We start from the raw sequence: 115,343 nt of genomic DNA on the forward strand, positions 1-115,343 counted from the left end.
GTGATTACAATAATATTGTTGATGCCCTGCTCGATTTTTTCCGCGCTTTATTATATCTTTCCCGGACTCTACAAAAAAATATTTGCATTCTGGATTCTGCCTTGTATATCGATTTTACTTCGAGGTCTAGCCATGTAACATCACAAAAATAATAATGGATATTATAGGAAATAAGTTATGCGGTCTATTCTAGGACACTACCAAAATTTTAGGAATTTCCAGCTCAGAACCAGCTGGAAAGCCCTTATCGGACTGTCAAATGAAAACAGCGGTAGTAACACTTGATGCCGGAAAAGAAGATGACGACATCAGGAATAAGTACGGGCTTGTTTCTCTCCGACAAGTGAGACTCTCCCGAATCGTACACGAAGCATTGGATCAAGGTATATCACTCACACAAGAAGACCTTGCATTCAAACTTCTGAATTGCAGCATCAGAACAGTCAGACGTGATATCAATGAACACATTCAATCATCAGTGAATCCATACCTGCCAATAAGCGGCACGAACACGACCCCGCCTTATTTCCTTATGAACTGTTCCGTCCACATCATTTTTCACAAATTTCTTTGAAATCATCAAGATCAAATGCCAGATATCCCTTTTTTTGAATTTCGCTTTTGCCTTTGATATTTTTTGCGATAATTGCAAAGTGTTCCACACGTCTGGAATTTTTCCAGCTAACACTCTTTGTTTTTCCATTAAGTTTATCAAGTATGTGAATTGATTCTTGCATCGACAGGTTCTTCCACTTAACTTCACAAAAGAGAATGTTGTTTCCTTCATCAAAGGCAATGAGGTCGATCTCTTCTTCCCTGTGCCGCCATTTATCGATATGTAAGAAGGAAAATGGAAGACGATTCTGTTGTTTGTTCAGCTCGATGAAAAACTCACGCGCAATGTCTTCAAATACAAATCCATAATATGTGTTCCTATCCCGCGCGATTAGAGATTATAAAGGATCCGGGTTTGAAATCAGAATAGACTGGTTTTTGTAGATAAAACGGAACCAGAAACGATAGAAATTGTCACTTATTATATATCGCGATTGTCTTGGCGATTTTTTCTTTGCTGTTACTGGATAATTGCGTTTGAGTATTCCATATGCGTGAACCAGTTCATACAAATATTTTCCAACCGTGTCTTTGTTTAGACCGGTGTGGGTTACAATCTCATGTTGAACTGTTTTTCCCTGTGCAACTGCCTCAAGGATAGAGAAATATCCTTTGTGTGCACTACCAAACTCCATTATAAGTATGTTTTTTCCTTCTTCCATAAGCGGCGCAGGCTCGACTATGAAGAGTTTGTCAATCAATGACATTGTTTTTTCGGAATATAGCAGGGTGTAGAGCAGATATTTTGGAACACCGCCAAAGATTGCGTATATTTCACATGTCTCTTCAACAGAGCGGTCTATGAAAAGGTGTGTTTCAAAGAAATTGAATGGCTTAAGGTTAAAGAGGAAATCCGCTCTTCCAAACAATGGCTCTTTTTTATCTGTAAATATCTTTTTCATTATCCCTACATAAGAACCGATTGTGATTAGGAATATCTGTGAAGTGAGATGATATTCATCCCAGTATTTCTGTAATTTTGAATAGAATTCAGGATCGATCCGGAGGAAATTTTGAAACTCATCGAATACAATTATACAATTTTTGATGTCAATGAAGATCAGACGTAGCAGGTCATCCCAGTTATCCAGTCTTGGCCTGATACCTAGCATATTGGTTAAAGAGTCCTCTAGCTCTGTAAGTAACTCTTTTTCAGATTTATTTTCTACAAATAGATAGAGGAACTTACGCCCATCAATAAATTTCTTTATAAGCGCTGTTTTGCCTACCCGCCGACGTCCATACAGAACCATCATTATTGATTTAATCGATCTTTTTTCGTAGGCTTCTTCAATAAAATTGAGTTCTTTTTCTCTATCATGGAATTTGATTACCATTCAGTAATTTACTAGTCAGTAATCAAATTTAAACCTTTCGAATATGCAGCATATTTCTGATGATGTTTATAATATGGTGAGACACAATATAACAATATAAACTGATATCGCATGGAAAACATCGGTGAAATTAAAAAAAATCAATAATTTATATCAGGTGGACCATATTACTCAATATGCTTACCAACAGTTACGTCCACCTGCCCGGGATAGGTGCCACAACAGAGAGAAAGATATGAGACAACGGTATCAAGTCCTGGGATGAATTCAGGGAAAATACCATTTTCCTGGATATCAAGACCGAGCTGGGACTTTCAATGTCTGACGAAACCACTGGTCAGTCAGGTTTCGATTCAGTGCGATTGTGGTACCAGTACAAGCGCGGCAGCCAGGCAGCGCTTGACATACTCGTAAGATATAATATAGAGGATATACAAAACATTGAGACGATCATAGAAATGCTATATCCTTCATTGATGGAAAATGGGAAACTTTTTAATATATTTTGTCTCTGCATAAGCAAAAGCAATGTAAGGAGTTAAATTGACATCTCAAACTCTTTTCTCATCATATCAATTAGCTTCTTCTTACCTTTATTCTCAGCAGCAAATGACCTGATACATCTTACCCAATCAGATTCTTTCCCTATTGATGAACATATCCCCCTCATTATTTTAAAAAGAAAAACAACCTTATCATAATGGATATGAGATCTGAGAATATCCTCATTTATCCGAATCCTGCACAGTGATGCTCCCTGTTTTGGTGATTTCTTTGAAACAGCACAGGCAACTTGCCCTACTACCTCTACTGGCATATGAGTTATAAAATTCATTACAAGAGCAGCAGACAATTCAGGATATCTATCCAACAGGTATGGTATTAGCATAAGCGCATTTCCATAGGATCCTTTTTTTATTATACTATTACACATATTCTCAAGAGTATGCATATCTAAAACACCTGTCATAACCTTGAGCAAAGTATCCATAGGTGGACCTGCATTCATCCATCCACGCTCTATTGCGATTTTTGTAAGTCGACTCGATTCAACTTCCATACCCTTGTCCACGGCTGTTTTAGAGACATCGATAATAATATTGGATGAGATTTTCGGCTCTGTCAATATTACATCAATAGCAGCTTGTAAATCCCCATCATGCAATAGTGCAGAAACGACAGCATTTCTATTTGGCATGTTTGTTAGCATTGTAGCTTTAAATTCTTCTAATTTCCCAATTCCTGAAAATACTTTTTTTATTTTTTCATAGTCATCTTTATAAAAATACCGGGACATTAAATCAAATGCGAAATCAATAGAGGTTGAGAAATCAACAAGATCAGGTTTTTGATCAATTAAAATACTGGCAATTGAGAAGTACAGTTTCTGTAAATCATTAAATGATCCTTCTGATAATGCCATCCCTTTTTTTATTATATCAAACGCATCTTCATATCTTTTTTCCCCGATCAGCACATTTGCCAGTCGAATATGGTCATCCCTGGTAATAAGTTCAAATTGAGCAAGACGCAATTTCTCCTGCGGCATTCCAATATGTGCATACAGATCCATTAGTACATGGATGATGTTATTCTTTTTATATTGATAATGGGATTCACTGGCATATTTTTTTTCAGCGTTCAATTTTTCCAGCAAGTATTCCTCTACATGCGAAATATTATCCTTATTGATAATACCAAATAGCATATCCCATGTATCCAGACCATAATCTTCATTATTGGCAATATCCAGTATCGTTTCTAAGAGCATGTCCTTGTAGGCTGGGTCATTGATCTGTTTCATGCATTGATTAAAATCACTCACACATTGAATTGCAAATTCACCCATACTGCCTCCCGAATCGTCTGCCCCCTGATCAAATGCGGTTATGCAGCCCTTTATCAATTCCAGATATATCTCGGCAGCGTTTTTATATAATTCTTTGTCCATAAGCCCGTCAGCAATATCCTGTATCTCTTCAAGTTTGCGTACTGCATCCCATATATGATAATAATCAAGATCTTCACATACTATCCAGTCAATTTTGTTGGAAATAGCATCAATATTAATCTGTGGTCTTTCATCTGCATTTATTGAATATTCACAGACTATAGCAGGGTTATGATTTATTATTTTTTTTACAATATTGATTATTTCATGTTTACTCATTGAATTCAGCGAAGTTATGAATTTATTAGAATCAATAAATGATGACGGCTCATGCACCCAGTTTAGAAGAAGGGCCACTGCATGTTTACATTTATATCCAACCGGACAGGTGCATTTTGTATCTATTTTATGGTTATTAATAAAAGCCTTTACTTCATATGGTGTTTCCATAGTTCCTATAACACGTGCATAGAGTGTGTTATCCAATATTACAGGTCCTATAACATAGCCGTTCTCATAGTAGTCAAGTCCTCTATAGAAGGTTCTTTCACTGAAACTGTCCTTGATCATATCCTGGGTAATATTCATCATGTTGAATCTCCTGGAATCTTTTTAAGACTTTTTACTAAACTCAAAATGACCGATAGGTCTCTACACTTGCAGTAATTTGCTTCATTCATTAATCTCCCCCCTCACCCTCAACAGTCAACTCTAAAGCACTAGGCTCGGACTGCCTTGGCGATGTGGGCTTGCAGGCTGAAGAAGTAAGGCATTGCATGGAGATAATAAAGGAGCAGGTGGCCGTCCCCTGCCGTGGCTCTGGTGTGCACCCTGGGAAAATGAGTGCTATTGCCAATATTGTTATGATCAATACTGCCGTTTTTAGAATGACTTATTCAAGCAGTATCTCAATCCTTGTCAGGAATCGGCTCACCTGATTATTCTCAACTTCCACATCAAAGCTCTTCACATTGATGTTTTTGATATTCCCTTTCGATTTGAAGATAGGCAGTTCAGATGCCTCATCTACTGCATTCTTAAGTGCAGCCTCCCAGCCATCTGGGGACGACCCAATTGTTTCAATTATTTTCACTACCATTCCAATTTCCTCCTGTATCTTGTTATTCAACTTTCCTCATAACCACAGAGCCGTCGCGCATATGCACCGTCATATACTGCTCCTTCTCAGCCCCGACTTCGTATTTATTGTAAAGCATGGCCTCCAGCTGACCTACACCAAGTACCCTGCGCAGCATTTTACTATTCTCACCGCTCTTTTTGACGGATGTAGCAGGCGGGCTAAGCGGCACTTTCTTCTTGGAATATATAGCACCGCCGGTCATATTCGCACCCACGTATCCTTTAGCCTCTTTGATGACCAAGCTGCCGGATTTCATGTATGCACCAGCGAACTCATCTACTTTGCCGCTGATCACCACCGTACCTCCGGCCAGCCTGGAACCAGTATTCATACCGGCATTCCCTTCCACATACACAATACCCTGGCGCATGAGCAATCCGGTGCCATTGTAAGCATCACCTTCCACTCTCACCGTGCCCCTGCAATCCATGCGAACGCCTATGGTACCCCGTAGAATGCCGTCATTGAGAATAAGTATATTATCATCCTTGTCAAGGTAATTGGACACCAGTGTATCCTCACCTGGTCTGCTGCACATAATATCTGTAATGGAAATAAATTTCCTGTATCCGTACACATCAGGGGCAACCTCAATAACATTGCCAAGCGGCTCCTGCACGGTCCCGCTTATATACAATGCACCGGACACCATGCCCATACCTGCCTCGCTACCTACGCTGCCATCAACAAAAACCCTGCCCGCTGGTTCCGGCCTGCCGGAACCGCCCATGTGTTTCAGGTCCGCACCCATGCTATATGCCAGGCGTTCACCCACGTCGCCCTTAATATGGACATCGGCGCCATCTTTCAGGGCATCCACAAGGTCCTGGTAGGTGTATGAACTGCCGGCCTGGCTGGGAATCAGGGAATCCGGGTCCAGTTTTTGATTTAAGTAATGGAAATTGAACGTGTAATCGCACAGGCTGTCCACCAGGGATGTGAGCCGGATATTGACGTTTTTCATGATATTTTATCCGTGTATCAGCATGGGCAGACAGTGCGTGCATACCCATTCACTCTTCATCTTGTGGCGCAGGGGCAACAAGTATACTTCATCTTCTCCCTTATTGCAATTGAAGCACCTGATGGAGATATCGGTCTTCCTGGGCTGGCTTTCGGCCTTTTTTTCATCGAACTCCTCGGTTTCCCGCTCTTCCACGGTCAGTGCGCCTTCAGGACACAGTCCGATACAGTACCCCATGCCGTCGCACAGTTCTTCCGATACAACCTTTGCCTTCCCGTCAATGATCTGTATGGCACCTTCAGCACACGGCGCCACACACTTTCCACATCCGTTGCATTTTTCTTCATCTATTTTAACTATGGTCCGTTTTACCATTTCTTTATCTCCTTTTAGTTTAGTGATGTGTACCTTCAACAATCCTGATACCTGCATCTTCAATAGTCTTTTTAATGGAATCGATATGTGGGCATTTGGGGTAATCCTCCATCTGCATGCAGGAACCAAGGTGGATAACATCCACGCCGAGTTTTTTAACAGACTTGACCAGTCGATACACGCGCCGTCCTGAACACCCGCCGCATGTGAAAAATGCTATTATTTCAGCATTCTCGTCATAGTCCTTGAAGTACATCTTACGCTGATTGAAGGCCATGAAGCACCCCACACCCGGGCATGTCTCTGACACTATATCACACCTGACAACTGCGATTTTAGTGGGTTTTTCTTCGGTGTTCTCTCTGGTAATAATCTTCACCTTGTTTGTATATTGATTTAATGTTATATATTATTTAGAAGCCGATAAACAGCATCTAATACAAAACTCTAGTTTACCCATATTTTACTATTATCCTGGCTCTCCCCCTGGAGGGAGGCTATTGGGTGTAGTGTCAGAGTGTTCAAAGGTCGCCTTCATACTTCAGGCCACCTTTTACAGAATGCACAAAATCTTCATTCCGGTCATTCGACTGCGCTTCGCTCAATCCCTGCATTCTGCTATTGTGCGGGAATAAACAGGTCGGGCAGGTAGTAATTCAATCAAACGTTGCGGGCTTATGGAGGGCACTTCGTGCCCTGTTTGTCCTCTGGGACAGGAAGTGGAACATTCTTTAGGTTAAGAACGGCTGGCTACCGGGGCGACCTGGGGAAAAAGAACATGGGCCGTGAGCCAGGACCTTGGAGGATGGTTTGGACTTATAAATAACCACAAAAAAGGATTCAAAGCAACAAACCGTTTTATTTAAATATACAAAGATCCGATACTGCAAGTACGGGGATAGTCATTTGCGGGATGGATGAACAGTGCACTAAATTTGATAATGAAATGTTTTCAAAATTCAAATATAAATTATAAGCATGACGCAAATGAACCAAAAGTCAAAGGATTTACTGGCTTGTTTTCACCCAAAGACCACAATTGAGAGAATAATTTTGCAATGCCTTGAAAGAGGGACTTTACAAAACCAGTTATTTGATACTCCCCAGAGCGCAACACATAAATTCATGCGCAGTTTTACCGGAGGCTTTTTAAAATGAGCGTCTTGGTAACTGGAGGAACAGGATTTGTCGGTGGTGCCATTGTCCGGGCACTTGTAAAACAAGGCGAGAGGGTTCACGTTCTTGCTCGTCGAACTAGCAAAACAGAAAACCTCACGGTTCAGGGCGTTGAGATCGCTTATGGTGATATCCTCGATAAAGAGAGCATTAAATCCGCACTAAAAGGTTGCACTACGCTCTACCACGCAGCCGCTCTCTATGATTTATGGGGCCTTGATGAGAAGACATTGATGGAAACGGAATGCGAATGGACAAGGAATGCTCTGGATGCGGCGCAGGCAGTCAATATTAAAAAAGTTATTTATACAAGCACGGCTGTCGGTATAGTCGAACAGAAGGGAAAAATCGGCACAGAAACAACTAAACATCGCGGGTATTTCCTTTCGAAATATGAGCGGGCAAAGTATGAAGCTGAAAAAATAGCTCTTTCATACCTGGACAAAGGACTCCCGATCATTATAGTTAATCCCGTAAGTGTTTACGGGCCTGGAGATTTAAAACCATCGGGTCGTGCTGTCGTTGACTTCATCAATGGGCGCATGCCTGGATTATTTGATGGTTCAAACAGTTTTGTCTATCTTGACGATGTAGGAATAGGACATACTCTCGCAGCGGACAAAGGTCGGGTAGGTGAACGCTACATTCTCTCTGGAAACATTGTAACACTAAATGAGTGGGGCGAGCTAATCTGTCAGTTGTCAGGCGTCAAGATGGTGCCTATTATCCCTGCCTTTCTTGTAGGTATTTTTGCCTTATTCGGTGAAACGTTTTCTCGTTTCACTAAGGAGCCTCCTGTTCTCTCCTGGGAGACTTTTCGTATTGCTTCCTATGGTTTACGGGTTGGTGGCTCGAAGGCGGAAAAGGAATTGGGTATTGTGTATACACCTTTGGAAAATGGTTTAAGGAAGACAATAATATGGTACTGGGAACAGGGACTGCTCAAACAGAAACCGGATTGTTCCTGGGGGGATTGAGAGTCGTAAATAAAGTTTGCGGGCAACAGTCGCTTGAAAATTGAAAAAGAAGCACTTATCGATTATCTAAACGGAGACCGATTACAAAATGCGTTTACAATCCTCATGCAACCTCAAGATGCCCCCGACATCCGACCAGTTCGTGACTACTCAACATTAAGGTAAAATATGACGGCTCATTGAGTATTACATTCCTGCGGATGTTGTTGATGCTCAACATAAGTTTGGTAATTATAAATCGGGATGTCAAATCCTTTTGAGGTATTGATCGTTGGGTTCACTCTATTACAGATCATTTTTAATTCATGCAATTTTAGTAATATGCGGCGCTTTCGCGCCGGATGGATACTGTGGGGATTTTAAACCGCCGAAAATGGGGAATTTTTGACCGCCGTTGACACTTGCCACTAGCAAAGTTATTTAAGCATGTAGGATGGATAGTATGAGAATGAAGCAGGAATGTAAGGGGTTGCCACAATTTAAGTATTAATATTACAACAACAGGTGTTACAAAAATGACAAAATGGGCATTAATTCTTATTATTATGATTTTATCTGTTGCCACTGCCAGTGGTGCCAGTTATCCGCAACTCACAGGTTTTGTCACAGATAATGCCAATATGATTGATTCCTCATACGAAGCACAAATAACAGCACTGGCCAAACAAATTGAGGAAAAGACCACTGTCGAAATAGCGGTTGTCACAGTGGAATCCTTTGAAGGGGAATCAAAGGAAATGTATGCTGTAAATCTATTCCAACAGGCAGGCATAGGTAAAACCGACAGGGATAACGGGTTGTTGATTCTGGTATCCAAACAGGAGCGTGAGTATCGCTTTGAGGTGGGCTATGGCCTGGAGGGAGTCATAACAGACAGCATGAAGGTGAATATCGGGGACAGGATAATAGTACCGAATTTTAAAAACGAGGATTATGGAAAGGGAATCTATGAGTCCATAGTGGTAATTGAGGGACTTATTGATGGGAATAAGGAAGTAATATCACGATATAGCATGAAGCCCACAGGACAATCCAATGATGGCGAATCTATCTGGCCTTTGTTGTTTTTTGCTCTTATATTTGCACTATTTATTCTTGTACCCCGCAAAGGGCGGGGTGGTAGAAGGAGTATGGGCGGTACTTATATTGGCGGATTTGGCGGTGGATTCGGTGGTGGAATATCTGGCGGTGGCGGATTTGGTGGATTCGGTGGTGGAATGTCTGGCGGTGGCGGATTTGGTGGAAGTTGGTGATGTGGGCTAAAATGGTGGAAAATGAAAAATGAAAAAGGAATGAGTGAAAGAATAAAAGCCATACATGAAGGGACACAGTGGTAGAAATATGGCCACAAAGTCAATGAAAATTAATGATTATAGGGGATTAATGATAATATTACATGGGTGATTGCATGACAGCGGATACACAGATAGAAAAACTAACAGATATTCTTGGCAGTAATCTGGTGGCACTGGTGCAGTACCACACAGGCGATGAGACACGACTTCTTGCGGTTTGTAACCACATTGATCTTACCACGCTACGATCAATAAAACCGCTTAAGGAAGTACCTCTTGTCATGACAAAGGAAGAACTCACAGACGGGGTTGATGTATTCCCAATTGAGTTTTTAAATATCAAGCAGCACTATGAGGTACTCCATGGCGAGGATTGTTTGGCTGATATCACAATATCAAAGAAACACCTGCGCCACCAGCTTGAGTTCGAGTTTCGCTCAAAGCTGATTCATCTCAGGGAGGAATACCTCCAGTTTAAAGGTAAGGATCTTGAACACCTTATTCTTGCGGCAGTTCCGACCCTCATGCCCATCCTTGGAGCCCTGATTCATCTGAAGGATTTGCGCAATGACTGGACTGATGCTGAAGAGTTATTCAGGATTGTGTCAGATGGGTATGGAATCGACACCCAGGTTCTGGAAGATATTTACGGCATAAGGCACAAGACTGCCAAAATGAGTAAAGATAAAGAACAATATATCGAACATATAATCAGGATATTATCTGATATCGGAGAAATTATTGATGAACTTGAGGTGAATGAATGAACACAAGGAATGTACTCTTTGGAGTTATCGGCGCCATCGTTCTGATTATATTATTGACTGGAGGGTGGTTTCTTTCTACATACAACGGCTTTGTGGCAGCAGAAGAAGGGGTTGACGCATCATGGGCACAGGTGGAAAGCCAGTACCAAAGAAGGGCAGACCTTATACCCAACCTTGTTTCCACAGTGAAAGGGTATGCTGCACATGAAGAAGAAGTCCTTACAGAGATTACGGCGGCCAGAAGTCAATGGGGTGCTGCAGCCACACAACAGAGTAAAATGGAAGCGGCAGGCAGCATGGATTCTGCAATATCCAGACTTCTTCTGGTTGTGGAAAACTACCCGGATCTTAAGGCAAATGAAAACTTCCTGGCACTCCAGGCGCAACTCGAAGGGACTGAAAACCGCATCGCAGTGGAAAGAATGCGTTACAATGAACAGGTCAGGGCATACAATACAAAGATTAAACGAATGCCTGCCGGGATTGTGGCAAATATGTTTGGATTTGATGAGAAGCTGTACTTTGAATCTGATGAAGGGGCAGAAAATGTACCAGAAGTGGAGTTTTAGTTTGTGAACTATCCCTTCCCTGCGCTATGCGGTGGGGGAGGAGATTCCTGCTTCATTATCCCAACCGACGTTAGAATTTCAATTTGCAGTAAGGACACTTGTGTGGGCGTACTGAAATATATGTTGAATTGGATCGGGACATCAATGCTGCAATCAATATAGTGCAGAAGGTAGGCCAAGCTATGTCCGAATTAACGCCTGTGGAGATGTTCGTTGGAACGTCAGCGAAACAGGATGCCTCCGTCTTGTAGACGGGAGAGTGTCACTGCGCACCCATCATCCTGAGTTTTTTTCGTCCGAATACTTCCGGCTGACAGGTTAATTTATCATCTATAGTATCCGGGCGCTCTTCGATGTACAGGGAAGTAATACTATTTGACTGCTTCAAGTGATGATAGCGGGATGTAATATTTGCAATAGCGATTACCCTGAAAATCCTTATAGTCTCCATCCGGATCATTAGCCATAACCGTAGCACGCTTGGTTATACGGGAGATAAATCCATGATGGATTTCTCCATTGTATTCAAATGACACTTTATCTCCCACCTGGAGGTTGAATTTTTTTCTGGCACGCTCTGTTTGGGTCACTAATTGATGAGTAACTTCCGTATGTCCGAAAATGTTATAGCTCAAATCTTGAAAACGGGGTTTGGAACAGTTCGTAGAACCAAATCGTACCCATTCCAGAAGGTGGATGATCTCGTGTTCTAATATGCGCATTGTCGCTTCCAATCTATTATGACAAACAATTCCGTTTACCGCCACCTCTCGTGTAACATCATGAAAGGTCTGGAAGATCAATGTAGTTGATAAGGAGATTGTATATGTCTCTGTCTGTTGTGTATAAGCGATCCTTCCACCTGATCTGGTCATTCTGTCGGATAAACGAAAAAATATCTTATGTCTGTGATGATCCTGGAAAAGTCTATCAAAGAAATACTGATCGTACAGTTCGAACAGATGGGAAACGTCACGTATTGCGATGCTATTAAAATTACCATTATCAATGTTTTCAGATTCTGCAAGTATCTTGCGAGAGATTTTTCGTGTTTTTTTCTTAATCTGCTTGGGAGTATATTTTAGATGGGCTATGTCTTTTTTCATGATGTAGATCCTATTACTAAAAGGTATTTGCAGGTTCTGGTCTTTGTTTTTGCACATGAAGTATAACTTTATGTACTCCAAGTAAATACGGCTGGGGGGAGCATTTTCTTGTGCTTCTTCCTTGTCATTATGGATCACAAAATTATCCCTGAATTACCTCACCGCCTCTCTTTGTTCTTCGATCTCACCACTTACGCCTTTCCTGTGAACTCAACCTGTTCGACCATTTCCTGCGCCTGCCAACTTTATGTATCCACGCACATTAAAAATCATCGCTTCAGATCCCTATCCGCTCGTGTTCCTGACTGCGCCCACACCACACTCGCGAGCAGTGGGTGCAGTCGTGTTGTGTTATTGGGTGTTGTAAAATCTCAGTGCCAGATTTGTTGCGGGCGCATTTGCTGGAACATCTTTGAATTTAATGGTGGTATTGCGCCTGAAAGAAATACTAATATCACGAGCATCAATTTTGATGCATCATATTTCCAAAACAGGATCGTTGACCCCTTAAAGCATAAAAGAGAAAAGACAAACAAACAGGACATTGCCCATTATTACGGCTGATTTGGTAACAGAACAATTATATTAAAATGCAATAAGGCGTATTATTTGCCCAATGGATATAATGGTAGCCGAGTATGCGGTGGGTGCAGGCGAGGGAGGTACCATACTGCTGGAAGGCAGGGCCATGCTGGATGTACTTGCCAAAAGTTTCATAGCCGCAGGCCATAAAGTGGTATACCCGACCAGCGGCCCGGTACTACCGGTAGGCACTGCGGTTAAGACAAAGGACTTTGATCGGTCTGTTGAGGAATTATCAGCACAGTGTGATGCAGCCCTGGTGGTGGCACCTGATGAACTGCTGGGTGACCTGACAGAAATGGTAGAGAAGAATACAATAAACCTGGGATGCCCGTCAGGTTCGGTCAGGTTGTGTGCAGATAAACTAAAGTGTACCAGGATACTGGAAAATAAAGGAATAAAAGTCCCTGCCACAACAATATCCGGTGAGCAGAATATATTTTCCCTTGGTGACAGGATAGTACTCAAACCCAGATGGGGATGTGCTTCAGAAGATACCACCCTTACCAGGTATTCCTGCGCCACCATGATACCCGAAGGTTTTGTGGCAACCAGGTATATAGAAGGGGGGCACCTGAGCGCCAGCCTGATTGTGGGAAATGATACCCAGCCCCGGGCTCAGTCCCCCCTTACCCTGCCGCTGACAGTTAACCGGCAGAATATCAGCATTGGCAGCGAGATACAGTACAACGGGGGCACGGTTGGAGTAGACACAGGCAGGAACCAGGAGTTATTCCGAGCAGCGCAGCGTAGTGCAGAAGCGCTGGGGTGCCGGGGATATGTTGGAGTGGATATTGTGCTGGCTGATAAGCCATGGGTGATAGATGTGAATCCCAGACCAACCACATCCATTATTGGGATAAGCAAGATTATGGAAGAAGAGCTGGGTGAACTGATACTTAAAGCACATTCCGGTGACCTGCCTTTTAGTGTAAATATTACCAATGAGTATAATTTTACCAAGGCTGACCTGACACAATAACATTCATTAGTTATGGAATAGAATTTATATTGGAATTGGATTGAATTCATATTGGAATAGAGGTGTTATTTACATGGAGATTGAAGAACTTGTTAAGAAAATCGATGCCAAGTCATTACGTGAAGAAGCAAAGAAAAGAGACATTCCAACCAGGTGCGTGACCAAATTAAATCTTGCAAAGGCACTACCACAGGATGTGGTCGAGGAACTGGCAAAGAAATCCGGAAAATAAGATTATGCACATCCCATGAAAAGATATCCTGATATTGTTAATTCACAATTATATTAATATACATCCGGACTAAACACACAGAGCGTTATTGTTTCTCTGTGCTCTCTGTGCACTCTGTGGTTATAAATCGTTCCAGGAAATAATAAAAAGTCTTTGGATCCTGGTAAGAACCCTGGAGTTGCAGTACTGGAAAACGGCCCGGTAAGCGAAGTGTATCATGTACCGGCCCGTGACGTGCCCGGATTGGTGCGACAGATACTGGAAAATTATCCTGGTAAGGACATTGCTATCAGGATCGGGAACGGGGCAAGACTTGTAAGGACCCGGTTGATCAATTCAATCCAGGATATGGGTGTCAATGTAGAAGTGGTGGGTGAGATTGGCACATCGCCATCCATGGGTCGCGGAATCCATGGTTCCGAAATGTCAGATATCATTGCAGCTATCAACATTGCCAGGCTTAAAGGAACCAGTGTCGGGAAGCAGGAAGTTGAGCCCTCGATGGGTGAGATCAAGCGAATCCAGGAATACAGCCGTGAATATTCCAAAGGAAAGACCACCATACCCAGGGACCTGGCCCGAAAAGTTGCAAAAGGCAAAATGACTGTGGAAGAGGCAATCGAAAAACACGACAATCCGACATAATGGATCAGATAGTAACCACATGATCAGATAATAGCCCCTTTGATTGCGTCCTTACAGCCGCAATTGCTGTGGGCAGGTAACGATATAATTGCATCCAGCAGGATGGTGCGAAGTGTTTCCTGTTTTATTTCCAGCATTTCCAGGACCTCATCGACAGTCAGTTTATTTCCGGCAAGTCCGCATGCCTGATTGGTAATGATACACAATGATGCATAGCACAATCCCAACTCCCGCGCCAACACAACCTCAGGTAGTCCAGTCATACCTACCACGTCCCCGAAGGTTCCAAGCATGCGTATCTCTGCAGCAGTCTCGAACCTTGGCCCTTCAGTACAGACATACACACCCCTGAAAGGTTCCATATGGTTGTTTTCCAGGGAACTAAGCAGGCAGGCACTGATCTCTGGACAGTAAGGTTCAGTCATATCAACATGGACTGTCCTGTCATCATAGAATGTATTCACCCTTGACCGTGTCAGGTCAATAAAATCATCGGCTACCAGGAAACTTCCCGCGGGATGGCTGCCCATGGTACCAACTGAATTAGTAGCTATTACCCTATTGGCACCAAGTGATCTTACAGCCCATACACTGGCCCTGTAATTGAGCTTGTGTGGGGGGAGGTGTTCTGCACCCGATGAGGTATCATCATTGGCATGCCTCTGTATCAGTGCAAGTTTCAGTATCCTGGTTCGGTGAGGTACATTCCCGGTTTTTACCTTTACGTTGCCGTAGGGAGTATTTACTTTGATTGTCACAAAATCGTAATCATCCGGGTTAAACCCTACGCCCCCGATTACAACGGCATCGATATTATGTTGTTTCTTGCTGGTTTCGGGCATTTGATGTCCTCGTTGATATCCATATACCTATTAGTGATATGATAATGGCACCGACAATTGACAATACAAGAAGATTGCGACCAGTATCGGATGTGATGTAAAATTCATCCACAGAACTACTTACCGAGAGTATGAAGGTACTGGAACCCCAGAACAACAATCCTGATGAGAACAGGAAGAACAGGTAAGACCAGTGCCGTTTGTAATTATTGCCTTCCCTTTGAAGATCGATCATCCTGCCAATAGTGGCTATCCAGCCTGCCGCTACATACCACCATATGGATATGTTCACAAATACCATGAGAAGTATTATTATGCCAACGAAAATATCTACCCGGGTATAATATTCCCAGAATCTGGCAACACCTATTATTGTCCCTATGACAGTCAATATCAAGGCAATGGAATAAGTGATAAAGGATATCTTACCTGTGACCAGTGATTGTTTCATATTGGATTTGAATTCTTCCAGTACGTCATCAAGTCCGAAACCCCTGAACAGCATATAAGCACCGATAGCACCCAGGATAGCGGCCCATGCGTATTTTGGATCGCCTGCAAAGAGGAAGATTGAATATATTACTGCAGCCAAGCCAAGCGGTACGAAGAAGGAATGGGATATTTTCGGGTCATTGAAAGCAGTCTTTAATATGTAATATGTACTTTCCAGGTTTACACTCTGTTTGACTATGACCCGGTGGACACCGTCCACTTTTATCCTGGATTGTATAATGGGCAAAACTGATTCGTCTTCTGCCCCATCGGAGACGAGGATGGCGTTCTTGACATCGTATTCTGCCACGATACTGTCAAGCTGGTCAGATATCTTCTGGTCAGAGATCAGACCCACATCACGGTCCCCTGCTATGGATACTATTTCTACATCCAGCCCGTTTTCCACCAGTTCATCATATAGTTTCACACCAGCGTATATGGTATTGATATCAGAATCCTCTGGGTCGGCTGTACCAAGTTTCATTGCAGCTTCAAGGTTTTTTTCCCGCCCGATAACCGGACTGGTCTCACCTGCCTTATATCCGATATCGTCGTCGCGGTCGATGCAGATAATAAGCTTATCCATGTGTTATAGGCCTCATATTGATATTATTAAAGGAGATATAAAAAGTGTTCTGTAAAATCATAATTAAGAGGTCATTTGTAGCGTAAATAAAAGGAACTGAACTTACCGGTAGGCTCTTCCCACATTTCTTCCACGTTCCTGACATCTGCAAAGGGTGGTCCCCTCGGAAATTCGGGCAATTACCACAAAACTATAATACTTTCGTAACAAAAAAGGATATCATAATGGTAGCCGCAGTAAAAAGCATCTATGCAACAGTAACTGATCATGTCCAAATGGTTGGATACAGGGAGATTGTAGAAACCAATGGAAAGATTAGAGGGCTGAATGGATTAGTTTTCAATGATTCTGATGGGTCAGTTAAAATTATGGTCAGCGGGCCTGAATCTGCAGTTTCAGAATTCATTCATGATTTGGAAATAGTCAGACCGGATACCAAAATTGAAACAAAAGAGCTTGCAGATGATCTTAATTTACCTTATCCGTTTGGAAGGGTAGTTACTGATGATATGCGAGAGATCAGCGACAGGTTAGATAAAGGCAACAGTTTACTAAGTAGCCAGGATATAAAATTAGGTAGCATCGATGTAAAACTCGATAAGCTAGATAAACTTAGTAAACTCGATAAGCTTGATAAACTTAGTAAACTCGATAAGCTTGATGGACTTAGTAAACTCGATAAGCTTGATGGACTTACTAAACTCGATAAGCTTGATGGACTTAGTAAACTCGATACTATCAATGATTCTATAAGTGGAATTAATGAGAGGCTTGACTCCCTTCCAGAACGAATCGCTGAAGCAATGAAAAGATAATTTTTTCTGCGTTCCTTCAATGCCGGGAAACCGTTTACATTTTCCCAGTCGTACGTGACACCTTCTTTTAGATGGAATAATCGGTTGCGTCTTTATGCGTAGTTTATATCCCATCTTCGTCAGTTTCCCATATAAATTCTACTTTTTCACCCCATAAATAACTTCTTACAATCACTACTCATCTCGTTTTTTAGTAAATAAATAACTTTTTTTATATTTTTTATGTGGAACAGATTTGATAACAAAAAGCTTTATATTGTTTACGATTTATAATAAATATTAAGTGAAGACCATTCAATTACTTGCACAGTCACGGAAAAAGAACGGCAAAACCTACACCTACTACTCCATTGCAGAATCCTATCGGGAAGGAAAAAAGAGCAAAAAGAAAGTTCTGTTCTATCTCGGGACACTCACCCCACTACAGGCACAGCAAATACGCAATGCACTAAAAATAACCCAAAGCCCTGAAACAGTCGTCACAACCTTTGATGACCTGATCTTCGAAGACCACTGGCATTACCTTGACATAGCATTTTTGAACCACTTATGGGATGAAGAGTGGTGTCTCTCAAAGCAATTCCCATTACCAGAAGAAACCAGCAAAACCCGGAACAAAGACATATCAACCAGTGATATCGCTAAGATCCTCACCTTCTACCGTTGTTTAGATCCGGGAAGTTACCTCTCTGCCGTTGACTGGTTCAACACAACTACCTGCAACCACATTCTAGGGATTGATGGAACACATTTCAACGAATCCCGGATATACCGTGAACTCACAGTGATCGAGCAGCAAAAAGAAAAAATCGAGCAATACCTTTACAAAACGCTGAAAAGTTCGGATGAAGAGAGCATGCGAATCATTTTCTATGATCTTTCTGACTCGTATTTCGAAGGTAAAAACTGTCAGCTTGCCGGTCCTGGTATGACCAAAGCGAACGGGTTCAAAAACAAAAAGATTGTTCTTTCACTTCTCATTAACTCAAAAGGTTACCCATTTTCCTGGGACATTCTTGAAGATTATACTGCCGATGTCAAAACGCTTACAGGAAATGCTGATCGATGGAAAAAAAAATTCAATTTACCAAAAGTTATCATGGTTTTCGATCGCGGAATGGTCTCAGATGACAACCTGAAGCATCTGGAAGACAGCAAGAACTACCTGTACATTACTGCCCTGGACAAAGACCAGTTGACCGGAGTTGAAGGTTTTAAGCCTGAGAGATTCAAGAACTTTACAGAAAAGACCACAGAAAATAAGATAATCTCGAAGGGTTTGACCAAATACGATGATAACACATATTACGAAGACCTGGGAGTGGATAGCAGTGGCAGACGGCACATACTGGTGTTTAACTCAGAGCTTTTAGTGAATCAGCGAAAGGCCAGGGAAAAGCTCATAGGGAAGGCGATAGAGGAACTGGAGGAAGAGAAAAACGCTCTCATGGAGGCGAAAAAGAGCCGTAATGAAAAGCCGACTGAAAAAAGGATTGATGGGGTGCTGGAGAAGTTTAAGGTGAATGGCTATTTGGAGTATATCCTTGAGAGCGTGGTCATAACTACGAAAGGGGGTTCTGAGGTTCGGACTTTCAATCTCAAATACAAAAGGAAAAAGGGGGCGATTGAAAAGGCAATGCTGACGGATGGTATGTGGATCTTGATCACGAATATCGCGGAAACAACAGAGCCTGAGGAGTTCAGGCTCGATCCGGAAAAACTTATCAGTGCCTATAGGGACAAGAATAGGGTGGAAGAGGGATTCAAGGAAGTGAAGTCTTTCCTTAAGTTCCGGCCGACATTTGTGTATAGCAATGAGCATGTCCGTGCACATTATACGATATGCATTTTGGCTTATCTGCTGGATGTGACTGTTACAAACAGGCTCAGAGAAGCTTCGGTTGAGGATGTGGGTAGTGTGAGGAAGGTCTATAGTACGCTTGGGAGATGTGAAGTTGCGAAATTGGGTGTGAGGGGCACTAAATGTGATGGTAAGAAGCTTATGCCCTTGACGGATGTGCAAAAAAGCATTGTGGGGCACTTCAATTGTAAGTATTTGAGGGAGAGTCGATACTTAAACTCAATCGGGATTAAATAGTTGTAGAACAGACTCGAAAAAGGGGGAGGTTTACTGATAGTGTTTTGATTTTAATCTGACGAAGATGGGTTATATACAGAGAATAGGCGCACACTAAGGTGGGACTGAAATAACATTCAATAGATAATTCCATTTCTTCGGAAAATCGCTATCATGACCACATAATTAACTAAAGCAAAGATTAGAAAGGGTTTTTATAAAGTCTGGCGTTTATTTAATATCACTTTATAAAAGGAGGAACGCAAAGATGGGTACAAAGACAGCATTAATAGCAGGTGCAAGTTCAGATATTGGTCAGGCTATAGCCATATCTCTTGCTTCTGAGGGGTTCAACATTGCAGCTCATTATCATAAGAATTCTGCTGCGGTTCAAATTATTAAAGAAGAGGTACAAAAAATGGGTGTTGAAGCTGGATTATTTTGTTTTAATCTGCTTCATCCAAAGCAAGCAAAAGAAATGGTAAACGCAGTAGTGAAACAATTCACAAGTATTGATGTTTTAGTAAATACTATTGGGCCTTTTTATTATCAAGATGTTCTCGAAGTTACACCCGAAGAATGGTCGGAATCTGTTAATATGAATCTTCAGGTTTCTTTTAATACTACATATTTTGCAAGGGAAAAAATTTGCGCATCCCAAGGACATATCATCAATTTTGCTTTTTCAGGCGTTGAAAATCTCAAGGCATGGAGTATGTCTACAGGATACTGCGCTGCAAAAGCAGGAATTGTAATTTTGACAAAGTCATTAGCTGCCAGCCTAGCTTCTTCAGGAGTCAGAGTAAATGCAATTTGTCCGGGTTTAATTGAAGAGGGAGCTACTACAGAATTGGAACGTCAAGAGATGGCGGAACAAATACCATTTGGTAGACCGGGAAGACCTGATGAAATTGCAGAAGTAGTCAAATGGCTTGTCACTGATAGTCCACACTATCTTACTGGTGCTCTTATTCCAGTGGCTGGTGCTTGGGAATACTAAATATATGGATGCATGATTTCAATTTTACAGATCTATATTATGCACCCTACACCTGAATAAATCTAGAAATGTGTAAACTAACAGAAATACAAAAACCAGAAGCATCATCCATGATGCCCCGTACAGAGCGAAGCGGCGTTTGGGGTCGTGACTATGAGCGAAAACTCCTAAAGGCTTCTGTTGCAAACACTTACGTAGAAACCGTTGGAAATCGTGTAGACTCACTCCATTTGGCAATAAAAAACGTACCAATATCAAACATCTACTGGGAATACCTGAAAACTGTAGAAATATTAGGAACACGATTTGGATTAAATGAGAAAGATGTCGTATTAGCCTTCGATTATACCGATGAAGATTTCTATGGCGACCCCCAGGGATTTTGGATTCATGGTTGGACGGGAGAAAAAGCAGTTACTGGTAAATGGAAATTCTTGACATGCGTAATAGTTAGTTCAGACATTCCTCTAAAAATTCCATTGATATCAGTACCTGTAAGAATGGGACATAATATGGCACATACCGTAGCCTGATATCTGAGTGTGTAGCACGATCAAAGAATATATGATTAGATGGCCATTTCCATGACTCAGCAACATGGAGGTGTAGGTTGATGGATCATCAGGGAGCCATTGATAGTATGTCCACATCTTTTCAAATATTTGTGTGTTGGGATGGAGGGGGCTATCTCATATGGACATATTGTTCGGAGATACTGTAAGCCCGGGTATGAGGATAAATTAATATTCAATTTAATACATCTTGTAATCAGTGAAAACTAAGTAAAATGGGAGGCAGCATATGAAATTAAAATACTTTATAATGATCAGTGTATCGGTTCTAATGGTCGTGCTTATGATCAATTCCGGTCTGTGCCAGATGGGCGGGCCGATGAGAGATGATATGGGACGTCGATTTGGTGAGAATTTTAGTGCCGGTGATATGATGGGGACGGGGCAAACGCTACGCCAGGATGCAGGTATGCAGGGCATGGGGTTCATGCACAGTGGCGCATGTTTGTACGGCCAGTATATCACTTTCGATGTGGATAATCTGACAGGTGAGATTACCAACTACGGCATTGCCGGTGTGGAAATATTCGATTCGATCGTTGTGGACGGGTTTGATTATGACAGCACCCAGGTCAGCGAGGCCATGACACTGACCACGATAGCAGATACAGACGGGACAACATTCATCCGGATACATGATAATCCGGCTGCTGTGATCAATGTTTTCAGTTCCAGTGAATATGCTATCAATTTCGATCTCGCAGATGGGACTACCGTATCGGAAGAAGAGAATATTGTAAAGATCGAGGTTGAAGATTCTGATATCGTGGTCTATATAATCTCTGCCTCCGTTGATACAATTGATATTTCAAGGGACAATGGCCCGATATCCATCACTTCACAAGCAGACAGTTCTGTTGTGGTGCGGGCGGTACCTGTGAATATGCAAGGGCAGGGCCTGGATAATGTACACGGGATGTTTGTCAGAGAGATGGCAGGGAACCGGGTAGGTGCAGAGGTCAGTCTGGGTAAAGGCGGTTCGATGAGTGTAGTGAATTATGCTGAAGAGATGCACGTAGAGTTGCAGTCAATGACACAGGATATGATACAATTACGGGTCAATTGCACTGATCCGGCAGGTAGGATAATGGCTTTCAACCTGGACAATACATCCCTTATGCTGCAGGAAATGGACAGGATTGGGATTCACTACGATGGTACTCGCATGGCATGTGTAAACGATCCCGAGCTGGTCTTCAATGCTACCACTGCCACATGCTGGATATCCCAGCAGACAAGGGAACAGGCACAGATCATGATGTATATACCTGAATTCTCTGAACATACCATTGACATCGTGGTCGAATCAGATGAAGCGGCTGAAGTACCGACAACAACGGAAACACCGGATACAAAGGTACCGGGGTTCGCGGCTTTGAGTGCAGTCCTGAGTCTGGTGCTTACCGGGTATGTGTTTAAAAAATTGAAGAAATAATATTGAGTTGGGATTTTTCCCAACTCTAAAACCTGCCATCAGTAAGGCTCAGGTGATCCTTTTCGATCTCTATAATAGCAGTGAATATCTCTTTTATCCTTTCTTCAGTTGCTTCGCCCAAAAACCGGGTATAATGGCGGATCGCATTGGTCTCCCGCTGGTTGGATTCTTCCAGGTTGTCCAGGTTCATGTTACTGCACATGTTTTTGTCCCTGATGATATCGGGGGATTGTTTCCTCAATTCCTTGACAATGGTGGAGGCATGTTCGGACTCGACCTTGCCCAAACGCTTGAACATGGTGGCATCGGCCACATTATCTGCCCTGTCCGCTGCACAGAAATAGAATTCTGCATTGCTGACCTCCAGATTTAGTGCTTCTTCCAGGTTCCTGCGGGATACATCGGTCAATGTGTATTCCTGGAGTTCAAAGTCCCTGGCCTCGATCATATACTGCTGGTGGGCACCACAGAACGGACAGTGGGTAGGCGGTGCATCCCCCAGATAACCTTCCTGGCATATCTTACATTTGAATACTTTCAAATAATCAACCCGTCTGCAATTGAAACTGCATAAATTTAAAGTTGTCGTGTTTTGCATGATAGTAGTATTCCTAAAAAGATTGAAATACTATAAATCCTATGTGATTGTCATCGAGCGTGGAATTTTCAAGAAAATGAAAATTTCAGACAGGATAAACACGATTGACAGGATACAATCCAATCCTGTATATCCTGTAAATCCTGTCAAAAGATATGATTGAAACTAAAATCAATTACCTATATCTATATCGAAATTAGTTAATAATTTCCTTACGTTGAAAAAAAACCGGTAAGATTTATGACGAATTTGGGAACATTTCTTCTTAACACCACACTGCTATTCAGTTTACTATCCATACTACTGCTGCTATACCGTGAATATTCAGGAGCAAAGGAAATAACAGTTTCGGCCAGATGGACCATCCGGATATCGGCCCTGTTATCAGTCCTGACCATGCTGCTGTTGATCTATTATTTCCTCAGTTCTGATTTCAGGTTTACCTATGTTTCCCAGAACTCATCTACGTTACTTAGCACATTCTATCAACTGGCAGCTACTATTGCGGTGCAGGATGGCGCGATGCTGTTCTGGACCGCACTTGTATTTTTGCAAATATTATGGATAAGCGAACGATATGACACGGAATCCAGGTTCTTCAGGCGCATGCTGATCATAATGCTGGCTGTGGGTGCCCTGTTCACCTACGTGATAGCTTACAAGTCAAGTATGTACCCCTTCCAGACATGGTTCGATCTCTGGGGCAGCCAGTATAATATCCCTGTGGACTATGCAATGTCTGAGGGTGCTGGATTGCGTCCCATATTAAAGGACCCCATAATGGCCATACACCCGCCGTCCCAGTTCGTGGCATACGCCACCACACTGATACCATTTGCTGCTGCCCTGTCCTACATGATAACAAGTGGCGTAGGCAAGCAATGGGAGAAAGTGCAGCGCCAGTGGATACGTTTCTCATGGTTCTCCATGTCCCTTACCCTGATACTCGGTGGTGCCTGGATATACAAGCTTGCCCAGTGGGGTACACTATCAGGCACTGGCAATATTTGGGCATGGGACCCTTATGAGACCACACCATTCATCGTGTGGATGATAACCACTATGTACATGCACATGGCATACAAGTACAGGACCGGCAGCGAGTATGAGGTGCTCACCCCCCTGTTCGGTACACTTACTTTTATCTCAACACTCTATGCAGGCTGGGTGGCCCGCAGCGGTGCTGTCTCATCCACCCATGATGTGGGTGCGCTGCCCAGTGCCAGTATCTTTTTCTGGTCAACTATCCTGTTGCTGGCTGTTGTACTATACCTGTCTTTTATGAAGATCAAGGATGCAAAGGATGAAGAAGGGGGAAGAGGAAAACTGTTCACCCTGTCCCACATGTTCGACCTGACAGCCATAGTATTTATTGTCCTCTCCTTTATTTGCTTCTTTGGCATTACGGCACCTATCTATTCCAAGCTGGTGATGGACCTGAACGCTAATCCCACAGATAGGGAATTTTTCAATACGCTGGCGTACCCGTTCACTATGCTGCTGATGTTTATTATCGGTGTGTGCCTGCCGTATAAGCCTATTGTAAAGAAGATCGGGGCACAGAAGTATCTTATTGCTGCGGCTGTCATATTATTGCTCAGTGTGATCCTTGCATTCATTGTCCCCGGACCTGAATATTACGTGATAAACCCTTCCAGCCCGTTCTTTAAGTCTGCTTCGGGTATCACACAGATGTTGGGCAGCCTGTCGCTGCTTAGCTATGCGCCTATCTTCCTGTTCTCGCTGGCAGCTATTGTGTACAGGTTCGTGCTGGATGTCAAGGGTACGAAGGACAGTAAACGATTGATCAAGCCCGCTGGTATAACCCTGATACACCTGGGTACGATCCTGCTGTTACTCGGGGTTATTGTTAGCCAGTCCTTTGACGTGACCTACAGGATGAATTATTCTGACTCTGAGCTGGGTGAGATACAGTACGTCAGCACCGGGGTGCTTGACGATTATGGTAATTATAAAGATTACAGTGACAATCCTCTTGGTCTTGAGCTGGTACTTAACAATGGGGATGCAATACATACTGTGAGCACTGGTGACAGGATGGTGGAAGGCCTGACAAAGAATGCTTTCCACATCAACCTCTACAGGGACGGCAAGAAGATATCGACAGGTGCGGCACTTTTCTGGATCGAGCTTAATGATGGGGACCTGGATGGCACTTTCGAGCGGGTGGAGTGGACAAATATCATGGATGATGAGCAGCTTTTCAAGACATACCATGTAAAGTATGGCGGCCGGATCGATGACGGATATAATTTCGTGATCAAGGAGATTCCGCTTATCAGTGCTGTGTGGATCGGTTCAGCACTGATGTGTATCGGTGTGCTGCTTACTTTTGCCGACCAGGAGTTGTTCGGGGTAAAGGAGAATATCAAGTTTAAGGCGAGACCAAGGACTGCGCCTGAGGCACCTGCGAAGAAGGCGGGGCGCAAGAGGATGAAACCGGTACCTACAAAAGCAAATGCTGCCGATAAGTACGAGAAGATGTTGATGGAAGAGCTTGAGGCTGCTAAGAAATAGGCGGGGTTGAGACTTCCTTTTTATTTTTATTTTACACGACTGATACCTTGCAGAAATAAGACCTGCGGCTACGTTACTGTGCGCTGGTTTTGGAGAGCAAGAAGACCGCTAGCGGTGCAGTGCAATTGTAGTTGCGATTTTGGGTAGCCACTTTCCACAAGTTTCATTGAAGCTGAAATTTTCCAAATGAGTTGAATATTTATTTAAGGAAATCAAAATATGAAACCATGAAATATATTAGAGATGGCCGAGCTCCAATACCAAAATTAGAAACTACATCAAAAGTAATGAGCGCCAATGTGCCCAAAGACACTAAACCGGAGTTAGTATTGAGAAAATCTTTGAGACAGATTGGTATCTCAGGTTATAGACTTCATTGGAAGAAAGCATCAGGTAGACCAGATATAGCATACCCTGGTCGTAAAATCGCCATCTTTGTCAATGGTTGTTTCTGGCATAGATGTCATCATTGTAATCTTCCTCTTCCGAAATCAAATACTGATTTCTGGTTAAAGAAGTTCGAGAAGAACAAAGAAAGAGACGCTAAGAAGATACATAATCTCGAAGAAGATGGTTGGAAGGTTATCGTATTGTGGGAATGCGAGATCAAAAAGGATGTTTTAGGTTGTGCAAAGCGTGTCAAGAAAGTAATTCAAGGTGATGATTGAGATGAACGATTATCTATAGATTGTTGGTTTTGCCAACATAATTCGTGCAATAAAGGTGATTTGTACGGCTTTTTGTATCGTGAACATCTATCACAATATAAATATATTTATATATAATGCACGCATATAACTAAAATTAATGCTTTCATATCTATCGATTTGCAAGAAAAATCTCGTTGACATCAGCGTTTATTTGTGGCGCATAATGTTAGAGATTATGCCCAACGAAAAATTACAAAAAGATATTGCAATAAGTAATCAGAAATTCACTACTACACAAGACGGTATCTATACAATTAAAACTATATTGTATGCACTATACATATAGTAAAAGTATTGAATATTAATTAGATATTTTAAATCATATCATGTATTTCTTACTAATTCAGGTAGGGTTATTATATGGATAACGGTATTGACCTCGAAAAAAAGGAAGGTCCTAAAAACAAATCTTATCATTATCACCTTAAGCATGCAGTTGATAATTACCAAGATGATGAAGATATTTTAAAATATTTACCTGATTTTTATCAATTGTTATGTAATATTGGTTGCAATAATAAATCCCAGTGGTATACAAAGATGCTTGTTAATGCAGCTCTTTCCTATCTTGTACTTGAAGAAGACATAATTCCTGACAAAGGAGGCAAGGACGGATACCTTGATGACTTATACATATGTGCCTACGTACTCAAAGAAATAAGAGATAAAGTATCAAAGAACATCATTTTGGACAACATAGGAGACCTTGATTTTGAGGATGATATTTTTCAATTGATCTATGATGTTGTTAACAGAGCCTCAGATATTCTCGAAGATAAAACTGAGAAAATCCTTGATCTAGTAGGTTTTAGTAAGTTTACTTTATTTGATTTTTTGTATGATCAGGACAAGACTAAAACGCTCATGAACCGTAAAGAAAAACGTCGATTGCTCTATGCTATGCTTGCTGTAAAAGCAGATTCAATATTGAAAATTGAATCTAGTACCCACCAAATGACGACCCTTCGATCTCTTATCAGAACGCACCACGAGTTTGGAGAGATTAAAAGGTATATGGAGTTTATGCATGATTGAAAGTGAATCAAAAGTTTATTCTGATATGCTTGATGAGATATTTTATAGGTATGAAGGAAAATACAAATCACTTTTAAAGAACATTCCGCGTTTATTCAATTTACTCCAAAAAATTTACACCTCAAAAGAACTGACATGGGAGGCAAAGTTCAAAATAAACTCTTGTTTTAGTTATTTTGCGATACCTGACGATTACATTCCTGATGACGACGGTCCAGAAGGATTCCTTGATGATCTTTTTATCTGTGTTTATGTATTAGATGAACTTAGTACAGAATACCCAATTTTAATCAATGAGAAGTGGGAATTCGCTGACAATATTATGGAACTGATTCCGATTGTTCTCGATGAGACAATAGATTTACTTGATGAGAAATGTTATGATATTCTAGGGTTTACAGGCTTGTTAAGGTTTGATGAGATTAGTAGTATTTCTCATTTATTCCGAACTCCTCAGGACATAAATGAAAAGATTGAAAGGATTGATTATGAAAATCAAGAATTAATAAATCTACTAAGAACGATTGAAGTGTACAGTGGTAACAAAAGTATGCTCAGGACCTTAAAAAGCTTAAAGAAGACTTTTGATGAGGATGAGTGGAGAAAAGTGGAGAATATCATTGAAAGGTTAGAATCTCATGAATCAAAATATGATAATTCTCATGAAATTGAACTTGATAAGATTAGAAGGAAAATCGTTCTTGGGATAAATGAGGATATATTGGATGATTGAAACAAAGAGATTATTTGATTTTACATGGTCTACAAGATATAGTAGTGCTACGCACGATCTAATCCAAGATTTTTTTGTCCCAGCTTTAAGTAGATCTAGATATTACTATCGAATTGCAGGCTTTTTTTCTTCAACAGCGATTGCGGCAGCTGCACGAGGAATAAGTGCCTTTGTTGAAAATGGAGAAAAGATGTATTTAATCATAGGTAGTCAACTTTCCCAAGAAGATGTTGATGCAATAAATAGTGGTACTAAGAAAATCGATGCCATATTGCATGAAAAATGGGATGCATGTAAGGAAGATTTTGAAAGCGATGTTATCAAAAAAAGATTTGAGCTTTTAGCATGGTTGATTGCAAATGATAAACTCGAGATAAAAATTGGTGTTAATAAAGATAAGAATGGCAATTATTTATCCTCAGGAGATTCTTTGTTCCATGAAAAAGTTTTAATCTTTGAAGATTACGATGGTAGTAGGATTCAAATCGATGGATCTATCAATGAAACATGGAAAGCTTGGAAAGAAAATAGAGAATCATTTTGTGTTCATAGAAGCTGGGAAAAAGGACACAAGGAGTTTATAAATTCGGCAATGGATGATTTTAACAAAATTTGGTCGAATTATGATAATACTAGTGAAGTGATGGATTTACCTAGTGCTTTAAAGAAAGACCTCATTTCTATTAGATCAAAGAATGTTCCAAATCCTCATGACGAAATCGATTTCATTGATGGAGAATCAAATATAAAATACGATGAAAATTCTGGATATTGTGGTTATATTTCTCATGAAGATCCAGATGCATGGAATCAAAATACAAAGAAGTCATTAAGAAATTATCAAGAAGAAGCAATCCAAGCATGGGTTGACAATGGACATGTTGGGATCTTGGAGATGGCAACAGGTACTGGTAAAACATTCACCGCTTTGAATGCAATAAAACAACTTGATTTGAGATCGAAGTTCTTACTTATTGGTGTACCACAAAGAGAACTAGCTGATCAGTGGGTAGAAGAGTGCAAATTTGTTTTTGCTGAGGTTCCAAAGAGAATGATACTATGTTATTCTAATACTGGATGGAAGATGAACATTGAAAGAGAAAATCGTCAAACTATAAGGGAGAATGTCCTTTTAATAATAATCGTTGTGTTTGGTACTATGAGGGGCAATGAGTTCTTAAGTAAGATTGGTAGTTTGTTAGAAAATATGTATCTGATCATTGATGAAGTTCATGAGATCGGTTCTTCTGAGAATAGAAAGATGTTGTCCAAATTGACTGGTATTAAATACCGATTGGGCCTTAGTGCGACCCCTGAAAGGGCATGGGATGAAGAAGGTAACAGTGCGATACAGGAATATTTTGGTGAGGAGCCAATATTCGTTTGGGATATGGAAAAAGCAATAAGACCCCCAATTGGATATGAACCTTGTCTATGTCAATACAAATATCATCTTCACGACTGTTCTTTAGAAGGGGAAGAATTAGATAGATATGAAGAACTATCTGAAAAGATCAAAAAGCAAATTGCAATAGAAACGAAGGGTGGTCATATAGATATTCGGAACATTGAAAATGGAACTTACTTACAAAGATTGTTGAACCAAAGAGCAGATATAATCAAAGAATGCGAAGATAAGTTCAGGGTCCTTAAAAAGATACTTGTAGAGGAGGGTGATTCTCTGAACAAATGTCTTGTATATTGCAATGACAAAGAACATATGAACGAAGTTACAAAAATAATCGAAAGAGCTGGATTTAAATGTCGTAAATTTTATGGAAACCTACATTCTGAAAATAAAGAGTATGTATTCGATTCGTTCAAGAATGGAGATTTACAATTCCTTGTTGCAATAAAATGTCTTGACCAGGGAATCGATATACCCGTTTGCGATTCTGCGATAATTCTTACAAGTTCGCGTAACCCTCGTGAATATATTCAAAGAAGGGGCAGGATTCTCAGATTGCATGATGATAAAAAATTTGCAATTGTCCATGATATGTTTGTATTTCCACGTCCTGTCAATGAACTGAGATCTGGTAAAAGGAAACTATCAGATTATGAGATTACACTTATAAAGAATCAGCTTCAAAGAATATCAATATTCATGGATAACGCTATTAATGAGGCTGAAAATATGATTAAAAAACTTGAATACGGGGATATTATTATAGATTCGATGGAGTGACTGTTCAATGGATGATGATATTAAAGATATTATTAATCGGGTATTCACGGTCCAAGATGCTGCTGTAGTAGAACAGATGTTAGATGTGATAAATATAAATATTTCAGATGCGTACAAGCTAAAAGTGGTCAATGAAATAGACCAAATAATTCAGGATGTGCAAAGATGATCGATTTCAGATTAATCAAGATAACCTTGTTCAACTTTGCCTGTTATTATGGTGAGAACACATTGGATTTTACCAATGTATCAGATAAGAACATTTTTTTGTTCAATGTCCAAAATGGTTTTGGGAAGACAACTTTATTTCATGCGATCAAGTGGGGTTTTTATGGTGAGGCTATAGAGTATTTTAAAGACTCCGACAAGATAGATATTAAAGATTTTCTTAATGACCGGCTGGACCCATCTAAAGATATGTGTTCTGTGGAGATTACATTCGAATATGGAAACGATATCTATACCCTTAAAAGGAAATATCAACCCGGTGTTAAACAATCATCTGAACTTTACTTATCCAAAGGCGCGGAGGATATCCTTGATGTCGACGAAGCTCAAGAGATGTTAGAGCACATAATCCCACAAAATTTTGCTGATTTCTTCATGTTCGATGGTGAGCAGCTCAGCCGATTTATGACCGCACAAAAGAACATCGAGCAGAACTATAGAGATAGCATTCTACAGTTATTAGGTCTGAAACAGATACAAATACTAAAAGACCATCTATCAAAACTTGAAAAGAGATACGATAAAGAGCTGACCCAGCAAACTTCAACTAACAAAGAAGTAGAGAAAAAGAAAAAAATAATAGAGGCCATCATCACAAGCATAAAAAATGAAGATACAAAAATAGAAAAACATGAAAAGTCCATCGAAAATAACAATAATTACATCGAGAAACTCGAAGAACAACGAACTCGGTATGCAAACTTACCTAAGGTTATGGAAGACTTAGATAAAATAAATGAAGCCATTAATAAAAAAGGCAAAAAGGAATCTGAGATAGAAAGTAAATTATCATCAAATTCTAGTAATTTTTTCATAAAATTCATCGTGAGGGATTTAAAGAGGTACATCGATGAGAACAATAGCAGGATTAGTGATCTTCAAGAAGTTTGTGGATTAAGTGACATGCAAGCAGATACCCAGTCTGCTAAAGAAGACATACTAAAGAAAAGTATTCCTATATGTGAAGTATGCGGTCACAAATTGAGCGATTCAGAAAAATCAGAGCTGAAAAAGGAACAAGAAAGAATAAGAGAATCTTTAAAATTATTTGAACAAAACAAAAAGGAACGTGATAATCTCAAAGATGAGAACCAACAGTTCGTGACTTCCTTAAGTTTATTGGACATATGCGATTTTGAGTTGGAGATGGATAACTTAGATGAGGTGAAAAACAAAATTGATGACTTGGAAAAAGATAAAAAGAAATTGAAAAAAGAAAGTCAAAGAGAAGAATTTGGCGATTTTGCTAAAATCAATAGACAAATAAGTTCATTAGAAGAAGAAAACACAACGAATAGGGATAAAATAAAGATAGCTAAAGGCAGAATCAAATCATTTAAAAAAAAGAAAGAAGATATTACACGAGATATAAAAAGACTTGGTCATGATGACAGTAATACCTATAGAATAACTAGGAATATAGATTACCTCTCTAAATTGAGTAGGCAGCTAGATGAGGCATTGGAAATAGGGACGGAATCAAAGAGACATCAAATCCTAAAGAAATCAAATGAACTTTTCAATAAGATTACCAATAAACCTGATGAATACAGTGGGATTGGTTTCGAAGATGAAGAGAGTTACGCTTTCATTATCAAAACAAAGGACAATAATTCTGTAAAAAATCCTTCTAAAGGTGAAAAACAAGTACTTGCAATGAGCTTCTTGCTTGGCTTGAACCAATTTACTGGAAGAAACAATGTGATATTGATGGACACTCCTGTTGCGAGTTTGGATGATGTACATAGTGCAGGTATCGGAAGAGCTCTAGCAAATCTTGATAATCAAGTAATATTTTTAGCTCAACCCCAAGAACTTGCTGGCGATATTTACAAAAATATGAAAGCATCAGTAGCAAAAGAGTTCACCGTTGAAAGGAAAGAGTATATATCTAGTTTCAAAGAGGTGTGAATATGAAGAACTTAGATTTTTTTGCAGATGCAGGAAACGTAAAATTTCGTTCAGCATATAGAGATTCTATGTACCATGTTATTCGTGAGAAGGACAATTATAGACTATTTACCAAAGACAATTCTGGAATAACTGGATTATTCAATACTGCGTTTAGTATAGGTTATCATTTCGATGAGCAAAAACAAATTGATAAGAATAATGCAATAAATCATGTGAATTTGGTAAGTATTGATAGAAGTGTAAAAGAACTAATGGTTTTGTTAGTTCTCAAACGAAAGCCAGAAATAAATAACCCCAAAGATTTATGGACAGAAGTTGAGATGTATGCAGAATATGGGATACAAGTAATGTTCAATTCCTTTAAAGGCAACGGCGATAAGTTGGTAATCAATTCGATCTTGGAAACAAATTAATCATAACTATTTTTGATTCTCTTTGTTAGTTCTACGATGTGTATCACAGAGTACAACGCTGCTACAATCCGAATTGGTATGTTCTCATAGGGAATGTCATAAGGATCGAACTTAATTATTCTTCCATCCTCTTCATTGTTCATATTAGACAATGATATGTCTTCATATTCGTCCCTCGGAAAGAACAAATCGACAAGCATTTTGACATTTTCAAGGGCATCCCTTGGCGTGAAGAGATTTTTGTTTGGTTCTACTAAACAATATTTTGATTGGAATACATCTGCACATGGTATTTTTTTATCAAAGACCTCTTCATTTGCCTTGATGAAAAAATTTATTTTTTCTCTATCTTTAAATTGATATAGCATAGTGAGCACATTCTCTTTTAATGGTTCTGCCGCCTTCATATTTTTTTTACCTGTTGCATGATGTATAGTTGCCGACCACCTTATAAGACCATCTGTGTATCTAGGTCTATTGTTATCCAACTCTACCCTAAAGTTCTTATACTTCATGTCGGGAACGATTTCAACGAAATTGGCTCTTTCATGTTTGTTCTGTTGTTTCTTACGGGAATCCCAACCAGTTAGGTCGAACTTTAATTTACTCTTGTCAGAATTGGGATTAAAGTCTTGTTTGACTTCGATCTTTACTTTTTTTAGTATCTCTTTCGCGAATACATATGCAAGCTTAGGACAGACTGCATTACCAATAAGTTTGTACTTTATGCCTTCGCTCTTCCCTTGGAACAAATATGTTATTGGGAATGACATGAGGCTTGCAATCTCTCTTATGGTTGGGGAGCGGTAACTGCCGTGAGCATTTTCCCCAAATATCAGTGCTTCTCTTGATGAGGTCGTTCTCATAGCCATAACCGTTCTGCTGGGCGAAGATGTATCTTCAGGGAAAGCCATCTTTCCATAATATCTGGCTTGTTGTTTTCGATCTCGAGCCTGCAACCAATTATACTTATGGATAGAGGTATCGTAAAAATGGTCGGTCAATTCTTCTCTATTGATAGAAAAAGCATAGTTGGGATCAGTGATAACTTCGCTCTTGAATGCATCGATTACTGTTTTTAATTTGACCCATTCGTCTTTTTTATGAGTGGGATTCGGTCGGGGATAATTACCAACAACGAGTCGTTTTCTTCTTTGTGGAATACCATAATCTGCAGCGTTATAGATGTTGTCGTCAGAAATATCCAATTTTAAGGCAAGATCGGTCTCCTTTTTCTGGATACCGAAGGATTCAAGGATTTCATTTGTCAGTTCTAATTCTCGGAACGTGTATTTCTCTTGAAGCTCTTTCTTAGAGTTGGGAACATTTTCTAGCAACCAATATTTTAGAATTGAATCCGGTTTATGCTTTTTAATTGCGATTATTTGAAGATATTTGTTAATAAGACGAATTCCATGCGTTTTATCTGCTTTTCCAGCGCAGTTCGAGGAAGAAAATGAAACACAGGGTGGGGAACCGATAATCACATCAACATCAGGGACGATTAAATCAACATCGGTTACTTTGATGTTGAGTATATCTCCATCGTTGTCTTCATAGCAATCAATGCCTATGTGTTTACAGTTAGGGTGGTTCAGTTTGTGTGTTTCTCTTGCAGGACCCCAATAATCTAAAGCAAAGACTATCTTAAATCCTGCTTGTCTAAATCCTTCTGAGAATCCCCCTGCACCACAGAATAAATCAGCTACTATTAGTCTCTTTTTTATGACGGATCCCCCTATATGGATTGTAATATACTCAATAGTCTTTTAAGTTATATTTATGCTTATATATCTTATGAACGTTTCAAGGTATGATACTTTTATCTTCCTCCCGCAATTGTTGTTCAGCGAAATCCAAGACAAATTCTTTTTTTGTCTGAAAGGTATCATTTCGAAGAATAAGAGTCTTTGTTCTGTGAAGCTTATCATCATAGCTCCAAAGTGATATAGTCATATTTTTCCACTTCTTTTATACTCGAAAACGCTCTTAATAAATGCAGTGTGAAAATAATTAAAATTGAGCAATAAAAGCAGGCACCTGGATTATGATTCGAACCCAACTGTACCTTACGATACAACAGGTCTCAAGCCCGAGGCGTTCGATCGAAGCGAAAAGGCCTGGGATAAGAAAATCGCACCAGCAATTTTCGACTGCTGCACATAGACTCCAGTGAATCTACGGCTCTGTTTGATCAGTTCGCTTAACTAAACCCAGCAGCTCTGCTGGGGTTGGTTATGCCGTCGCAACAATTGACGAGTAGTGGAAGGCTGCAAAGCCTCTTTACTCTACCTATCTTCTCCGAAAGCTTCACCCCGGTCACATATGCATTCGAAAGGAAAACCGCTTCATTTGAAATATTCGAGTTTTTCATACTTACTTCCATACTAATACATTTTGTGTATGATGATCTGTCTAAAATTTCTGCTAGTTTATCCCATTCGACAGTACCTGAAAATGGGAGTTTATGCTGGTCTGTTTTGCCATCGTTGTCATGAAGATGGATTGAAATTAAACGATCTTTTAGTTTCTCAAGCATTTTCAATCCATCTCCGATGTTCCCATGACCTGAATCGTAGCATAACCCCAGAAAACTTGAATCGTATTCAGAAAAAAGTCTTGTTATTTCTGTATAATCATCATTCCTATAATTTTCTAAAGCGATTTTTATATTATGCTTCCAGGCATACGGTTTTATCTCATTTAATGATTTACGTAATATATTCCAATATATGTATTTTTCAGATTCATTATTCGGCGCACGCTCAAAATGTAGAATTATCACGTCACATGATAATTTATTTGCCATATAAATTCTATTCTTAACGAGTTCAACGCCAGCTATTCTAAGAGATTCATCTTCAGAGATCCAATTATTGTTGACCCCCTCCGAAGCATGTAAATCTAACACTTTAAGGTTGTATTTTTTTAACCACATGATTATTTTATTTATATCGGATTCAGAATAAATAAAATCAGTCTTATATTCATGACACCAATGAATATGTGTGAATCCGGCTTTAGATATCTTTTTAAGAAATGGTTCAGGATTTCCAGTATCTTTAAAATAATCAGTTGTAATTGCTAATTCTAAAGACATATTCCACCAATTATAGTATTCTCACCTTTTGTGAACTACCCCCACCTTACGAGGGGTGCTTCCTGATTCATCGAGCAGACGGTTCATCTCCACATATGTGGGGGTACACTTATTCTATATAGAATTTCCTAGTATATATAGTATTTCACCATAATACACATAGTAAACATATTTTCTATATAGATTACCCAAATCTACATATATCATTTAATCCCCACGCATGTGGGGAACACGCAGTTCCATGCATTTTCTTTTTTCGCTCAAAAACAGGTGCACGGCATGGATGTGCAAAAAAGCATTATGGAGCTGTTAAATTGTAAGTATTTGGGAGACGTTGATAGCGAAATCTCTAAGACTTCATCGTTAAGAAATATCTTTGAAAGGGTATCTTAATCATATCTTTCAATATCAACGAGTGAAGAGTCCAGTTAACGGATTTATATTTCATTATACAGTTTACTTACAAAAAAATCAATTTATGTGCAAGGCTCATGAAAATATATAGTTTATAAACAATAAAAAAGTACAAGGCCCCAAAAATCGAAAAGCTTATACACCACGAAACTTAAACAGATTTTAGAGCTACGTTGTATGATTGCGTAGAGGTGAAGATACATGATGAAGATGAGGGGGAAATAATATGACAGCACCGATTGGAACTCAGGAAAGAATTACCTATCTAGATCAACTCAGGCTTGAGGAGGGTATTGACAAGTTGAAGAAGGTCTTCAAGGAATCAGCCGCTCATAACAAAGAAGCTGCGGTTAATTCACTTAATCATGAAGATTTGCAGTTTACTTCCCTATTTCTACTCCGGGATGAGATAAAGAAGTTAGCTATTCTTGAGCAATTGGGTGAACGGAATCGAATCTCTATGGAGATTGTGGAGGATATCCTTTCTAGTGAGAAGGAATCTCCTACCGCTTCTTGTCGTTTATCGATATGTGACCACATACAAATGGTTCAGTCCGTTTTGAGATGGATGCTGGAAACGGGAAGCAAGGATGACGGTTTGAGTGCCGAATTTACCCAGGTGCTGGACACCACGGCGTCACTTTTAACAACAGTATTCCGAGATGAAACGGTTTTACCTCTCATAGCCGATTTGATCTTTACTCGCTCCGAAAAAGAGTTGTTCAATCACTATCTAATTAGGGCTTTCTTTGAAGCACGCGAGCCATATACTTTGGATCTGATTGCAAATCGTCTGCGGTCTCCGCGAGTGAAAGAAGCTAACTTAGCGCGTCGTCTCCTTGGCTTTGTGCCTGGCATAGATGTCCATAAAGATACTGAAGGCGAGGTGCATTATCGGATTTTTCAGGCGTGGCTTGAAGAAAACAGTCCGTTTCTGCATTACCGTGGTGAAAGTTTCCAGGAGACCAGCAAACCGGTGCCCTATGATGTAGCCTTGAAGGGCAAATACCTGGGAAGGTCTGTGTCGGTTGATTCTGGAGAGATACTTACGCCTCTGACAAAGGAAGAATATCAAATTCTGGAAGAATTCGAAAATGAGGATGAGGCGGTAAAAGATAGTTTTGCAACACAATCAGAAGTGATGCGTTATCAAAGTTTCGATGATTGGAATACGTGGGTTCGCAGACCATTGAAGGAACGACAAAACGCACAAAAGTTGGGAGGTTCACGATGATCAAAATCGCTGGAACCACTGTTTCTCCCAGTAACATTGATGGACAGTGGCCGTCAGGCAGCATTGGAATAAAGATCATTGATAGTATGGCTTCAAGTTGGGCGGTATATGATTACGAATCGCTGGGCCAACTGCAGTTTGAACTGAAGTTGAGGATGAATATCATTGCTGCTTCCAGAGACCTTGATCAAAGTGGAGTGACCTTTGCCTCATTCTATTACTCAAAGTGCAACTCAGACTACTGGTATTTCACGCGCGATGGCGGATTCCTGTTAAAACAGGGCGTGAACCCCTCCACCGCTATTATGGATATCTTTACAAATGGTTCGAAATACTCATTTGAATGTGCCACAGCGATGGTTATTGTTTATTACAAAGCAGTTCTCGAATCACTTCCTGTGGAGACCTTTGACAGACTGTTTGCAGGACTTTATCTGCTTGGTTGGTGGTACAAAGACGAAGACCTTGGGTTTAGTAGTTATAAAAGAAGAGATTACTTCCCTGGGGACTATAGATATTTCAAGAACCCAGATGTAAATCCGAGGACGCCAGAATGGCAAGGAGAGAACGTCATTGACATGGGGGACGGCACTTATTATGGCCATCCCATTGGTATAAAGACTGCTGATCAGATGGTTGGTTTTTTAAATGAACATCGGAAACCATGGGCAAGATGGTCTGCCTTTCTGATGGATATGGCAGGTCATCCGGATTTCAAATACCTGAGCAGGTACGAGTGAGAGGTACTTCCATACGTGATCGGTTAAGGAATCTAATAGTCTCATTGCTTATGGTTTTTAGAAAAACCGAGTGGATCTATGACCGATTAAGAGCTATTTGCAAAGAATTAAATATATTTACATAAATATCCTCTCCGTTCGAAGGGGTCTGAATGTCGAAAAAGAGAAATCAATCAGAAAAACCAGAAGTAATAGAACAAGAGCTCAATACCATTTTTTCTGCAGAATTCCTTGAAAAAACTGCTAAAGAAACTGATTTCATCATACGAAATCGAATAATAAATCCTTTAGTGATGTTTTGGACACTAACCTTTGGGTTTGGAGTGCAACACGAGAGATTATTTGCAAGTTTGCAACGTCTTTATGAAGATAGGGTACAATCCTACAAAGGTACAAAACCGGCAATGAAAAAAGGTCATTGCTGTAGCCCTTGCTAACCCGCGTTGTTTGAGCCAATAGTATAAATTGCCTCTGCTATTATGAGACCATTACAATTCATATTGGTGAATAAAATTAACCTTGATTTGCGGTATTGTCATTGTCGGATTGAAATGGGTGTCCGGTGATCCTGAGGTGATTCCTTATCCGGAACTTCTTAAGCAAGGTTGGATACTGACATTCGGTACTGGTTACGGTCAGCTGGTAGCACCCTTCTTCGGAGTCACACTTGGCACTGTAGTTGGCATGATGATGATAAAAACCTTTGTGATGACCACACTGGATACTGCATCAAGGCTCGGCAGGTTCATAGGTACGGAACTGTTTGGAAGTAACGGTCTGGGCCAGACAGTTATGGATAACAGGTATGTATCTAATATAGTGCTATTAGTACTTGCAGGCGCACTGGCACTTACCAACAGCTGGATCAAAATCTGGCCTATATTCGGATCAACCAATCAACTGATTGCAGCCCTTTCGCTGTTTGTGGTGACCATATGGCTCGTGGGAATGAAAAAGCCCCTAAGATATACACTCTATCCTGGTATTTTTATGCTGCTGACAACAATTGCTGCACTTGTGATCCTTGCGTTAAAATTCGTACCAAAAGGAGATTATTTACTTGGAGGTACCAGTATCATTCTGCTTATCCTTGCAGTTCTTGTAGTAGTTGAGACCATATCCAGCTGGCGCAGGGCTCCAGAAAATAGTCAGCAGCTTTAATTGAGTTATATCGGCAGTCCAAGCCAGCTGAATACTCCGATCATCTTCAGGCTCATATATATCATCATAGTAATGAAAATATACCTCAACTGCTTTGCCGGCAGCTTATGAGCCACTATTACACCTACTTGTGCCATCGGTACACTCGTAGCTGCAAGCACAAGCCATGAAGTCAGGTTTACATATCCGATCGAGTGAGGTGGGATCCCCTCAACTCCAAGTCCATTAATGATATAACCGAACACCCCCCCAATACTGGTAAATATCATAATGGCAGCCGATGTCCCGACAGCCTGGTGCATTTTAAATTTTAGTACAAGTATCATTACAGGGATCATCAATATACCTCCACCGATCCCTATCATACCGCTAACAATGCCGATCGGAAAACCCCATGCAGCCCATAGAACGGGATTATCCTCAGGCTCTTGTCCTGTTTTTGGTGGTTTTATAGTAACCATCCGAAACGCACCTGCAAGAATTCCAAGAACAAAAATTATCTTTAACACTTCACCCGGGAGATGTGAAGCTATAGTAGCTCCGATCACTGCTCCGATTGCACCTGCGATACCAATAAAGATGGCTGCTCTCCACCAGACCGTACCCATCTTATTATGACCAAAGGCACTGCTCAGCACTGTTGACAGCACAACAAGCAGGTTCGTCCCGAAAGCTACCCTAATTGCAATATCAGATGAAAATCCCATAGATGTATAGACCCAGTACAGCACAGGGACCATGATAAAACACCCGCCAATCCCGAGCAGCCCGCTGGCAAGCCCGACCAACATCCCTGTGATGGAAAGTGCAATGACTGCAGTTATTAGATCCATAATCTCATCTTTTTATATGATGTCTGATCCGTATAAATCTTCATACGGCACTTATCTGCTGTAGACAACTTTCATGTAGTTATCGCATATAGAGGCTATCCCCCTCCAATTCAGGTAAATGTACAAATCAACACAATAATACAAAAAACTTAAAACTCATTGAAGACGATTTATTCCCATACATGTGGGGAACACGCAGCACGGATCTTTTCTTCTGTCAGGCGTGGGTATTCCTCGATGATCTGTTCAATGCTCTCGCTAGCAGCAAGTTTTTCCAGGATTAATTCCACTGTAATACGCGTACCTGCAATTACAGGCTTGCCCATCATGATTGCCGGGTCGGATTGGATAAGATGTCTTTGCATTATGTATACCTCTTTTTATAGATTGGAATGCAGTGATATATCTGTTCAGGGTATTTGGATGGCAGTGAAGGCAAAACGAATGAGGGCTGGATTTCTGCATAAATTGATTTTGACAGGTCATTCTTAAGTAAGCCCTTAGGGCAACAAGGTGCTATCACAGAAGTGTCAGGAATATCTGTGTAATATGAAGTATACCACAATTCAATAGCATAATTTATTTGATGAGCAACAGCTATACATTGTAACCAACCTAACATCCATGACCATGAAGCTGGAACTGCCATTTGGAAACACATCAGTATCACTAAATATCCCTGATACGCACAAGATAGAAGCAGTAGTCCCAACTAAATATTGCATTAATTCAGACCCCGAGACTATTATCCTAGAAGCACTGCAAAATCCAACAGCTAAGGGACGCTTGAGCGAAATAGTACAGCCTGGTGACAGGGTAGCCATTCTCGTTAGCGATACCACCCGCTCAGTGCCAACAGCAGTGTTATTACCCCCCCTGCTCAACAAACTACTGGCCGCCAACGTGGAAAAACAGAATATCAGCATAATATTCGGCCTGGGTATTCACCGGCACCAGACCGAAGAGGAGAGGATCAACATCGTAGGCCCGGATATCTACCGGGAATTCCAGTGTATCGACCATGATAGGGACCAGTGCATCCATCTCGGGACCACTTCAAGGGGGACACCTGTGGAAGTGTTCCGGCATGTGGCCGAATCTGACATTGTTATCTGCACAGGCAATATCGAACATCACTATTTTGCAGGATATACAGGCGGGTTAAAGGCAGTACTTCCGGGTGTCAGTTCAGGCAGGTCGATTGAAGCGAACCACGCACTGATGACAAAAGAGGGGACTACTGCCGGAAACCCGGACTGCCCGGTTCGTGCCGACATTGAGGAAGCCGGGAATATCCTTGGTGTTGATTTTATACTGAATGTTATACTCAATAGCGATAAGAAAATAGTCGGTGCAATGGCAGGACATCCTGTCAAGGCCCACAGGGCAGGGACTGCGCTGGTGGATGCAATGTACAAGCATACAGTGGAAGCTGCAGATATTGTGGTCGTATCACAGGGAGGCTGGCCCAAGGATATAGACCTGTTCCAGTCACATAAAGCACTGGAGCATGTTAAAGCCACAGTGAAGCCCGGAGGTGCCATTATCCTGGTCGCCCGGTGTAGTGAAGGACTGGGGAATACCGTATTTGAAGAATGGATCAATGCAGTGGCGGGTCCAGTGGAGGCTATTGAGCGGTTGAACAATGGTTTTTTACAGGGCGGACATAAAGCTGCACTGGTTGGTAAACTGGCTCTGAAGTTTACGTTGTATCTTGTTTCAGACCTGCCGCCTGAAGTGGCAAGAAAAGCGTATTTCAAGCCGGTTTCCAGTGTACAGGAAGCATTTGATATGGCATCGGCAGATCATGGGCCTGACGCCCGGGTCCTGGTGGTACCGTACGGCGGGTCCACACTGGTTACAGGTAGCTCCTCGCTGTCACCTGGTTTTACTTGAGGATGCCGGTATGCCTGATGATATTTACTTCTATGAAAGGACCAAAGGCAGGACGGATGGAAGATGCAGGTTCCTGTCAAATTTCTACAAGGCCATGATGATCATAGATAATAAGGAATATGCCACTGTCGAGCACTATTTCCAGTCTATGAAGCATGCAGGAACTGAACTGGAAGAAAAGATAAAGCTAGCCTCTACTCCTGCAAAATCCAAAAAACTTGCATGGACCAGGGAACTGCCGCCCGATTGGCCAGAGATGAAAGAGGGTGTTATGCTTAGAGCAATGCGGGCCAAGTTCAGCCAGCACTCCAAACTTGCTGATAGGCTCCTTGCTACAGGAAATGCCTGCTTGCATGAGGACTCGCCTACTGATATGTACTGGGGTGTGAAAGGGCTGGACAGAAGCGGTAAATTGCTAATGATGGTGAGGGGTGAACTGCTTGAAGAAACATCAAGAAAGGATTACAAATGAAGGTAATGCTTGTAACAATGAGTACTGTTTGAAGTTCAATAAAATGGTTCACGATGTATTGAGCCATTCCAGATATACATAGACTGAACAGGCTTAAAGGTAAATACCCATAAATAGTGGTCCAGGGATTTTCAGTCCATAAATGGTGCGCCAATCTCGATCAACAATTCTCCAAAGATCATTTTTTCAATAACCTGTGCAACATAACGCCGCCGCTGGTGCATCTGGATATCCTCATTCATCCTCAGTTCAGAGTCGATCTGGACACGCAGCAAGGCAAACCTGAACATCTTCTCATCCCCAATCTCCAGTTCATCCAGCTCTTCGATAATAAAAGGCAAACAGTAAGGATCGTCTATGGCCTTTGCAAGCAGTAGTATTTCATCCGGAACATTCTCTTGCTCAACAAATGCCTGTCCCAGTATTAATTGAAGCGTGTTAACAGAAATTTCCCTTTCAACATCAGAACCCATCATCTTTCATCAACCTGGAACAAACCTCCAGGTCCTCCATCGTATTAACATTCACAGCCAGCCTGTGGTTCTCAAGTATATAATTATAATCTTCCTGCTCCTTGCGTATATTGTCAGCATCAAGGATATTTATTCCAGAAGGTACGATCAACTGTCCATCCTTGTTAAAAACCGTATCGGGCCGCAGCCCATTGCTCCTGCAAATTGACAACAGGCTATATACAGAAAGCGCAGGTTGGGACACCTCATTGTACCTTTGTATTATTTCATCTATCATCTTAGAAGTGATCAGGGGCAGGTCGGCCATGACCATAATAACCGGTCCTTTGATGCCTGCCTCCTCAACAGCAGCTACCATATCAAAAACATAACCACTTCCGGGTGTATTGATCACATGGATGTCAAGGCTGCAATCTTCAAGCCATTTCAGGGTATCAGGCCCGTTGGAAGAAGCTGCTATATATATCCGGTCCACATGCCTGGCCCCTGCCAAAACATCAAGTACGTATTCAATGAGTTTCTTGCCATTGATCTCAAGCATGGGCTTTTCGATAGGCAGCTTCATGCGGCTGCCCCGTCCGCCTGCCATCACCAGGGCATCCATGCTACCAGTCCCCCCGCATAGATGGTGAATATAGTTCCAAGTGCCACCATGCGCGCCAGTTCATTGGAAGTACCGATACAATCCCCGTTAATTCCTCCGAAATGCCGTTTCGATATCACTAACACAACAACAGATGACAGCATTGCCATCACCAGTACAACAAGTCCTGCCATCCCCATCGCCACCGTACAGACAAGCGCCGAAATAAGAAAACTTACCAACAACTGCCAGGGACCGGTATTATCTGCTATCACAGACCCCATCCCCTGGTGAATGGGCTGTCCCGGGCAGGCAGTTGTGATCATGGAGTGTTTGGATGCCACTTCAGCCACAAGCAGGGATATGCCAATTCCAAATCCCCAACGAGTGCCTATCTCAAGTGTTGCAAGTGACTGGATGAACACAAATAAAAGTAAAAAATAGAATACAATAAAGGCAACACCACCAGTACCTAGAGCCATGTCCTTTAATGCTCTGACCTTTTTTTCCCTGCTGCCGTGGGCAGTGATACCATCCCCGAAATCAGACAGGGCGTCAAGGTGGTTGAAACCTGTAAATAAATAAATTGATATGATCATCAGTACTGAAAAAATACCTGGCTGGCCGGGAAGCAGGACCATTAATATGGTAGCTATTACTCCCAGGATTATGCCGATAAGTACCCCTGCCACAGGGAAAAGGTATGTCCGTTTTTGAAGGTGCACGAACCTGTCAGTTTTCCCGGCCGGTAATGTAGTTAAAAACCCAATAGCACCCAGTAGTCCGTCAAACAGGTTCATACCCCCGCCCTGGTATACATGCTTGAGGATACTCCGCCGATAAGACCTGCTATCACATCATCCATAAAGGGTCCAAGCTCACTGATAATGCCGGGTTTGAGTTTGTCGAACCTCACATACTCGAACATACCCTTGTGTCCGGCTATGTATGTGGCTATGCTCATGCCCAGCACTTCATCACATACCAAAAATGTCAGGTCCCTTTCATACGAGTCCCTGCTAAGGTTGGGCAGCTCGCCTGCCTTGCCTGCCTGTTCAAGCAGGATGCCCGCATAGACCAGGATACACAGGTTGGGGTCGCTTAAGGCCACGTCCAGTTCTTGCTTGAACACTGCTTCAGCCTTTTCTTTTGTCTCTATCCCGGGATGGGGGACATAGAGTTCCATGGCAGCTGAGAGGAGCATTTCTTCAGTTAGTCCAATTCCTGAGAGGATATCCCTGATATCACGGTCGAATGTGGTGTCGATCACTTCAGGAGTATCACTTTTTTCTGCCACCGGGCTGTCTGAGAGTTTCATGTTAATTCACTTTTTATCCTGTTCATCTTATAAGGGTTCCCATCTGAATTAAATATATTACAACCGTGGTCGACATAAACAGCAGTACCGAAGCCATGCCCACCAGCTTATTAGCCCGTGCAATATCTGCAGCCACAGGCAGGCTAAAATCTCCACCGAGCACATAATGCCCCTGTTTTTCCAGCCGTACTCCCAGTGCCCCCGCAGTCGAGGCCATGGGCCAGCCAGAGTTTGGTGAGGGTGTTTGTCCCCTGTACTTCAGGCATGTCCTGATGGCATGTACCGGGCTTCCTGTAAATACAGCCCCTACAACAATAAATATCAGGGACAATCTGGCAGGTATCCAGTTGAGGATGTCGTCAAAACGGGCAGATGCCCATCCCAGTTCAATAAATTCCTTGTTCCTGTATCCCACCATGGAATCCAGGGTGTTCACTGCCTTATACGCAAGGGCCCCTGGCAGACCCAGGATAAGATAAAAAAACAGCGGCGACAGGATCGTATCCACAAAATTCTCAGAGACCGACTCGATCACTGCTGATGCTATGTGTGGCTCATCCATACCTGACGTATCCCTGCTCACCAGTGCCTTCAGGTCATTCCGTGCTGCATCCGGATGACCAGATAGCAATCCTGTCATGATCCCGTTCCCGGAAGTCAGCAGCATCCGAAACGAGAATGTGGATTTCAGGAAATAGGCCATTAACAGCAATGTAATAGTTTTAGGTAGAATGAATTGTGTGCTCACAACCAGCAGACCTGCCAGAAAGGATATACCTGTCATAGCCGCAACCATAAACATCCCGAAACTCTTATCCTTAAACCCGGTGGCCAGACCCTGGAGGGATATGATACCCTTTCCCATCCAGACCACAGGATGAAGAATGCCTGGCGGTTCACCGAACAGGACATCCATGGCAATAGCCAGCACCAGTACCTCAATACTGTAGGTAAAGATAGCATCCGGCATATTCATAACATGGGTTCCATTACTTTTTTCCAGATGTCTTTGATATCTTCCGGTTTACCCTCGCAGGCCATCAATGCTTCAAGGATGGGATTGGCAACTTCAGGGCGGTGTACCAGGTCACACCCTTCACAGCTCCACACCTGCCCGCCCGTTGACCTTTCGACCATATGACCTCCGGTCCTTTCATCATTACAGGGATAGAAAGGACAGAAACAGAATGTACAGTCCTGGCCCTCAAAATGGCAGGGATAGTATTCACAGTTGGTCCTGCTGGCGATCTTACCCTTGTGAAGGGCCTCATCTATCTTCATCTCTGCCTGTTCCCTGCCCCACTGGGTGACTGATTCGGCCAGTGCATCTATCAGTTTTTGGTTATCTTCCCGGATCCTTACCGCCACCCTGATATAGTCCCTGCCAACCCGCCTGAATGATCCGCAGTCACGTATAAGGATTCCAAGACTGCGCAAGCGCAGGTCGATCTCCCTGGAATCCATGCTGAAATCCCGTATCCTGACCATGATGAAGTTGGTATCGCTGGGCAGCGGGTCAAAACCCCTTACAAGGGATAGATGGTTCATCAACCAGTCCCGCTCAGTATGGATCAACTCTCTTGAACGTTCAAGGTACGATGGGTCAGCAGCATGTTTTTCCAGCAACCAGGTACCCAGGGCTGTAGATATTGTACCCAAATTCCAGGGTATCCTGACATTTTCCATCCGGTTTGCCACATCAGGATGTGCAATACCGTACCCGATCCTGACCCCTGGAATGGCAAATACCTTGGTAAGGGAACGCATAATTATAATAAAGGGGTTCTCGTTAACCTTCACAGCCATGCTGTGGCCAGGGTCAGCGAGTTCAATGAATGCTTCATCGATTATCAGGAATGTTTCATTTTCCTGGCACTTCAGGGCCAGTTTTTCCAGCTCCGGCTTTGGGATAAGCGTGCCGGTTGGATTATTCGGATTGCATATGAACACAGCTTTTGACGCAGCAAGCATCTCATCGGTAATAAACCCGATATTGCGGTACACGTTCCTGTACTCGATGTGTTTTGGTACTGCACCCATCAGTTTAATGTTTAGCTCATATTCACCAAAAGTAGGTTGGGGCAATATTACAGTATCACCCACGTTCAGGATGGTCTCGGCTATTAGTCTTATCAGCTCGGAAGAGCCATTGGCAGGAATAATATTTTCAGGATCCACGCCTGCAAATACGGCAGCTGCCCTCTTAAAATCCGGATAACGATTGTCAGGATACCACTCAATATCATTAATTGCATGTATTGCAATTTTTTCGATTGCCCCCATATCAGGTGGACCTAAGGGGTTGAAGTTGGCACTGAAATCCAGTAATTCGGTCATGTTCTGTCTGGCATTTTCAGCAAACCGGCCGCCATGAGTACATTTCTGGATTTCGGCTACGGTTTTTCTAAAGGATCGATCAACATGCCTCACAATTTGGAGAATGGGGTGCTTTACTCATAACTATTTCGTATTCAATGTTAAGATACATACTCAATTTTATTTCTGATATGCGGAATAGATTTATATCTAAGTAGACAATATAGTATATAAGAGGGGTAAAAATTGAAGGAAGTCGATATTAGTGAAAATTCGAGTTGTAAGTTCAAAGGACGAAATTAGCACATTGGATTCAGATGAACAGATAGTACACCTAGCTTTCAGGCCTTCCAACAAAGACATTTTTGCCCTGGCCAATAGATGTCCCGGGCTCAAGGCACTTCACATTCCAAGTTCCTATAAAAAGACTGTTTCTAAGTCTATTGGAATGTTTTTGGAAATGCAACAAATCAAGCTTATGGAAGGCGATGTATGGGGACACCGCAAGGATATTAACGAATACTACGAGATCAAGGCAAGTATCATGGATCGGATCAGCGATCTGAAGAAGGAAGGAGTTTCTGAAAAGAAGATACACACTAAAATGACTGAGGAGACTCGACTAAGTCCTGATCTTATCAGCTTCCTCATTAAAAATTAATCTGACAATAATAATAGCGGACTCGCCGCGATTCGAACACGGGTCTGCGGGTATCTACACCAGCCGCCAGTTTTGACGGTACGGTTCCGAAGCCCGCTAGGATATCCTGGCTACCCTACGAGTCCACAACGTGTTTTGATAAAAACCCAACGTGTTTTGATAAAAACCCAAAGTGTTTTGATAAAAACCCAAAGTGTTTTGATAAAAACCCAAAGTGTTTTGATAAAAAACATCATAGAGGATTGCAAATCCTCTTAAGCGAGTGAATCATATAAAAAGTTATTCACAACAGCTATATCCAAGTTTTTAAGTGTCATCTGTATAAATAAGAATTCATGCAACCTGCCGGAAATATCCATGATCCCCTACACGGGCATATTCCCATAAGCCATCTGGAGTCTCTTCTTATCGGGACCCGTGAGATGCAACGGCTGCGGCGTATCCAGCAGTTGGGGCTTGCAGATATTGCATTTCCAGGTGCCAACCACACCAGGTATGAGCACAGCATAGGTGCTATGTATGTGGCAAACCTTATCGCACGAACCCTGGGACTGGATGAAACCGAAGTGCAGAAGGTAAGAGTGGCTGCATTGCTGCACGATGTAGGGCATTCCGCGTTCTCCCACTCTGTAGAGGCAGTACTGGCAAGGAACCCGGATTATATGCCTGTGATAAACGGGATACGATTTTCCAGCCATGAAACGTTCACGGCCCACATAATTACAAATAATTTCCCAATGTATGACAGCATAGCAGGTGAGGTAATATCCCAATTCGGGGTCGATGTCAATGTTTTCTTCAAAGAGGTCTCTGCAATGGCTACAGGGGATGTTGAGAATTCAGGGAAACCCTATCTATCCCAGATAGTGTCTGGTGATATCGATGCCGACAGGATCGATTTTCTCATGCGTGATTCATACCATACAGGTGTGTCCCTGGGACTGATCGATGTGGAGCAGATCGTCGGCAGCCTGATCCTGGATAACGACCGCATTGTGCTGGGTGGTACTGATAGTTATGAGGAAGATATGGCCATAGCGGCAGCAGAATCAATGCTTATTGCCCGCTCACACCACTATTCTGCCATTATCCATAATCCGGTAACCCAGAGCGTTCGTGCAATGCTGCTCAGGGCCCTGGAAGATACCCTTGATACGATGGATGATCGCACTGCCATTGTACTGAGTCTCTCTGAGTTCTTTACGATCTTTAATGATGGCGACCTGCTGGATTTTATCAGGCAGCAAGGTCCCCCTTCTGCAAGGGATATGCTCCAGCGCATCAGGGAAGGGAGGATATGTAATACTGCTGTACGGTTCAACCAGAAAACACTAAAACCCAGTATAAGGATGGCACTGTCCACTATTGCACGCTACGGTGCTGCCAAGAAGATGTTCGAGCGGGAATTGGCTAAGCGCTTTTCCCGGCACTATGGCATACCTGTGCTGATCGACCTGTCAGTAGCAAAGGGTGTACCAAAGGGCACCCGTATCCTGAGGGGTGGGGAAGAACACTTCCTGTATGATGAATCGGCCCTTGCCAATGGCCTGGTAAGGTCCATATCCCGCCAGATATCCCTGTGTGTGTTCTCAGGAATAAAACCAGGGGAACTGGAGGTCATATCCGGTGACATACTGGCCACGATCGAGGAGCTGTCCCCTGACCTTTTACGTTTTATCAGGAACGAGAAATACCTGAACATCGAAGGCGTTATGCTGCTGTTCTACTGCCTGCATAACATGTTCTCCAAGGAAGATGGTACGCGATTGTTGATCCCGCGCATCAGGAACATTACCTGTCTGTACGAGTTGGTCAGGCACCTGGGACTGCAGGAACGTCTGGGTAACCTGCTGGATTACCGCTTCCATGACAGGTACGGGTTCCCCTATTCGGACAGCCTGTTCGAGGATATCCAGAAATTGACAGCCATGGGCCTGGTGGACGAGGACCTGCGTTATTATGACATGAATGGTCACTGGTCCCAGAGATATGAATATGTACTGAGCAGGGAGGGTGTTGAGTACGGGAAGAGTATCGCAGGGTATTATCCTAAAGAGATGAAACAAATAAGCGATTACCTGGACCGGCACAAACACGAGATACCCAGGGATATGGTGTACATACACACGGACAGGTACAACCGATAATGTGGAAAATGGAAGGTGTGGAGGGGGCTTGAACCCCCACCGGAATATTCTATTACTCCATTCTACTCCTGCATATTCTACTCCTCTCCACTCTTCTATACTCCATCTACTCCCTGCGCCCCAGTAGATAGACCATCAGTAACCCAAGAGTAGCGAGAACGGATCCGAAACCGGGCACTCCCGTAGCTTCCTCTTCTGTGGCAGGTAAATCAGGCAAGTCAGTTCCGGCAGCTACCGCATCCCCTGTGTCCCCTGTTGTTATGGTAATGGAGTGTGCTGAGAAATGTGGTATGGATACCAACACTTCCACATCTTCAGAACCCACTACCACTAGGTATTCTGCGGCCCCGTCATCGTCATCAGGGTTCATGATATCGTCGTAATTATCTGCCATCTGTATCTGTTTCCCGTCAAAGAGAATAGTGACATTCTCTTTCTGTATGACTTCCAGGATGTCACTGCTGACACTTAAGGAAACAGTGGTGCCCTGGGAGAGTTCAGAGCTGATATTGATACTGACAGTATTGTTCTCTACCTGCTCGATAGAGATATTAAGGCTGTCATATACCACGGTACTGCTGGAATTCCCATCCTCGATGTCTACCTCGGCACCTACATCGCCAGCCATTATACCGGCCGTAACCCGACTGCGGTGGTTGAACTGTGCTTGAGTCATAACGGTTACCGGATGCGTCCTGAACATCAGCTTGGCATCAGTAACATTGGCAGTAAAGTTTTTGTTTCCATCAGTCGAAAAGTCAACTGTACCATTTTCATGGCCAATCTGTACCAGCGTGCCGTTAAGTGCACCTGAAAGGTTTACTGCGTTCTTAGCGTCGTTAACCTCACCCGAAATATCGTCGGACAGCACAAATGTCACGTTCCTGGTTCCTTTCATGTCTACCTTTATCAGTCCGTTAGGGTTATCGTGGATTTCTAGTGTGATCCTTTCTAATCCATCCTCGTCATCATCAATATCAGATTTGCTCTTCATTTCAAATCGTATCTCAGAACCACTATGCTTTATAACCGGAGACCAGTCATCGATTAAGATGCTTGAAAATACAGGAGTAGCACCCAGGGTGAAGTTCGTTATCTCGCCTGTGGAATCATTGTATTCAAAGGATACATATTTCCCATTTAATTTGTCATCGTCTTCTGCCATGAACTTCATTTGTGTCTTGGGTTTCTTCTCTTTAGCCTCGACATCCGGTTTTTCAGACTTTTCCGGTTTAATGTCAGCTTGCTGAATTATATCTTCGGTCCCTTCATCAACAATTACTAAAGTCTCTGAACTGATAATAACTTCAGTCTCAGCATTAACAATGACTTGATATTCAATGTCGGATTCGTCTTTCAATTCAATATTATAAACGAGTACATTCTTTTCTTTTTCCAGTTCGATCTCCATTACAGTCAAATTTCCTGTAACATTGAAATCATCGCTGTCACTCAGATACTCTTTTGAAACATTTATTGCATCATCTTCTGTTATCACATCACTATTACCTACTGAATCTGCTGAAGATATCAGGTTGAAAGATAATGATGCTACGAACAAAATTGAAAATATAATGACTAATCTTTTCAAACTTTCCATATTATCACCTTACATTATTGAACATGTCCAACTAATTAAAGTTTTCTCAAAAACTAATATAATCTATGATTATTTATATATATACAGTGAAATATCTGGATTAAATATCAGTTCATTAATTATAAGTCCCATAAATACATGTAGATTCGATATTGTGGAAACTCTAATATCGAATCTGGTATATGCCAGATCCATGTTAACAGCATTTGGTATTGTATGGGTCGTTTTCCTGGTCTATATATTTATGCTCTTACAGACACGAAAACAGCTCAACAGGCAGATGGAATTATTAGGACACCTTAAGGATTAGATATTCGGAAAAAAGATACCATGAGGAAAAAAGATAAGGTTACAATCTCTGTTGTAGCGATCATACTAATAGCCATCATTGGAATGTGGGGGCTGGACTTTTCATCAGAATACCTCACAGTGACTGAAGTTACCCAGAACGTCACAGCTTATATTGACCAGCCTGTATATATCACAGGTAATGTGAAGCAGGGTACGTTAAATGTCGGTACACAAGAAACTGGTTTCATATTGACAGATGGTAATGCAGATCTCGAGGTATTATACCGTGGTGACCGACCTGACGGACTGGGCGAAGGTGAGAAAGTATCTGTAAGGGGTATTCTGGTATCAAAGAATAAAGTAGAGGCTAATTTCCTTGTAATGGGATGTCCTTCAAAATATGGGGTATAACTGGGATATAACTTCATGTTCACTTTGGCTCTAAAAGGATGTTGGGAATAAATGAGAGTATATGATAAATCATACATTAAACTAAACGCCAATACCGAGAACGGTAAAGTACAATTAGTGCCGGAAGGCACACTTTCACCTGTGGCAAAACCAATCGTTAACCGTATTAACAAGATATTCCTCGAAGAAAAACCCATTTCTGTTGACGACAAGAAGATCATCTTCTCATCCTGGGCCCCCCCGATACCCAGTACTGCCTTTGACCGCCTGATCTCTGCCCAGATCGCTTCAGTATTGAAGAGAAGGGTCCCAGACCAGTCATCTATCGGCATCACCATGCGCTGTCCTAACAAGTGCATCCACTGCGGCGCCGCTGATATCATTGCAGACCCCGAACTCTCATTAGATGAGGTCAACAGGGTGATAGATGAATCCATTGAACTGGGCTCATATCTTATATCTTTTGACGGCGGCGAGCCTATGCTCAGGCATGACCTTGCCGACATGGTCAGGCATGTGGATAAGTCCAGGGCCATTGCCACCTCATTTTCGTCCGGGTACGGGCTGACTCCTGAGAAGGCTAAAGAACTTAAAGCTGCGGGACTGTATGCCGTAAGGATCAGTATTGACAGCCCCCGTCAGGAGGAACACGAAAGGGTGAGGGGACGGGCCGGCTCATATGAGGATGCAATGAAAGGTATTGATAATACCCTTGCGGCCGGTATCCTTGCTGATATGTTCGTGGTGGTCTCGCCTGATAACATTGACGAGCTTGAGGATTTCTATACTCTTGCAGAGAATAAGGGTATGCACGAGATGTCACTCTATGAGATCATTGCAGTGGGGCGGTGGCTGGACCATGAGGACGAGACCATAGGTCCAAATGACGTGGACAGGCTGGGCCGGTTCCAGAAGGAGAAGAACAAGCTCAGGGACGGACCCCGTATTACTGCATTTCCCTTCTTCATGGGCCCCGACATGTTCGGCTGTTTTGCCGGGAGAAGGTGGGTACATATCACATCGGGTGGCGACGTGCTGCCCTGTGCTTATACGCCGTTGAAGTTCGGAAATATCAGGGATGAACCGCTGAAAGATATCTGGAAACGTATGGGTAAAAACTACAGGAAAACACCCCCGTCATGCCTGATGCGCGACAAAGAATTCAGGAACAGGTATATTCATTCAATACCGAAAGGCGCTACGATGCCATTTGATATGGTTGATAAGTGAAACCTGCATGACTAATATTTCTGATGAAATAATTACACTGACCTGCAATTATACAGACCTGTAATTACCCGGGCCTATTATGAATTGATGATCTCATCAAAAGCAGACACCACCGTTTCCAGGTCATCCCTGGATACCCCGAAGGTGCTGAGCTTGAAGAACTTTGTCAACCCGGCCTTGATACCGTGTATCTTGCGAGCCTTTAATTCCTTATAAAGGAAATACCGCCCGCCTTTTGCGGTCTGTGACATCTCATACAGCACAGGCGCTTCAAAGAACATCAGGTCGTGGTTATGGGGCTTATCACCCATCTGCAGCAGTCCCAGGGTTTCCAGTTGTGACGAGAACCACCTGGCCTTTTCCACTTCCTCATCCCAGTGCCTGGTACGCTCCACCACTTTAGGGAAGGATGCGATCATTGTCATGATAGTAGCACCCCTGGCAGTACATCCCAGCAGTTCTATCTCCTTGAGCTTATTTGTAGGTGATTTCTCAAATACTATATCTGAATATTCTTTTGATACCCCGAGCACGCCTATCGGACCGGATGCTGCCATGGACTTATGCCCGCTGCCAACTATGAAATCAACATCCAGCTCTTTTGCATTTACAGGCATCCTGCCTACTGAATATGCGCCGTTTAAGATCAGGGGCACATCGTACTGGTGGCATACAGCTGCTATTCTTTTAGCATCAGGCAGGTTGCCATAGCTGCCGTCAGGGTATGTGACCAGCGCCAGTGCAGGAGATTTTCCCGATTCCCTGATAACTTCTTCTATGGCATCTGCATATCCATCAGCCTCCATACGGTAATCAGGGGAACCGGAATTGGGTACGGCCTTGATATTGAGCCGGGCACGCTGTGCAGCTACATTAGAGGAATAATGTGCGCTCTTATCAAGGACTAACCAGTCCCCTTCCCTTGTTATGGAGTGCATAATTGCGAACTTGGACTCCCTGGCACCATTGGTCACCCTGGCATCGTCAATACCCAGGAACCCAGGTAAGGCCTTATGTATAAAATCATAGATGGGCGGTGTCTTGATCTGGTCCAGGGCGCCTGGACAGAAATCACATATTGAATATCCGTCGCCCCACTCCACCAGTGCCGCCCTGGCCTCGTCGGTCAGTATCCCGCCGCGCTGTAGTGGGTCGATATTTATGGTTCCACATGTGGAACGTTTGATGTTTTTGAATTTCTGGAGATATTGGTCAATAGCCACGGTAATCACACTGATATTGTTTATGTGGATACTTATTTATATTTATATTTATGTTTATTTGGTGTGTGAAAAATTAGAACAATGTTTTAATATTGAGTGCTACATCTAAATTGCAGGTGAAAAAGATGGCGAAAAAACCAGGCGGAATGCGAGGAGTCAATCCCAGGGCCATGAACCAGATGATGAAACAGATGGGGATAGACACAAAAGAGATCGAAAATGTGGAGCAGGTAATTATACGGACTCCCGACATTGATATCATCTTTGATGATGCCAGCGTAACAAAAGTGGCGGCTCCGGGTATGCTTACATACCAGATTGTAGGTAATCCAAGAGAAGTTCCACGTGAAACCCCAATTCCTGATGAAGATGTGACACTGGTGGCAGAGCAGACCGGAAAAACCCCGGATGAAGCAATGGCAGCCCTTAAGGAAACAGGTGGAGACCTGGCCGAAGCCATAATGAAACTTGGATCATGAATAATTGGAAGTTTCTCATCAACTCCCTTAAGTTTCTGTAAGATAACCTAATCTACTCTGGCACTAAATCGAGCGTTCATTGTCATTCATTTTTCGGATTTTTTTTACCCCGAACATGGAGACATCGCATGCCGCTTTAATAGTATATGAATGAAACAAATTACGGCAAGTGTAGAGACCGGACATTCATTTTGGAGTTTAGTATATTTTAGTATATTATTCTGGCAAAAGGGAAGATTTTCTTGTTGTACATAATATCCAACATCCTCCACTTATCTCGTAAGTCAAACGTTGCGCTGGCACACCCAACCGCAGCAGAGCTGCGGGGCATGATGTGCCAGCGCTTTGTAGTTTCGTTTTCATGCAAAAAACCACATGGTACCGAATTTTATAAACACAGTAGCATGCATGTTTTAACTCGGTCATATATGTTAATATGTACTTCAGGTTAGAAGTTGTTACTCGGTTTGTCCCAACCACAGCAGAGCTGCGGGGTATAATTATGAATATTAACCCATAAGCATTTTATATTTGAATGCCATTATTAATATAAAATTGTAAATAAAGGATTTCTTGAGATCAGTAGCTATTCTGCAACCAGGTAATTTTCTTAAAGACTATTGACCTTCTATAAAATTACCACTCGAAATGTTCTTTAAAGACAACATTCATTTAGATAAGTAGTCACTCGTTGACGATTGTAATTGTCCGGATACGTTTTGAGCACAAAAATCAAGAAAAACTAGCTAACATGAAAGATATAATTACAAGCTCAAGGGAAGAATTGGCAGAATTATTATGGAAATCTGACCCCATCATTCACAGGATATTGAAGAATAGTATTAACGTCCATGATTCCAGGAATGAGATTTTCCGCTATTTAGATGGTATAGATACAGCATTGTTCACCATATATTCCCATAGTAAACAGGATATGAATATCCTGGAAAAAAAGAATGCACGGGATTGCATCAGGGTTCTAAAGACGATTTTAAGGACCCAGAATGAAAAACAGTCACACTTCTCAGCTCTCAGGGCATTGTACAATATTGCCAGGGAAAACAGGGTACCTAAGAATATCAGTGAAGGGTTCATTTTCGAGTTTATTTACCTGTTCAGGGGAATTAATGGGAATTCCGGGCTATTTGCTGAAAAAGAAAAACCTCCATTTCTAAATCTCGATGGAATAAAAGCCGCACTTGAAAGAACAATGTTCCTGGATGATTATTCTAAAAGGATGGATCTGTCTTTCAAGAAATACAGGACCGGTCTAGACCATGACCTGGTCCCTGAAAGAAATGATATGAAACAACGTATTTTACAGCAATTCGGTGGAAATGACGAGGACTGGACTGACTACAAATGGCACCTTGACCATATTATTTCTGATATTGATACGCTCCAAAGTATGGTTGCATTGGACGGAGGCGAGATACGGGGTCTTAAATTAGCTATTGAAAATAATATCCCGTTCCAGATAACACCGTATTACTTATCCTTATTTGACAGGGAGAACCGGAAACAATATGACTTATCCATAAGGGCACAGGTACTGCCCAGTGTGACATACTGCCAGAACTTTTTACGGAGCATTCGGACCGGGACAAGCATGGATTTCATGGACGAGGCTTCGACCAGCCCAATTGAAGCCATTACCAGGAGATATCCGAAGATACTTATTTTAAAACCGTTTCAATCATGCCCCCAGATATGTGTCTATTGCCAGAGGAACTGGGAGATCAAAAGTCTTCAGGAAAGTAGTATCACAAAGGAGACCGTGTTAAAGGCGATCAACTGGATAAAAGCCAATCCGCATATCAGCGAGGTGCTGGTAACGGGAGGCGACCCGTTGACACTGAACGATTCCATTATTGACAGGCTCCTTGGCATGATCTCTGACATCGAACATGTGGACCGGATCAGGATAGGGACCCGGACACTGGTAACACTGCCTTCTAGGTTTACAGACAACCTGATAGATATCTTTAGTAAATATCACAAGCTGGGCGAACGGGACCTGTGCATCATAACCCATTTCCAGCATCCCACTGAGCTCACTCCCGACACTATTGATGCAGTATCAAGGATCAAGAAACAGGGCATTAATATTTACAACCAGCAGGTATTCACCTATTATAACAGCAAGAAGTTCGAAAGTTGCCTGCTTAGAAAAACCATGAAGAAATCAGGTATCGATCCCTATTATACTTTTAACACCAAGGGCAAGGAAGAGACCATAGACTACCGTGTACCTATCTCAAGGCTTGAGCAGGAACGACAGGAGGAAGCCAGGCTCCTCCCCGGACTGGAGCGGACTGATGAATCGGTATTCAATGTACCCAGGCTGGGAAAGTCCCACCTAAGGGCGTGGCAGGACCATGAGGTGATCATGATACTTCCGGATGGCAAACGTGTGTACCGGTTTTATCCCTGGGAGTCCAAGATGGAGCTTGTGGAGCCTTATAATTATGTGGATGTGTCCATATACAACTATCTAAAACGGTTGTATTATGATGGCGAGGATATTGATGAGTATAAATCTATATGGTATTATTTCTGACGTATGTCTAATTCTGTGAAGAAATATACCTGATCAATATGTATTAACCACCATACCAAAAAAGGGGGCGTGGGCGATCCTTACAAGACGTTTGGTGGATGTTTCAACCATGAGTGAAGATGGAAAACTTCCAGAAGTTGAGGTGTAACAAAGGATTCAAACAGTACTAAACATGCGATTACATCTTTATCCTGCCAATCTCCAGGTACATGATCTGATCTCCACTGCGCCAGGCAAAAACCATCTGTTTTCTCACACTGTGGGCAAGCCTGATCGCCCTTGATAGCTGTGGCAGGTTGAACACATGTTCGATGTTCACTGCATGTACCAGGAATTGTGAATGCATCATCGTATCCAGTCCTTCAATTTTTTTATAGATCCGGTAATGAGTGCCGAACTTATACCCGGTCTTGGCTACCATCCCCGAATCCCTCAGGTCCCTGTAAACTGCCAGTTTTTCCTTAAAATCGCTTTCCACATCGATTGCACTATCTGCAAATTCCATGCTGGCTAGTAGATTGTCCCCACTGCTGTCACTGAGGTCCAGTACATTTTTTTCCTGCAAATATGCTGCCTCAACTAATGATAACTGGAGGCGGATTTCATCCAGGGGTTTACCGTAAAAGAATTGTTTGTGAAGCAGGGCAGATGCATCAGCATCCCAGACCATGACCCTGTCTTCCAGGAGGGTGGCCTCAATACCTTTACCCGGGACATTTTCATTCATATCACCTTTCATTGTGCGAAGCTTAACACCGTAGAAGGTGATGTCACTTTCCTCGTCCACTACCGCAACCACAAGTTCCTTTCGCATGTTGGCTGTGGTCTCAAGCTGGCGTACCAGGTCTTTTAAGGGCATGGGATTACGTTCGGAGAGTGTGTATACGAAATATTTCGAAGGGGTCTTACCGGGCCGACCTCCTCTGGGATATACCCTGAAATCTGTGACTCCGGGCTTTATGAAATAACCTCTTTCACGCATGTCTTTATAGACGATGTATTTTACTTCAAAATTCTCTTTTTCCCTACTTGCATAGCTGATCAGGTCCTTGAAATCAAGCCCCTTCTTATCCCTGGTGACCTTGATCCTGCCTTTGTAGGTTAGGTAGGCAGCTTCGATGAGGGTTAGTTCCAGGAAATCGTCTTTTGGGTTGCCATAGAAACTGGTGTTGTAAAGTGTCTCCTTAGTATCAGGTTCCAGTTTCACGATATGGCCGTCCAGTTTGCCGTTAAATGCATGGTTCTGGTTCATTTTCTTTACTTATGGGAGGTTAAGTTAAATAGCCTTCCTGATGATTGCAGGTTAATAATCGTAAGGTATTTATTTTACCTCTTCATTTGGTTATTTCTGACCGGGATATATTCACCGGGTATGAAAGGAGAGAAATCATATGGTAGCAAAAATAAATGTTGATGAATGTACAGGATGCGGAACATGTGTGGATGAATGCCCTGCAGAAGCCATTTCAATGAACGATGATGATATTGCTGTGGTAAATGCGGATGAGTGCACTGATTGTGGAATGTGTGTGGATGCATGCCCCACTGAAGCAATTTCGTTAGAAGAATAGGCATACAGATATATTTTCAAATCAGCCAACATATCAACGTGCCTGATTTGAGAAAGAAACATGCCAGTAAAAGTAGATATAGATGAATGTGTAGGATGTGGAACCTGCGTGGATGAATGTCCACAGGAAGCCATATCAATGAATGACGATGACATTGCGGTTATCAGTGATGAGTGCACTGATTGCGGATTGTGCGTAGATGCATGTCCAACTGCCGCAATTTCATCGAATTGATGATCAATATTCGTTTTTTTATTTTTTCCGGAGGTTGGCCAATGACTGAAACAATTAAAACAGGCGTTTTAGGTGCAACAGGAGCGGTAGGACAGAGGTTTGTTGAGGCTCTTGCAAAACATCCCTGGTTCGAGATCACTGCCCTGGCAGCATCTGAGCGCTCTGCAGGAAAGACATACCGCGACGCTGCCAACTGGCGGCTGGAGTCACAGATACCTGAAGAAGTAGCCGATGTCAAAGTGGTGCCGGTTGATGTTGGAGCAGTGGACGCTGACCTTGTGTTCTCTGCACTGCCGGCGGATCTGGCAAAAAAGGTGGAACCTGGTTTTATCAAGGCAGGCTGTGTTGTTGCCAGCAATGCAGGAGCATTTCGGAAGGAGGAAGATGTACCTCTGATGATCCCTGAGGTCAACCCGGAGCATCTGGGGCTGATCGATATTCAGCGCGACAAACGCGGCTGGGACGGATGTATCGTGACAAATCCCAATTGCACCACTATCATGTTCACTTTGACACTGAAGCCCCTGATGCAGTTCGGGCTTGAGAATGTAAATATAGCGTCCATGCAAGCCATTTCGGGTGCGGGTTTTGACGGCATCCCGGGTATGGCTATACTGGAGAATGTGGTGCCATACATCGGCGGTGAGGAGGAGAAGGTGGAGAGTGAACCCCTGAAGCTCCTTGGTGAGTTCGATGGCAGCCAGATAATCCCTGCTGATATTAATATCAGTGCGAGCTGTCACCGCGTGCCTGTGATGGATGGGCACCTGGAGGCATTGTGGGCTGGTATGGCAGATGACCCCACACCCGATAAGGTGCGCCAGGCGTTTCTGGACTTTGACCCTGGAATTTCAGACCTGCCCACCGAGCCTGAACACCCGATTATTGTGAGGGATGAACCTGACAGGCCCCAGCCCAGACTGGACAGGAATGCTGGTAATGGTATGAGTGTGTCTGTGGGCCGGATACGGGAAGGTATCAGGTACATGGTTATGGGGCACAATACTATCAGGGGCGCGGCAGGTGCCAGTGTGCTGAATGCTGAGTTGATGCATAAGAAAGGGTATATCTAAGTCCGGTTGGGCTTGGAGTACCTGTGTATTTTTTTTAACGTATAGGAGAGTATATACTTTCCTATAGGTTTAAAGTTTCTTTATAAATCATATCAATGACTATGAATATCTTGGTTTTCGATGGTGGTTCAAATGAATAAAGAACATTTTACCCAACATCCCACTGTACCTATGGATGTGAGCTCCAGGTCCGTCAGCGAGATTACCCATGCCATGACCGAGACCGGTTTCCAGGGCAGGAAACTAGGCGAGTCTGTGGAAACCTGGGTCCGGATGCTGCAGGAGGATGAGATCACTATCATGATGGGCCTGTCCGGTGCTATGGTGCCTGCAGGCATGAGGGGTATCATTACATTCCTTATCCGGCACAGGCTGATAGACTGCCTGGTGTCCACCGGAGCCAATATCTTCCACGATATCCATGAGAGCCTGGACCGGAAACATTATGTAGGCACGCACCTGGCAGACGACGAGACACTGTTCAGGCATGGCATTGATCGGATACATGACGTGTTCGCAGTAGAGGAGGAGTTCAGGGAGTCAGACCGGCTTATTGGTGATTTCGGGGCGTCCCTTGAAAAAGGCAGGAATTATTCATCCCGTGAGTTCATCTCGCTACTAGGCAGGCGGGTGAAGGAAATGGGCGGGCGGAGTGATTCCATAATTGTGAGTGCCCATGAGCATGATGTGCCAGTATTCGTGCCCGCACTGACTGATTCGTCCATTGGTATCGGGCTGGTGTATGCCCGCCGCCGTGGACATGAAATAATGGTGGACCAGATAAAGGATGCAGATGAGATCACGCAAATAGTGGAGCAGTCCGCGAAGACAGGTGTGGTGTATGTGGGCGGCGGGGTACCAAAGAACTTTATCCAGCAGACCGAGGTTATCGCGTCCCTGATGGGTGGCGATGTGGGTGGACATGATTATGCCATCCAGTATACTACGGATGCACCCCACTGGGGCGGGTTGTCTGGCTGTACCTTTGACGAGGCAGTGTCCTGGGGTAAGGTGGCCGGAAGTGCCAGGAAAGTGCAGGTATTCGTGGATGCCACAATTGCACTCCCTATTGTTGCGCATGCGCTGCGTGAGCGGATGGAGGGTGTGGTGCGACATGGGCCGGTGTTTGATTGGGGCGAGGATGGGTTGAAGGTACGGTATGGTTGAAAATCTGCCAAGGAACGGTATAACTCACTGACGACACTTGGACTAAAGTCCAAGGTCTCCAGAATCACCAGACCAATGCAAATAACAATACAAAAAAATAAATGCCCAGACCCGGATTTGAACCGGGGACAACTGCCTCTTCAGGGCAGCGCTCTCCCAGACTGAGCTACCTGGGCAGGTAGGGATATTCTCTTTTCCTTAATAATATATCAAATCTTCGTTTTATCCAGTCGCAACCCGCTTTTGTAATTCGATTGAATATACAGTCCACGTATGAAGCCCGCAGGGCTTCATACGTGTGCAGCCCGCTACTGGCTTGAGTAGCTGTGCCTGAGTAGCTGCGAGTATATGGGCCCGCGGAGATTCGAACTCCGGACCTCCGCCATGTCAAGGCGACGTCATAACCTGCTAGACCACGAGCCCTCAATGCTTACAACATCCTTTCCCTAAGTAATTATTTTAGATAAACCTTTGGATATGTTAGCGTTTTTTCAGGAATTTATTAGCTCAATTTTCATTTATGAACCACAGAGGACTCAGAGAAAACAGAGTATTTCCCATCTGTAGCTGTCATAATTCATCTCCTGAAATCATTATTGCTGGAAATGCAGTCAAATAGAATAAATAGTTATATCATTATTTGCAAACAGATTATCTATTGTGATAATTACAGCAGAGTTAGTTATCAGGCTTATAATCGAGTTGTTCTGGATATATGCAAGTATTTTTGCGATTCAATCAACAAAGCTTCAATACTGGAAGCAGTGCTGGTATATCATCCTCTTGGGCAGCATAATACATATGGTTTATCTACTTGCTGCCTTTGCAGAAATTTCTGATGGAGGAATACTCAGGAATCTTGGAATGGGAATAGTAGCCATAGGCATCATCATGCTTGCAAGGCGGACAAAACACATTCTCGGATGATCAAATTATACAAAATCCTTCATCAGTGATCTTGTAATTAGCTGAAACATTATCACATCCGGTCATTGCTTCAACATCTATCTTCTCACCATCCAGATGTATAATGTTGTCCACTGTTGCCTTTAACATTGTTTCGATCTGGGAGTCCGCAGCCCCTTCAGTATAAGCAATTATCCCGGTACCTCCGGCTACTTTGATCCTCATGACATATGACTTGAGTACACGTATAATAAGTATCGGGGAATTGAACGAGAACAATGTTGTCGTCGAATCAAGAACAGATCTGAACCTATGGGTTTTTTGGTAGATTAACTGCAAATCGTCAATTATCTTACTGACCATCTCAGTTGGATTCTGCGGGGAAGATATCTTGAACGTAGCAGTTTCCTTTTGTGTAGCACCAATTGATCCGGAAGCAATGTCCAGCACATACAACATTTCTTTTTGAAAATATTCATGAATGAGCCAATTGAATTGCATCATTTTTTCTTCAAGCTGGAACATGTTATAGTCAGTCATTAAGTAAAGGCAGATCTCATCATCAAACATTGCCTGTTGCAGGAAATGGTAACAAAATACGGATGTTCCTGTTTTGGGAGGGCCGTAGATAAGTGTAATGGTATTATCTGGCAGTCCACCACCTATCATTTCATCAAAAGCCGCGATCCCAGTCTTGATTTTAGGTATCATTTAAACTCGGTATATAAGATCGAAAAGAGTATCAAGTGCTTTATCCACACCTTCATTTTTCTGTGCGGAAACAGTTACTATAGGTACATCTTCCCATAAAGCCATCCGTTTTTTTATCTCATCAGGTGTCAGGGCACCCGGGAGGTCATGCTTATTTGCAACAATTACTTTAGGTAAAGCCTCTGCCCGGCACATATTGATCATTTCCTTAGCGCGTGCAAACGTATCCGGTTTTGTCGAATCAATTACAATAAACGTGCCTATGGACTCCCTTGCCAGCGGTTCCAGCAGCAGGTCAAACCGTTCCTGCCCGGGAGTACCAAACACATCAGCAGAAAAACCTTTGTAATCCATATGTCCGATATCCAGTCCCACTGTGGTCGGAAACAGTTCAAATGCCTGCCGCTCCACAGAAACGGCCTTTTCTGCGATCGCATGGACAAAAGTGGTCTTCCCTGCATTATATGGTCCGGTTACCAGGAGTTTTGGAATAAATACCTTAACCCCACCGGGTTCAACAAGCTCAAAGAATGTTTTACATTTGGATGCCCTGGTCCAGTTGGATTTTACCACCATGAATACCTGTCTGTACATCACTTTCTCTTCAATACTAAAAAGTTGTATTTCACAATCGACCAGGTTTTTTAATTGTTCTACTAACCGATCCTCATAATCCCATCTGGTGAAAAGGTATACAATATTCACTTCATGCTTAGCAGCAGCCTCATTCAATATCTTTATACATTTTATTGTGTTATCCGCACCAATAGAATCAATTAAAGTGGCCACGTTTTCAATCACTGCTGTTCCACCGGTGATATCTTCAATTGCAGGTAGGATCATTTCTTTACTTTTTTCAAGATCATCAATAATGTACTTGCCCATCGGGGGCACACCCATCATTCCTGAGATAGAGTCAATAAAAAATATTTGCCCGGAATTCAATGGGGTTTTTAGGTCCCATCCATATTTATCAAATACACGCTCTATCTCAACGGGTGTTCTGGTATTAGTATAAATAAAACCGATCTCACTGTCCAACTGTACCCGTTCTGAAATGATCTGGTACCCAAAGACATCAGATACGATACCAGGCATTGCCTGGAACAACATCGATGATCCCTTCGGCACACCACCACCAAGGATATCATCCAGCCGTGGGATGTAGGTTTTTTTCAAGTCCATTATCCTATACCTCTTCCAGTATATCCTGGACCTGTTTACTCCTTATCTCGATCTCCAGTGTTATCAACCCGAACTGGGCCTCCACTTCAGCCAGGGCAAAGAGCAATGCCTTTTCTCCTGCAGGTTTAAGCAGCAATATTCCATGCTCGGTTTTAATGTTTACCTCAGATACCGCTCCGGTTCCCATCTGGGAACTTGCAGTTTCCGCACTTGCAATAATTGTCGAGCAGAGTGCACCCACAATACGTTCATTCATATCAGGCGGCATTATAGATGTTATCAGCAGGCCTTCTACACTCACGATACCCACTGCTTTTATCTGTCCTACCTGCATGAATTTGGCCAACACCTGATCCAGCTTTTCCTTCTTGGTTTCGACCATATTTTCACCTTATTCTTCCTCATCTATCATTGCTATAGTATATCGCAGACCATCAAGTAATGACTTTTCAGTAGTTATGGGGGCCAGGTTGGCACCAGCATCTGTTAATCTTAGTACTGCCTCATGCTTAATACCTGTAATAATACATGTGGCACCGAGCTGTCTTGCAAAATTTGCAATCTTTATCAGGGGTTCTGTAACTTCGACATCAGGCGGTAATCCTGAGATGTCAAGGATCACTCCTTTTGTTTTTTCCACTGTGATCTGGTCTAACATGGTTACCATCAGGCTGTTTATCCGGGTAGTATAAACCTCAAGCCTGTTGACGGTTTCCTGTAATTCGTGCTCTGCCTTCTTTTGCAGGGTGATGTCGCGTGACGCAGCAAATGCGCCCACAACTTCTCCTGTCTGGTCCATATATACTGAAGCATTAACCGCTACAGTGGTCTGGGTCCCATCCTTTGGTTTCATGACCAGTTCGTAATCCCTTATCTCCCCGGTTTCAAAGACCTTCATTGCGCCCTTATGCGCCTTTTTAGGGTCAGTGAAATAATCAGCAAAGGGTGTTCCGATCAACTCGTTCCTGCTTCTGCCTGTAGTCCGTATTGTGGCAGTATTCACATCCATAATGATCCCTTCCTGATCAAAGGTGACCAGAGGATCAAGGCTTACCTCGATCAATCCACGATTGTAACGTTGAAGTTCATGAATTTCTTCTTCAGCCTGCTTGCGCTCTGTGATATCTTTAAAATCCTCTACGATCCCAACAAATTTACCTTTTTTCTCCAATCTTGCAGCATTCACAAGAACCGGTATCTCTTTGCCGTCTGATCGAGTCTTGACACATTCAAGTTCATCAAATCGTTCTCCCTTTTGTATCTTCTTAAGTGGACAGTCTTTAGTATGGCAGAGCCCCCCGCTGAAGATATCGTAGCATTTCTTACCTATGATTTCATCCTCATCTATGTCCACCATCCGGATAAAGCTCTTATTCACCTTGACAATGTTAAAATCAGCATCTATTACACACATTCCATTAGCAGCGATCTGGAAGATCAGGTCGATCTCTTCTTTACTTTCAGACAGTGCAATTTCAGCCTGCTTACGCTCTGTTATATCTTTAAAATCCTCTACGATCCCAATAAATTTGCCGTTCTTCTCTAATCTTGCAGCATTCACAAGAACCGGTATCTTTTTACCGTCTGATCGCTTCTTAACAGATTCGTGTTCAACAAATCGTTCTCCCTTTCTTAACTTCTCGAGTGGACAATCTTTTGAATGGCAGAGTTCTCCGCTAAAGATATCGTAGCATTTCTTACCTATGATTTCATCCTCATCCATGTCCACCATCCGGATAAAGGTTTTATTCACCTTGACAATGTTATGATCAGCATCTATTACACACATTCCATTAGCAGCAATCTGGAAGATCAGGTCGACCTCTGCTTTGCTTTCAGACAGTGCAATTTCAGCTTTTTTTCGCTCGGTGATGTCACGTGCTGCTGCAAATGCGCCCACGACCTTTCCGGTCTGATCCTTGTAGACCGAAGCGTTGTATGAAACGACAGTCTCGTTTCCATCCTTTGCTTTCATGACCAGTTCGTAATCCCGAACCTCTCCGGCTTCAAAGGTCAGCATGGCACCTTTGTATGCTTTATCAGGATCTGTGAAATAATCAGCAAATGGGGTTTTTATCAACTCGTCCCTTTCTCTGCCTGTAGCCCGTATCGTTGCCTCGTTCACATCCATGATGATCCCTTCATGATCAAAGGTGACCAGAGGATCAAGGCTTACTTCGATCAATCCACGATTGTAGCGCTGAAGATCACGAATTTCTTCTTCTGACTGCTTACGCTCTGTAATATCTTTAAAATCCTCTACAATCCCAACAAATTTGCCGTTTTGCTCTAATCTTGCAGCATTCACAATAACCGGTATCTCTTTACCATCCGGTCGCTTCTTAACAGATTCATGTTCAGCAAACTCTTCTCCTTTTTTTAGCTGCTCAAGTGGACAATCTTCTGAATGACAGAGTTCCCCGCTAAAGATATCGTAGCATTTTTTGCCTATGATTTCATCTTCATCCATGTCTACCATTCGGATAAAGGTTTTATTCACCTTGACAATGTTATGATCAGCATCTATTACACACATTCCATCAGCAGCGATCTTGAAGATCAAGTCGAGTTCTGCTTTGCTTTCAGACAGTGCAATTTCAGCTTTTTTTCGTTCGGTGATGTCACGGGCAGCCGCAAATGCACCCACAACCTTTCCTGTAAGGTCTTTGTAGACCGAAGCATTATACGATACAATAGTCTCTGTCCCATCCTTTGCTTTCATGACCAGTTCGTAATCCCTTACCTCCCCGATCTCAAAGGTCAGCATGGCACCTTTGTATGCATTATCAGGATCTGTGAAATAATCAGCGAACGGGGTTCCTATCAACTCTTCTTTACCCCTGCCTGTAGCATGTATTGTTGCCGCGTTCACATCCAGTATGGTCCCTTCCGGGTCAAAGGTTACCAGCGGGTCCAGGCTGGTCTCGATCAATCCACGAGTGTAGCGCTGAAGATATTGTATCTCCTGCTCTGCTCCCTTTCGCCCGGTAATGTCACGTGCCGCTGCAAATGCGCCCACTACCTTTCCTGTCTGGTCCTTGTAGACCGAAGCATTATACGATACAATAGTTTCGGTTCCGTCCCTGGCTTTCATGACCAGCTCGTAATCCCTGACCTCCCCGGTTTCAAAGGTCAACATGGCACCTTTGTATGCTTTATCAGGATCTGTGAAATAATCAGCAAACGGGGTTCCTATCAACTCTTCCCGAGTTCTGCCTGTAGCTCGAATTGTAGCCCCGTTAACATCCATAATGACCCCTTCCTGGTCGAAGGTTACAAGAGGATCAAGGCTTACCTCAATTAATTCTCGATTGTAGTGCTGAAGATCCTGTATTTCATGCTCTGCTCCCTTTCGCTCGGTAATGTCACGTGCCGCTGCAAATGCGCCCACTACCTTTCCTGTCTGGTCCTTGTAGACCGAAGCATTGTAGGCCACAATAGTCTCGGTTCCGTCCCTGGCTTTCATGACCAGCTCGTAATTCCTGACCTCCCCGGTTTCAAAGGTCAACATGGCACCTTTGTATGCTTTATCAGGATCTGTAAAATAATCAGCAAACGGGGTTCCTATCAACTCTTCTTTTCCTCTGCCTGTAGCATGTATCGTTGCCTCGTTTACATCCAGTATGATCCCTACCGGGTCAAATGTCACCAAAGGATCCAGGCTCGTCTCAATTAATCCCCGGTTGTAGTGCTGTAGATAATGCAGTTCCAGCACTTCACGCTTGTGTCGGGTGATGTCATAGCCAGCGGCAAATGCCCCTGTTACCTTTCCGGTCTGGTCTTTGTAAGGCGATATGTTGAATGCAACAATGGTATTGGATTCATCCCCTGTTTCTACGACCAGTTCATGATCCCTAACCTCTCCAGTATCAAATACTTGCTCTACTGCATTGTTTGCTTTAACCGGATCACTAAAGACATCAATAAAAGGTGTTCCTATCAGTTCATCCCGTTTTTTCCCGAAAATCCGAACTGTTGTGTTGTTCACATCAACAATAATACCTTTTTTATCAAAGATTAACAGAGCATCCTGACTAATTAGTCGTAATTCCTTTTCCAGGAAAAGAAGTGGTAAATCTTGTATGGTCTTATTCATCTAAAACCCCCGGCAAGTAGCAATATATGTTCTCTCTCTCAATTTATATATGTTACATTATTTTATATTAGTCTATTGTTAGGATGAATTCTGACATTTTGTGTATACACATTAGGTAGTATTCACGGAATTGTACTTTGTAACATCAAATATCAGAACGGGAAGTATCAGTCCATTTAGTCTTTTTCTTCCTTGCGCGGTTCAATATTGCCTGCACACCGCAAAAGCTGATCAGCCATACATGGAACACCAGCCCCACAGTCTTGAACAATACACGACTCTGCCCCTTTGACCAAAGCCTTAATCCATAGATCGGGACAATGGGGGTCAGCAAAAATGCCGCAAAAGGTAGCGTCATGGACGTAAACCATGCCAGCTTCTGGTTCACAGGGATGGGCGCAGAGTAAAAACGCACCATATTTTCCTCTACTCCTTCCAGTGCACCTGACATCCATCGTATCCGCTGGTTATAGAGTTCTTTCAGGCTGGTGGGCCCCTGCTCACCCACTTTTGTTTCTGCAAGTACAGGTTTTTTGCCGCTGATATACACCCTCTGCGTGAATTCCAGGTCTTCACAGTATACATCTTCGTTGAGACTCGTACCATCAAGTGCCCTTGCATCTATCACGCCGATAAGCCCATTGAATTGTTTGAACCCGTCAAAGCGTTCATACAGCCGGTACACATCTGCGAAAAATGAATATTCGGCAGCGATTATCATGGCCACCCACCCTAAATCCTGGTTAGTGATGTACCGTGTGCCGCTTGCTATCGCGGCATTTGCATCCATTTTAAGGGCATCGATACACTTCAATATAAAATCTGGTTCGGGGCGACTATCCACATCAAAAAGTGCAATGTGATCGGCATCCAGTATCCCATCCGGTCCCCTGATGGCATCCAGGCCGTCATTGATGGCCCCGCCCCTGCGCCCCCGTGTATCAAACCGGGCCAGGTAACCAATATTTTCAGATTTCAAATACCGGGTCCGATGGTCCGGTCCTTTTGGACAATCTATTATGTAAGTAACATTAACGCTCAGACCTGATGTATCCAGTTGTTTCAGTGAATCGACTGATTTTTGAATTATTGAAATGGGTTCAAAAGGCGCAACCGGTATCAGTACACAAACTTTTTCCATATAGGCATTATAAAAGTATTAATAGTTTATACAAATATCTGTAAATTTATATTATCGGCCGGAACAGAGAAAATTAAGACAAGAAAATATTGAGAAAATAAAATAAAGAGTTTAAAGAAAACCCCCGCCCCAACCCTTTTGATGATATACTCCCTTTGATAATTTGAAAGTATTACATATTTTAGAGAGGGTATCACTAATATATATCATTGTGTGGATATAGTAACACTATATTCATACTATATAATTTTACTTACTGTTCCATTCACTGAGAATATCCACATCTTTTAATATTTTTACACTTACCGCACCGCCGATAACAAGATTCAGGTAGTATGTAATTAACCGCCATGCTGCCACCACTATCCCCAATATGGAAACTGGGACCAATATTCCGAAAAGTGCGGCCCCGCCCAGTTCTGCAATCCCGCTGGCTCCTGGTGTAACCGGCACTATCATGATAAATGTCAGGAACACCTGTACTGCCATAGCCACCGTAATAGATGGCGGCTGGTTCAATCCCAGCAGGATCAGCGGCAATACCATGAATTCCACGATCCAGTATATCATGGTACATATACACCCAAAAAACAAACCCTGCTTACCTGTTCTCATAAAGGCCCACAGGCTGTTATGGAAATTCAATAATTCTTTATCAATGAACTGTATCAGGTGTTCTGTCCTGTCAAATCTTCCAACTCTGTGAAGACCACGAGAGATAAGTGATGAAAGCCAGTCTATGAATGTCGGGTTCAACAGGCCGCCAATAGCCACAAACACCATTAGCAGGACAAATAACTCTGCACCAATTATTGCCAGGTCCATCTCCCGGCTTATCAGTGAACCACTTAACACCCACAGCGCAAACGGAGTGGCAATTAAAAGCAGCAAGGCATCCAGTATACGCTCACCTATAACCACAGCCGAGGCATCGCCCACCGGTACATTTGCATTGCGGTTCAGCATATGTATCCTGACAGGTTCACCGCCTGCCATTGATGGCGTCACTGAAGCAGCGAACAGGTTTGCTATTACAATCTCAGTAGCATCTTTTACCCCTATCCTGTGTCCCAGGGCCTCAGTCATCACTTTCATACGCAACCCCCATATGAAGTAAGAAACTACATGCAGGGCAGCAGCAGCAAGAAGATATACTGGTTCCATTCTCTGCAGGGTGGGCAGGGTGTCCGGGCCTATGGTAAAAACTGTGACAAGTACCAGAACGATGATACTTATTATTAATGAGATGATAAACAGTTTTTTCAGTCGTTCCATATTGCCATTGAGAGATAATTATTATGTTATATATACCTTGATAGCTTCCATAAACTGTTGAACAACGAAGAAGTTGACACATCCTGATGAGTGATGCATCCTGATGAAAGAACATACCCTAATGAAATAACACACCCTGATTAAATGACAAAACCTGATGAAGTGATATATTGGTCTCAATAATCCTGCCAACAAAAAATGAAGAGTCCTGTATCGGTCCCACCATTACGAGGATAAACGAGATATGCCACAATCCCAGGATAGTCGTAGTTGATGGCAATTCCACGGACAGGACCATTGAGATTGCAAAGAAGTACGGCGTAGAGGTCATATTTGACCATGCTCTTGGCAAAGGCGAAGCCTTGAGGTGTGCGTTTGACCATGTGCAGGATGATGTAGTGTTTTTGGATGTAGACGGCACGTATCCACTGGAACTGATCCCTGATTTTATTGAGGCACTTGCCGAATATGATCTGGTTGTAGGTGAAAGGGTCAGGTTTGACGGTGATGCCCTCCCCAGGTTATTCCTGGTAGGTGATGCCCTTTCAAGGGGATTGTTCAGGCTGCTTTATTCATCAAGGGTGGATAACCTTTCAGGACTCAGGGGACTCAGGAGGCAAGCCATACAGAGAATGTCACTTGAATCTGATGATTTCGGGATAGAGACTGAGATAACAGGCAAGGCTGTGCGGCTGGGACTTAAGATAAAGAAGATACCCATAACCTATACAGCCCGTACCGGCAATTCCAAGTTCAGGCCAATACAAGATGGCATTATCGTACTAAAGGCCATGTTCAGGTACAGGTTCAAGGACCTTTCATGAATTATTGATTTGGGTCGTTATTCGTTATACTCCAGGTTGAGCTGGTCTTCGGTAATACTGGTCCCTTCAGGTATGACAAGTTCCGGCCACAGGACAACATTAGAATGAACTGTGACATTATCCCTGATTACATCCCTTGGTCCGATCACAGTTCTAGTCTCCAGGATGCAATTGTTCCCTATCTTTGTGTTATTGTCAATGATGGCCCCTGAGATACAGGTATTCCTGCCTATTTCCACGTCATCGAACACAATGGCAGACAATAATCTGGCACCGTCCTTGATCACACAGTTCGAGCCTATTGATGTATAGGGTCCGATAAGTACCTGGTTACCGATCGTAGTATTCTCACCGATCATGATCGGACCCACAAGGGCAGAATCGGAACCCACCGATACCCCGTTATCCACATTGATCGGTCCAGCCACGCTTGCGTCCTTAATGTTGAAATGGCCTTTGATTATTGTACCGGGTAGTTTCTCAAGTTTCCACCTACAGGCCTGCCTGTATGCTCCTGCATTGCCGATATCGGTCCAGTGGCCCCTGACCAGGTATCCATTTATTCGTTCACCTTGTTCCATCATTTTAGGGAACAGGTTCCTGGCAAAATCGAAAAACGTATTTTGTGGTATCATTTCAAGTACGGCTGGGTCGCAGACATATATTCCTGTACTTGCAAGATTACTGAATATCTCTCCGGGACCTGGCTTTTCTGCAAACCTGTGTATCTCATTATACACGTCCATATCTGCAATACCATAATCCTTCGGGTCTTCAATAGGCAGGAGTGCGATTGTTACCTTTGCAGTAGTTTTTTCATGGAAGCGGTAGAACTCGCGAAGGTCCAGGTCCATTACATGATCCCCGCCGATCACAATGAAGGGTTCGTCCTTTAACAGGGACTCTGCATTCTTGATACTGCCTGCAGTTCCGAGTTTGATGGGGTCCCGTACGTATTCGATATGGACTCCGAATAACTGCCCATCTCCCAGTGCATCTTCTATCTCATTACCCAGATAACCTATGGTTAAGACTATCTCATTGAACCCTTCTGTAACCAGATGTTCCACAAGGTGTACTACTGAGGGTTTATTCAGTATGGGTATTGTAGGTTTAGGACGGTCAAAAGTCAGCGGGCGAAGACGTGTGCCCTCACCACCACACATAATACAGGCCTTCATTTTTTCACCGATTTTATATGGAAATGAGACTATATATCAGTACCGATTTTTATAATAAGATAGCCTTCCACGCTCAGTACTTACTGATGAGTTTCGCGATACTTCGGTGCAGTGCATGGATATTTGGTCTTCTTTTTACATAAGTGGGATGCTTAAAATATCTGTGTCGAAGATCATGTTTGGAGGAAATTTTTAAGCTTCCGGTCCATTTCTTCAGCCGGTCTCGCCTCTATCTCCCTGATAATCCCCCGTTTACCTAAAATCTCCTTAAATTCGATTGTAGTTACTCCCGCTATCTCAGCCGCTTTGCCCAGTGATACTTCTCCTTCCTTATAGAGTTTTATGGCCGCATTAATCTTGAGTTCCGTATTCTCCCTGAACAGGCTTCTCATGGCATCTTTTATTACTTCTAATCCACTTGAATAATATCCCGCCCTTAATAAAGCCTTGATTTTGCGGTCCGTACCAATGGTTGGAGCTTCCATCTATATACCTTTTTATTGTGACCCATCTTCGCCAGTTTAAAAAAAAATCGATAGCAGCAAAACACTACATTTTTGGAGTCTGTTCTACATTTTGATCAATTCAATCACTTGTTATTGGTTTTTTTTCTAATGCTGGGAAGCACACATTAATATAAAGGAGTATATATAATCTGAGATTCAGAGTTTTGAGGGCTACAAAAATTTAAATAATATAAAAACGCATGCAGTATAGTTGAATGAGAAATTTGTAGCCTATATATGCTACAGAAATCCAAGTGTAATCAAGTACGGTCGGCTGATTATGAATGGGTGTAGCCTATGAAACCCATAATGTCAGGATATAAATATTTTGTGCAGAGGGTCTGTTCCTAAAAAAAAATAAATTTTCACTCTCTACATTTGGAAAAAACGCTAGAATTAAGACACACGAGTAGTTTTTTAGGCAATTGAAACGGTTAATTAAACCATTAATCTGACGAAGATGGGTTATAACGGAAATGTCGTCAATCCTAAGGTCACCTTGCGTTTGATTGCGCTTTGGGATGTGGCTGCATATACTAGGGAACTCCACACTGCACCCCACGATGCCACACTTCCCATTCTCTTCATCCGGGAGCAGACCCAGATGGAGAATTTTAATCCGCAGTAGGACTTGGTTTTTTTACCTCCAATGTCCTGTTTATTTATCTTTCTCTTTTATGCTTCAAGGCACGCCGTCATGCTCTGCAGCTCTGCTGTGTTTCGGTGTATCGTTGGAATGTCTGACTTTTTTTGAAATACTTCAGTTCATAATTCACTCACAATCCCTTCCAGATAGGCCGCAATCTTAGCTGCATCTCCAATATCCACGCGCCCGTTTCCATTAAAATCAGCATTCAGGTCTTCCGGCACATTCCCGGCTACCATGAATGCCACCATTGCAACATCGCCGATATCGACCATGCCGTTACCGTTGAAGTCGCCCTTTATCCCAACAGTGATCTGACCATCCACCACAACTGCAGGTGTGTACGGATTAAACTCAGCATCGCTGAATTCTACGTTCTGTAGATCCAGGGACGTAGAACTACCAAATCCTCCAATGATAATAAAAGTAATATCGATCACAGGAGTTTCTGCTGATGTGGATATAAGATTTGAATTGGTCAACACGATACTTGTGATACCATCGACATTGTCAACGTTAAGGTTGATGCCAGAACCAGAAAAGCTCTCGTTAGTACTGGCGCTGCTTAAGATTGCGACACTTGAATTGTAGAGCAGTTCAAGATATATTCCTGAAATGTCAGTGACGTTTGCAACACTGATCGGGACCGTTATTGTTGAATTCGTCGGTGCGCTTGCTGATCCGATTGAGATAAACTCACTACTACTCTCATTTTCAGCCATCACTGTCCATGTCCAGTTTTGCGTAGCAATACCGTTCGCATTGTTAGCTATTGCACTAATGATCCATGTACCGGCAGACGCACTTGTATTGGTATATTCTGCATTCGATACACTTTCATTAAACTGTATTTCTGTTCCATTTATATACCAGTTGACATTTACACTCTGATCCATGAATATAGTAAATTTCCTTGTTGCGCCTAAATAATCACTGATGAGTGTCGTTGGTTCAAAGCTGGTTATTGCTGGCGCACTGGGTGGAGAATAACGTCCTAATCGTAAAAACAAACGATCATAATACTTTAACAATGAGCCATCTACTTCAGAATACTGATAAAAATCTTCGAACTTAATAATTTCAGTAGTCATACCCATGAAAATCACATCTAACTTTGTGGAAATGATTTTTATACTGCCACTGTAGTGTGAATAATCCTGTCCTTCTAAAAGGATTACCTCATCTACCATTATGTCATCTTTGTATAAACGCAGCCAAAGTGATTCATCTGTATTATAATACCTTGAGTCTGGATACCATGATACTTGGACGTCAACCGGAACGATTGTATAATTTTCATCCAGTGACAGTTTTTCATTTGAATCCATAACAATTTCAACATTTCCTGGATAAAAAGAATATGTTGCATCTGTAATTAACGGTGTACTGGCGACTTCTGAATATTGACTGGCATTAGTAAGTGTCAACATGTCAAGGTATCTGCCGCCAAAAGCTGACTTTATGTACCCTTCAAAAAGCAACACGCTGTTGTTATAATATCTATATTCCCCACTTTGAGCCACAACATTGTCATCAACTGGCACCCCATTCTTTTTCATCCTCAACCATACCTGGTTTGGATCTTCTTTGATGTCAATATCCATGAAGGAAAGAGTGTAGTTTTCATATAATTGCCAGTCATTGCCTGTTGCAGATCCAAAAATAAAAATATGTGGTTCATTTTCAATTAATATATCCTTCTTTTTAGTTTCAGAATATTGGTAGACATCTGATATGAAAACGAGGTCTGCTTCCTTACCATCAAAAATGGCTCCCACATTTAAATCAAGTATCTTCGTACCACTATCATAAAAGATTGCACTGTCCCCTGAGTATACAAATTTATCTTCCAGGGTGTTTCCATCTTTATTTAACCTGAGCCAGACTTTACGAGGTGTATCCTTAGAATCAATATCCATAGCAGACAAGGAATAATTCTGGTTAAGTTGCCATTCAACCTCCCTTGTATCTCCTACTGAATAAAGGTGCATTGCATCACTTAACAATGTTTCTCCAGTGTCCTCTGAATATTGATATACATGATTCAGCCGGACCACAGATACTCCTTCGCCACTGAAGATCGTTTCGAGGTCAGCAGTTAGTATAAGGGTTTCATTTTTATAATAAGTAAAGCTATCACTGACATTAATTATTGTATAATCAACGTGAGTACCATCTTTTGTAATAAGCAACAATGCCTCCCGGGAATGGCCAGCTATATCAATGTCAATAGCATGTAATTTGTAATTTTCTTCAAGTTGCCATTCGAGTCCTCCTCCCGTAAGTATGAACTTACCATTTAATCCTCCAAGAAGTAATGCAGATTCATTCTGGACTATAACACTTGAATTAATTTCAGAATATTGATAAATATTAGTAATTTCAATATAATTCCTCGATGTGCCTACAAATACTTTATCAAGTTTAAAGCTTAATAATGAATTGTAGTTAAATGATTCACCGACTGATACGACCTCATTATAAACTTCTCCACTATTATTGGATAATGATATCCATGCTTTATTTCCATCAACATCCAGTTCCAATAATGTAAGGCTGTAGTTTTCTTTCAGGAATTCCAGGGAATAACCCGATGCTGGTGGAAAGCTTGAGCTCTGTAACACATTTTCATTTAATGCCGGAAATCCTTCTATATTGTTATAATCAGCGGCATTCAAATTCAAACTCCCACTACTTCCGCTGCTGTAAATTATGGTAAAAGTTTCATTGTCTATGATAGTATTTTCATCAGAGATTTGATAAACATTATTGAAAAAAACTACATACATGCTTGTACCAACAAATATTTCCACATTTAAAGTAATATAATCCCCATTATTATTCCAGGAATATTCGTTTTCAGTCCCTATAATTTTATTGTCAAGTTCAACACTATCTTTTTCAAGAATTAACCTGATTTTATATGGATAATCTTTGTCAATGTCTGTTATTTTAATTGTATATCCATTTTCCAAATTAAGTACTTCTTTGTTTTCTGTTTCTCCAGAGATTTTATTTAAAGTGGGATCTAATGTAACATCCACATCTTCCGCCGCGCCCACTGCTGCACTTAGCAAACATACGGAGGCGGTCATGAGCATTAGAATCAATATCCTGTGTGTATTCATGCTGTTACTTACGGCGGTATGGTTAATTTTAATTTCTTTAAGAATCATAATTCACTCACTTTCTTTGCTAGATGGAACGTAATCTTACCAAAATATCCAATATATATGCTCATATTTTTATTATAGTATATAATATTTTCGAAATTGTTGGTTTTGGGACAAAATTCATTTAACACTTCAATCAATGAATGACTCTAATGTCAAGTCAACTATGAAACGTATAGCTGCAATCTGCCCTATTTTATATGACGCTGACGTATTTAAAAAGAATCAATACGACATTTTACGCTTGACTTGACACTAACCATCATTATAAGATTTTAATATCATTCAATATCCCTTTCATTTTCAGATGTTAATTTAATATATCAAAATACAATAAACGTCTCCAGCATATACAATTTTTCACAAAGTATATAATATTAATGAACAACAATATTATTATGATAAGGAAAAAAAGCTGGCCTTACAAATACGTTACATGGGATAGAATTACAATAGTATTTAAACCAAATTATAATAACATATTCCATCTTATTGATAAAAATATCGATAAATATTAGACAGTTTTGTCCCAAGGCCGTATTCTATGTCTTTTGTCAATGATTTATTAATATGTATATATCCGTTGGACATAAATTATAATTAATTACACAAAATATAAACTTTATTAAATATTATAGTACATTAATATAACAGTCATCCGAGAAAGGAATTTTAAATGTGGTTGCCACCAGAAAATAATAAAAAGTCTTCAGCCTCCATAGGAAAGTGTATAATTTCCTATACGTGAACAAAGGCTGCAGGACTGTCAAGGATATGTTAGACCAGATCAGATGGAAAAGCCTTTGTTCTGTTTGATGCCTGGGGATTGTTAGATATTCTAAAGTGTAATATTTCAGTTATTCGTTAAGTTTATTTAACGAATAATGATATTATTCGTTAATTTGTATTAACGAACAAGAAAATTTAAGAAATATTATCTTATACATCCATGTATCGCTCTTGCGCTTGCAGATGCTTCAATTGGAAAGGTCGCAGAGAATCTTGTTCATTTTGCTTCAAAAGCAAATCTTTTCTGGCGTGAGGCAAACAAAGAGGTTGATTTTGTTTTGCAGGATGGTTCCCAGATATTGCCGATAGAGTCCAAGTATTCTTCAAAAATCAGGATGCGTGACCTGAAAGGTCTTCTGAGATTCATGGATCAATTTGGCGTTGATACAGGTTTTGTAATAACGGAAGATTGTGAAGCATTGGAAGTCTATAAAGGTTTCAATATACAGTTTGTGCCACTTTGGAAATATCTTTTAGGTATAACTTCACAAAAAACCATTTGAACTATCCGGTGCAATTATTTGTATGACAACCATGAAATCTTACTATATTTGTAAATAATTCAAATACATGATAAATACAGTGGAAACAGGGGGGTAAATGCAGAACTGTTTCCTCACTGGAATTTATCAAGAAGATGTTGGTAAAAATCCCCCTTAACGCCATCTGCCTGCCTCACTAATCTCTCTACGATAAGTTCAGGTGTGCTCTTAGCCACATAATTATACCTCGGGTTCCGGTCCACGATCAGGTTAAGGTTCTTATCCAGTCCCCGTGCTTCGATGCCGTCAACCCGCACAGGTGCCGATGTATGTTCCATTATATTCTCTGCAAGGTGACTCACGAACACACCGATTGCCCTTGGATTACGGGCAAGGGATTCAAGTATGCCGCCGATTATCCTGGCTGATGCCCCCGGCTCGGTGATGGATTCCAGTTCATCCACAAGTACTGCCATCTTACCCGTTCCCGATACAACAGAGAATTCCCTTATAGTGGACTCAAAAGCACCGGCATCCATTGTACCACCGGATTTACCGAAATAATACATCTCATCCACTAACCCAACAACTGCAGCTTCGGCAGGCACAGGAAATCCCATATGGGACAGTATCATGGTCTGGGTGATAAGGTCCAGTGTGGATGTCTTGCCGCCCGAGTTAACCCCGCTAAGTACGGCCACCTGTTCAGGTGAATAACCATCTCTGTCGTAATTTCGTTTTGTGTCTCCAAGTGAATAATTGACAGGCTCTACATTGCCTGAAAGAAACAGGTTTATGCCGCTCTTGATATCAATTCCCGCCTCATCGACTATCTGCGGGGTAACAAGCCCCCTGTCCATTGCAAAGAGCCCGATAGCGAACCACATATCCAGTTCCATGGCTTCAGATACAAGCTGGCGGGCAGTATCCTTAAGCTCTGACAGGCTGCGGGCAGTTTCCTTTAGTATCTTCATGTTACGGTTTGCCAGTTCCGCATGGAGGTACTGCCTGAGCTGTTCAACTATCTCCATGTCAGCCTGGATAGTGGTAACGATGTCATCGGAAAAAAGACCATCCAGATACAGTCCTTCTTTAGGATTCAAATCCAGGTCCTCAATAATAACTAAGACCGATTCTTTTATGATCTGCCTATAATGTTCGGCCATCTCCCTGTCCAGCAGGTCCCTGACCTCACCACCTATTGCATCCAGCAAGTCCTTACCTGTCAGGGTAACGGTACTGCTGTTAAGGTATTCCTTGAAACGTGTATCAGCATTTTTTTCGGCAGACTTTATTGTGCCATCCAGTTGTTCCAGAGCCGATTGTATTCTGTCTACATCAGGGTCAAAACCTGTCCTGACCCCACCATCATCTGCCAATCCATCCAGTATAGTCTCAAGACGGCTGACATCGGATCGTTTGATACTGGAAAAGAAACGGCTTTTAGTATCGATGACCAGGTCATAGGCATATGCAGCCGATGTAATAGATGTGAGGTTGCCTGAAAATAAAGTGATCTCCAGTTCAGGGACAACCTCCCACGCTTCCAGTGCCTCCAGGTCTGCATATGTGATATTTGCACTATAAGGCAGGTCCACACCTTCGAGTTTCATTGAGGCCGTAACGTGGTGGTACGCTGCTGTTGCATCTGCAAGTTCCCTGGGTGAGCCTGCCAGTATCACGTCTATTGCGTGTCTAAAACCCGCCAAAGCTTTCTCATATTCATCGTGGTCTGCTGCTACCAGCACCCTGTCCCGTACTTTTTTTAAGGGTGTTCCTTTTATGGGCCTTACACCTTTTAGTGCTTTTTTCAGGTCTACGATACCGTTTTCGACTGCAGCGATCCCGTTGACCATCAGGCATGCTTTAGAAACACCGCTCATTACTGACATGATCTTTTCTTTTTTCGAGGAAGGCAGGGGAAAATAAATATTCAGCTTATCCTTTGCATATGGGGTGCTGGCGTATGAGCGTATGATATCAAGCAGTCCCGTGTAGACACGCCATGCCTCTTTCGTTTTTAGGAAATCATCTGGTGAGAAGTTCTCGTCCCTGAAAATAAATCCCTGTATAAGAGTCACAGCATTCTTCTGTCCAACACCGGGAGCACCTGCAATAGCAGCCACGTCATGCCGCTGAAATGCATCCAGTACAGCATCCTCTGACCCGAAATGCTTAATAAGGCGCATGGCTGTCTTTTCACCTATACCGGGAATCTCCCTGATCTCACTCATTCGTGACATTTTAGTGAGGTTAAACGATATATGGTTTATGTTTCAATCCTTGTTTTGGTGGATGTCGGTTTGCAATGAGAGACTTTTTATTATTTAGCATGAAAGTACCCTTGGGTTCTTTCATCTTTTTGTGCATGTTATTCGAAGAATTTCATGTAAGTTTTCTAGAGAAGATTGAGGATCAATACGAAACAGCAGAAAAAATAACGTTGGTGATGGACAATCTGAACACACACGTTCCAGGATCGCTCTATGAGACGTTTCAGTCGGATAAGGCAAAGGCAATATTGGACTGATTCGAGTTTGTATACACTCCAAAGCATGGAAGTTGGTTGAATATGGCTGAGATTGAGTTGAACGTGCTCAATGGGCAGTGTTTAAACAGAAGAATCGATGACATTAAGGTTGTCGGGAAAGAGGTACTGGCATGGCAAAAATACAGAAATAATAAAAATGCGAAAGTTAATTGGCAATTTACAACTGAGGATGCAAGGATTAAGTTATCTAGACTTTATCCGACACTTGATGATTGACTTGACACTAGATTCATAAAAAAAAGAAACACAATTGTATAAACTAATCATTGAAGTGTTGAGAATTACGACCAACAAATAGCAGAAATTTTGGAGGCATGTAGCCATACGATAGGGATTTTAATTTTTGGGTGGGAAACTTGGGTTATAATTCAAAAGACCAGAAGGAAATAAAAAGTCTCCTAAACAAAAACACAAAAAGTAACTGATATACTTCCTCCCGTATGTCAAAGACCTAAAAAACGAAACCAAAAAATTGATAGTAATATGAGTAGTTGATTTGTCTATGATAGAGGTGGAGGCAAAGCTGAAGATAGACAGTATAGATCACAAAGAGGAGCGGATAAAAGAACTTAAAGGGGAATATAAAGGAGAAAAAACCGAGATAGATCTTTATTTTGGTTATCCGAATTCGCAGATTTTAAGTGGCGGGGCTGCTCTTCGGGTCAGGGATGCTAATGGGAAGTACAGGTTAACGTACAAGGGACCTAAAAAAGATGATAAGACAACGAGCAGGGAAGAAATTGAGATACGGATAGAATCTGCCAGTGAAATGATAAAAATACTCGATGAACTTGGTTTTTATGAGCTGTGTCAAGTGAAGAAACTCAGGAAAACATATAATCTTAAAGATTTGGTAATCACACTGGATAACGTGGATGGACTGGGGAAATTCATAGAAGTTGAAGGTAAAGCAAACAATGCTGAGGAGTTTAAGGAGCAGAAGGATGAGATATTCAAGCTTATTAAAAAACTCGGACTCTCAACAGATGAAATAAGCCAGAGGTCATATCTGGAGATGCTCCTTGATGTGAAAGAGGAATCAAACAATATTTCAGGAGAATATGATATCTTATGAGTAAAAGTGATGATGGAATTGAACAGGTCGTTGCCACGGAAGAAGAATTAAGACTGCTTGATGATCCATCACTCTTCATTAACAGGGAATTGAGCTGGATAAAACTGAATGAGCGGATACTTGAGGAAGTAAATGACAGGGCACACCCGCTTTTGGAGCGGATTAAGTTCCTTGCGATTTGTGGTAGTGGTCTCGATGAATTTTTTATGGTGCGGGTTTCGGGTTTGAGGCGACAGGCGTTAAAAGGTGCTCTTAAAGCACCACCTGATGGCATGACACCATACGAACAGCTTGCTGCCATAAGAATAGAGGTTAAAAAGCTTCTGAAGAGATACTCAAAATGCTGGAATGAAGAGATACTCCCGGATTTATTAAATGCTGGTATCGTAATTAAAAAGGTTGAAGATCTTGATAAGGATCAACGCAATTATGTCAGGGATTATTTCGATAATACTATCTTTCCGACCCTTACGCCTCTTGCTATGGATTTTGCACATCCCTTCCCTTTCATCTCAAACATCAGCTTAAACCTTGCCGTAATCGTCAGTGATCTTAAGAACGGTGAGAAGTATGCCCGGATTAAGATACCAACTGATCTCTTTCCAAGACTGGTTGAGATACCAGGCAGAAGAAAAAAACCCAAAAATGAAATTAAATTAGAAAAAGAGATAAATCTTGTTTTTATTGAAGATATCATTGCGTCAGAGATTACTAAATTATTTCCAGGCTTAAAAGTTGTTGCCACCTGCCCGTTCAGGATGACCAGGAATGCAGAGATAAAGATAACAGATGATTTTGCATCAGATCTTCTAACTGCAATGGAGTTGGGCATAGAGTCAAGAAGGACAGGTTTTCCTGTGAGACTGGAGATCGATGGATCGATGCCTGATAAATTAAAGAAACTCTTTATTCGCAATTTCATGCTTACTGACGATCTTGTGTATAAGGTTAATCTGCCACTATCTAGTGTTGATTTCTGGCAGTTTCTTGACATAGATAGACCTGATCTTAAGGATGTACCTTTCATGCCATACACCCCACCTGCTTTTTATGAGGGGAGGGATATCTTTTCTGTGATAGAAAAGCGGGACTGGGTCTTTTATCACCCTTATGATAGCTTCAATACGATAGTGAACCCACTTAAGCAGGCAGCAGAAGATCCGGATGTTTTAGCAATCAAGACCACGATGTACAGGGTTGGTAAAAAATCACCGGTCATAGCTGCCCTCTTACATGCAAGAAAGAAGGGTAAAGCCGTAACAGTACTCGTGGAGTTGAAGGCAAAATTCGATGAGGAGAAAAATATTGGTTGGGCGAAGGTTCTTGAGGATGCTGGTGTGCATGTGATTTATGGGCTTGAGGATCTCAAGGTACATGCAAAGATACTTCTTATCGTTCGAAAGCATAGTGGGAAAATCGTGCATTATTCGCTTGTAAGTGCTGGTAACTTCAATGCTGTCACGTCAACAACTTATGCGGATATCGTTTACCTTACCGCAAGTCCCGAAATCGGAGCAGAACTTGCAGAGGTCTTTAACCTGCTCACAGGATATTCGAAGAAGGATGATTATAAACATCTCGTGGTTGCTCCGGCGACGCTTCGAAGAGAGATTATTGATCGTATCAACCGGGAGATACATGCTCATGAACAGACAGGAGACGGATACATAGCCCTCAAATTAAACGGTCTTGTTGATAAGGGTATAATTCAGGCGCTCTATAGGGCGTCGATGGCTGGTGTGATAATCAATCTCAACGTTCGGGGTCTGTGCGCATTGAGACCGGGTGTAAAAGGCGTAAGTGAAAATATAACCGTAACCTCGATACTCGGGCGATTTCTTGAACATTCAAGGGTCTACTACTTCAGGAACGGTGGAGCTGATGAGGTGTTGATAGGTAGTGCGGACATGATGCCAAGAAACCTCAATAAAAGGGTTGAAGTACTCCTTATTGTCCCGGACCCGGAACTCAAAGAGATAATAATCGAGTACATGTTAAATATTCATCTGAAAGATAACGTAAAAGCAAGGAGACTTTTATCTGATGGTACTTATGAACGTATAATACCGGGCCCTGATGATGAACGTATAGACTCGCAGAAATGGCTGATAGAACACCGGGGAATCTGGCATGGTGACACATGATTCCTGATTTTTGAAAAGGAGTAATGGGAATGGAGAAAAGTATAACTTTTACGCTGCTTGAAGACCAGGATCACCAAGACCTGATCCGTACAATATCAGAATCATACCAGTTTGCTCATGACCCGCCCTCCACTGTGCAAGAGAGCTATTTTGATTCCTTTGACTGGCTCCTCTATAACGGGAATCTCGTTCTCTTGAAGCAGGATGGTACATTTTGCTTAAAGGACCTGGAATCCTCTAAAGTGATTGCAGAGTGCCCATGGGAGCATAAGGACGTAGCACAGTTCTGGTGGGACTTTCCTGATTGCGAGATAGCGGCGTTGCTTAAGACGTGCTTGGATGTCAGGGCACTTCTGCCGTTTTTAGAAATTGAGAAGAGGAGCGAAAAACTCCATATCCTGAACAAAGATGAAAAAACGGTACTGTGGGTCTATCTCGACGAGATCAATAAAAGCACAGACGTCCCCATTCAGGAAACCATCCGTACTATCACGCTTGCGCCAGTCCGTGGCTACTGGAAGGAGTTTCGTGATTTTCATCAGTTTATTGAGGGGATTAAAGTAGCTGAGCCCTGTGAGAATTTATTTAACATGATGCTCAAGCTGACCCAAAGAAAACCAGGGGATTACAGCTCTAAAATGAAGGTCGCCCTCACAAGAGACATGAACGGGAGTGTGGCTACAAGGAAGATCCTCCTCTACCTGCTAAACATCATGACACAGAACGAGGAAGGGGTTATCAGTGATATGGACACCGAGTTTCTCCATGATTTCCGGGTCTCCGGGCGCAGGACGCGCTCTGCCATAAGCCAGATAAAAGACGTGTTCCCTCTGGAAAAACTTGATCGGTTCAAACAGGATTTCAGGGAGCTTGGCCAGTCTTCAAACAAACTAAGAGACCTGGATGTGTACCTGCACACGAAGGAGGAGTACCTCGCCATGCTACCCGAAGATCTCAGACCGGGACTCAACCCTTTTTTTATATATCTGGAAAAACAGCGGGAAAAAGAGCTAAAAGGATTTACTGAAGTGCTCTGCTCAGGTTTTTACAGGCAGCTTGTCACCGATTGGGAAGCATTCCTCGTTTATAATGAGGATTACGAAAGGATGCCTGCAAACGCGGAAAAACCTGTGATAACACTTGCAAGAGAGTTCATCAGGAGGCGGTACACAAAGATCATGAAGGACGGGGAAAAGATAGACAATAATTCACCTGACGAAAAACTTCATAACCTGCGGATACAGTGCAAGAAACTGCGTTATCTCATGGAGTTCTTCGCATCCCTGTTCCCCTCTGATGAGATTGCACTTCTGACAAAACAACTGAAGCGATTCCAGGACAACTTAGGAGAGTTCAACGACCTCTCGATGCAGCAGGATACATTAAAAGAGTACCTTGATACGATCGACCCCAAATCAGATCAGAATATGCTCATTGCGGCTGCCATCGGTGGACTGATCATGAACCTGAATACAAGACAGCAGCATGTACGGGCTGAGTTTTCAGATCAGTTCAGGCATTTTGGCCAAAAGAAGAACAGTTTGCTCTTTAAACAACTCTTCAAAGATGGTGACAGGACGACCGCAAAAAAGGAAGTGATATCATGACGAATTTGGCATTCTACAGTATAAAAGGTGGTGTCGGGAAAACGGCCGCAGCGGTTAACCTTGCATACCTTTCGTCCAGTGACGGGTACAAGACATTGCTCTGCGACCTGGACCCGCAAGGTTCGGCGTCATACTACTTCAGGGTGCGAACGCCCAAAAAGTTCAATTCCGAAAAACTGTTAGAAGGCGGTAAAAAGGTTGATAGAACCATTCGCGGAAGTGATTACGCAAATCTGGATATCCTCCCTGCTGATTTTTCATACCGGTTGCTCGATATCGCACTCAGCAACAGGAAACGCTCTATAAAATGGCTCAAAGAGGTGTTAACACCATTCGAAGATGAATACGATAATATATTCCTGGACTGTCCGCCAAACATCACCCTGCTCTCTGAGAACGTCTTTTTTGCCGCAGACTATATCATCCTCCCGTTTGTCCCAACCACCCTTTCCAGGCTCACTTATGATAATCTGCTGAAATTCTTCAATAAATCCAAACTCGACCAATCCGGGATCGTCGCGTTCTTCTCAATGGTGGAACAACAGAAAACGATACATAAGGAGATCATCAGGGAGATGGAAGTAGACAAGCATTTCCTGAAAAGCCAGGTTCCATATGCCGCTGACATCGAGAAGATGGGAATTCACCGCCAGCCGGTTGCATGCACGCAAGCCCGCTCAAAAGCTGCAGCATCTTTTGTGGAACTCTGGAATGAGCTGAAAGAGATTATCAGCAGGGAATAAAAGTGAAAGGGAGGAGAATCATGAATTACGAGTGGGAACATGTATAAGGTGATCAATCCTTTGATCATATCTGCCAAAGATCATCCTGAAATCGCGATAATTTCAGATGTACACGCCAACCTCCATGCCTTAAATGCAGTAATGGAGGATGCGAAAAGTCGTGGCGTAGAATGTTTTTTAAATGCAGGGGACTTTCTTGGATATGGGGCATTTCCTGAGGAGGTGGTTTTGAAGCTATCATCAGAGAATGTCCTTAGCATTATCGGTAACTACGATTTGAAAGTGCTGAAAAAAAGAAAAGAGAAAAAACGAGCGCATATCAAGAATGAAAAGCAGATAGCCTTTGATTACGCAGGCAAAAACCTTTCAGGATCTTCTGTCAGTTATCTTCGCTCACTTGATCGTGAGATGAGGATCTGTACAGGTGACAAAAGTATCTTGATGGTGCATGGAAGCCCTGAATCAATCGATGAGCACATCACACCCGACACAACCGACGAAAGGATGAGCGAGCTTGCTTTAATTGCCGATGCAGACGTTGTCATCATGGGGCATTCGCATCTTCAGTTCAAACGAACAATAAATGGTGTTACGTTCATAAACCCCGGGAGTGTTGGAAGACCAGATGATGGTGATAATAGGGCTAATTATGCCATCATGGATATAAGCTCTCTTTCCATTAATCTTATTAAGGTTGATTATGATGTAGAGAGTGCAGCGGATTCGATACGAGATAGGGGACTTCCGGAGAACTTTGCACAGATGTTTCTCCGTGGTGTTTCGCTGGATGCCGTCATTGAAGATGAGGATAGGATAAAAGAGAGGGGAAAGAAATTGGGGTATAAAAAGAGATCAGGTAAGATACGGGAGATTGCCCTGAAGTATAATTCTGATCCTGAGCATTCTGATACTGTTAGAAAGTTGTCACTTGAGCTCTTTGATAAAATGGGAGATATGCATCTTCTGGGTCAAGAGGAACGCTACTGGCTGGGGTGTGCCGCAATTCTCCATGATATCGGGTGGTCACAGGGTCCGAAAGGACATCACAAATCCTCACTGAGATTGATACTGAACGACCAGGAATTTCCGTTCACATCAGATGAGAGATACCTCATAGGCAGTATTGCGCGATACCACAGAAAAGCACATCCAAAGAACAGCCATTTTCATTTTGCAGCCATGAGCCAGGACAACAAACAGAAAGTCAGGATTCTCGCATCAATCTTAAGGATCGCTGATGGTATGGATGCTTCGCATTCGTCAGTCGTTACGAACATTGATCTGAAGATAGACTCCAATAGCGTTATGCTGAAATGTTTTGTCTCAAACGATACAAGTCTTGAGCAAAAGTCGATCCCCAGGAAGAAAGACCTGTTTGAAAGCACTGTTGGGAAAAAACTTATCGTAAAATGGATTTAGAAGAATTGAGACCAGACGACCGGGTCCTTGCTTTCATTGATCCTGGAACAAACTCGATACACATGTCAGTTGTGAGGATCAAGGCAAATCAGGCGTACGCCATTTTGCGGGAAGGGAGGAGATCGTCAGGCTGGGTGATCATGTCTTTAGCAGGGACAATCTGCAGATTTAAGCTATTAGTATCCACTTCAAATCTAAGGGTAATTTAAAAATTATTAGACAGGATTAACAGGATCGACAGGATATACCGCAATGTCAACATCCTGTAAATCCTGTAAATCCGGTCAAAATACCATGCTTTTTGAAGTTGATACAGCTATTAAAATATCTGGAACCCAGGATAGCATAATTAGCACTTCTATCACAATCATCCCGGCAATTCGATCGGTTTTAACAGATTATCTTCCATGTGTTTGAGTTCATCAATACCCGAAATCACGATCTCCGGATCTGTCTCGAGTTTACTTTCATGAACCTTACCTTCGTAATCCAGGTTATATAGTATATATTTGATACAGTTGAGTCTCGCTTTTTTCTTGTTGTCGGATCGGATAATTGTCCAGGGAACAATGGTTCGGTTTGTTTCACTAAGCATCTGGAATTTTTTTATAGTGTACTGATCCCACATTTCCTGTGCCATCTCATCAACACGGGAGACCTTGTAGTGCTTTAGCGGATCGATCTTTCTTGCATCAAATCGTCTTACCTGTTCATCTTTAGAGACTGAGAAATAAAACTTGAATAGAAAAATTCCATCTTTTACAAGCAATTGTTCGAAGAGAGGAACATCCTTTAAGAAGCGTTTATTCTGCTCATCGGTGCAGAATTCCATCACAGGTTCAACCATTGCCCGGTTGTACCAGCTGCGATCAAACAATACAATCTCTCCTGCTGATGGTAGATGCTGGACGTATCGTTGAAAATACCATTGAGTTTGTTCCCTGTCGCTGGGCTTTTCGAGGGCCACAACCCGCATACCCCGTGGATTCATATGTTCGGTAAATCTCTTTATCGTGCCCCCTTTCCCGGCAGCATCCCGTCCTTCAAACAATACCAGAATGCGCAGTCCATGAGTCTTGACATGGTTTTGCACCTTTATAAGTTCGGTCTGCAGATTGCGCAGTTCTTTTTCATATTCAAGGGTACTCTTTTTTACCCATACACTAACTCTGTTATTCTTTTGCACCATGTCAATATTTTTGATGGCAGTATATTCAGCTAATTTCACTTTTAATTCAGATTTTTCATTGTTGTTCTTTATTGTCATCTTTTACCCCCTTAAGTATGTAGCCATGTGATAAACACTTATACTTGCCATATTTTCTCCTGTTCTTTTTCATTATATTCATTTCCTTATTTCAGGGGATTACGATCTCCAGATACAGATTATAATCCAACGTCCACCTTCTGCCTATGTATTTTACTGTATTGAGGATTATTTAAAATGTTTCCAGTTGGGCCAAAGAATTGTTATTATTTCCTGATCGACATTTAAGTATTTCCCAAACTATATAAACAAATATGGTATTTCCAGAACAAATCAAAAAGTCTCATTTGGAAAGGCGTAAACTTTAAATAGTGTTACTCTACTAATTTTCCGTTGTTTGTGGGTGTACTCCATCAGGGCACACATTTTCTTGCATATTATTGGGATGATTTTCTACAGATATTTGGAATGGAAATGTAACATCCTTGAGCCTTAAACGACTTGTGGAGGAGTCTGGGGGGAATTCGTCCTGCCCTTGTGCAGGGGAAGACAGATGTCAAGGTTGATTTGGTGGTTGAGAAGATGGATGCAAAATAAGACAGGTTGCTCTCTTTGATGGATTAGGGGATATTTATGGGAAAGTAGGTAAATCGGTTGCTTGCGGATTAATGTTTTAATCAGGACTACACAAATTGGTTTGCTTGTTATTGTTTTTAGTGGATCTTTAAAACTCAAGTTTAATATCCGTCTTCTTTTGGGCTTTTTTTTATCTGTGCTACTTTCAGCAGCCGATGTTTTTTATTTAGCAGTAGCCTTTTTTATTGTTGTTTTTTTCTTAGCTGCTGTCTTTTTTGGCTTTGTTTTCGTGTCAGTAGCAGTCTTTTCAGAAGTGTTTATCTCCTTGTTTGTCTTTTCCTTCTCAGCGGCAGCCGTCCTGGCCGTCGTTTTCTTTTCAGCGGCAGTCGCCCTGGTTGTCGTTTTCTTCTCAGCAGCAGTAGTTCTTGTTGTCGGTTTCTTCTCAGCAGCAGTAGTTCTTGTTGTCGGTTTCTTTTTAGCAGGAGTGGTCCTTGTTGTTGTTTTCTTCTTAGCAGGAGCAGTCCTTGTTGTCGTTTTCTTCTTAACAGGAGTGGTCCTTGTTGTCGTTTTCTTCTTAGCAGGAGCAGTCCTTGTTGTCGTTTTCTTTTTTACAGGCACGGGTTTTATAATATCGCCCAGTCTAATGGCGGTTGTCATTCTTTTTGCCGGGATGTCATAACTAACAGCCTCTGGTGCCCCGGCCCCCATCCCGATTCCTGATCCGGTTGCAATGGTTTCTTCTACTGCTTTACCAGGGCCCGTTTCATCTGCCTTTATCTTATCAGAAGTAGATTTCGTCTTCTTTGGTACGGTAGGCTCTGGCACCATATCCAGCAGACCACCTGTTTTGTATTCCTCTTCCATCTCATCCCTGGTAATTAACACGCCATTGGCAGCCCGCATAGCCCCGTCCACCCTGGCTTCCTCGTGGATAATGATCTTACCGCCATTGATCTCACCCAGGATATGTGAGTCTTTATTGATATGCACATCACCCCTGGTCACAAGGTTTCCGTGTATGGTATTACCTTCACCAATGACTATCTCATTGGTAGTCTTGATACTGCCGAACAGGGTATTATTGTTCCCCATCACAATTGAGGAAGCCCTGATATTCCCCATCATCCGGCAGCCACTGCCAATAACAGCTTTATCAGGAACCTTAATTGATTCAAGGTCGATCTTCGAACCGCTGGGAATGATAAGTAGTTTATCTTCCTCTAGGTCATCACTTTCATCGGAAAACAGATTTTTCAGGGCATTATCAACTTCTTCGTCTTTCCCCATCCGAATTAATTCTGTCAGGTACAGGAAAATGTAAATGATCACCGGGATGGGATTCCTGACAACTATCCAGCCTCTGGCTTCATAGCCTCCGTTTATTTTTACATCCTTGCCAATATCCAGGTCTTTGCCTACGATCAGTTTTCCAACTATATTGACAAATTCACCGATATATGCATCATTCTTGGTCCTGACATCACCATTCACCTGGGACCACATATCGATCCTTACTTCTTCGGTCCCTATGACATTCCCATTGATCCTGACCCTTTCCCCGGCAATGACCGAATCAGCAATAATGCCAAAACCCATAACGGTATGGTTGCCTATAATGGCTCCTCCGGTAGTAACAATGGAATGTTCTTCCATTATAGTATTATCGGGAATGGTAAACGTTTTCAACAAATCTTCCATTTACGTTTAACTCCGGAATGATTTGTTTATTCAACATCAAGAGAATATAAAGCGTTTTGGTTTCTTTCCTGCTGTTTACCAGAATATATACTATCTTAAAAACCAGTTATTTCGACAGAAGATTTATCAGAATCTTCGATTGAAGATTTATCAGAATCTTCGATTGAAGATTTATCAGAATCTTCGATTGAAGATTTATCAGAATCTTCGATTGAAGATTTATCAGAATCTTCGATTGAAGATTTATCATCAGAATCTTCGATTGAAGATTTATCAGAATCTTCGATTGAAGATTTATCAGAATCTTCGATTGAAGATTTATCAGAATCTTCGATTGAAGATTTATCAAAATCTTTGATTGAAGATTTATCTGAATCAATCCGTGTGCAGCCAGTACACAGGAAAACCCTGCGCATGGGCATACCGGATCTTCTGCGCCGTACCCGAATACACATCGAAATCTACATCCGCTCCACATTCACATCCACAACGACGAAGAGTTCAGGGAGCCAAAAAATTGGGGACCAGTTTTTACTCGGGCACAGTATCCATTCTCAAATATACTACTCCGTAAGTATAATTTGGAACTGTATATGACTGCCACAGAGCTCACAGAGAGCACAGAGAAAGGAGTTTGGGGCGGAAAAAGCATCTCGGTGTTCTCTGTGCTCTCTGTGGCAGAAAGTCACAAAAAACATATACGGTTTAGTATAATCCTGAACAGCTCATATTGGGATAATACATTTTCATTGATTTTTTGTGTATCTTACTCTTCTTCTTCATCATTCATTCTTTCATCTTTTAGCGAATAATATCCAGAATAATGAAAATATCAGCACAACAAAAATGATTGCCCCGATTATTTCAGGCAGGTTATTTTCTTGATCAGATGTGACTTGAATACCGGATTTTCCTTGAGCCAATTCTATAGGAGGGATCTCATCCTCATAGGGTTTTGTTTCCTTTTCTTCTCCATTACCCGGTCTTATCACCCTGACCACGTGATGTGATGTGTCAAGTGTACTGGTAACAGTAGATTTTAAGATGAATCCTCCACTTTTAACCGGTGTCATCGGCATTGACAGTCCTGAGAGATCACAGGGAATTGAATAATAGATCCGGGTAAAGAACACGGGAACGCTTGAATAATTATACAAAAAGCTATCATGCCAGGATTCTCCGGGCTGCAGATTTACATTCAGGCTGTAGTTTTTGATCATCACAGATCCATTCAACTGAGGGTCGGACAGGTAGACCTCTACCCCATACAACGAATAATTGAACTCAGTTTCATCACACACCCTGACCCCGACCCTCCATATGTCGATTGTGATTTGTTCCTTCTCAAGGGTAAAATTGGTAGTTGTGACAGCCGATAATGACAGGGCTGTGGACGCCGAATATGAAGGAACACTGAAGACCAGGTTCGAAGATGGTATCAGTATATCGGATGTGGGGGTAGTATAGAAAGTAACCTGTACCTGTTCACTGGTACCAGGGAGGATGGTAAAACCTGCCCATGACAGGTTATTGCTTACCACACTTGCAGCACCGGTCGTGGCTGAGAGATTAAAGAAGGTCAGTCCTGGGGGGAACGTCTTCTCGAACAGGACGATGCTTACATTTTCGCTTCCTGAATTATTGATGGAGACATTAAAAACAATAGTCTGGTTAACTTCATGGTCCAGGATTTCCGGGGTGAAGGTCTCAAATACTGAAAGGGGGATCGTGATCATGGAACTATCAATCTGGTAAGATACCACCTGGGTTATATTGGGACCGATGGAATTGATGTGGATACTGGCAGGCGTGATACTTCCCGTGAAATCAATATTAACATCTGACACCGTCAGGTTCAATGAGGGATTAGTAATAAAGAGAGATCCTGTGGCATTAATCAATGTATGAGAACCATCCGAATAGAAGATGAGCCCGTTAATATATTCAGTGGAATTGAGCTGGAGATCCAGGGGTATTGCTGATACTTGAGATGTACAGAGGAGAGTTATTGACGTAATAAGAAGCAACTGGGATAATGTTACATTCCCTCTCATACTGGATCCACCCCCACAGTGAAAACATCGCTGATCCTGTACAGACCGGTCCCGACCAGGTTGTAGGCTATTGTCCTGCTCTCCCCGGCGGTCATGTTCATGGTCCAGTAGTACCTGTTGGTCTGGGAGCCGTTATAATCGGGCACGGGATTGACAATGCTGAAATTGGCCGGGACCAGGTCATAGATGTTGACATTGGTCTGGTTGAAGTTCACCAGGCTTGTCAGGTTCAGGGTGATAGAATAATTGTCTGCAAAACCGGGTGTTATGCACTTGCTGGCTGAAAAGCTCATGTAGTTGATGGTCTGCACGGTAATGCAGTGGGAAGATGTGATAACTTTGTTCCAGTTGTCATCATACACAACCGTGGAATCCAGTATCATCAGGTCTGTTGGCAGGTCCGGGGGCGGAGTGATGGCGATCTCATATGAGAACAATGTGCCGTTGTGTATTGCCGACTTGTTGGGGCTGCCCAGGTTGAATTCCAGGGTATTGTTGGATGTATGGTAGGTATAGCTGCCCGGTGCATTGAGGGTGACGGATGAATTGTTCAGGCTCACATATGTCGGCAGTTCATCATATATCCTCAGGTCATATACCAGCATGCCCGAATCCACGGTGCCGGTCACTGTCAGGTTGGAGGTGCCGCCATTTCTGATATCAGGGTAATTGAGGCTGTGATCGAATTGTGGGGTGACCACGCTGAACAGTACCGAATCCAGGGCCAGCCGCATCTCAGGGATGGTCATCTGCTTTTTGCCCACCAGGGCTGAGGTCACACCACCGTAGGAATTTGATACCACAAAGGCATAATTATCCTCAGAGGCACCCGATATACAGTCCATGTATGCCCCATTGTTCACTCCCTGGTCCCACATGACCCCGAACCCGTCATTGATCCCTGATTCCGATACTCCGGCCAGGGCCAGGGTGTTGGTACGCCAGTTATTGTCATGTTCGAAGGCATCGAAGGGCAGCGGGTTCTCGAACACTAAAGTCCCGTAGGTCTGGCCCAGAGGATGGTCTGCTGAACTGTTCAATACCGAATATTGCTGTTTGTTGGGGTAATCGTCCTCCTCATAGGTGGCTGTGGTTGTGGTCAGCCAGGACGTGCGGGTGTTCATGGTGACACCCTTGCCCTGCAGGTGCACGTGGCCGGTCTTGTTCACGAACAGGTCAAGTTGGGAGAACAGGTCGTCCCCCACAGGGAAGAAGGCCGTGTCCCAGAAATCATCATCGTCAAGGAACACCCAGTCATACACCTTGCGCTTGGAACAGTTTACCGATGCGTTGGTCAGCAGGTCGCCGCTGCGTATCTGAGCCAGGGTAAGGGCGTTCATGTTCATACCCGCAGTTGGGGATGCGGGGAATAGGGTGGTGTCCCAGATGTAGTCAATGAATGTATTATCGGTCTGCCGAACAGCGATCCGGGCCGGACGGTCCAGGATATAATCATCCCTGGTCTCTATATATAGCGTCTGGTTAAGCTCGTGCACCACCACATCATTGTATCGGCCGGTATCAGATCGGATCTGCTGGATGGTGTTGTATGCCTCGTTAAAGAAGGTGCTGGTATCGGGGTCCCGGATGAGGAACGGACCCGATGAATAGTTCCTGTTTGCTATAGTACCTGTGGTGTTGGAAGCGTCATCATCGGTGGTAGCATTGAAATCAAATCCATCGTAGGCTTTGTCGTGCAGTATCACCCAGTCCACCCATGTATCGTTGGCCAGCAGCCAGTGGACCAGGCCGTAGGCTGATACCTGGGAGGGATAGTTCCCGCCGGCGGCACCGACATCCTGCTGGGAACCCATGGGTATGACCAGGGTGCCAGGCGCAAAACTGGTATAGATGGGCAGGGTAAGGGTATCGGTATCTATACCGGTGATGCCGTTAGGTGTAGTGGCCAGGGCATAGAACTGGTAATCACTCCCAGCCTGGGTAGTACTGAAGTTGCACCGGTAGATGCCCGGGCTACTCTCCACCATAGAGACCACATAGATCGTGTGGTTTGGGACGGTCACGTTAATGCTGTCCAGGGCACCGCTGAGATTGGTATAATTGCTATAGGTCACATAAGTCCGGATATAGATAATGTCATTGATGTTAAAATCCCTGGTCTGGGTGGTATAGCTGCTGTCCGAATAAAAGCTGAAATTAACCCTCAGGAATTCCACCATGAAATTGGAAGTGGAGGAATTCCAGTTGTCTGATGTGTCGTTTGCATATATGGTTACATTATACAGGCCAGCAATGGGCGGCGTGTAGTTATAGTACCACAAATTGCCGCCGTTCTTTGTCATGGAGAGATTGCCGGTGGAGGTGCTGTTGGGGAGAATGATGTTGATATAAGTCGTATTAACATCCAGGTTGTCAGTTACATTTGCAGTGATATTGACTGGATTATTAGCTGCTTGTGGGTCAGGAGTTACAGAAATATTTTCAATGACGGGTTTGGCAGTGTCCCGGACAGTAAAATTTGCTGTTGTAGGTGCTGCATTACTTCCGGCAGAATCAGTGGCATAAACGGTATAATAATATATTCCAGGTTTGAGATCGCTTGTGTTATAGTCATATTCCCATGTATTTTCTGTTGCATAAATGTAGTCAAAATTATCCTTGGGGTCGGTGCCACTTCCCATCCCTTCCCCAAGCCATATCGCATCTGTTGGCGTTGAAATATTAGCTAAAGTGATATTATGCCATTCACCGCCTTTCGAAACAACTGTGAATGTGCCGATAGGATTTGACCCGGAGGTATCGGACAGATCATAGATTCCAATAATACGACCCTGGTTTTTTTTGGCATATATTCTTAAGACGCTGCCGTTTACTAATTTGTTAGAAAAGTTTAGGTAGAACCTTCTATTGGAGTCCTTTAAATTAGCAGGGTAATATGTTTCATCCTTGGTGAAAACCTGTGGTCTATTAACACCACGATGGATGGCAGATAACAGGTAAAGATCTGTTATTTTAACAAGACTATAATTCGTTCCTTCAATATCTACCCAGACAGAACTGACAGTAAAATCATCTATGACATTTGCCCGAATAGTAATGTTATTCCCATTCTCAACGGGATCAGGGATATCAGAAATTGAATTAATTACCGGTGGTCCGTCACCTGTAAAATTACCTGTGTAAGAGTTCCAGTTGTCTGATGTGTCGTTGGCATAGATGGTTACATTGTACAGGCCAGCAATGGGCGGCGTGTAGTTATAGTACCACAAATCGCCGCCGTTCTTTGTCATTGAGAGATTGCCTGTGGAGGTGCTGTTGGGGAGGGTGATGTTGATGTAGACAGTACTGACGCCAATGTTATCTATGATATTTGCTGTAATATTTACCAGTGTATTGATTACCTGCGGATCAGGATTCGATAAAATATTGGTTATGACCGGTTGTTCTGTATCAGGGTCGGACACCACAACCATCCAATCCTTACTCATGTCAGATCCAGCGTCATATACCAGTTCGGTGTTGAAGAAATACTTGGTGCTAGGCATTGTCCGCCGGGGGCTGAATATGGTATATGTGCGGGACACATTATTTTCCACATCGCCCGCATCCCATGTGATGGTGTTATTTTCAGTATCCACTGTCCCGCCATTTGAATCTTTTATTGTCCATCCGTCGGGGTAATATTCAACGAGCGATGTATTGATTACTGGTGATAAGACCGTGGCAGTCACTGTTACCTGAATATCTGCCAGCGGCGGCACCTTATGCTGCACGGTCCTGGGTCCTGACAGCAGCCTTGAGAATTCTACACCGGCATCCTGGAGTGCTGTTAACAACTCGACAGGAGCTGTTACATTGAATGCAGCCTTTACATGGTCAGCCGGGTTCTCGGTCTCAGCCTCTGCCCAATATTCACCCAGGATGATGTGTTTATCAAGGCTGTACATTCCTGAATATATACCACACTTGCCAGAAACTTTGACTGAAGTAAAGATTCCCAGCGGGTCCATCACCCATACTATAGGTGTAACCTGTCCCGATACCACACGAATATCCACATTCTGGCCTGCTTCATATAGCACCTGTGACGTGGTAATAGACAGGTTTTCAGCAGGGTGGAAATGTACTTCAAAACCTGTGGTAATAGTACCTGTAATGTTCTCATCGTCAACGGCTGTGATGGTCAGGGTCTTATACCCCGTAGTAATAGCAGAATAGTTAAGGAAAAAATCACCGGCTTTGGCGTAACTGTTGATCATCTCATCATTAATAGTAACATCCAGAGAAGCATTTACTCCATTCCCACTTTCTGCATCCACCACTTCACCTGGGAGAGATACATTACCCAATGGATATGTTTCATTAATATCCGGATGAATGGATAATGAACGTATTTTAAACATGCTACTATCTGAAAAACCCTCCCCGAATACCTGCACTGTGTAGGTTCCTAGTATAACACCCTGTTGAGGGCTGTATTCTGCCAGATAACCCAAGTCCGATGGGGTCAGGACCAGCGGGTTCTGGCTTCCATATGGATCTATCACTGATGCAGTGATATTTGAAGTATGATTGATGGTGATATGCACCGTTTCTCCTGGATTATAAGCGGATTTGTTCGTGGACACATTACTTACATCCGGGAGTGCTGAACTCCCCCACAATAAGAACAATACCACTAGGAGGACTGCGTATGCTTTGGGGAGTTTCCAATTATCCTGCCCCAATCGTTTTCACCCCTGTATCATTTTTCCGGTTTCCAATGACGGTAAGACCATACTACAGCTGCGGCCAGGATAAATATCCATAATAACAAAGACCACCGTATGGGTGATGTGGGCAGCGGGATCCTGCTATATTCGAATTTCAACAGCCACGGATCTGTTCCCAGGGATTCCTTTGACCATGAGACCAGATCCTGCGAGGTACTTTTCCTTGCGCTTGAATAGGTGACATGGCTGCCAGTGGGCAGGTCAAGATCGATGTGTGCATTGTTGATGGGAATATTGGCAGCCATTGGATAGTAACCCCGGGTGAACAGAATGCCGGGGTCTGCAAAATCAAGATAGTCATATTCCAACACCACGGTCTGGCTTTCGCCGGGAGATATGGGGAACCAGAGCCCGTATCGTATGGTTGTACTTTTATCGGTCTGGGTCACCTGCACGTCAGTGATACGGCTGGTACCAAAGCTGACTACCACATTTTCCACATCTACAGAACGATCCTTCTTTCCTGGAAGAGGGATAAACAACAGTTTGTTTTGTGACGAACATATAAGGGTTTTGTCTACATATCCGGGAACAATAGATTTAGTAATTACGTTTTTTATTGTAATTGTCTCCTTAATGTGAGCCTTGTCCTTATCCAATGTTATTGAAACATTGTAATGATCGTACACCTCTACTACTGTTTGACCTGAACTGCTTCCGATTATCCAGCTCAAAATCAGCAATGTCCAAATTATCCTGAAACTTAAGCCCATCATTTTCCCTTTTTTTAAAATGAAAATATTAAGCGTTCTCATTCATCTTAATTTAATTCATTATTTATAATTACACTTTTTTTATCTCATATAACATTAATCATTATTTATGGATTATGATAAGGTACTTACCAATCCCTCCTTAAATCCATTGGTAACTTATTCACTACATCTTTGAAAATCAAGTCTAATAATTTTGTCCCAAGACCGTAATCACCATAAAATATATATATAAAAGTAACTAAACATAATTCAATTAATTTTGAATATATTGAAATATATATAAAAATAACCAAACATAATCTAGTTAATTTAAAATATATTAAAATAGAAGTATAAAATTAACTGGATTCAAATTCGTTGATTTTGAATATAAAAGCAATAATCATAAAAAGAGTAAATTGGTTTTAAAGGCAGGATATGTATATGAATAAAAGTTATTTAATGACGATTGTGTTGATGCTGGTTCTATTATCCATTGTACCGGTATCTGCAACTGATGTACTGGACATTGAAGTTACTGAATACATCAGTGTGGCAGATACCTATAATGGGACTATGGCCAATGGCCCAGTTAGTGGTACCGGTCAGATCAACATCACCAATACATTGAGCAGTACTACACTATATGATATTTCAATAAATTTCAATTCCGGGACCACATCTCCTGCTACCTGGAGCACTACATCGACCGACACCAATGTGACCGTTCAGGGAAGCAATGTGATCGTTCATATCAATTATCTGGATGCAGGTAGTTCTGTGCTTGTCAATTATAGTCTGTCTTCAGCATCAAGACCTATCATTTTCTCAGAATCCTATACTTCAAATATGATCATGGTAAATGATTCAACCAATGCAACCCTGACATTGACCCGCAATACCACTGCAGATATTACCGGCATTACATTGATCAAAACCGCAGCCAACATAAACAGCAACGGTGCATATGATTTCAATTTCTCAAATGACAATCCCGATCTGGGTTCATCGGTTATAACCAACAACAATGCCACCATCACGTGGACCATTGCAGAATTGAACAGCTCAAATCCGAACGCCACGTTATATTTTACCATCAGTGAAAGCGATCCTGATGCACATAACAGTTCCACGCCCCAATCATCCCAGGAATTCGATGTAGGAAATGCAAGTCTCGCATTTACCATTTCCAATACCACCATTTCAGGAAGCGGGATAACATTGAACGAGGATCCGACAGCCACAACGCTTGGTTTCAGGATCAACCTGCAGAAGAACCAGCTCGGTACCAGTGAGAACGGGACCGGAGGAGATGATTGGGGATTCACTCCTGAAATACTGAATATTGATACTGAAAATATTAATTACACTATTTCATTGGTCACTGTGTATGTCACCAATGATACAAACCTGAACCTGAGTGCGGCATTCGACAGCCAGACGTATACTCCCGGTGAAATATCGAATTCAGTGAACAATCCCTGGAGTGCATCGGAATGGAAGATTTATGATTTCCCTGATCCGGTACCAGTGGGCTGGATAGATGTTGATCTTTCGGCGAACCTTACCGGTGCCGGCGGTCAGATCAGCAAGTTGTATCTTACCACTAACGATTCATATGTACTGCGGGAAAAAATCTTTGTGATCAACGGCTACCTGATCGAGGTACGTAAGATAATTACCAAGAATGCCACCGCTGATTACTATGACATCTCGCTGTGGATACATAACAAAGGTAACCTGAAGACCCCACCAACGGTCATTGTCTATGATATCATCCCGACCAACTTTACCAGTGTATATTGGGGTACGGCATATGACGGCAGCCAGGCAGTGGTCACACCCATCCAGGGCATGGCATACTGGTGGAATGTCAGCACCCTGGAAGCGGACGGTATCCCGGGCAATCAGACCTACATTAACTATACGATCAATGGTGTGGGCATATACCATATGACCGATCTGTTCATTGTTGGTATTGATCCTACCTACTCTCTGACCATGCAGTGCACGCCATTGCTGTCCATCTCAAACAAGCTGGTGATGGGCGCTAACATAGAACCCCTGCTTTGTATCATAACAATTTGTGTGCTGCTATTTGGCTATATGTGTAAAAGAAAAAACGGTAAGGGGAGTTAAATAACTCCCACATTTTTTGTTTGAATTTACCAGGAACCTGATTTCTCAGCTGATCACTCTTCCCTGCCAATCCTGAAAAATAAAAAAAATGAATGAAGCTCCCTACAGCAGAGCTGTTGGGTATAACGATTAAGATCACCACATACAGGACAATGTGGGTTCTTTCGAAACTTAATTTCATCAAAGGTCATGTGAAGTGCGTCACAATAAATCTATGAAATCAATTTAATTTTTGTGTCAATAAAATTAGACAGCCACGTGTTAACATTCTCATCCGACAAGTCATTAAACTCATCCGCACAAGCTGTCCCAAAACCAATTTGCATTATACAAATAAACTTGATGCCAGATTAGTGACAACCTTCTTGAATCAATTCGCGGGTATCCGCGTCATTCGCGAGATTTGTGTTCCATATCCTAATTTTTCTCTCAACCGATGACGGGTAAGCGCACAATTTATACTTCTGATTGCTATATGCGTAGAATGCAAAACCCCATCGATCATCACCAAAATATCGAAGTCGACATAGATGGACAAGAATATTTTGTCCTGGAATGGTTTTAGATGGACCTGTGGGACGGGAAATAAGGCGTACATGAGATTAATAAGAACATTTACGTTATTTCCCGATAATTTTAGGTTGATGCAGTCTCAACCTGCAAATCTTGAAGAGAAGACCAAACGGTATATGGTTATGCTGGAAGGGGCACTGAAAGACGTCAAGACTTCAGCAGGAGAAGGGTCATATCTCAAGAAGATAGCTGATGATTATCTTGAGATGGCCAGGTCTTATTACAATGACGGTGTCCATTTCATAAAGAGTGAAGATCAGGTCAATGCCCTGGTATGTTTCAGTTATGGTCATGCATGGCTGGATGCCGGCGTACGATTGGGAGTATTTACAGTAAAAAATCCCGAATTGTTTGCCATTTAGGATTTCAAAGATAAAACATTGCAAAACAGATGATAAAAGTTGAAAGAATATGTGAGGATTGATTGTTGTATGTTGATGAATTACAAGGTAATATTAGAAGCAGCCTGGTTGGTAAAAGACATTGAAACAGTTGATGATGCAATGGGAGTGGCCATTGCAGAGGCAGGAAAACGCTTGAATCCACAGCTGGAATTTATTGAAATAAATATTGGCACCACGTATTGTCCTGCCTGTGATGAACCATTTGATAGTGTGTTCATCACAGCCAACACCGCACTTGTGGGACTGATGCTTGAGATGCGTGTATTCGATGCCGAGAATGAGGAACACGCTGCCAGGATAGCGAAATCTGTTATAGGCAAAGTAATGAAAAATATTCCACTCAATGTGATAGAGGTCACTGAACTGGAATATTCTGATGAAGATGAGTAAGATAAGGGGTATTTCTCTTGGACAAAACCATTTCTATAATAGGGCACACCGCATATGACCACCTCTTCGATGTAACACGGTTTGCACCGCCCAACTCGTCAATGCCCATAAATAATTACCACATTTACTTTGGCGGTGGTGCAGCAAATATTGCAGCAGGAATAGCCACCCTTGGAGGAAAAAGCCAGCTGGTCTCGCCTGTAGGTTGTGATTTTGAAGGGTCTGATTACCAGCGGCACCTGGAACGACTGGGTGTGGATATCAGTCTGTTGTACAACATCAGGGACAAAAAAACGGCTTCAGCATTCATATTTACTGATGAAGACCATGATCAGGTAACCTATTTCTACTGGGGGGCATCAAATGATTTCCCAAAACTTGAACCGCCCCGCCTGGAATTCGTACACCTGGCTACTGCCGATCCTGTGTTCAATTCAAAGGCTGCCAGGCTCGCTGACTTTGTCTCATTTGATCCTGGACAGGACCTGGTAGTGTATTCCAGGGAATGCCTTGATATCATACTGGAACATACTAATATCCTGTTCACCAACCGCCATGAGATAGAACGGCTCGCCCGGATGACAGGGCGCTCCCGTGAAGACTTGGAAGCGGATATCGGGTTGGTAGTGGTCACACTGGATAAAGGTGGCAGCGAGATATACACAGACGGGAAGAGGATGTTCATCCCTGCCGTACAGGTGGATGCAGTGGACCCAACGGGTGCGGGCGATGCATACCGTGTAGGATTCCTGGTGGCATATACCAGGGGTTTTTCCCTGGATGTGTGCGGACGGGTGGGGTCTGCTACGGCATCTTTTGTGGTGGAGAAAGTTGGCTGCCAGACAAACCTGCCCACCTGGGAGCAAATGCGGGAAAGGTTTAATGATTATTATAAGGAATTTGAATTATGACTCACCAGGTTTTTGCAAACGTAGCAGGAGTAATTATTCTTATCAGTGTAATTATTGCAGTTTCTGCATGCATTGATATTACAGACCAGCAAGGTGAACCGGAAGAATCTCCAATTAAGATAAACGCATCACAGGCAATTGAAATCGTAAAACAAGACCCTGTTGCTGTGGAATACATGTCAGAGAACTTTAAAAGGCCCGAATGGAGGGGTAATAAGACCGTGTTAGTCCAGGGTTTCGAGACTAACAACAGCGCGCTTCAGGAAGATGAGACATACTGGAAAGTAGAGATGATGGAGCGCAATTGTGCATGTTCTGGCATCAAGTCCCTGTATGTTGTAGAGAGTTATGTATCTCCTTATACAGGGGAGATCGCTAACCTGACTACTGGCATGGTTTCGGAGAGCAATTATGAAACAGAGACCTGTACTTCCACTGCATGCCATTAATAGCTTCACTTTACTGGTATTGTTGTCAATAGTCCTGTTTTTTCCCATTACGGCAAGCGGCCAGGCAGGTTCAGTGGTCCAAGCGGATTCAGTAGTAGTGGAATATTTTTATGAGGGCGGCTGTTTAAAATGCGCCGATGCCGAACCTATAGTGGACAAGGTTGTCCGGGGATATGACAACATCTCCTATTCAAAATATGAGATATGGTCGGACTATGGTGATATGAAAGTATATGACCGCATGGTAAGTGAGTACGGAATAGCTACCGTCCCTGCCGTGGTCATCAATCACCAGGTCACTATAACATATCCGGACTATAATGGCGATGAGAAACGACTGGAAGAACTGCTGGTTGCAGGGATTGAAAATGCACCTCCAATTCCTGAAAATAACTCTGTCCAGCCTGCAGATGGCAGGAATATATTACCTGAGTTATCTCTGCCTGTTGTATTGTTGGCGGGTCTGCTGGCCGGGTTCAATCCATGTTTACTGGCTGTAATGGCATTTTTGGCATCATTGACCCTATCTTCAAAAGGAAACCGCACTGAATTGCTGAAGATCGTGGGTGGCTTTTGTGCAGGTATATTTGTTATGTTCATGGTAGTGGGGATGGGCCTATTGGGTGTGATTAAACAGCAGCCTGAGATCAAGGATACTATTACTGTGCTGTTGGTGGTATTGATCGGACTGCTTGGATTGTGGCATTTTTATGATGCGTACCACCTGAAGGTGCATGACAGGTCGAGTTTCAAAACGTCCGGGTCATTCTTACAACTGGTTGAAGGAATTGAGCACAGGAATACGGTCATGGTTTCATTTCTTGCAGGTGCAATGTTCTCAATGATCAAGGCACCATGCGTGGGTGCGGTCTATTTTGCCATACTGGACATGTTGATAGCACAGGGCAAAATCGCTGACGGGGCCATATACCTTTGTTTCTATAACCTGGGTGTGATACTGCCGGTGCTTATCCTGGGTATTATGCTGGCGTTCGGGCTCAGCCCCGAACGGGTCAATGACCTCAGGGAAAATAGACGTGTCGAGATACGGATTGTGACGGGAGTCGTGCTGCTACTGCTTGCGGTGTTGATATATTTTAATATCATTTGAATCGATAACCCATCCTGATTATCATTTATGTAGCCAAGATTTTTATATCTTTAAACCGAATAAGTAATAACCGTGTTGTATAGGTCCTTGCGTGAGTTATTGACAAAGTCTATCTATGATCGATAAGACAACCCCAATGCGGTATATTCCTGCGATATTGCCTGGCATAGAGGGTTACTGGAGTAGACAACGGTATTGGCCAGTGGATGAAGCTCCGGAGTTAGTGCGTCAGGCGACAGCACACTATCACTCATTATTATAAAATATACACTATTATCGTATCCATTTCAAAAAGTATGGCAATTACTATTTTTGCAAAGTATCTTTACCCCAGTATCTTTACATCACCAGGTTGCTCCACCACAATCTCTTTTTCTCCCTGGTATTCTTCCACGGTACCTGTAATCTCAACTGTATCTGCAATATCAATTATATTATTGACCTTTTCAGCACCATTATTACAGTGGATAAAGACTTTGACCCTGCTGCCTTCACTATCTACTCTAAGTATCAGGTGGTCACCGGTAACGGTCCCTCCTTTTCCGACTACCACACCATACAATACAACCCGGTCGCCTGTGACCGATTGATCTGAAAATTGGGAGGTTTCCATACTATCAACAATAAAACCGAAGTATACAATGATCAATACCAGTAGTGACATAACCATCAGGATGATAGTTATTTTTTCTTCCTTTTGCAGCATCCGGGCTCCATTTTGACTTGATCAATATCCATTCAAGTGAATCATGACAGCCATAACAGGTAAAAATAGTGTGCTAAACATCCTCCTATTCAAGGATGCTGCCGCGGGATGCAGTACCCACGTACCGCTGGTATCTGGCAAGATAGCTATTTTTAGTTTCTACTACAGGATTTTTCCACCTGGCTTTCCTCTCTTCCAGTACATTACCTGGCACCTTTATGTCCAGAAGCCGGTTAGGAATATCTATCTCGATGGTATCGCCTTCCTCCACCAGTGCGATGGGACCGCCCTGTGCAGCCTCAGGTGTCACGTGCCCGATACAGGGGCCACGTGTGCCACCTGAGAACCTGCCGTCTGTGATAAGTGCCACGGAGTCGATCAGGCCCATACCTGCAATGGCAGATGTGGGTGAGAGCATTTCCCTCATGCCGGGGCCGCCTTTTGGTCCTTCGTAGCGTATGACCACTACATCTCCGGCCTTTATCTGCCTGTCCATGATGGCATGCATGGATTCCTCCTCGCTGTTGAACACCCGGGCTGGCCCGGAATGTACCATCATATCAGGATGGACCGCAGTCTGTTTGATGACCGAACCCTCAGGTGCAAGGTTGCCTTTAAGTATGGCGATCCCGCCTTGGGGATGTACTGGGTCATCCAGGGTCTTGATGACACTGGCATTGGTCCTGGGGTTTACTGGTATGAAGCCTTCCAGGTTCTTTGCCATGGTATCACCTGTTACGGTAAGCACATCAAGGGACAGCATGTCACCGAGCCGTTGCATCACGGCAGGCACGCCACCCGCACGTTCGAGGTCGAGCAGGAAATGGTTCCCGCCAGGTCTCAGGTTGGTAAGGTGGGGCGTGGTGCGGCTCATCTCATCGAACCTGTCCAGCGGCAGGTCCACTCCGAACTCATGGGCTATGGCTGGCAGGTGCAGGGCCGTATTGGTACTGCCGCCGATGGCCATATCCAATATGATGGCATTGTCGATGGCCTCAGGGGTTACTATCTGTCTGGCAGTGATGTCCTTCTCTACCAGTTCCATGATCTTCATACCTGTCTCTTTGGCCAGCCTGAACTTCTTAGCATCCACGGCATGGGTGGTACCGCAGCCCGGCAGGCTCATGCCAAGTGCTTCTGTCACACAGGCCATGGTATTGGCTGTAAATAATCCGGCACATGAACCGGCACCGCTGCATGAGCAATCTTCCAGTGCCTTTAGTTTCTCATCTGTGATCTTGTTGTTCTGCCGCTCTCCCACGCCTTCGAACACAGATATCAGGTCCCTCTCCTCATCGTCCACGAATCCGGGCAGCATGGGGCCTCCTGTGACTACTGCTGTGGGGATGTCCAGCCGGCCCGCTGCCATCAGGTGACCGGGTACAATCTTATCGCAGGTGGGTATCATTACCATGCCGTCGAACCTGTGTGCCTGTACCATTAGCTCGATGGTATCGCGTATGAGTTCCCTGCTGGGTAGTGAATATTTCATTCCCTCATGGCCCATGGCTATACCATCACATATGCCGATGGTGGAAAATTCGAATGGTACGCCTCCGGCCAGCCTGATACCTGCTTTTACTGATTCTCCCAGTTTGTCGAGGTGTATGTGGCCTGGTATTAATTCGCTCCAGGAATTGACTACACCTATGAACGGGCGGTCCATTTCGTTATCGATAATTCCCATGGCTTTTAGCAGGGAGCGGTGGGGGGCTCGTTCTATTCCTTTTGTGACTTCATCGCTTCTGAGTGTCATGTTGAATTGCTCCGGTTGTTGTGATGTTTATTGATTGTAGTTATTGGATATATTAGGTGGGGGTTGTTTGTATACTGTACTGGGTGAAAATATTATTTGTGGTACAAGTGGGGAGAATGGGGTATTTACTATGGTCTCTATGTTTGAGCTTTCAAGTGTTCATAGTATTTTTCAATCATCTCCAGCAAAATCCCTCGCCCTATGAACCCGTCCACACCTGCATGGACTACGTCGTGAACTTCCCTAACGTCTTCTATGACGGCTCGCACATTTTTCGCTTAAGATTAGTGAACGTCAGGTGGTACTACGCATTTGTGCACCATGACCATCTTATGCCCTATTTCTATTCATCGGTCAGAACTGGTATCAGGATTGCCGTTGATAATGGTGGAATCGTCTTTAAGACGGGACAGAAGGGTGAATATGAAGAATCGGTGTGTGAAAGGGGGGTACCGTATACGTTGAAATTACAATGACGTTTATTGAGGTGTATATTTATATTTAGGCCGTAATTTCATGTTTTTGTTTCAATATATGTAGAAAATTTCATTGAAATTACTATTTCATTAAAATCAATGAAAATCTTTAAATACCATTGATTTCATTTTAAAATCGGTGAAAAAATGAAACTTTCAGAATTAATATTTAATAAAAATGGTATGAGTATAAGAACAGAACTGCCTATAATAGGCGAAATGTTGACAGAACCAATGCCTTATGATAAATTATCATATGATGGTTTCAATATAACAGTAACATCTATAGAACCACTCATAGAAGATGGGGTTCTTGTTGAATTAAAATTTAAAGTAAGTAATACCAGTAGCATCAAACCTACAAATAATGAATTAATCTCTTTAAAATCTCGGAATATCTCGGAAAGAATCCCACAAAAGATTGTAATGCGATTAGAAGAACATAATTGGCCTGACCATTATGCTAGATTTACCCGCCAACTTTACAACCCTTCTACCGCACCATATTTAATCAGAATGATTATTAAAGAGAGAGGAAGTATCAATGACACGGATTTGCGAGACCTATTAGAGAAACAGGGATATAGTAAAACAAGTGGTGGCATCGCAGCTTCAATAAATGTTCTAGAAAATGTCACTCAAGAAGTTAAAGTGGAAGGTAAAGCTAAGAATAAAAGGTACATATGGGTTGATAAGTAATTGTAGACTTGAGATCGTCTTTAAAACAGGTCGAAAACACGAATACGATGAACCTGTGTGTGAGAGGGTCGTGCCATATAAACTGAAACCTAACTAATAACGAAAGGGTATCTGTTCAGCTGGTTTTTAGAAAATATCGATGCACGGTCCAAACAGCCAGACCCCGGGCAACAACCACGCCGAAGGCGGCACGTTTTGCTGCTTCCACTCACCCGCAATCGCAAGATATGCAATTCCCACTTCCTGAGCAATGTAGTCAAACCCAAAGATGCAGGCGATTGAAATCTCAATGCACATTCTGGACGGTGATAGAGCACGGTGCCGCATGCAGCGTAATGGTAGCACCGCTTTCCTTCCGGAACTCGTTAAACCACCTGGGTCCCCTCTGCCTTGTTCGCTGAAACCGAACCCACCGCCGTGACACAGGTATTTTCTTGCGACCTTTGAAGATCAGCTGAATGTATGTGGTAGATGTGATCATCTCAGGCTCATTTTGGTTTGCCGCAGCATTTCTTGTATTTTTTCCCGCTGCCGCATGGACATGGTTCATTGCGACCGATCTTTTTTTGCCCAACACCCGCGGTGTGCTTATGCGGCTTCTTAGAGGGATGCCTTTCAACTAAACTTTGACCAACCCCTTTCATCTTCATGTATCGGGTTTCCAAGACGTCCATAATCTCTGGATCAGACTTCAGCCAGTGATCATATATCATTTCAATCTCTTCTTTTGTATATCTGGCAAGTTTATCCTCAATTTCGATCTCATTCTGAAAAGGTACTCTAATGGCAAACATGTCATAAGCAATTCCGGTTCCTTCATCCACCTTTAGAAAAATAAGGCGAACCGCACCACAATCACATTTGGGATCAATACAATACTGGTCATCGACAAACAATTTTAGCCCTTCATATTCGACAAGAAAACTAACTCCCGTTCCCCCGGACATTATACTTCCGTCATCACCAAAAACGTCAGCGTACGACACCATTTTTCCAGCATAGACATCTTCGACAGGCATTTCGAACTTTGCCATATTACGTGACTCTGTCTTCGTATTGTTATAATTCTCCTTAAATTCGCTCTTCATTTCATCAGGGAGATCGCTAACGAACTCATCAATGAGAGATTGAACATTTTTTGGCCGTTTTATTTTTCTTTTCTCTTGCCACGTAAAATGATCCAGAGCGATATCAAATGTTATTGGATTCGCAATTTGGGCTCCCGTCTCATCTATTTCGTTAAAAGCAAGAACGGTTTCGTTGCAATCACAGTCAGGATTCTGGCAATGGTTCTCAAACATAAAAAAAGGACGTTCATGAGAGGAAAATCTAACCAATGGAAGATTTTTTACTTCAACCACATCTTCCACATCCACATCAGGATGGTAACTGCGAACATGTACCGTTTCTTTGAATTTTTCAATTTTTATCATATATTCACCTTAATTATAGGATTCACCACGTTCCCACGTGGTCGAATATCTCACATACCATCTTTTTGATTACTCCTTTAATAGCAAGAGTGTATTCAAACCACGTCTTTACATTTCATTATTACCATTCCAATTCCCATAGTCTCAATCCCACTCCTCCACCAGCATCTCCCCAAGTTCCTCCAAACTCCCTGCCACCTGAAACTTCAGTGCCCCCAGTACCATAGGATTATCAACGCCGCCAAACGCACCCCGCACATCAGTCTTCAATCCTATACACTCCTTCCCCAGTGCATACCCAATCCCTATCTCAACACATGCCCCCTCATCTGGCACCCTGCCATCCATATTAAACACCACCACATCACAATCCTTGATCTCCTGCACATCCCTTTCAAAAATAATCCCCAGAGCTTCTGACCTGCCGACCTTCTTCTCAAGCTCTGCCAGCTTGTACCCATCCCTCTGGGGAAGAAACGTGGTAAAACCAAGGTCAGACAGGAATTTATCAAGCTTTTCATTGTATTCAAGTTCTGCGTCACAAAAAAGCGGTCCTGCAATATATATCTTCATAATAGTTCCTCTACATCAGGTAACAAATTTTTCGCATTCTTCTATGTTATATCTGCATTTTTTCGGGAGAAATAGTTCTTTAAAAGTATTATTGAAATATTTATCTGTCATTCCTGCAAGGAAATCTCTCACAATCTCAGGCTCAGAAAATCTACTACTGTACCCTGTTTTATAATAATTAATGTGGTGATTGTAGATATTTGAATCAAGATTCTTACTTTTCAGGTCGTTCAGGAAAGTTTCATACATAAATTCATACATCCTCTTGATTTTAGCGGATTGAGTCTTCAATCTTGGGCTTGTGTAAATCATTTCCATATTAAAATCCCTTAACTTTTCCAATGCCTGCCAGACTTCACTACTAAACTTGATGAAATCCATACCATAACTATTCTCGATTATATCAATAACAAGCGTGTTTATAATGTCCCTGTTATTATTACATATTACTTCCGCACAACTTTCGGGAACCTGTTCCCTTGTTATCAATCCCACAGTGATGGCATCCTCTATGTCCCTTCCTACAAAGCTGATCATATCAGATATCCTTACAACACACCCTTCCAAACCCATAGGTGTTAACTCAATGTTTTCATTTATTTTAGCTTCAATTTCCTTGTCCAAAATATCCCAGGATTTATTACGATTCGGCGTCAAAACCTGGTTATAACTCTCACCATCATGGCTTAGAATTCCATCTAAAACCTGAAGCGTTAGATTCTGGTTTTCAATTTTATCAAGAAACTGCACACTCTGAACATTGTGATGAAACTCACCAATACCATGACTTTGGCATAATTCGGAAAGATAGGTCTCTCCTTCATGCCCATAAGGTGCATGACCTATATCATGCCCCAAAGCGATTGCTTCAATGAGGTCTTCATTCAAATCCAGCGCCCTTCCTATCTGTCTTGCAATTTTCGAGACCAACTGAACATGAAGAACTCGGTGGGTGATGTGGTCGTTTTCGAACAGATAGAAAACCTGCGTTTTATCAATATATCGTGTATACGCCTTAGAATGAATTATGCGGTCAGAATCCCGGAAGAACTTTGAGCGCACTTCATCAGGCTCTTCAATTCTGCGGATGCCGTCAGAGCTTTTCGTGGCGAATTCAGATAATAAATTCTCCCGGCTTTCATTTCTTATAAGAATCTGGCCCAATAATACGTCATTTATTCCACGTCTCATCCATCCTATACTATATACACATTACATTAAATAACATCCCGATGAATGACGATTAATACACAATGTCAAAACTCATCCAATTTGAGTTGATTCCCCATGAACTGCGAAATCTGCAACCAAAAACCCGCCTGATGTCCATAACAAATTAAAATACTCATCAAGAGAATAAATTTCCTCAATACCCAGGATTTTTTGTTCGTATGACTATTTCCTCTTGCCCTGCCAGGATAGAAAGCACACTCCCACATTCGGCCTCATCACCAGAAAATTCCAAAACCGGCCTGTTTTTGTCATCCCTGCCGACTACTTTAACCCGACACGAAGTATTCTCCTCTTTGTTCATTGATCTTTTCTCCTGATTCTTCCTGAATAATAATTCTTGGTTTAATAATCAGTTGAGTTTCAAGTTTCCAGACTACTGAATATGTATCTTCGATCATATTATTATGCACTATATCAGTTCTGTATTCATAGTTTATATCATTTGGTCTTTGAACTAATGAAAGGAACCCATCGGTCATTTGGGAGTTTAGTAAAATATCGATGCACGGTCCAAACAGCCAGACCCCGGGCAACAACCACGCCAAAGGCAGCGCGTTTTGCTGCTTCCACCCACCCGCAGTCGCAAGATATGCAATTCCCATTTCCTGAGCAATGTAGGCAAACCCAAAGACGCAGGCGATTGAAATCTCAATGCACATTTCGGGTGGTGATAGAGCACGGTGCCGCATGCAGCGTAATGGTAGCACCGCTTTCCTTCCGGAACTCGTTAAACCACCTGGGTCCCCTCTGCCTTGTTCGCTGAAACCGAACCCACCGCCGTAGCACAGGTATTTTCTTTTGATATGTAAAGATCAGGTGAATGAACACTGTCCTATTTTCCAGTTATTTTCAAGACGCTGATTCACGCAGATCTACACTGATTTAAGGTTGCATCTGCGGGTTAATTTCTGCAGAAATCCAGCACTATTCCTTCCTTCCATCTCCCGCCTCCCGACATTTCCACTCGCTTGCCCTGCCCACCCGGCCGCTCCTCACGCTTAGCCCCACACCCTGCGCCTGGTTGCTAGATATGTGGGTTGCGGCCTCGGTTGTTGTGTGGATGCGATGATTTACTTGTTTTTCAAAGTCTAAGAGTTCTGAAGAGAAGTCTTCAAAGGATTCAAACTTATTGTCTGCAATAAAGTGGTTTTCAAGGTATGAAAATGGATTTTCTACTTTGCCCTTGGACCAGGATTGGCGAACCTCAGATCGCGATGGTTGGAAACCATAATGGCTGGCAAATCTAATATATCCTGGATTCCACTCCCTCTTCTTTGCATCGTATAATGTTGCATAATTATCAGTCTGCATCGTTTCCGGGACTCCTCCAATTTTACTCAAACCTTCTTCTAATGCTTCAAACACAGATGATCGGGTCTGGGATAGAGAATACATGTATGTTCTATATCGACTGCACCCCAAAATTAAACAGAACACCTGGACTGTGACCAGTTTGCCTTCGATCATTACGGTGTATGGCGACCAATCGAATTGTCCTTGTTCTCCGGGCTTTGTCTCATATCGCATATAGGCCCGTGTAAATTCTGTCTTATACTGTTGAATATACCTCTAAAACGCCGATCTTGAAACGTTACAGCCCTTTGAACGCAGATCATTAAGAACTCGACTTCCTTTTAGTTTCTTAACAAAGTATTGCTCAATGATATATCCCTGAAATGGTTGTAGTTCCGGATTTGTATACGGCTTTCTTTTATACGCTGGTGGATCTTCTGATCGTAGCGCATTTTTCACAGTGTTTCTCGATAAATCAAGTTGCTTTGAAATTGACCTTGTTCCCATTTTGGAATTTCGCTTCTTTAGGTTCTTTATTGTTATCCAATCTTCCATTGAGATCACCCAAAACCTCCTGCAATAAAACAGGAGGATTTTAGTATATAGGGTGGGTCAATTTTCAATGGGAAAAGTGGGTCAATTTTCAATGGGAAAAGTGGGTCAATTTTCAATGGGAAAAGTGGGTCAATTTTAGGTGGGAATTTTCAGGAACAACTTAAGCGAACAAAAGTTGAATAAAGTCGGTAAAATACTAAAAGATGAACCAGAACTTGGAAGAGTAATGGCTATGCGTAAACATGTTTATGTAGATAATTTGAATGTAAGAAAGATGGTTGAGTATTTTGGGTATTTGATTCTTAAGAATGTTTCCCAAATGGCGTTCCCAATTGATGATATATGCAATACGGTTGAAAGGTCAAATAATCTGAAGAAAAAAACAAGAATAGTAGAGGGAACTAGAACAAGAGTAGAATCGGCTGAAGCTGAATTGTTGCCAAAATCGGCAGAACTTATTCTTTGCATCGTGGGACTGTATCATCTTTTGAATGGATGGAGTGGTTATGGTAGTCCAATTAATTTGGCGGATGTTAGGTTGATCAGACCTGCATGATATGATAAATATAATTAACGTGTACGTTGGTGGGAATAATATAGGAACAACTTGTAAGGCAGGAGAAATAGTGAACAATAATGTGAACAGGATAGCAATGGATTTATTAATATTCATGTTTTTAGCCACTGGATTGTTTTTCAATAAATTAATTTTGCCTTATTGTTACTAATTACTATCGGGGCATATAAATAAAATTCCCAGCTAAAATAGAAATATTTAAATTTTATGAATATAGGAATACGCTTTGTGAGCGGGTAAAATAGTTTTTTTAACTAACCCCCACTCCCTATCCGCTCACACATTACTAATGTAACGGTAGGGAACTGTTACGACTTACTTTTATTATTACGCTATCAAGAAAATGTTGTATCCGTTTCAAATTAAATGGTAATTGCTCATATTGCTCGGAATTTTGAGACACATATTACACAGATTAATAGTTGTTGTGAAAATCAGTGTAATCTGTGTCTATATTAATTTTGCATTTTGCCATACTTTTTGAAATGGATGCAAAATGCTCACTTATTCCGCATTTTTTAAGCCTACAGGAAAGTATTACTTTCCTATATGTTAAAAAAGCAGGAATAATATGAAACCAGAATGAAGCGGGGGAGGTAATCTTAGCTAAAAAACATAGTTCTAATAA

At 42.5% G+C, this 115,343-nt stretch carries 104 protein-coding genes, 3 tRNA genes and 3 pseudogenes; 58 read left to right on the forward strand and 52 right to left on the reverse strand.

What is annotated here, in order from left to right; genetic code table 11:
* Window positions 1–205 precede the first annotated feature (205 nt).
* The gene (locus HF974_08270; protein ID MBC2698311.1) at window positions 206–574 is read left to right on the forward strand and encodes a DUF1670 domain-containing protein; all 369 of its coding nucleotides are present in this window, start codon (window positions 206–208) and stop codon (window positions 572–574) included.
* Here HF974_08270 and HF974_08275 read toward each other — a convergent pair.
* Window positions 552–947, reverse strand: coding sequence for a DUF234 domain-containing protein (locus HF974_08275; GenBank protein MBC2698312.1), 396 nt, complete (start codon window positions 945–947; stop codon window positions 552–554). The two genes, HF974_08270 and HF974_08275, sit on opposite strands and share 23 nt — an antisense overlap.
* 6 nt (window positions 948–953) lie before the next feature.
* Entirely contained in the window at window positions 954–1,952 is a 999-nt protein-coding gene (locus tag HF974_08280; GenBank protein MBC2698313.1) for an ATP-binding protein, read from the reverse strand.
* A gap of 317 nt (window positions 1,953–2,269) precedes the next feature.
* Between HF974_08280 and HF974_08285 the strand changes: the two genes are divergently transcribed.
* Window positions 2,270–2,494, forward strand: coding sequence for a hypothetical protein (locus tag HF974_08285; protein ID MBC2698314.1), 225 nt, complete (start codon window positions 2,270–2,272; stop codon window positions 2,492–2,494).
* Here the strand turns inward: HF974_08285 and HF974_08290 are convergent.
* The 5 genes from HF974_08290 to HF974_08310 form a co-directional block, all read right to left on the reverse strand.
* On the reverse strand, window positions 2,491–4,413 hold the full coding sequence (locus HF974_08290) for a hypothetical protein (protein MBC2698315.1): 1,923 nt from the start codon (window positions 4,411–4,413) through the stop codon (window positions 2,491–2,493). The two genes, HF974_08285 and HF974_08290, sit on opposite strands and share 4 nt — an antisense overlap.
* Before the next feature lie 322 nt (window positions 4,414–4,735).
* Entirely contained in the window at window positions 4,736–4,942 is a 207-nt protein-coding gene (locus HF974_08295) for a dodecin domain-containing protein (protein MBC2698316.1), read from the reverse strand.
* Window positions 4,943–4,964: 22 nt separating this feature from the next.
* Window positions 4,965–5,948 (reverse strand): formylmethanofuran dehydrogenase, encoded by a 984-nt coding sequence (locus tag HF974_08300; protein MBC2698317.1) that lies wholly within the window; start codon window positions 5,946–5,948, stop codon window positions 4,965–4,967.
* 6 nt (window positions 5,949–5,954) lie between these two features.
* The gene (locus HF974_08305; GenBank protein ID MBC2698318.1) at window positions 5,955–6,323 is read right to left on the reverse strand and encodes a 4Fe-4S binding protein; all 369 of its coding nucleotides are present in this window, start codon (window positions 6,321–6,323) and stop codon (window positions 5,955–5,957) included.
* A 19-nt stretch (window positions 6,324–6,342) separates the two neighbouring features.
* Entirely contained in the window at window positions 6,343–6,693 is a 351-nt protein-coding gene (locus HF974_08310) for a CGGC domain-containing protein (protein MBC2698319.1), read from the reverse strand.
* Between the two features lie 784 nt (window positions 6,694–7,477).
* Here HF974_08310 and HF974_08315 point away from each other — a divergent pair.
* The 4 genes from HF974_08315 to HF974_08330 all read left to right on the forward strand — a co-directional run bounded on the left by HF974_08315 (window position 7,478) and on the right by HF974_08330 (window position 11,107).
* The gene (locus tag HF974_08315) at window positions 7,478–8,476 is read left to right on the forward strand and encodes an NAD-dependent epimerase/dehydratase family protein (protein MBC2698320.1); all 999 of its coding nucleotides are present in this window, start codon (window positions 7,478–7,480) and stop codon (window positions 8,474–8,476) included.
* A gap of 515 nt (window positions 8,477–8,991) precedes the next feature.
* On the forward strand, window positions 8,992–9,729 hold the full coding sequence (locus tag HF974_08320; GenBank protein ID MBC2698321.1) for a hypothetical protein: 738 nt from the start codon (window positions 8,992–8,994) through the stop codon (window positions 9,727–9,729).
* A gap of 155 nt (window positions 9,730–9,884) precedes the next feature.
* On the forward strand, window positions 9,885–10,538 hold the full coding sequence (locus HF974_08325; GenBank protein MBC2698322.1) for a hypothetical protein: 654 nt from the start codon (window positions 9,885–9,887) through the stop codon (window positions 10,536–10,538).
* Window positions 10,535–11,107 (forward strand): LemA family protein, encoded by a 573-nt coding sequence (locus HF974_08330; GenBank protein MBC2698323.1) that lies wholly within the window; start codon window positions 10,535–10,537, stop codon window positions 11,105–11,107. The genes HF974_08325 and HF974_08330 overlap by 4 nt, the downstream gene beginning before the upstream one ends.
* Window positions 11,108–11,478: 371 nt before the next feature.
* On the opposite strand, the gene HF974_08335 is transcribed toward HF974_08330, so the two are convergent.
* Complete coding sequence (locus tag HF974_08335; protein MBC2698324.1) at window positions 11,479–12,213, reverse strand: SprT family zinc-dependent metalloprotease; 735 nt, start codon at window positions 12,211–12,213, stop codon at window positions 11,479–11,481.
* 616 nt (window positions 12,214–12,829) lie between these two features.
* Between HF974_08335 and HF974_08340 the strand changes: the two genes are divergently transcribed.
* From HF974_08340 to HF974_08350, 3 genes are all read left to right on the forward strand, one after another.
* Window positions 12,830–13,777: an ATP-grasp domain-containing protein gene (locus tag HF974_08340; protein ID MBC2698325.1), complete on the forward strand. Its 948-nt coding sequence runs from the start codon at window positions 12,830–12,832 to the stop codon at window positions 13,775–13,777.
* A 73-nt stretch (window positions 13,778–13,850) separates the two neighbouring features.
* Complete coding sequence (locus tag HF974_08345; GenBank protein MBC2698326.1) at window positions 13,851–14,009, forward strand: hypothetical protein; 159 nt, start codon at window positions 13,851–13,853, stop codon at window positions 14,007–14,009.
* A gap of 153 nt (window positions 14,010–14,162) precedes the next feature.
* Window positions 14,163–14,654: a hypothetical protein gene (locus HF974_08350; protein MBC2698327.1), complete on the forward strand. Its 492-nt coding sequence runs from the start codon at window positions 14,163–14,165 to the stop codon at window positions 14,652–14,654.
* Between the two features lie 23 nt (window positions 14,655–14,677).
* Here HF974_08350 and HF974_08355 read toward each other — a convergent pair whose 3' ends face one another.
* Both HF974_08355 and HF974_08360 read right to left on the reverse strand, forming a co-directional pair.
* Entirely contained in the window at window positions 14,678–15,496 is an 819-nt protein-coding gene (locus HF974_08355) for an MTAP family purine nucleoside phosphorylase (GenBank protein ID MBC2698328.1), read from the reverse strand.
* A complete protein-coding gene (locus HF974_08360) occupies window positions 15,468–16,577 on the reverse strand; it encodes a DUF373 family protein (protein ID MBC2698329.1) in 1,110 nt (369 codons plus the stop codon). Before HF974_08360 ends, HF974_08355 begins: the two co-directional genes overlap by 29 nt.
* Before the next feature lie 224 nt (window positions 16,578–16,801).
* Here HF974_08360 and HF974_08365 point away from each other — a divergent pair, with 224 nt between their 5' ends.
* The 5 genes from HF974_08365 (at window position 16,802) to HF974_08385 (ending at window position 22,476) form a co-directional block, all read left to right on the forward strand.
* Window positions 16,802–17,392, forward strand: coding sequence for an acylphosphatase (locus HF974_08365; protein ID MBC2698330.1), 591 nt, complete (start codon window positions 16,802–16,804; stop codon window positions 17,390–17,392).
* Between the two features lie 283 nt (window positions 17,393–17,675).
* Window positions 17,676–19,490, forward strand: a complete 1,815-nt coding sequence (locus tag HF974_08370; protein ID MBC2698331.1) for an IS1634 family transposase — start codon at window positions 17,676–17,678, stop codon at window positions 19,488–19,490.
* Between the two features lie 247 nt (window positions 19,491–19,737).
* A complete protein-coding gene (locus HF974_08375; protein MBC2698332.1) occupies window positions 19,738–20,469 on the forward strand; it encodes an SDR family oxidoreductase in 732 nt (243 codons plus the stop codon).
* A 68-nt stretch (window positions 20,470–20,537) separates the two neighbouring features.
* Window positions 20,538–21,002 carry a hypothetical protein gene (locus tag HF974_08380; GenBank protein ID MBC2698333.1) on the forward strand — a complete coding sequence of 155 codons (465 nt, stop codon included), beginning with the start codon at window positions 20,538–20,540 and terminating at the stop codon, window positions 21,000–21,002.
* 268 nt (window positions 21,003–21,270) lie between these two features.
* On the forward strand, window positions 21,271–22,476 hold the full coding sequence (locus tag HF974_08385) for a hypothetical protein (protein MBC2698334.1): 1,206 nt from the start codon (window positions 21,271–21,273) through the stop codon (window positions 22,474–22,476).
* 25 nt (window positions 22,477–22,501) lie between these two features.
* On the opposite strand, the gene HF974_08390 is transcribed toward HF974_08385, so the two are convergent.
* Window positions 22,502–23,074, reverse strand: a complete 573-nt coding sequence (locus tag HF974_08390) for a ferritin (GenBank protein MBC2698335.1) — start codon at window positions 23,072–23,074, stop codon at window positions 22,502–22,504.
* Between the two features lie 249 nt (window positions 23,075–23,323).
* Between HF974_08390 and ccsA the strand changes: the two genes are divergently transcribed.
* The 8 genes from ccsA to HF974_08430 all read left to right on the forward strand — a co-directional run bounded on the left by ccsA (window position 23,324) and on the right by HF974_08430 (window position 32,833).
* Window positions 23,324–25,612, forward strand: coding sequence for a cytochrome c biogenesis protein CcsA (gene ccsA, locus HF974_08395; protein MBC2698336.1), 2,289 nt, complete (start codon window positions 23,324–23,326; stop codon window positions 25,610–25,612).
* A gap of 227 nt (window positions 25,613–25,839) precedes the next feature.
* A complete protein-coding gene (gene vsr, locus HF974_08400) occupies window positions 25,840–26,280 on the forward strand; it encodes a DNA mismatch endonuclease Vsr (GenBank protein ID MBC2698337.1) in 441 nt (146 codons plus the stop codon).
* A gap of 402 nt (window positions 26,281–26,682) precedes the next feature.
* Window positions 26,683–27,357: a DUF1232 domain-containing protein gene (locus HF974_08405; GenBank protein ID MBC2698338.1), complete on the forward strand. Its 675-nt coding sequence runs from the start codon at window positions 26,683–26,685 to the stop codon at window positions 27,355–27,357.
* On the forward strand, window positions 27,350–28,090 hold the full coding sequence (locus tag HF974_08410; protein MBC2698339.1) for a DUF1232 domain-containing protein: 741 nt from the start codon (window positions 27,350–27,352) through the stop codon (window positions 28,088–28,090). Before HF974_08405 ends, HF974_08410 begins: the two co-directional genes overlap by 8 nt.
* The gene (locus HF974_08415; GenBank protein ID MBC2698340.1) at window positions 28,083–30,278 is read left to right on the forward strand and encodes a DEAD/DEAH box helicase family protein; all 2,196 of its coding nucleotides are present in this window, start codon (window positions 28,083–28,085) and stop codon (window positions 30,276–30,278) included. The genes HF974_08410 and HF974_08415 overlap by 8 nt, the downstream gene beginning before the upstream one ends.
* A gap of 7 nt (window positions 30,279–30,285) precedes the next feature.
* A complete protein-coding gene (locus HF974_08420) occupies window positions 30,286–30,447 on the forward strand; it encodes a hypothetical protein (protein ID MBC2698341.1) in 162 nt (53 codons plus the stop codon).
* Window positions 30,444–32,417, forward strand: a complete 1,974-nt coding sequence (locus HF974_08425; GenBank protein ID MBC2698342.1) for an AAA family ATPase — start codon at window positions 30,444–30,446, stop codon at window positions 32,415–32,417. Before HF974_08420 ends, HF974_08425 begins: the two co-directional genes overlap by 4 nt.
* Before the next feature lie 2 nt (window positions 32,418–32,419).
* Entirely contained in the window at window positions 32,420–32,833 is a 414-nt protein-coding gene (locus HF974_08430; protein ID MBC2698343.1) for a hypothetical protein, read from the forward strand.
* On the opposite strand, the gene HF974_08435 is transcribed toward HF974_08430, so the two are convergent.
* Complete coding sequence (locus HF974_08435) at window positions 32,830–34,596, reverse strand: DNA cytosine methyltransferase (protein MBC2698344.1); 1,767 nt, start codon at window positions 34,594–34,596, stop codon at window positions 32,830–32,832. The two genes, HF974_08430 and HF974_08435, sit on opposite strands and share 4 nt — an antisense overlap.
* 256 nt (window positions 34,597–34,852) lie before the next feature.
* On the opposite strand from HF974_08435, the gene HF974_08440 reads away from it, so the two are divergent.
* Window positions 34,853–34,999: a hypothetical protein gene (locus tag HF974_08440; protein ID MBC2698345.1), complete on the forward strand. Its 147-nt coding sequence runs from the start codon at window positions 34,853–34,855 to the stop codon at window positions 34,997–34,999.
* A 37-nt stretch (window positions 35,000–35,036) separates the two neighbouring features.
* On the opposite strand, the gene HF974_08445 is transcribed toward HF974_08440, so the two are convergent.
* On the reverse strand, window positions 35,037–35,933 hold the full coding sequence (locus tag HF974_08445) for a sugar phosphate isomerase/epimerase (GenBank protein ID MBC2698346.1): 897 nt from the start codon (window positions 35,931–35,933) through the stop codon (window positions 35,037–35,039).
* A 640-nt stretch (window positions 35,934–36,573) separates the two neighbouring features.
* Here HF974_08445 and HF974_08450 point away from each other — a divergent pair.
* The 4 genes from HF974_08450 (at window position 36,574) to HF974_08465 (ending at window position 39,482) form a co-directional block, all read left to right on the forward strand.
* A complete protein-coding gene (locus tag HF974_08450; protein MBC2698347.1) occupies window positions 36,574–37,581 on the forward strand; it encodes a hypothetical protein in 1,008 nt (335 codons plus the stop codon).
* Window positions 37,578–38,321 (forward strand): protein-glutamine gamma-glutamyltransferase, encoded by a 744-nt coding sequence (locus tag HF974_08455; GenBank protein MBC2698348.1) that lies wholly within the window; start codon window positions 37,578–37,580, stop codon window positions 38,319–38,321. Before HF974_08450 ends, HF974_08455 begins: the two co-directional genes overlap by 4 nt.
* 152 nt (window positions 38,322–38,473) lie before the next feature.
* Entirely contained in the window at window positions 38,474–38,758 is a 285-nt protein-coding gene (locus HF974_08460) for a hypothetical protein (protein ID MBC2698349.1), read from the forward strand.
* A gap of 82 nt (window positions 38,759–38,840) precedes the next feature.
* Window positions 38,841–39,482, forward strand: a complete 642-nt coding sequence (locus tag HF974_08465) for a hypothetical protein (protein ID MBC2698350.1) — start codon at window positions 38,841–38,843, stop codon at window positions 39,480–39,482.
* A 5-nt stretch (window positions 39,483–39,487) separates the two neighbouring features.
* Here the strand turns inward: HF974_08465 and HF974_08470 are convergent, their stop codons facing one another.
* Together HF974_08470 and HF974_08475 are read right to left on the reverse strand one after the other, a co-directional pair.
* Window positions 39,488–40,315, reverse strand: coding sequence for a sulfite exporter TauE/SafE family protein (locus HF974_08470; GenBank protein ID MBC2698351.1), 828 nt, complete (start codon window positions 40,313–40,315; stop codon window positions 39,488–39,490).
* Window positions 40,316–40,485: 170 nt separating this feature from the next.
* On the reverse strand, window positions 40,486–40,680 hold the full coding sequence (locus HF974_08475; protein MBC2698352.1) for a DUF433 domain-containing protein: 195 nt from the start codon (window positions 40,678–40,680) through the stop codon (window positions 40,486–40,488).
* Window positions 40,681–40,945: 265 nt separating this feature from the next.
* Here HF974_08475 and larA point away from each other — a divergent pair, with 265 nt between their 5' ends.
* Both larA and HF974_08485 read left to right on the forward strand, forming a co-directional pair.
* Window positions 40,946–42,211 carry a nickel-dependent lactate racemase gene (gene larA / locus HF974_08480; GenBank protein MBC2698353.1) on the forward strand — a complete coding sequence of 422 codons (1,266 nt, stop codon included), beginning with the start codon at window positions 40,946–40,948 and terminating at the stop codon, window positions 42,209–42,211.
* A gap of 10 nt (window positions 42,212–42,221) precedes the next feature.
* Window positions 42,222–42,683: an NADAR family protein gene (locus HF974_08485; protein ID MBC2698354.1), complete on the forward strand. Its 462-nt coding sequence runs from the start codon at window positions 42,222–42,224 to the stop codon at window positions 42,681–42,683.
* A 131-nt stretch (window positions 42,684–42,814) separates the two neighbouring features.
* On the opposite strand, the gene HF974_08490 is transcribed toward HF974_08485, so the two are convergent.
* The 6 genes from HF974_08490 to HF974_08515 are packed head-to-tail and all read right to left on the reverse strand — an operon-like array spanning window position 42,815 to window position 47,394.
* Window positions 42,815–43,108: a hypothetical protein gene (locus HF974_08490; GenBank protein ID MBC2698355.1), complete on the reverse strand. Its 294-nt coding sequence runs from the start codon at window positions 43,106–43,108 to the stop codon at window positions 42,815–42,817.
* A gap of 37 nt (window positions 43,109–43,145) precedes the next feature.
* Complete coding sequence (locus tag HF974_08495) at window positions 43,146–43,760, reverse strand: NTP transferase domain-containing protein (GenBank protein ID MBC2698356.1); 615 nt, start codon at window positions 43,758–43,760, stop codon at window positions 43,146–43,148.
* Entirely contained in the window at window positions 43,745–44,539 is a 795-nt protein-coding gene (gene cobS / locus HF974_08500) for an adenosylcobinamide-GDP ribazoletransferase (protein MBC2698357.1), read from the reverse strand. Before cobS ends, HF974_08495 begins: the two co-directional genes overlap by 16 nt.
* The gene (gene cobZ, locus HF974_08505) at window positions 44,536–45,057 is read right to left on the reverse strand and encodes an alpha-ribazole phosphatase CobZ (GenBank protein ID MBC2698358.1); all 522 of its coding nucleotides are present in this window, start codon (window positions 45,055–45,057) and stop codon (window positions 44,536–44,538) included. Before cobZ ends, cobS begins: the two co-directional genes overlap by 4 nt.
* A 22-nt stretch (window positions 45,058–45,079) precedes the next feature.
* Window positions 45,080–46,033 (reverse strand): cobalamin biosynthesis protein, encoded by a 954-nt coding sequence (locus HF974_08510; protein MBC2698359.1) that lies wholly within the window; start codon window positions 46,031–46,033, stop codon window positions 45,080–45,082.
* On the reverse strand, window positions 46,030–47,394 hold the full coding sequence (locus HF974_08515; protein ID MBC2698360.1) for an aminotransferase class I/II-fold pyridoxal phosphate-dependent enzyme: 1,365 nt from the start codon (window positions 47,392–47,394) through the stop codon (window positions 46,030–46,032). Before HF974_08515 ends, HF974_08510 begins: the two co-directional genes overlap by 4 nt.
* Window positions 47,395–47,638: 244 nt before the next feature.
* Between HF974_08515 and HF974_08520 the strand changes: the two genes are divergently transcribed.
* Window positions 47,639–48,034 carry a DUF1699 family protein gene (locus HF974_08520; protein MBC2698361.1) on the forward strand — a complete coding sequence of 132 codons (396 nt, stop codon included), beginning with the start codon at window positions 47,639–47,641 and terminating at the stop codon, window positions 48,032–48,034.
* Between the two features lie 17 nt (window positions 48,035–48,051).
* On the opposite strand, the gene HF974_08525 is transcribed toward HF974_08520, so the two are convergent.
* Window positions 48,052–48,159 (reverse strand) — tRNA-Arg (locus HF974_08525).
* 210 nt (window positions 48,160–48,369) lie between these two features.
* Between HF974_08525 and HF974_08530 the strand changes: the two genes are divergently transcribed.
* On the forward strand, window positions 48,370–50,181 hold the full coding sequence (locus tag HF974_08530; GenBank protein ID MBC2698362.1) for an HD domain-containing protein: 1,812 nt from the start codon (window positions 48,370–48,372) through the stop codon (window positions 50,179–50,181).
* A gap of 106 nt (window positions 50,182–50,287) precedes the next feature.
* On the opposite strand, the gene HF974_08535 is transcribed toward HF974_08530, so the two are convergent.
* Window positions 50,288–51,742 (reverse strand): PepSY domain-containing protein, encoded by a 1,455-nt coding sequence (locus tag HF974_08535; GenBank protein ID MBC2698363.1) that lies wholly within the window; start codon window positions 51,740–51,742, stop codon window positions 50,288–50,290.
* Window positions 51,743–51,974: 232 nt separating this feature from the next.
* Here HF974_08535 and HF974_08540 point away from each other — a divergent pair, with 232 nt between their 5' ends.
* From HF974_08540 to HF974_08550, 3 genes are read left to right on the forward strand one after another with little or no spacing between them, the layout of a single operon-like run.
* On the forward strand, window positions 51,975–52,091 hold the full coding sequence (locus tag HF974_08540) for a CcmD family protein (protein MBC2698364.1): 117 nt from the start codon (window positions 51,975–51,977) through the stop codon (window positions 52,089–52,091).
* Between the two features lie 20 nt (window positions 52,092–52,111).
* A complete protein-coding gene (locus HF974_08545; protein ID MBC2698365.1) occupies window positions 52,112–52,483 on the forward strand; it encodes a cytochrome c maturation protein CcmE in 372 nt (123 codons plus the stop codon).
* Window positions 52,484–52,534: 51 nt separating this feature from the next.
* Window positions 52,535–53,713 carry a radical SAM protein gene (locus HF974_08550; protein MBC2698366.1) on the forward strand — a complete coding sequence of 393 codons (1,179 nt, stop codon included), beginning with the start codon at window positions 52,535–52,537 and terminating at the stop codon, window positions 53,711–53,713.
* A 77-nt stretch (window positions 53,714–53,790) separates the two neighbouring features.
* Here HF974_08550 and pscS read toward each other — a convergent pair whose 3' ends face one another.
* Window positions 53,791–54,936, reverse strand: a complete 1,146-nt coding sequence (pscS, locus tag HF974_08555; GenBank protein MBC2698367.1) for an O-phospho-L-seryl-tRNA:Cys-tRNA synthase — start codon at window positions 54,934–54,936, stop codon at window positions 53,791–53,793.
* Between the two features lie 125 nt (window positions 54,937–55,061).
* Between pscS and HF974_08560 the strand changes: the two genes are divergently transcribed.
* Both HF974_08560 and HF974_08565 read left to right on the forward strand, forming a co-directional pair.
* Window positions 55,062–55,415, forward strand: coding sequence for a nascent polypeptide-associated complex protein (locus HF974_08560; protein MBC2698368.1), 354 nt, complete (start codon window positions 55,062–55,064; stop codon window positions 55,413–55,415).
* Window positions 55,416–56,166: 751 nt separating this feature from the next.
* Window positions 56,167–57,975 carry a KamA family radical SAM protein gene (locus tag HF974_08565; GenBank protein ID MBC2698369.1) on the forward strand — a complete coding sequence of 603 codons (1,809 nt, stop codon included), beginning with the start codon at window positions 56,167–56,169 and terminating at the stop codon, window positions 57,973–57,975.
* Window positions 57,976–58,153: 178 nt separating this feature from the next.
* Here HF974_08565 and endA read toward each other — a convergent pair whose 3' ends face one another.
* Window positions 58,154–59,227: a tRNA-intron lyase gene (endA, locus tag HF974_08570; GenBank protein MBC2698370.1), complete on the reverse strand. Its 1,074-nt coding sequence runs from the start codon at window positions 59,225–59,227 to the stop codon at window positions 58,154–58,156.
* A 139-nt stretch (window positions 59,228–59,366) separates the two neighbouring features.
* On the opposite strand from endA, the gene HF974_08575 reads away from it, so the two are divergent.
* From HF974_08575 to HF974_08590, 4 genes are all read left to right on the forward strand, one after another.
* The gene (locus HF974_08575) at window positions 59,367–59,546 is read left to right on the forward strand and encodes a 4Fe-4S binding protein (GenBank protein MBC2698371.1); all 180 of its coding nucleotides are present in this window, start codon (window positions 59,367–59,369) and stop codon (window positions 59,544–59,546) included.
* A 60-nt stretch (window positions 59,547–59,606) separates the two neighbouring features.
* Window positions 59,607–59,780, forward strand: a complete 174-nt coding sequence (locus HF974_08580; GenBank protein ID MBC2698372.1) for a 4Fe-4S binding protein — start codon at window positions 59,607–59,609, stop codon at window positions 59,778–59,780.
* 41 nt (window positions 59,781–59,821) lie between these two features.
* Window positions 59,822–60,853 carry an aspartate-semialdehyde dehydrogenase gene (gene asd / locus HF974_08585; protein ID MBC2698373.1) on the forward strand — a complete coding sequence of 344 codons (1,032 nt, stop codon included), beginning with the start codon at window positions 59,822–59,824 and terminating at the stop codon, window positions 60,851–60,853.
* A gap of 132 nt (window positions 60,854–60,985) precedes the next feature.
* Window positions 60,986–62,020 carry a deoxyhypusine synthase gene (locus HF974_08590; protein ID MBC2698374.1) on the forward strand — a complete coding sequence of 345 codons (1,035 nt, stop codon included), beginning with the start codon at window positions 60,986–60,988 and terminating at the stop codon, window positions 62,018–62,020.
* A gap of 102 nt (window positions 62,021–62,122) precedes the next feature.
* Here HF974_08590 and HF974_08595 read toward each other — a convergent pair.
* Window positions 62,123–62,196 (reverse strand) — tRNA-Phe (locus HF974_08595).
* Window positions 62,197–62,369: 173 nt separating this feature from the next.
* Window positions 62,370–62,443, reverse strand: a tRNA-Val gene (locus HF974_08600).
* A 237-nt stretch (window positions 62,444–62,680) separates the two neighbouring features.
* Here HF974_08600 and HF974_08605 point away from each other — a divergent pair.
* On the forward strand, window positions 62,681–62,947 hold the full coding sequence (locus HF974_08605) for a hypothetical protein (protein ID MBC2698375.1): 267 nt from the start codon (window positions 62,681–62,683) through the stop codon (window positions 62,945–62,947).
* On the opposite strand, the gene HF974_08610 is transcribed toward HF974_08605, so the two are convergent.
* The 6 genes from HF974_08610 to HF974_08635 all read right to left on the reverse strand — a co-directional run bounded on the left by HF974_08610 (window position 62,948) and on the right by HF974_08635 (window position 71,334).
* Complete coding sequence (locus tag HF974_08610; protein ID MBC2698376.1) at window positions 62,948–63,637, reverse strand: ATPase; 690 nt, start codon at window positions 63,635–63,637, stop codon at window positions 62,948–62,950.
* The gene (locus HF974_08615) at window positions 63,638–64,816 is read right to left on the reverse strand and encodes a GTP-binding protein (GenBank protein MBC2698377.1); all 1,179 of its coding nucleotides are present in this window, start codon (window positions 64,814–64,816) and stop codon (window positions 63,638–63,640) included.
* Window positions 64,817–64,826: 10 nt separating this feature from the next.
* On the reverse strand, window positions 64,827–65,204 hold the full coding sequence (locus tag HF974_08620; protein MBC2698378.1) for a hypothetical protein: 378 nt from the start codon (window positions 65,202–65,204) through the stop codon (window positions 64,827–64,829).
* Window positions 65,205–65,213: 9 nt separating this feature from the next.
* Window positions 65,214–68,918 (reverse strand): PAS domain S-box protein, encoded by a 3,705-nt coding sequence (locus HF974_08625; protein ID MBC2698379.1) that lies wholly within the window; start codon window positions 68,916–68,918, stop codon window positions 65,214–65,216.
* 145 nt (window positions 68,919–69,063) lie between these two features.
* A complete protein-coding gene (locus HF974_08630) occupies window positions 69,064–70,059 on the reverse strand; it encodes a glycosyltransferase family 2 protein (GenBank protein MBC2698380.1) in 996 nt (331 codons plus the stop codon).
* Window positions 70,060–70,308: 249 nt separating this feature from the next.
* Window positions 70,309–71,334 carry a flippase-like domain-containing protein gene (locus tag HF974_08635; protein ID MBC2698381.1) on the reverse strand — a complete coding sequence of 342 codons (1,026 nt, stop codon included), beginning with the start codon at window positions 71,332–71,334 and terminating at the stop codon, window positions 70,309–70,311.
* Window positions 71,335–71,504: 170 nt separating this feature from the next.
* On the opposite strand from HF974_08635, the gene HF974_08640 reads away from it, so the two are divergent.
* Window positions 71,505–72,158, forward strand: coding sequence for a glycosyltransferase (locus HF974_08640; protein ID MBC2698382.1), 654 nt, complete (start codon window positions 71,505–71,507; stop codon window positions 72,156–72,158).
* A 17-nt stretch (window positions 72,159–72,175) separates the two neighbouring features.
* Here the strand turns inward: HF974_08640 and HF974_08645 are convergent, their stop codons facing one another.
* Together HF974_08645 and HF974_08650 are read right to left on the reverse strand one after the other, a co-directional pair.
* Window positions 72,176–73,339 carry an NDP-sugar synthase gene (locus HF974_08645; GenBank protein MBC2698383.1) on the reverse strand — a complete coding sequence of 388 codons (1,164 nt, stop codon included), beginning with the start codon at window positions 73,337–73,339 and terminating at the stop codon, window positions 72,176–72,178.
* Between the two features lie 173 nt (window positions 73,340–73,512).
* A complete protein-coding gene (locus HF974_08650; protein MBC2698384.1) occupies window positions 73,513–73,731 on the reverse strand; it encodes a UPF0175 family protein in 219 nt (72 codons plus the stop codon).
* 574 nt (window positions 73,732–74,305) lie between these two features.
* Between HF974_08650 and HF974_08655 the strand changes: the two genes are divergently transcribed.
* Window positions 74,306–74,473, forward strand: coding sequence for a hypothetical protein (locus HF974_08655; GenBank protein ID MBC2698385.1), 168 nt, complete (start codon window positions 74,306–74,308; stop codon window positions 74,471–74,473).
* Between the two features lie 137 nt (window positions 74,474–74,610).
* On the opposite strand, the gene HF974_08660 is transcribed toward HF974_08655, so the two are convergent.
* The gene (locus HF974_08660) at window positions 74,611–77,619 is read right to left on the reverse strand and encodes a hypothetical protein (GenBank protein ID MBC2698386.1); all 3,009 of its coding nucleotides are present in this window, start codon (window positions 77,617–77,619) and stop codon (window positions 74,611–74,613) included.
* 1,112 nt (window positions 77,620–78,731) lie between these two features.
* On the opposite strand from HF974_08660, the gene HF974_08665 reads away from it, so the two are divergent.
* On the forward strand, window positions 78,732–78,956 hold the full coding sequence (locus tag HF974_08665) for a hypothetical protein (GenBank protein ID MBC2698387.1): 225 nt from the start codon (window positions 78,732–78,734) through the stop codon (window positions 78,954–78,956).
* Window positions 78,957–79,069: 113 nt separating this feature from the next.
* Here the strand turns inward: HF974_08665 and HF974_08670 are convergent, their stop codons facing one another.
* The gene (locus HF974_08670; GenBank protein ID MBC2698388.1) at window positions 79,070–81,169 is read right to left on the reverse strand and encodes a hypothetical protein; all 2,100 of its coding nucleotides are present in this window, start codon (window positions 81,167–81,169) and stop codon (window positions 79,070–79,072) included.
* A gap of 161 nt (window positions 81,170–81,330) precedes the next feature.
* Between HF974_08670 and HF974_08675 the strand changes: the two are divergent.
* The 6 genes and pseudogenes from HF974_08675 (at window position 81,331) to HF974_08700 (ending at window position 88,474) form a co-directional block, all read left to right on the forward strand.
* Window positions 81,331–81,702: pseudogene (locus tag HF974_08675) on the forward strand (IS630 family transposase).
* Window positions 81,703–81,988: 286 nt separating this feature from the next.
* The gene (cyaB, locus tag HF974_08680; GenBank protein ID MBC2698389.1) at window positions 81,989–82,561 is read left to right on the forward strand and encodes a class IV adenylate cyclase; all 573 of its coding nucleotides are present in this window, start codon (window positions 81,989–81,991) and stop codon (window positions 82,559–82,561) included.
* Window positions 82,558–84,705 (forward strand): polyphosphate kinase 1, encoded by a 2,148-nt coding sequence (gene ppk1, locus HF974_08685; GenBank protein MBC2698390.1) that lies wholly within the window; start codon window positions 82,558–82,560, stop codon window positions 84,703–84,705. Before cyaB ends, ppk1 begins: the two co-directional genes overlap by 4 nt.
* 29 nt (window positions 84,706–84,734) lie before the next feature.
* The gene (locus HF974_08690; protein ID MBC2698391.1) at window positions 84,735–86,312 is read left to right on the forward strand and encodes a CHAD domain-containing protein; all 1,578 of its coding nucleotides are present in this window, start codon (window positions 84,735–84,737) and stop codon (window positions 86,310–86,312) included.
* Window positions 86,309–87,055, forward strand: coding sequence for an AAA family ATPase (locus HF974_08695; GenBank protein ID MBC2698392.1), 747 nt, complete (start codon window positions 86,309–86,311; stop codon window positions 87,053–87,055). The genes HF974_08690 and HF974_08695 overlap by 4 nt, the downstream gene beginning before the upstream one ends.
* Window positions 87,056–87,094: 39 nt before the next feature.
* Window positions 87,095–88,474 (forward strand): YfcE family phosphodiesterase, encoded by a 1,380-nt coding sequence (locus HF974_08700; GenBank protein ID MBC2698393.1) that lies wholly within the window; start codon window positions 87,095–87,097, stop codon window positions 88,472–88,474.
* Window positions 88,475–88,841: 367 nt separating this feature from the next.
* On the opposite strand, the gene ppk2 is transcribed toward HF974_08700, so the two are convergent.
* From ppk2 to HF974_08730, 6 genes and pseudogenes are all read right to left on the reverse strand, one after another.
* The gene (gene ppk2 / locus HF974_08705; protein ID MBC2698394.1) at window positions 88,842–89,741 is read right to left on the reverse strand and encodes a polyphosphate kinase 2; all 900 of its coding nucleotides are present in this window, start codon (window positions 89,739–89,741) and stop codon (window positions 88,842–88,844) included.
* Window positions 89,742–91,121: 1,380 nt separating this feature from the next.
* Window positions 91,122–91,910 (reverse strand): annotated as a pseudogene (locus tag HF974_08710) (acyltransferase).
* A 140-nt stretch (window positions 91,911–92,050) separates the two neighbouring features.
* Window positions 92,051–92,410: a hypothetical protein gene (locus HF974_08715; GenBank protein ID MBC2698395.1), complete on the reverse strand. Its 360-nt coding sequence runs from the start codon at window positions 92,408–92,410 to the stop codon at window positions 92,051–92,053.
* Window positions 92,411–92,749: 339 nt separating this feature from the next.
* Window positions 92,750–94,009 (reverse strand): hypothetical protein, encoded by a 1,260-nt coding sequence (locus HF974_08720; GenBank protein ID MBC2698396.1) that lies wholly within the window; start codon window positions 94,007–94,009, stop codon window positions 92,750–92,752.
* Window positions 94,006–98,649, reverse strand: coding sequence for a hypothetical protein (locus tag HF974_08725; GenBank protein MBC2698397.1), 4,644 nt, complete (start codon window positions 98,647–98,649; stop codon window positions 94,006–94,008). The genes HF974_08720 and HF974_08725 overlap by 4 nt, the downstream gene beginning before the upstream one ends.
* A gap of 65 nt (window positions 98,650–98,714) precedes the next feature.
* The gene (locus HF974_08730) at window positions 98,715–99,497 is read right to left on the reverse strand and encodes a hypothetical protein (GenBank protein MBC2698398.1); all 783 of its coding nucleotides are present in this window, start codon (window positions 99,495–99,497) and stop codon (window positions 98,715–98,717) included.
* A gap of 384 nt (window positions 99,498–99,881) precedes the next feature.
* Between HF974_08730 and HF974_08735 the strand changes: the two genes are divergently transcribed.
* From HF974_08735 to HF974_08760, 6 genes are all read left to right on the forward strand, one after another.
* Window positions 99,882–101,576 (forward strand): hypothetical protein, encoded by a 1,695-nt coding sequence (locus HF974_08735; GenBank protein MBC2698399.1) that lies wholly within the window; start codon window positions 99,882–99,884, stop codon window positions 101,574–101,576.
* A 644-nt stretch (window positions 101,577–102,220) separates the two neighbouring features.
* Window positions 102,221–102,511, forward strand: a complete 291-nt coding sequence (locus HF974_08740; protein MBC2698400.1) for a DUF357 domain-containing protein — start codon at window positions 102,221–102,223, stop codon at window positions 102,509–102,511.
* Between the two features lie 72 nt (window positions 102,512–102,583).
* Window positions 102,584–102,943, forward strand: coding sequence for a DUF555 domain-containing protein (locus HF974_08745; protein ID MBC2698401.1), 360 nt, complete (start codon window positions 102,584–102,586; stop codon window positions 102,941–102,943).
* A 17-nt stretch (window positions 102,944–102,960) separates the two neighbouring features.
* Window positions 102,961–103,854, forward strand: coding sequence for a carbohydrate kinase family protein (locus HF974_08750; protein MBC2698402.1), 894 nt, complete (start codon window positions 102,961–102,963; stop codon window positions 103,852–103,854).
* A complete protein-coding gene (locus HF974_08755; protein ID MBC2698403.1) occupies window positions 103,851–104,303 on the forward strand; it encodes a hypothetical protein in 453 nt (150 codons plus the stop codon). The genes HF974_08750 and HF974_08755 overlap by 4 nt, the downstream gene beginning before the upstream one ends.
* Window positions 104,266–105,414: a cytochrome c biogenesis protein CcdA gene (locus HF974_08760; protein ID MBC2698404.1), complete on the forward strand. Its 1,149-nt coding sequence runs from the start codon at window positions 104,266–104,268 to the stop codon at window positions 105,412–105,414. The genes HF974_08755 and HF974_08760 overlap by 38 nt, the downstream gene beginning before the upstream one ends.
* Window positions 105,415–105,739: 325 nt before the next feature.
* Here HF974_08760 and HF974_08765 read toward each other — a convergent pair whose 3' ends face one another.
* Together HF974_08765 and ilvD are read right to left on the reverse strand one after the other, a co-directional pair.
* A complete protein-coding gene (locus HF974_08765) occupies window positions 105,740–106,120 on the reverse strand; it encodes a hypothetical protein (GenBank protein ID MBC2698405.1) in 381 nt (126 codons plus the stop codon).
* An 85-nt stretch (window positions 106,121–106,205) separates the two neighbouring features.
* Window positions 106,206–107,876, reverse strand: coding sequence for a dihydroxy-acid dehydratase (gene ilvD / locus HF974_08770; protein ID MBC2698406.1), 1,671 nt, complete (start codon window positions 107,874–107,876; stop codon window positions 106,206–106,208).
* 623 nt (window positions 107,877–108,499) lie between these two features.
* Between ilvD and HF974_08775 the strand changes: the two genes are divergently transcribed.
* Entirely contained in the window at window positions 108,500–109,051 is a 552-nt protein-coding gene (locus HF974_08775; GenBank protein ID MBC2698407.1) for a hypothetical protein, read from the forward strand.
* Between the two features lie 488 nt (window positions 109,052–109,539).
* Here HF974_08775 and HF974_08780 read toward each other — a convergent pair.
* The 7 genes and pseudogenes from HF974_08780 to HF974_08810 form a co-directional block, all read right to left on the reverse strand.
* Window positions 109,540–109,623 (reverse strand): annotated as a pseudogene (locus tag HF974_08780) (hypothetical protein).
* Between the two features lie 1,005 nt (window positions 109,624–110,628).
* On the reverse strand, window positions 110,629–111,060 hold the full coding sequence (locus HF974_08785) for a nucleoside 2-deoxyribosyltransferase (GenBank protein MBC2698408.1): 432 nt from the start codon (window positions 111,058–111,060) through the stop codon (window positions 110,629–110,631).
* A gap of 12 nt (window positions 111,061–111,072) precedes the next feature.
* Window positions 111,073–112,248: an HD domain-containing protein gene (locus HF974_08790; GenBank protein MBC2698409.1), complete on the reverse strand. Its 1,176-nt coding sequence runs from the start codon at window positions 112,246–112,248 to the stop codon at window positions 111,073–111,075.
* A gap of 175 nt (window positions 112,249–112,423) precedes the next feature.
* Complete coding sequence (locus tag HF974_08795) at window positions 112,424–112,591, reverse strand: hypothetical protein (protein ID MBC2698410.1); 168 nt, start codon at window positions 112,589–112,591, stop codon at window positions 112,424–112,426.
* Window positions 112,557–112,949, reverse strand: a complete 393-nt coding sequence (locus HF974_08800; protein MBC2698411.1) for a hypothetical protein — start codon at window positions 112,947–112,949, stop codon at window positions 112,557–112,559. Before HF974_08800 ends, HF974_08795 begins: the two co-directional genes overlap by 35 nt.
* A gap of 265 nt (window positions 112,950–113,214) precedes the next feature.
* Window positions 113,215–113,817, reverse strand: a complete 603-nt coding sequence (locus tag HF974_08805) for a transposase family protein (GenBank protein MBC2698412.1) — start codon at window positions 113,815–113,817, stop codon at window positions 113,215–113,217.
* 42 nt (window positions 113,818–113,859) lie between these two features.
* A complete protein-coding gene (locus HF974_08810; protein MBC2698413.1) occupies window positions 113,860–114,147 on the reverse strand; it encodes a hypothetical protein in 288 nt (95 codons plus the stop codon).
* A 130-nt stretch (window positions 114,148–114,277) separates the two neighbouring features.
* Here HF974_08810 and HF974_08815 point away from each other — a divergent pair, with 130 nt between their 5' ends.
* On the forward strand, window positions 114,278–114,694 hold the full coding sequence (locus HF974_08815) for a hypothetical protein (GenBank protein ID MBC2698414.1): 417 nt from the start codon (window positions 114,278–114,280) through the stop codon (window positions 114,692–114,694).
* Window positions 114,695–115,343 lie beyond the last annotated feature (649 nt).

This window comes from ANME-2 cluster archaeon (assembly GCA_014237145.1).
GTDB lineage: Archaea > Halobacteriota > Methanosarcinia > Methanosarcinales > Methanocomedenaceae > Methanocomedens_A.

Excerpts from the sequence above, each read along its gene's own strand:
- HF974_08280 (MBC2698313.1), bottom strand. The coding sequence starts at position 1,952 with ATGGTAATCAAATTCCATGATAGAGAAAAAGAACTCAATTTTATTGAA.
- HF974_08285 (MBC2698314.1), top strand. The coding sequence starts at position 2,270 with ATGTCTGACGAAACCACTGGTCAGTCAGGTTTCGATTCAGTGCGATTG.
- HF974_08290 (MBC2698315.1), bottom strand. The coding sequence starts at position 4,413 with ATGATCAAGGACAGTTTCAGTGAAAGAACCTTCTATAGAGGACTTGAC.
- HF974_08295 (MBC2698316.1), bottom strand. The coding sequence starts at position 4,942 with ATGGTAGTGAAAATAATTGAAACAATTGGGTCGTCCCCAGATGGCTGG.
- HF974_08300 (MBC2698317.1), bottom strand. The coding sequence starts at position 5,948 with ATGAAAAACGTCAATATCCGGCTCACATCCCTGGTGGACAGCCTGTGC.
- HF974_08305 (MBC2698318.1), bottom strand. The coding sequence starts at position 6,323 with ATGGTAAAACGGACCATAGTTAAAATAGATGAAGAAAAATGCAACGGA.
- HF974_08315 (MBC2698320.1), top strand. The coding sequence starts at position 7,478 with ATGAGCGTCTTGGTAACTGGAGGAACAGGATTTGTCGGTGGTGCCATT.
- HF974_08320 (MBC2698321.1), top strand. The coding sequence starts at position 8,992 with ATGACAAAATGGGCATTAATTCTTATTATTATGATTTTATCTGTTGCC.
- HF974_08325 (MBC2698322.1), top strand. The coding sequence starts at position 9,885 with ATGACAGCGGATACACAGATAGAAAAACTAACAGATATTCTTGGCAGT.
- HF974_08330 (MBC2698323.1), top strand. The coding sequence starts at position 10,535 with ATGAACACAAGGAATGTACTCTTTGGAGTTATCGGCGCCATCGTTCTG.
- HF974_08335 (MBC2698324.1), bottom strand. The coding sequence starts at position 12,213 with ATGAAAAAAGACATAGCCCATCTAAAATATACTCCCAAGCAGATTAAG.
- HF974_08340 (MBC2698325.1), top strand. The coding sequence starts at position 12,830 with ATGGATATAATGGTAGCCGAGTATGCGGTGGGTGCAGGCGAGGGAGGT.
- HF974_08345 (MBC2698326.1), top strand. The coding sequence starts at position 13,851 with ATGGAGATTGAAGAACTTGTTAAGAAAATCGATGCCAAGTCATTACGT.
- HF974_08355 (MBC2698328.1), bottom strand. The coding sequence starts at position 15,496 with ATGCCCGAAACCAGCAAGAAACAACATAATATCGATGCCGTTGTAATC.
- HF974_08360 (MBC2698329.1), bottom strand. The coding sequence starts at position 16,577 with ATGGATAAGCTTATTATCTGCATCGACCGCGACGACGATATCGGATAT.
- HF974_08365 (MBC2698330.1), top strand. The coding sequence starts at position 16,802 with ATGGTAGCCGCAGTAAAAAGCATCTATGCAACAGTAACTGATCATGTC.
- HF974_08375 (MBC2698332.1), top strand. The coding sequence starts at position 19,738 with ATGGGTACAAAGACAGCATTAATAGCAGGTGCAAGTTCAGATATTGGT.
- HF974_08380 (MBC2698333.1), top strand. The coding sequence starts at position 20,538 with ATGTGTAAACTAACAGAAATACAAAAACCAGAAGCATCATCCATGATG.
- HF974_08385 (MBC2698334.1), top strand. The coding sequence starts at position 21,271 with ATGAAATTAAAATACTTTATAATGATCAGTGTATCGGTTCTAATGGTC.
- HF974_08390 (MBC2698335.1), bottom strand. The coding sequence starts at position 23,074 with ATGCAAAACACGACAACTTTAAATTTATGCAGTTTCAATTGCAGACGG.
- vsr (MBC2698337.1), top strand. The coding sequence starts at position 25,840 with ATGAAATATATTAGAGATGGCCGAGCTCCAATACCAAAATTAGAAACT.
- HF974_08405 (MBC2698338.1), top strand. The coding sequence starts at position 26,683 with ATGGATAACGGTATTGACCTCGAAAAAAAGGAAGGTCCTAAAAACAAA.
- HF974_08410 (MBC2698339.1), top strand. The coding sequence starts at position 27,350 with ATGATTGAAAGTGAATCAAAAGTTTATTCTGATATGCTTGATGAGATA.
- HF974_08415 (MBC2698340.1), top strand. The coding sequence starts at position 28,083 with ATGATTGAAACAAAGAGATTATTTGATTTTACATGGTCTACAAGATAT.
- HF974_08420 (MBC2698341.1), top strand. The coding sequence starts at position 30,286 with ATGGATGATGATATTAAAGATATTATTAATCGGGTATTCACGGTCCAA.
- HF974_08425 (MBC2698342.1), top strand. The coding sequence starts at position 30,444 with ATGATCGATTTCAGATTAATCAAGATAACCTTGTTCAACTTTGCCTGT.
- HF974_08430 (MBC2698343.1), top strand. The coding sequence starts at position 32,420 with ATGAAGAACTTAGATTTTTTTGCAGATGCAGGAAACGTAAAATTTCGT.
- HF974_08445 (MBC2698346.1), bottom strand. The coding sequence starts at position 35,933 with ATGTCTTTAGAATTAGCAATTACAACTGATTATTTTAAAGATACTGGA.
- HF974_08450 (MBC2698347.1), top strand. The coding sequence starts at position 36,574 with ATGACAGCACCGATTGGAACTCAGGAAAGAATTACCTATCTAGATCAA.
- HF974_08455 (MBC2698348.1), top strand. The coding sequence starts at position 37,578 with ATGATCAAAATCGCTGGAACCACTGTTTCTCCCAGTAACATTGATGGA.
- HF974_08460 (MBC2698349.1), top strand. The coding sequence starts at position 38,474 with ATGTCGAAAAAGAGAAATCAATCAGAAAAACCAGAAGTAATAGAACAA.
- HF974_08470 (MBC2698351.1), bottom strand. The coding sequence starts at position 40,315 with ATGGATCTAATAACTGCAGTCATTGCACTTTCCATCACAGGGATGTTG.
- HF974_08475 (MBC2698352.1), bottom strand. The coding sequence starts at position 40,680 with ATGCAAAGACATCTTATCCAATCCGACCCGGCAATCATGATGGGCAAG.
- larA (MBC2698353.1), top strand. The coding sequence starts at position 40,946 with ATGAAGCTGGAACTGCCATTTGGAAACACATCAGTATCACTAAATATC.
- HF974_08485 (MBC2698354.1), top strand. The coding sequence starts at position 42,222 with ATGCCTGATGATATTTACTTCTATGAAAGGACCAAAGGCAGGACGGAT.
- HF974_08495 (MBC2698356.1), bottom strand. The coding sequence starts at position 43,760 with ATGGATGCCCTGGTGATGGCAGGCGGACGGGGCAGCCGCATGAAGCTG.
- cobS (MBC2698357.1), bottom strand. The coding sequence starts at position 44,539 with ATGAACCTGTTTGACGGACTACTGGGTGCTATTGGGTTTTTAACTACA.
- cobZ (MBC2698358.1), bottom strand. The coding sequence starts at position 45,057 with ATGAAACTCTCAGACAGCCCGGTGGCAGAAAAAAGTGATACTCCTGAA.
- HF974_08510 (MBC2698359.1), bottom strand. The coding sequence starts at position 46,033 with ATGAATATGCCGGATGCTATCTTTACCTACAGTATTGAGGTACTGGTG.
- HF974_08515 (MBC2698360.1), bottom strand. The coding sequence starts at position 47,394 with ATGACCGAATTACTGGATTTCAGTGCCAACTTCAACCCCTTAGGTCCA.
- HF974_08530 (MBC2698362.1), top strand. The coding sequence starts at position 48,370 with ATGCAACCTGCCGGAAATATCCATGATCCCCTACACGGGCATATTCCC.
- HF974_08540 (MBC2698364.1), top strand. The coding sequence starts at position 51,975 with ATGTTAACAGCATTTGGTATTGTATGGGTCGTTTTCCTGGTCTATATA.
- HF974_08545 (MBC2698365.1), top strand. The coding sequence starts at position 52,112 with ATGAGGAAAAAAGATAAGGTTACAATCTCTGTTGTAGCGATCATACTA.
- HF974_08550 (MBC2698366.1), top strand. The coding sequence starts at position 52,535 with ATGAGAGTATATGATAAATCATACATTAAACTAAACGCCAATACCGAG.
- HF974_08560 (MBC2698368.1), top strand. The coding sequence starts at position 55,062 with ATGGCGAAAAAACCAGGCGGAATGCGAGGAGTCAATCCCAGGGCCATG.
- HF974_08565 (MBC2698369.1), top strand. The coding sequence starts at position 56,167 with ATGAAAGATATAATTACAAGCTCAAGGGAAGAATTGGCAGAATTATTA.
- endA (MBC2698370.1), bottom strand. The coding sequence starts at position 59,227 with ATGAACCAGAACCATGCATTTAACGGCAAACTGGACGGCCATATCGTG.
- HF974_08575 (MBC2698371.1), top strand. The coding sequence starts at position 59,367 with ATGGTAGCAAAAATAAATGTTGATGAATGTACAGGATGCGGAACATGT.
- HF974_08580 (MBC2698372.1), top strand. The coding sequence starts at position 59,607 with ATGCCAGTAAAAGTAGATATAGATGAATGTGTAGGATGTGGAACCTGC.
- asd (MBC2698373.1), top strand. The coding sequence starts at position 59,822 with ATGACTGAAACAATTAAAACAGGCGTTTTAGGTGCAACAGGAGCGGTA.
- HF974_08590 (MBC2698374.1), top strand. The coding sequence starts at position 60,986 with ATGAATAAAGAACATTTTACCCAACATCCCACTGTACCTATGGATGTG.
- HF974_08610 (MBC2698376.1), bottom strand. The coding sequence starts at position 63,637 with ATGATACCTAAAATCAAGACTGGGATCGCGGCTTTTGATGAAATGATA.
- HF974_08620 (MBC2698378.1), bottom strand. The coding sequence starts at position 65,204 with ATGGTCGAAACCAAGAAGGAAAAGCTGGATCAGGTGTTGGCCAAATTC.
- HF974_08625 (MBC2698379.1), bottom strand. The coding sequence starts at position 68,918 with ATGAATAAGACCATACAAGATTTACCACTTCTTTTCCTGGAAAAGGAA.
- HF974_08630 (MBC2698380.1), bottom strand. The coding sequence starts at position 70,059 with ATGGAAAAAGTTTGTGTACTGATACCGGTTGCGCCTTTTGAACCCATT.
- HF974_08635 (MBC2698381.1), bottom strand. The coding sequence starts at position 71,334 with ATGGAACGACTGAAAAAACTGTTTATCATCTCATTAATAATAAGTATC.
- HF974_08645 (MBC2698383.1), bottom strand. The coding sequence starts at position 73,339 with ATGAAGGCCTGTATTATGTGTGGTGGTGAGGGCACACGTCTTCGCCCG.
- HF974_08650 (MBC2698384.1), bottom strand. The coding sequence starts at position 73,731 with ATGAGAAGCCTGTTCAGGGAGAATACGGAACTCAAGATTAATGCGGCC.
- HF974_08655 (MBC2698385.1), top strand. The coding sequence starts at position 74,306 with ATGGGTTATAACGGAAATGTCGTCAATCCTAAGGTCACCTTGCGTTTG.
- HF974_08660 (MBC2698386.1), bottom strand. The coding sequence starts at position 77,619 with ATGAATACACACAGGATATTGATTCTAATGCTCATGACCGCCTCCGTA.
- HF974_08670 (MBC2698388.1), bottom strand. The coding sequence starts at position 81,169 with ATGAGTGAGATCAGGGAGATTCCCGGTATAGGTGAAAAGACAGCCATG.
- cyaB (MBC2698389.1), top strand. The coding sequence starts at position 81,989 with ATGATAGAGGTGGAGGCAAAGCTGAAGATAGACAGTATAGATCACAAA.
- ppk1 (MBC2698390.1), top strand. The coding sequence starts at position 82,558 with ATGAGTAAAAGTGATGATGGAATTGAACAGGTCGTTGCCACGGAAGAA.
- HF974_08690 (MBC2698391.1), top strand. The coding sequence starts at position 84,735 with ATGGAGAAAAGTATAACTTTTACGCTGCTTGAAGACCAGGATCACCAA.
- HF974_08695 (MBC2698392.1), top strand. The coding sequence starts at position 86,309 with ATGACGAATTTGGCATTCTACAGTATAAAAGGTGGTGTCGGGAAAACG.
- HF974_08700 (MBC2698393.1), top strand. The coding sequence starts at position 87,095 with ATGTATAAGGTGATCAATCCTTTGATCATATCTGCCAAAGATCATCCT.
- ppk2 (MBC2698394.1), bottom strand. The coding sequence starts at position 89,741 with ATGACAATAAAGAACAACAATGAAAAATCTGAATTAAAAGTGAAATTA.
- HF974_08715 (MBC2698395.1), bottom strand. The coding sequence starts at position 92,410 with ATGTGTATTCGGGTACGGCGCAGAAGATCCGGTATGCCCATGCGCAGG.
- HF974_08720 (MBC2698396.1), bottom strand. The coding sequence starts at position 94,009 with ATGAGAGGGAATGTAACATTATCCCAGTTGCTTCTTATTACGTCAATA.
- HF974_08730 (MBC2698398.1), bottom strand. The coding sequence starts at position 99,497 with ATGAGAACGCTTAATATTTTCATTTTAAAAAAAGGGAAAATGATGGGC.
- HF974_08735 (MBC2698399.1), top strand. The coding sequence starts at position 99,882 with ATGAATAAAAGTTATTTAATGACGATTGTGTTGATGCTGGTTCTATTA.
- HF974_08740 (MBC2698400.1), top strand. The coding sequence starts at position 102,221 with ATGCAGTCTCAACCTGCAAATCTTGAAGAGAAGACCAAACGGTATATG.
- HF974_08755 (MBC2698403.1), top strand. The coding sequence starts at position 103,851 with ATGACTCACCAGGTTTTTGCAAACGTAGCAGGAGTAATTATTCTTATC.
- HF974_08760 (MBC2698404.1), top strand. The coding sequence starts at position 104,266 with ATGAAACAGAGACCTGTACTTCCACTGCATGCCATTAATAGCTTCACT.
- HF974_08765 (MBC2698405.1), bottom strand. The coding sequence starts at position 106,120 with ATGCTGCAAAAGGAAGAAAAAATAACTATCATCCTGATGGTTATGTCA.
- ilvD (MBC2698406.1), bottom strand. The coding sequence starts at position 107,876 with ATGACACTCAGAAGCGATGAAGTCACAAAAGGAATAGAACGAGCCCCC.
- HF974_08775 (MBC2698407.1), top strand. The coding sequence starts at position 108,500 with ATGAAACTTTCAGAATTAATATTTAATAAAAATGGTATGAGTATAAGA.
- HF974_08790 (MBC2698409.1), bottom strand. The coding sequence starts at position 112,248 with ATGAGACGTGGAATAAATGACGTATTATTGGGCCAGATTCTTATAAGA.
- HF974_08795 (MBC2698410.1), bottom strand. The coding sequence starts at position 112,591 with ATGAACAAAGAGGAGAATACTTCGTGTCGGGTTAAAGTAGTCGGCAGG.
- HF974_08800 (MBC2698411.1), bottom strand. The coding sequence starts at position 112,949 with ATGTGCATTGAGATTTCAATCGCCTGCGTCTTTGGGTTTGCCTACATT.
- HF974_08805 (MBC2698412.1), bottom strand. The coding sequence starts at position 113,817 with ATGCGATATGAGACAAAGCCCGGAGAACAAGGACAATTCGATTGGTCG.